Genomic DNA, 110608 nt, shown 5'->3' on the forward strand with positions numbered 1-110608 from the left:
GCTCGTCGTCACGGTCCATCCGCGACAAATCCTGACGCACCATCCAGACGAACAGAGCGAAAGCGATCGCCGAAGCCGTCCCGATCGTCACATCCAGAACCGTGAAGCGCCACAGCCGCGCCTCCACCACCTGCGGACCCAGCCAGCAGGCGAACAGGCTCCACGCCGCCACCAATATGCGGAACTCCGTCGCCCCCATGCCACCATAGGACAGGCGATGCACGCCCGCCGTCGCCACGCGGAGATAAGTGTAGGAGCTCATCAGCAGATAGAGCGACAGCACGAACAGCGCCGACGGCAGCGTGAAATAAGGCGAGATCCCGAGACCCACCACGATCAGGCTCTGCGCGATCAGATCGCTCGAATGATCCAGAAGAAAGCCGTAGCGCGGACGCTCGATCCCGCGATGGCGGGCCAGCGTCCCGTCCAGCGAATCGCCGAACCAGTTCAGGAACAGGCCCGCGACCACCGCCCACAGGAACCATTCCGACCAATGCGTCAGCGCAAAACCCGCCGCTGTCGTCACAGCGCCCGCCAGCCCCACGGCTGTCAGATGGTCCGGCGTCGTCCAGGCGGGAAGTCGGATCACCAGCGCCCGCAGCGCGCGCCGCTCGCCAGCCGCCAACAGGCTCGTATTCAATCGGTTCGCCAAGAAACCCCCTCGAAAACCAAGCCCGTCCTCGCAGCCGATCGGTCCAGCGTGGCCGCCTCGCCCGGGCTACGACGTCTTTTTTGCATCGCAATATTATCGACCGTCAGCTTGCCCGGGCCCAACTCCCGCGTCAACCGATATTGCCGCCCTTACGGTGGATTTCAGAGGGGGGCGCCCCTCACTTCACCGCCGCGCCCACCGCCGCGCCCTGTATCGCCGGCTGCGTCAGCGTGGAGACCAGCTGGAACGCCTTGCCGATCTCCGTCACAGGCGCATTCGACACATACAATATGTCCTTGTCCCGCATCGCGAACCGCCGCGCGGTGAACAGCGCCGCCGGATTGCGCATGTCGAGATGATAGGCCACCGGAATCAGCCGCTGCGCCGCCAGCAATGGCGACACCGTCGGATAATCCACGATCACCGCCGAAGGCTCGTAGCGCAGCACGAACAGCCCGCTCGGATCGGCCCGCTGATCGGTGAGGCCGCCGGCCTTGCCGATCGCCTCCTCCAGCGTGATGCCCCGCGCGTCGAAGGGGACCACAGCATTCGCCCCCGTCGCGCCCGCCACTGTGAAGGTCTGCGGCGTGCGCTCCACGGTCAGCAGGTCGCCGGGGCGCACGAAAATGTTCTCGCGCGGATTGGAGAGCAGCGCCTGGATCGGCGCGCGCGCGGTGCGGTCGCCGCGCGTCAGGCTGACGAAAGTCTCGTGAACCGGCGAGCGGAAGCCGCCCGCCGCCGCGATCACATCCATCACGCGGTCGCCGCGCAGCGTCAGCGGCACGCGCGCGCCCTGCGTCACCTCGCCGGTCACCGTCGCCGTATTGCTGATGTTGCGCGACACATTGACCAGCGCCTGCGGCTCGATCGCCTTGCCGCGCAAGCGCTCGACGATGACCGCCTCCACGTCCTGCTGGGTGCGGCCGGCCACCTGGATGCGCCCGGCGTAGGGCACGGTCACCGAGCCGTCGCGCCCGACCGCCTGATCCGGGATCGCCGCGGAGCGCGAGCCGGGGCTCGAGCGATCCGTCGCCGGCGAGGAGAACAGGCCGCCGGAGGCCGCCTCCCAAAGCGTGATCTGCAAAGTGTCGCCGACGCCGATCGGCTGCGCGGCGGGCGGACGATAGTCACCGAAGGAGCCGCGCAGGCCGGGCGCCTCCCGCTTGGCCAGCGCCGCGGTCACCTGGGCGTCGATCTCGACGAGGGCGAAGGCTGTCTCCGGCTGCGATTCGGTCGGCGTGCCGGCGCTGATCACCGCATCGCCGGAGGGGCCGCTGCCCGGAAGCAGGCTGCAGCCCGAAAGCAGGGCGGCCACTGCGCAAGCGCTGAACGCACGACGAGCGCCGAAAATACGACCAGCGCCGAGAATACGACCAGCGCCGAGAATACGAGATGTCTTCAAAACCACGCCGCCCCCGACCAACGCCCCAGGCCGCTCCCGAAGCTTCGCCGCACGCCCAAATGACCCCGTCTCTTTGGCGAAGACAAGGCCTGCCGCGCTGCGAAGAGCCTTTATGCCACCCCTGTGACCCGCGCGCTACAGCCTATGGTTAACGAATTTCTGCGTCGCCGGAGGTCAACCAATCGACGGTCTCGGCGAAACCCTGCGCCAGGGGCACGATCGGGCGCCAGCCGGTCACTTGCCGGATGTGGGAGATGTCGGCTTCCAGATGCATGATCTGATCCGGTCGATAGGCCGTGCGGCCGAAGCCCGGCTCGATTCCCGGCGCCACCAGATCGCGCAGCATCAAAACAGCGTCGCGCAAAGGGAGAGGCTCGCCCGATCCGATGTTGAAGGCTCCGCTCGCGTCGCTGTCGAGCAGAGCGAGGAGCGCCGCGGCGGCGTCGCCGACATGGGTGAACTCCCAAATCTGCTCGCAGGCGGTGAGATCGGGCGAGCGCCCCGCGGCGAAGGCGCGGATGAGCGAGGGCACGAGCCAAGGCCGCGCCTCACCTGGACCATAGAGAGAAAAGACGCGCCCCCATGCGGCGCGCAGCCCGCGTTCCGCCGCTATGGCGAGCAGCGCCCGGCCGGCCGCGAGCTTGGAAACGCCATAGAGCGTCGTCGGCTCGGTCGGCGAGCCTTCGGCGACGCGGCCGGACAAAAGGCCATATTCGGCCTGGGAGCCGACGCCGATCAGAATGCGCGCGCCGGCCTCGGCCGAGACTTCGGCGAGCCTCCCGGTCGCGACGATATTGTCGAGCTGGCCGACATCGTTGCGATCCGCGCCGGCGACCCCGCGCCAGCCGCAGTGGACGACCGCCTCCGGCGCGAAACGCTGCAGCGCCGCCCGATAGGTCTCGGGCGCGAAGAGATCGCCGGAAATCCTCTGAAGCCGCACGGCGAGAGGCGCGAGCCGCGTCGCCGCGATGTCGTCTCGCAGCAGCACGGCGCATTCGTTTCCCGTTTCGACGAGCCGTCGCGTCGTCTCCGCTCCGAGAAAGCCCGATCCGCCGGTGAGGAAAACGCGCAAGGACTCAGCCCAGCCCGACGCTGAGCGGCGCGCCCCGTCCCGCGACGAGCGCCCGCGCCCGCTCGGCGATCGAGGCCGGATCGAGCCCGGCGCGCCGGCGCAAAGTCTCGGTGTCGCCGACGAGGCTCGGAAAGGACTGCGGCGCCGTGAGATCGACGAAGGCCTCGCCGCGCCCGCGCGCGAGCAGAGTCTCCATGACGCCGATCGACAGCGGATTGCCGCGATAGCCCTCGAAAACGGCGACGACCGGCGCGCCGGTCAGACAGGCCGCGAAAGCCTGCGCCGGGAAAGGCTGCAGGATCGGCACGCTGACGACGGACGCCTCGATCCCTTCCGCCGCGAGAATCTCGGCGGCGGCGAGACAGTGCGTCACCGAGCCGCCGCTCGCGGCCAAGGTCACATCGGCCCCGCGGCGCGCCTCGAAGGCCGCCGTCTGCGGCGAGAAGATCGGCGCGCCATAGGCGGCGCCGCTCTCGCGCGCGATGCGGAAATAGACCGGCCGCGGATCGTCGAGCAGCGCCGCGTAGCAGCGGTCGAGCTCAGCCGCATTGCCCGGATTGGCGACGATGAGATCGGGCAGCGCGGCCATGATCGAGGCGTCCTCGAGCGCATGATGCGACGGCCCCAGCGCGCCGTATGAGAAGCCGGCCCCGACGCCGATCAACCGCACGGCGCGGCGCTGATAGCAGATGTCGTTGCGAATCTGCTCGAAGCAGCGGGCGCTCATGAAGGGCGCGATGGAATAGGCGAAAGGCCGAAAGCCGCTGGCCGCCAGCGAGGCGGCGACCGAGACCATATTGGCCTCGGCGACGCCCATATTGACGAAGCGCTCGCCCAGCGCCTGCTCGAGCGGCTCGACGAAGGAGAAGCCGAGATCGCCGGTGAGAAAGACGATTCTCGGATCGACGCTGGCGTCCGCCTCGATGAGCTCGATGATCCGCTTGCGCATCAGGCGAGCTCCAGATCCGCGGCGAGCGCCGGCTTGTAATGCGAGGCGACGGTGTTCTCGATGCGGGCGACGCCCTTGCCCTTCACCGTATGGGCGAGGATCGCGCGCGGACGCCCGCGCGAAGGCCGCTCCAGAGCCGCGACCAGCGCCGCCCAATCATGCCCGTCGAGCTCGATCGTCTCGAAACCGAAGCTGCGCCATTTGGCGCCGAAGGGCTCGAGGTCCATCACCTCGCGCGTCGGCGCCAGCGATTGAATGTGATTATAGTCGACGATGGCGGTGAGCGAGGCGAGCTTGCGCGCGCCGGCGAACAGCGCCGCCTCCCAGGTCGCGCCCTCGTCGCATTCGCCGTCCGAGAGAATGCAGAAGACGCGATGATCGCCGCCGCGCAGCCTATGGCCGAGCGAAAAGCCCGCCGCCAGCGACAGGCCGTGGCCGAGCGAGCCGCTGGTGGCGTCGATCGCGGGGACCGTCTCGGTGAGGCCGACATGTCCCCAGAGCGGCGTGCCATTCTGAAGATAGACGTCGAGCAGCGCCGGATCGACCAGCCCATATTGCTCGAGAGCCGCATAATAGGCCATCGCGGCATGGCCTTTGGAGAGAATGACGCGGTCCCGCTCGGCCGCGCGGGCCGTCGCCGGACGAAGATCGGAAACCGCCAATACCGCATCGAGAATCTCGACGACGCCGAGCGAGGAGCCGAGATGAGCGGAATTCGCGTTATAGGACATGGAGATGACGCGTCTCCGCGCCGCCGCGCAACGCACTGCCGCCGCCGCCGCTCCGTCACGCGATAGGGGCGGCGCCTTCGGCCCCGGAGCCGAGCCTCTTCTCGCCATCGGTCTTGTCCTCGCCATTTTCGCGAGCACTATGCCATTCGAATGGTTAACGCTTGGCTTAAGGCCCCGCCCGACGCCCGTTCTCGAGCGCACTTGCGCGTCGGCGTCGATGTGAGACAATAGGAATAAGACATCGTCCAAAGGGCTGACAGCCGATCGAGCGGAGACAACCGCGGAGTGCATCGCATATGAAGATCGCCGAGCTGAAGCCGGGGCATCATCAGAGCTTTCTGGCTCCCGCCGAACAAAAGCTCGTGCGCGCGATCATCGGCGAGCTGCCGGAATCGGTGACGCCGCTGCAGCTCACGCGAATCGGCATGTTCGGAGCGCTCGTCGCCGCAGTGGCGCTTGTCGGCAGCTGCTGGTCGGCGCTTTGGATGCCGCTGATTCCGCTCGGCGTCTTCCTGAACTGGTTCGGCGCGGCGCTGGACGGCCCACTGGCCGTGCATCGCCAGACCGCCAATCCGCGGCTCGGCCTGGTCGAGCACACCTATGATCTCTTCTCGCAGATATTGATGATCGTCGCCTTCGGATTCTCGCCGTTCCTGTCGATGGAGTCGGCCTGCATCGTGCTGATCTGCTATCTGCTTTTCTCGGCCTATACTTATATCCGGGCTATCGCCCGCCATGTGCAGCAAATGTCCTATATCGGCCTCGGCGCAACAGAGTTCCGCATTCTCATGGTGGTCTGGCCCTTCGCCGCCCACGCCATGGGCATAGACGAGACCGCCGACGTCGGCGTCTCGCGGCTCGACGCCGCGGTCATGATCCTGGCCGCTTTCGCGATCTTGGGCCTCGTGATCAAGGCTCTCTCCGACGCCCGCCGGGTCGCGGTGGACGAAAACGGCCAGAAAATCTGAGCCGATCCCCTGCCGGGCGCGCTCTTCTCCCGATATTCGCCACAATTCTTTGCGTCCCGCCACGAAGGTCGCTATGGACGGCCGTAGCGGACAGACGAAAATAGTTCCGGGCGAGCTGTGATTCGCGTCCGCCTCACCGGCGTCCGCCCGGCCCGCGAGGAGAATGCGAACCGATTTGTCCTCTGCGGCAGAGACGGGAAAGACGGACCAGGATGAAACTCGATTCGAAACGCACGGCTTTGGTCGCAGGCGCCGCGCTGGTCGCCGCGGCGGGCGCATTCGCTCTGAGCCGAGCCGAATTTTTCTCGGCGCCGGATATCTCCTCGCTCTGGTCCTGGTCCCTCGACAATTGGGAGACGACGAGCGTCGGCGCATCCGGCGACGCTGTCCGGGTGGCGCATGAGCCTCTCGCGCTGGCGCGCAATCTCGCGCTGATCTCCGCCGCCTTCATCGGCGTTCTGCTGGGGGCGCCGCGCGTCGTGGAGATCGTCACGCGCTCGGGCCGCGCCAGCGCGGCGACGGACGCGCCTGAGGATCTCGTCAAGACGCGCCGGCTGATCGACAGCGAGCTCGGCACGATCCTCTCGCTGGTGCGCTCGCATCTCGACAGCAACAAGACCTATTCCGCGGCGCTGGTGAAAGGCCATCGGGAGCTCGCTGCGACGACGAGCCCGGATCAGATCCGCGCCGCCATCGTGCTGCTGATCGCCGAAAATCAGAAAATGCTGCGCGAGACCGAGGAGCATCAGCGCCGGCTGGAGGAATCGCGGCGGCAGATCACCGAATTGCGCGCCGAGCTCGCCGAGACGCAGGAGCTCAATGTCCGCGACTCGCTGACGCAAGTGTTCACGCGCCGCCATTTCGACGAGACGCTGGCGCGTCAGGCGAACGCCGCGTCCGCGACCGAGTCCGCCTTGAGCCTCATCATGGCCGACATCGATCATTTCAAGAAGATCAACGACGGCCACGGCCATCTGATCGGCGACGAGGTGCTGAAGAATTTCGCCAAGACGATGACCAGGCATGTCGAGGAGAAAGACACGGTCGCGCGCTATGGCGGCGAGGAATTCGCGATCATCATGCCCGCCGTCTCCTTCGCCGAGGCGAAATTGGCGGCCGAGCGCATTCGCGCCGAATTCGAGACTAAGAAATGGGCGATCAAGGGCGGCGCGCCGATCGGCCGCATCACCGCCTCCTTCGGCGTCGCCCAGCTCGCGCCGCGCGAGAGCGCCGAGAGCCTGCTGCAGCGCGCCGACTCCAAGCTCTATGTCTCCAAATCGCGCGGACGCAATCTCGTCACAGTGGACACGGACACGACGCCCCGTTGAAGATTTCGACCAATCTGATCGATTTATCCGCACGCTCCAGGGCCCTGCCCGGCTGGATGCGCTATCTCGCGGCCTCCGGGCTGACGCTGGCCGCGCTCGCGGCGCAAGCGCTGCTGCACGACAAGCTGCCGCCCGGCCAGCTTCTCTTGTTCGTTCCGGCGGTGCTTCTCGCCGCTCTGCTGTTCGGCGGCGACGCAGGCGGCTGGGCGGCGGCCTTCAGCGCCGCGCTCGCCGCCTATTTTCTGTTCCAGGGCGAAGGCTTCGCCGTCTCCGATCCCGCCGAGGCCTTCGCGCTCGTGCTGTTCATCTGCGTGAGTCTCTCCATCGTCTATGTGTTGCAGGAGCTGTTCGGCGCGCTCGATCAGCGCGCGGCGGAAACCGCGGCCGCCCTCGCCTGCGCGACCAAGACCGAGCGCCTGAAAGGCCTCTATCTCCAGGAAATGGCGCATCGGACCAAGAATGATCTGCAATTCGTCGCCTCGCTGCTGCAAATGGAGGGACGGACGCTCGACGACGAGGAGCGCAAGGCGTCGCTGCTCTCGGCGGCGAGCCGCGTCGCCGTCGTCGCCCGCGTCTATGCGCTGCTCCAGAATGGCGGCGCGCTCGATGTCGAGATGAAGCCGCTCATCGACGATCTCTGCGCGGACCTGCGTCTGGCGCTCATCGGCCTGCGGCCGATCGCGCTGCGGACGGAGGTGGAGAGCTGCGCGCTCGGCGTGGACGAGGCGCGCGCGGTGGCGCTGATCGTCAATGAGCTCGTCGTCAATGCGCTCGAATACGCCTTTCCCGAGGATCGCGCGGGCACGGTGAAGGTGCGGCTCGCGCGCGCGGGCGACGATTTCGCCTTGACGGTCGCGGACGATGGCGTCGGGCTCCTGTCGATGGAATCGAAAGGCGCGGGCTTCGGGCAGAAGCTGGCGCGCTCGCTGGCCCAGCAGCTCGGCGGCGTCGTCACGATCGAGGCGGGCGCCGTCGGCATGCGCTGCGAGCTGCGCTTTCCGGCGCCGCCCGCGTGAGGCCTCAGCCGGCCTTCTGCTCGATCTCTTCCATATCCTCGTCGGAGAGGCCGAAGTGGTGGCCGATCTCATGCACGAGGACATGGGTGATGACCTCCTGCAGAGTGTCCTCTCCATCCGCCCAATAGTCGAGAATCGGACGGCGGTAGAGCCACACCATGTTCGGCGGCTCGCCCGTATGCGCCGACGCCTCGCGCTGCGCGAGGCCCTGGCCGCGGAACAGGCCCAGGAGATCGAATTCGCTCTCGCATTCCATCTCTTCGAGGATTTCCTCGTCCGGAAAATCCTCGACATGGATCACAAGGCCTTCGCAGAGCCGCGTGAAGCGCGACGGCAGCGAGGCGAAAGCCGCATCGGCCAGCACCTCGAGGTCCTCGAGCGAAGGGGCGCGGAGCTGGGCGAGAGCGCTGTCGTCGAGAGGCGAGGCCATGCGAGACTTACCTCCAGCTGCGAACATCCACGAAATGGCCGACGATCGCCGCCGCCGCCGCCATGGCGGGCGACACGAGATGGGTGCGGCCCTTGAAACCCTGACGTCCCTCGAAATTGCGGTTCGAGGTCGAGGCGCAGCGCTCGCCCGGCGCGAGACGATCCGGATTCATCGCGAGGCACATGGAGCAGCCCGGCTCGCGCCATTCGAAGCCGGCGGCGGTGAACACCTTGTCCAGCCCCTCCGCCTCCGCCTGCGCCTTCACCAGGCCGGAGCCCGGCACCACCATGGCGTTGACGCGCCCGCTGACCGTCTTGCCGGCGACCACGGCCGCTGCGGCGCGCAAATCCTCGATCCGGCCATTGGTGCAGGAGCCGATGAAGACGCGATCGATGGCGATGTCGCTGGCCTTCTCGCCGCCCTTGAGGCCCATATACTCAAGCGAGCGGGTGATCGCCTGACGCTTGGCCGGATTGGCGACGCTGTCCGGCGTCGGCACCAGGCCGGTGATCGGCATCACATCCTCGGGCGAGGTGCCCCAGGTGAGAGTCGGCGGCAAAGCCGCGGCGTCGAGCACGATCACGCGGTCGTAATGCGCGCCCTCGTCCGAGCGCAGCGTCTCCCAATAGCGGATGGCGGCGTCGAAGATCTCGCCCTGCGGGGCCTTGGGCCGGCCGCGGAGATAGTCGTAGGTCTTCTCGTCCGGCGCGACGAGGCCGGCGCGGGCGCCGCCCTCGATCGACATGTTGCAGACCGTCATGCGGCCCTCGATAGAGAGGTCGCGGATCGCCTCGCCGGCATATTCGATCACATGGCCGGTGCCGCCGGCGGTGCCGATCTCGCCGATGATGGCGAGAATGATGTCCTTGGCGGTCGCGCCCTCGGCCAGCTTGCCGTCGACGCGCACCAGCATGTTGGCGGCCTTTTTCTGGATCAGCGTCTGCGTCGCCAGCACATGCTCGACCTCGGACGTGCCGATGCCATGGGCGAGCGCGCCGAACGCGCCATGCGTGGACGTGTGGCTGTCGCCGCAGACGATCGTCGTGCCGGGAAGGGTGAAGCCCTGCTCCGGGCCGACGATATGCACGACGCCCTGCCGCGAATCGTGCTCATTGTAATATTCGACGCCGAATTCCGCGGCGTTGATGGCGAGCTGCTCGACCTGCGCCTTGCTCTCCGGGTCGGTGATCGGCAGAGAGCGGTCGGTGGTCGGCACATTATGGTCGACGACGGCGAGCGTTTTGCTCGGCGCGCGGACCGTGCGGCCTGAGGTGCGCAGCCCCTCGAAGGCCTGCGGGCTCGTCACCTCATGGATCAAATGGCGATCGATGTAGATGAGGCACGCGCCGTCCTCCTGCTCATGAACCACATGATCATCCCAGATCTTGTCGTAGAGCGTGCGCGGGCGTCCTGCCATTTGTCTCGTTCCTGCTCCGAACTGCCGTAAAATGAGCCGCAAATTCGGCCTCGACCGAACCCGGTAGGGTGTTCTACTCGCAAGAGGGGCGGCTTGGAAGTATGTAATCTCGGCGACGCCCGAGCGGGAGGCCTCTTCGACGTGATGCGAATTTCGACGGCGCCGCCTGCCGAGCTGGCGGCCGCGCTGGCCCGGCTGATGGACGAGCGCTCCCGCCGGGCGCTGGCCGAGCGAACGATGCGCATTTCCGCCATTTATCGCGCCGGCGGCCCGACCGCGCAGGCGATCCTCGACGAGGACGACGCTCTCGCCTACGCCCTCTATCGCCTCCCCGCCACTTATGCGGCGAGCATTCATGCGCTCGGCCGGCTGGCCGAACGGGCGCCGGAATTCGCGCCGCGGCGGATGCTGGATCTCGGCGCCGGGCTCGGGACCGCGAGCCTCGCCGCGCGCGAGGTCTGGCCGGAAATGAGCGAGAACCTGCTGCTCGATCGCAGCGCGCCGTTTCTGGCGCTCGCCCGGCGGCTCGCCGGCGAGACGCTGGCCAAAGCGGAAATCGTCGCCGGCGACCTCGCCGCGCCGCCCGCTCTCGGCGCCGCCTTCGATCTCGTCGTCGCGAGCTACGCCTTGACGGAAATAGCGGAGGACAGGCTCGACGCCGCCGTCGACGCCGCCTGGCGCCTCTGCGCCGGAGCGCTGGTCCTCGTCGAGCCCGGCACGCCGCGCGACCATGCCCGGCTGATGCGGATGCGGGCGCGGCTGGTCGCCGCCGGGGCGCGCGTCTCGCTGCCCTGTCCGCATTCGGCGCCCTGCCCGCTCCAGGCGCCCGATTGGTGCCATTTCTCGGTGCGGCTCGCCCGCTCGCGCGACCACAAGCTGCTCAAAGGCGCCGACGCGCCTTTCGAGGACGAGAAATTCGCCTATCTGGTCGTGACGCGAGACGACGCCGCCGTCGTCCCCGCGCCGGCGCGTCTATTGGCTCGTCCGGACGTTCTCAAGCATGGGTTAAGGATAAAGCTTTGCGCTGCGACGGGAATCGAAGAAGTTACCGTGGCGAAGCGCGATAAGCAGACCTTCGCGCCTATAAAAAAGAAAGACTGGGGCGACGAGGTCGCCGCGGGGGAAATGTCGGCGGGGAAATAAAATGCAACGGCCGAGAGTCTCGCCCTACCTTACCGTCTCGCCGGCCGCCGGCGCGATCGCCTTCTACACCGCCGCCTTCGGCGCGCAACAGCGGGCGCTGATGCCCTCGGTCGACGGGATGCGCATCGCCCATTGCGAGCTGACGATCAATGGCGGCTCGGTGATGCTCGCCGACGCCTTTCCCGAGCTCGGCCACGCCCGCCCGCCATTGCCCGGCGAGCAGGTCACCGCCTCGGTGAGCCTGGAATACGACAAGGCGCAGGAGGTGGACGACATCGTCGCCCGGGCCAGCCAGCTCGGCGCCAAGGTCGAGACGCAGCCGACCAACACCTTCTGGGGCACGCGCTACGCCGCGCTGCGCGATCCCTTCGGCCACAGATGGATATTGAACGCGCCGCTCGACTCGTCCGGCGGCTGAGCCGTAGCGGGAACTCGCTTTACGGCTCGACGAAGAAAGAGCGCCGCATCGAGGTCCAGGTATCGAGCGCCAGCTCGATCTCCGACGACGATTCACAGCAGAATTGCGCGAGCGGCGAGGCGTCGCCGACGAGGATGGACGGAACCACCGCCGCCCGAGCCGGCAGCACGGCGCCGGACACGCTGGCGGCGATGACGAAAGCCTGATCGAACGGCCGCGCGGCCTCGATCGCCCGCGCCAACGGCTCCGCGCCCGCGCCGGCGTCATAGAGTTTCGCGAAACGGCCGCCGAGACCGAGCCCTTCCGCCACAGCGGCCAAGTCCTGCGTCCCCGCAGAGAAGGCGATTTGGGTCCAGCCCTTGGCGGCGAGCGCCTCCAGCGCCTCCGCGACGCCGTCCGCCAGCCGCCGATCCGGCTCGCGGCGCGCCACGACGTCGAAATCCCAGAACAGGATTTTGCTCATCGGTTCTCTTCACGGCTCGATAGAGACGACGAAGCGATCCTGCGGCCTGTCGCCGCGCAGGATCGCTCCGCCACGCTCGCGATGATGGGGAAAGCTCCGGCCTTACTCGGCGGCGGGCGCGGCCTTGGCCTTGTCCTTGGCCTTCGTCTTATTGTCGATGCGCTCGGCGATGCGGGCCGACTTGCCGCGACGGTCGCGCAGATAATAGAGCTTGGCGCGACGCACCTTGCCGCGGCGGATCAGCTTGATCGAGTCGATGAGCGGCGCATGGAGGGGGAACACGCGCTCCACGCCCTCGCCATAGGAGATCTTGCGGACGGTGAAGCTCTCGTTGATGCCGCCGCCCTGGCGGGAGATCACCACGCCCTCATAGGCCTGGATGCGGGAGCGCTCGCCTTCCTTCACCTTCACATTGACGATGACGGTGTCGCCGGGGCGGAATTCCGGGATCGACTTGCCTTCGAGAAGGCGGGCCGATTGCTCGGCGTCGAGTTGCTCGATGATGGAGGGCATGAAAAACTCCTGCCGTTTCGCCAATAGCCGCCGCAGCGGCTCTGGCGAGCGTTTCGGGACGCTGTTTTGATTTGGTTGCGTCGCCATACACGAGGCTGCGCCGATTGTCGAGAGCAGCCCGACGGCCGAGTGACGGCCGGCCGGCCCAGCGGTTGGCCTCTTCTTCGCATGGGATCGGGCGGAACGGCGCCGACGGCGCCCCAGAGAAGCCGAGAACGGACAATGGCGCAAGATTTTCGCAGGATCGACGTCGCCGGCGCGCGCGACGTGATGAGCCGCGGCGAGACGCTCGTCCTCGACGTTCGCGACCCGGAATCCTTCCGGCGCGGACACATAGAGGGCGCGGAGAACACCTCGCAGGACGAACTGAACTATTATCTCTTCGAGACGCCGAAGGAGACCCCCGTCATCGTCTGCTGCTATCACGGCAATTCGAGCCAGTCCTTCGCCCGCATCTTCGCCGATATGGGCTTTGCCGAGGTCTACAGCCTCGACGGCGGCTATGAGGCCTGGGCGGCGGCGGAGAGGGCGGCGTCCGGCGCCTGAGGCGCGCGTCGGGATGAGACGCGAGCGAGACGCTCTCGCCCCGGATGCGCTCGACCGAGATACTTGCGCTCGGGGTCCCGCATTGTCATAAGAGCCGCCGATCTCGAACCAGTCGGCGCTCCTCCATGACCAGCTTCCCGCAGCGTGTGTTCTCCGGCGTTCAGTCCACCGGCAATCTGCATCTCGGCAATTATCTCGGCGCGATCGTCAAATTCGTCGAGCTGCAGCAGAGCTTCGATTGCCTCTATTGCGTCGTGGACCTGCACGCCATCACTGTGCCGCAGGACCCGATCGCGCTGCGCGACAACACGCGCGAGATCGCCGCAGCCTTCATCGCCTGCGGAATCGATCCGAAGAAGAACATCGTCTTCAATCAGAGCCAGGTGGCCGAGCACGCCGAGCTCGCCTGGGTCTTGAATTGCGTCGCCCGCATCGGCTGGCTCAATCGCATGACGCAGTTCAAGGACAAGGCCGGCAAGGATCGCGAGAACGCCTCCATGGGCCTGCTCGATTATCCGGTGCTGATGGCCGCCGATATTCTGCTCTATCGCGCCACCCATGTGCCGGTCGGCGAGGATCAGAAGCAGCATTTGGAGCTCGCCCGCGACATTGCGCAGAAGTTCAACAACGACTTCGCCGAATCGATCGCGCGCAACAATTTCGGCGAAGCCTTCTTTCCGCTGCCCGAGCCGCTGATCTCCGGCCCGGCGACGCGGGTGATGAGCCTGCGCGACGGCACGAAGAAAATGTCGAAATCGGACGCCTCCGATTATTCGCGCATAAATCTCTCCGACGACGCCGATCAGATCGCGCAAAAGGTGCGCAAGGCCAAGACCGACCCCGACGCTCTGCCGTCGGAGGAGAAGGGCCTCGAGGGACGGCCGGAGGCGGATAATCTCGTCGGCATTTTCGCGGCGCTGGCGCAGCGCGGCAAGGCGGATGTGCTCGCCGAATTCGGCGGCGCCAATTTCTCGACCTTCAAGCTCGCCCTCGTCGATCTCGCCGTCGCCAAGCTCTCGCCGATCACCGCCGAGATGCGCAAGCTGATGGCGGACGAATCCTATATCGACACCGTGCTGCGCGACGGCTCCGCGCGGGCGCGCGAATTGGCGCGGACCAATATGGATGCGGTGAAGGATATCGTCGGCTTTTTGCGCTGAGAGGTCAGCTCACGCCGATCGGCTTCGGCCCGCCGCTCGCCCAATCCAGCAATTGCACAGTGTGGACGATGGGAATCGCCGTCCCCTGCCCGATCTGAATCATGCAGCCGAGATTGCCGGCGGCGATCGCCTGCGGCGCGACCGACTCGATATTGGCGACCTTGCGATCGCGCAATGCGCTCGCCAGCTCGCCCTGCAACAGATTGTAAGTTCCCGCCGAGCCGCAGCAGATATGGCTCTCGGGCACGGGAACGACATCGAAGCCGGCGCGTCGCAACAGCTCCATCGGCAGATCGGCGATCTTCTGCCCATGCTGCAGCGAGCAGGCCGAATGATAGGCGACGCGCAGCCTGCCGACATCGACCGAAGGCGTGAAGTCGAGAGCGGCGACGATCTCCGTCACATCGCGCGCCATGGCGGCGATGCGCGCGGCGTTTTCCGCCAGCGCGGGATCGTCGCGGAACATATGGACGTAATCCTTGACGGTCACGCCGCAGCCGGAGGTGTCGATCACGATCTGATCGAGGCCGCCGCGCTCGATCTCGCGCGTCCAGGCCTCGATATTGCGGCGCGCGAACGCATGTGAGTCCGCGCTCTTGCCCAGATGATGCGGCAACGCGCCGCAACAGCCGGCGCCCTCCGCCACCACCACCTCGACGCCGAGACGCGTCAGCAGCCGCACCGTCGCCTCGTGGATGTTCGTGTCGAGCACGGTCTGCGCGCAACCGCTCAGCAGCGCGACACGCATTTTGCGCGCGCCTCGAGCCGCGAGAATTTGCGGATGATCGATCGGCGATGGCGCCGGCAGCCGCGCCGGCGCCATGGCGACAATGTCTCGCAAGCGACGCGGCAGCAGGCGGGCGAAAGGCCGCGCGAGCGATGCGGCGCGCAGCGATTGCCGGAACAGCGCCGGCCGCGTGAGCACGAAAGCGAGCGTCGCGCGCAACATGCGATCGAACACCGGACGCCGATAGGTCGTCTCGATATGCGCGCGCGCATGATCGACGAGATGCATGTAGTGCACGCTCGACGGACAGGTCGTCATGCAGGAGAGGCAGGAGAGGCAGCGGTCGACATGACGCACCGTGCGTTCGTCGGCGGCGCGGCCATTCTCCAGCATCTCCTTCATGAGATAGATGCGCCCGCGCGGCGAATCGAGCTCGTCGCCGGTCAGCAGATAGGTCGGGCATGTCGCCGTGCAGAAACCGCAATGCACGCAGGCGCGCAGAATCTTCTCCGATTGCGCCATGTCGGAATCGGCGAGGAGATCGGGGGTGAAATGCGTCAGCATCGCTTCTTTCGACTCGTCTCGAAGAGGCCCCCTCCCTCACCCTCCCCCGCTTTGCGGGAGAGGCGGCGGCCGGCGTGTCGCGCACTTTCGATGAAGCGCGCGATCTGCTCCCTCTCCCGCAAAGCGGGGGAGGACTGGGGAGGGGGCGTCCCCACAATCAGAACTCCGCGCGCAGCCGGCCGCGCTCCAGAATGAAGCGCGGATCGAAGGCCTCCTTCACCCGCCGCGTGAGCGCCGCCAGCGCCGAAGGCTGCGGCTGGAATACATCCACCAGCGTGCGAATCTCCGCGTCGGCGCGGATGAGCGTCGCATGGCCGCCGAGCGCATCGACGATCGCGCGGATCGCCGGCGCATGGGCGTCGGCCATCGTCGCGAGCCGCAGCCAGACGAGGCCGCCGGCCCAGTCATAGAAATACGCTAGCACAGGCGCGCCGGCGCGGCGCAATCGCTCGACGAAAGCAAAACCGTCGGTGGGCGCGAGCGAGACGCGCCAGATGACGCCCTCGCCTTCCGCCACTGGCTCGGCGTCGCGCAGACGCGTCCAGAAAGCGCGGCTCTCGGCGTCACGCAGAAAATCCGTCGCGGCGCCGAAGCAGCCGAGAAAAGCCGCGAGCTCGTCGCGACGCGTCACGACGGAAATCTCCGGCCCCTCGAGGCGCAGCGCCGCCATGTCCTCGCGCGGATCATAGGCGAAGCTCGAGACTTCATAGGGCGAGCCCGACGCCTTGCGCAGCGCCGCGAGGCCCTTCTCCTCGCCGAGACCGCGCAGCAGCAGCGTTTCTTCCGTCTCCGCCTTGGGCAGGACCTTCAACGTCGTCTCGGTGAGCGCGGCGAGCGTGCCATAGGAGCCGGTGACGAGCTTCGAAAGATCATAGCCGGTGACATTCTTCATCACGCGGCCGCCGGATTTGACGATCTCGCCGCGGCCGGTGACGCAGCGAAAGCCGAGCAGATGATCGCGCGCCGCGCCCGCCTTTATGCGGCGCGGACCGGAGGCGTTGACGGCGATCACGCCGCCGATGGTCGCATCGTCGCGCGCGCCGCCGAGCAGCGGCGCATGATCGAGCGGCTCGAAGGCCAATTGCTGGCCCTGCTCATCCAGCAGCGCGACGATGTCGCGCAAGGGCGTGCCAGCGCGCGCCGTCAGCACCAGCTCCTGCGGCTCATAGAGCGTGACGCCGGCGAGCGCGGCGAGCGAGAGGATGCGCTCGCGCTTCGTCGCGCGGCCGAACGCGGCTTTGGAGCCATGGCCTTCGATCGAAAGCGGCGCGTCTTGCGCGAGCGCGGCGCGGATCGCGTCGGCGACATCGTCTTCGTCTCTCGGCGTCAGGCGCATATGAGGCGCTCGCGTCCCTTCTCCCGCTCGCGGGAGAAGGGAGCGCGCACGCAGATTGCGGAAAACGATCCGGCATCCTCAAAACCTCGGCAGCTCGGGAAACGGCAGCTTGCCGCCCTGCACATGCATCATGCCGAGCTCGGCGCAGCGATGCAGCGTCGGAAACACTTTTCCCGGGTTCAGCCTGTGCTGCGGATCGAAGGCGCATTTCACGCGCTGCTGCTGAGCGAGATCGGTCTCGTCGAACATCTCGCCCATCAGATCGCGCTTTTCGACGCCGACGCCATGCTCGCCTGTCAGCACGCCGCCGACCTCGACACAGAGCCGCAGAATATCGGCGCCGAGCTTTTCGGCGCGTTCGATGTCGCCCTCTTTCGACGCGTCATAGAGTATCAGCGGATGCAGATTGCCGTCGCCCGCATGAAACACATTGGCGACGCGCAGCCCATGGCGTTTCGCCAGCCCGTCCATGCGCGTGAGGACATCCGGCAGGCGGCCGCGCGGAATCGTGCCGTCCATGCAGAGATAATCGGGGCCGATGCAGCTCACCGCCGGAAAAGCGTTCTTGCGCCCCGCCCAGAAGCGCAGCCGCTCCGCCTCGCTCTGCGAGACGCGCGTCTCCGTCGCGCCCTCGGCGCGCGCGATCTGCTCCACCTGCGCGACGAGATGGTCGACCTCGGCCGGCGCGCCGTCCAATTCGACGATGACGATCGCGCCGGCGTCCAGCGGATAGCCGCAGGGCTGGAAGCTCTCCACCGCGCCGATGGTGGCGGCGTCCATCATCTCGAGGCCGCCGGGAATGACGCCGCGCGCGATGATCGCGCCGACGCAGCGCGCGCCGGCTTCCACCGTCGGAAAGGCCAGCAGCAGGCCGCGCGCCAAAACAGGCTTCTGCAGCAGCCGCACAGTGACTTCTGTGACGACGCCGAGCAGCCCTTCCGAGCCGGTCATCAGGCCCATGAGATCATAGAGCTCGCTATCGAGATGCTTGCCGCCGAGGCGCAGAATCTCGCCGCCCATCAGCACGATCTCGAGGCCGAGGATGTTGTTGGTGGTCAGCCCGTATTTCAAGCAATGCACGCCGCCGGCGTTCTCGCCGACATTGCCGCCGATCGTGCAGGCGATCTGCGAGGACGGGTCCGGCGCATAATAGAAGCCCGCATGTTCGACGGCTTTCGAGATGGCGAGATTCTGCACGCCGGGCTGCACGCGCGCGCAGCGATTCTCGAAATCCACCTCCAATATGCGATTGAACTTGGACAGTCCGAGCAGAATGCCGTCCTCGAGCGGCAAAGCGCCGCCGGAGAGCGAGGTGCCGGCGCCGCGCGGCACCAGCTTCACGTTCATCTCCTGCGCCAGCGCCATGATCGCGCTCACCTGCGCCACCGTCTCCGGCAGCGCCACGACCAGCGGCAGCGCGCGATACATGACCAGCGCGTCGCATTCATAGGCGCGGCGCGCGGTCTCGTCGGCGATGACATTGGCGGCGGGCAGAATGGCGCGCAGGCGCGCCAGCAGCTCCTCGCGGCGCGCCAAAATCGCCTGCTCGGGGAGCGGCATGACCAGGGACATGTTGTCTCACTGAAAAGATGGCCGAACCTGGGCTCGGCGCTGCGGCCGGCTTGCGCCCCCCGGCCGTTTCGTGCTCGTTACCTCCCTATTCGAGCAGGCGCCGGCGCGCAAGTCCACAGCGCGCCCTGACCATGCAGCGCGCCCTGGTCACGAAGGACAGGATTTCGGCCGATGAAGACAAAATTCGCGCTCACTCTCGCCGACGCCAGACGCGTCGCCGCCGCGGCCGAGGCGGAAGCGATCGAGAATGGCTGGAGCGTCGTCGTCGCCATCGTCGACGACGGCGGCCATCTCGTGCTTTTGCAGCGCCTCGACGGCGCGCAGACCGCCTCCGCCGAGATTGCGACGCACAAGGCGCGCACCGCGGCTCTGTTCAAGCGTCCGACCAAGGCTCTGGAGGACATCGTCGCGGGCGGCCGCGCCGCCATGCTGAGCCTGCCCGGCGTCACCGCGGTCGAAGGCGGCCTTCCGCTGGTCTATCGCGGCGATATCGTCGGCGCGATCGGCGTTTCCGGCGTGCAGTCGTTTCAGGACGGCGTCGTCGCCAAAGCCGGGGCCGAGAGTCTGGACGATCAGCGATCCTGACGGCGGAAGCGGCCGCGCGTCCTTTTCACGATCGCGCAGCCGGGCCGCGCGGCGCCGCAATCGCGCCTCAATCCATGATCGGACCGGCGAGCGCCGCCCGCGCCGCGACGACGCTCTCCGGCGCGAGATTTTCCGCGGCGGCGAAAGCAATCAGCAGCGGCTCGTCGGCGCAAATATGCTCGAGCAGAGCGAGCTGAAAACCTTCCGCGCCGGCGAGCGCGCGAATATCGCCGGGATCTGCGCCGGTGAGCGCCAGAAAACGCCCCATGCGCTCGTCATCCTCGGCCAAAAAAACCAATGATCGCAACGCCATAGATCGCGCATCCGACTTCGATGGCGGCGCTGCCCGCTTTTCGCCACCGAGACGGTGTCTAGTCTTTTCGATTTTCATTTCATCAATCTTCATCTGCTAACCCGAAGGCGAGATCGTCTTCGAATGCACCGGCTTTCGATTTCGAGACGAGACGGAACCTTACCGCCGCCGCGTCAGGGAACGAGACGCCAATGGGCGCGACCGCGCCGAAACGAGAGCAGAATCGCGAAAGTCGGAGCCAATGCCCAAAACCGTCCTCATCGTAGAGGATAACGAGCTCAACATGAAGCTCTTCAACGATCTCCTCGAGGCCAATGGGCATTCGACGCTGCAGACGAAGAGCGGCGTCGAAGCGATCGCGCTGGCGCGCAGTCACTCGCCCGACCTCATTTTGATGGACATTCAGCTCCCGGAGATCTCAGGCCTCGAGGTGACGCGCTGGCTCAAGGACGACGAGCAGCTGCGCTCCATCCCGATCATCGCGATCACCGCCTTCGCAATGAAGGGCGACGAGGAGAAAATTCGTCAGGGCGGCTGCGAGGCCTATCTCTCGAAGCCGATCTCGGTCGCCCGTTTTCTTGAAACCGTGAACGCATTTCTAGCGGACAGATGAGGGGCCGCGCGTCATGACCGCACGCATTCTGATCGTCGACGATCTTCTACCCAATATCAAATTGCTCGAGGCGCGGCTGACGGCCGAATATTTCGACGTCCTGTCCGCGTCCAACGGGCCCGAGGCGCTGGCGCTGTGCCGCGAGGATCGCTGCGACATCGTCCTGCTCGACGTCATGATGCCCGGCATGGACGGTTTCGAGGTCTGTCGACGTCTGAAGACCGATCCCCTCACCGCGCATATTCCCGTGGTGATGGTCACCGCGCTCGACCAGCCGTCCGACCGGCTGCGCGGCCTCGAGGCCGGCGCCGATGATTTTCTCACCAAGCCCGTCGACGAGATCGCGCTCATCGCGCGCGTGCGCTCGCTCGCCCGCCTCAAGGTGATGCTCGACGAATTGCGCGCCCGCGCGGATACCTCCGCCAGCCTCGGCCTCGGCGACAAGGGCGCGCGCGCGATGGCCGACGCCGGCAAGAACGGCCGCATATTGGTGCTCGAGGACAGGGGCAATTCGGCCGAACGAATCACCCTGGCGCTGCGCGATCAGCATGAGGTGACGATCGTCGCCGATCCGCAGGACGCGCTGTTCCGCGCCGCGGAGGGCGATTTCGATCTGATCGCCGTGAGCCTCGACCTCAAGGGATTCGATGCGCTGCGCTTTTGCAGCCAGATCCGCTCGCTGGAGCGGACGCGGGCGCTGCCGATCCTCGTCCTCGCCGATATGGACGATCGCAGCCGCATCGTGCGCGGCCTCGATCTCGGCGTGAACGACTATATCGTGCGGCCGATCGACCGCAACGAGCTCGTCGCCCGCGTGCGCAGCCAGCTACGCCGCAAGCGCTACGCCGACAGCCTGCGCTCCGATCTGCAGGCGGCGATCGAGCTCGCCGCCGTCGATTCGCTGACCGGCCTCAACAATCGGCGCTATCTCGAGACCCATCTCGCCGCCCTGCTCGACCAGGCCGCGCATAAGGGCCGCGCGCTGACGCTGATGATGCTCGACATCGATCATTTCAAGTCGGTCAACGACACCCATGGCCATGACGCCGGCGACGAGGTGCTCAGGCATTTCGCCCAGCGCATGCGCCGCGTCGTGCGCAGCGCCGATCTCATCTGCCGTCTCGGCGGCGAGGAATTCGTCATCGTGATGCCGGACACGCCGCTGGCCGTCGCCGCCAAAGTGGCCGAGCGCGTGCGCGCGGCCATACAGTCCGAGCCCTTCTGCATCGACCGCAATGGCGGAGCCATCCCGGTCACCACCTCGATCGGCATCGCCGAGCGCGGAAAAGACGCCAACGCCGAGGGACTGCTGCGCCGCGCCGACAAGGCGCTCTACGCGTCGAAGAGCTCCGGCCGCAATCGCGTCACCGCCGCCGCCGCCTGAACCCCCACCCGCAAAAAAAATCCCTGCCCGAACCATGTCGGGCAGGGGGGAAAGTTGGGAGCCCCACTCGGAGGAGAGCTTCCGAGTGAAGAGGAGGGGCGCGCGGACCGTTGCGGGCCGCGTCGCCGATGGGATCGCCCGGGAAATTGCGAGCTGCGCGTCGTCGATGCGCGGCCACTCGGCAAAACACGGGCGGAAATGATCTCGGATTGGTGAGCGGAGGAGAGCCTATCGCTCTCGAGGTCCGCTTTCGGCGTCACGATCGCGGCGAAAACGCCGTTCGATCCGTCTGACGCAGCCCCTGTCCCGGCTCGAGGGGCTCGGGAGCGCCCCTCCATCTCGCGACTTCGCAGTCGCGCGCGGGATCAGGCGAGGAGCGAGGGTGGCGCGCGTGGAGAGAGAGGCCGCAATTCCGGCGGCGCGGCGGCGGCGGCGCGATCGTCGACCATCGGCGCGACCGCCGAAGGGAAGTCGAAGCTCAGGACGATGACGACCGTATCGGCTCCATCGACCTCGGCCGACGCGCTGCAATGGAGCATGCAGCAGGAGCCGACGTGCTTCTCGACAGGCGCGGAGCCGGAGGACGGGGCGCCCGATTGATCGGTGACGCAGACGACGCCGAAAGCGCCGCCGTCCGCCATAGCGCCTGTCGCGAAGCCGACCGCCACGATCTGCAACAGAAGGACCGCAGCCGCCAGCATGCCGACGACGGCTCTATCCATCTTGAAGATCCAACGGGCCTCGGCTTGCACGGGACGCCTTCTCTCAGCTGCGGGCTCGCACGCTAGGGGAGAGCCCGCAATGGGTCAAGGCGCCCACCGACCAGCCCATGCGGCAAGTTGTCGCGCGCCGAAACGCCCGGCGCGCGACGCCTCTCGCTCAATAACGGACCGAGAGCGAGGAGGTGATGGTGAGGCCTGGCTGTAGATAATACTGATAATAGCGCTGATTCAGCAGATTGTTCCCGGCGACCGAGAAGGTGACGTTCTCGTCGATCTTGTAGCTGATCTTGGCGTTGACCAGAGTATAGGGATCATAGGTCCCGAACACGCCATTGGTCACGCCCTGGTTGAGCGTGTCGCTATTGCCGAATATCTTGCCGGTATATTTGACTTGCGCCGAGGCGGACCATTCGCGCCATTTCCATTCGCCGCCGAGCGCGAAGCTGGTGCGCGGCACATCGCCTAGCACCTTGCCCACCATCGACGACTGCGCGTCGTTCTTCGTCACGCGCGTGTCCTGCCGCGTGACCACGCCGAAGAGGGCGAGCTCCTCGGTGACCTCCTGGCGCACCGTGGCCTCTATGCCATGCACATAGGCGCGACCGACATTGACGTTGCGGTTCACGTCATTCGCCGTGCCCTGAACGATGACCTGCTGATAGATGAGGTCGCGCAGATCGTTCTCGAAATAGGTCGCCTGGATTTTCGTGCGCGTCGGCAGCCGGAAATTGGCGCCGATCTCCCAGCCGAACAATTTTTCCGATTTCAGATTGGGGTCGGATTCCGTCGTGCGCACGCCGACCGGGCCGGTCTTGGTGGTGAAGGCCCGAGAATAGAGCTGATTGAGAGACGGCGGATGAAAGGCGGTGCCGACCGAGCCGTGCAGCGTCACCCATTCGAAGGGCTCGTAGACGGCCGAGAATTTCGGGCTGAAGCTGTTCTCCTGCCGCAGCGGATTGTCTTTGTTGAAGGCGAGCAGCGTCGGCTGATAGGCGGTGGGCGTCTGCGAATTGCTGCCATGCGCCTCCCACATGTCGTAGCGGCCGCCGAAATAGAGATCAAAGGTCCTGACATAGGGAAGACCGAAGCTTTTCAGCGGCGTGACCTTGTCCTGGAAATAGACGGAGGTCATCGTCGACTCGCCATTGGCCGTATAGCTGGTGGCGACGCGCGTGTCGGGATTGCGCCACGAGTAGGTGTCGTCATTGTGCCGGGCGAGCGTGCTCTGCTCGAAGGAGCCGCCGAGGATCACATCGTTGAAGTCGCCGATCTGGGCGTGCAGTTGCATGCTGGTGTTGAGGCGTGTGTTGGGTGATGTCGATATCTGGCCGACGCCGCCGTCGTAATACGACTTGCCGCTGATGTAATTGACGTACCAATTGGTGAGGGTCGCATAGCCGATGTCGCCCTCGAGCGTGACCCCGTCGGCGATCTTGGTCTCGAAGCGGCCGAAGCCGCGCAGCGAGGTTTCCTCGGAAGGCTGCAGAGTGGCGAAGTCCGTCCGCGCAACGGAGAATTGCAGCCCGGCGTCATTCGCCGTCCCGCTGAGGAAGCTCCCGCCCGCGCCCGCGATATAGTTGTTATTATTGGTGTAATAGGTGTGATAGCGATCGTAGGACATGCCCACGTTGAATTTGGTGTCGGCGGAATAGTCGTAATAGAGGCGCAGATTGCCGTTCTGCTGGTCCCAAGGCCGGCGGCCCTTGTCGCCGATGATGATCGACGGATTGCCGTTCTGGTCGGTCGTCGGGATGGCGCCGATGACCGGCGTTCCCGACGCCCCGGCGACCGCGGTCTTGGTGACGAAATCGCCGATGAAGCTATGATTGCCGATGTGCCCGAGGGCCACTGCGATTCCGAGCCCATTATCGAAACGGTCTCGATAACCGACATTGGCGAAATAGGACACGGGCGAGCCCGCGGTCACGCCCGCCTCGCCGGAAAACTCCCGCTTGGTCGGCCGCTTGGAGATGACATTGACGACGCCGCCCATGGCGTCGCCGCCCCACAGCGCCGAGAAGGCGCCCGGCACGACCTCGATGCGCTCGACGTCGTTCATCATGATCGACGACCAGTTGACGCTGTTCGAATAGCCGGAGTTGATCGTCTGTCCGTCGATCATGATGCGCGAGCGGCTGCCGGCGATACCGCGCATGGAGAAGCCGCCCTGGCCGCTGCCGGGCGTGGTGTTGCCGAAGGCGCTGCCACGAAAGAACAGGCTCGGCGACTCGGTGAGCGCGTCGGCGAGGCGGCGGGCGTTGTGCTGCTCGATGGTGAGCATCGTGCCCTTGCCCATTTTTTCGTCGCCGGAGACGGCGACGTCGACCGCGGCGGGCGCCTCCTGCAATTTCACCGGGGTGCGCGTGGCGCTGGAAATATCGATATCGGGCAGTTCCTCCTGCGCGCGCAGGGGCGGCGACAGGAAGAGAAGCGCGAGCGCTCCCGCGCTGCGTAGCAGATGATAGCGAGCCATGTCGGTTCTCTCGAATGAGCGCGCAGGACGGCGCTCGGACCCTGGAGTCCGGCGGCCTCGTCGACAGCGCTGGAATGGAATGGGAATGCGCGCCGGGACGCCCGCGAAGCGGCGATCGGAACGCGAGACCGAGCGATCAGGCGACCGAAGGGCCAGCCCGCGCGAAGACGTTGGGGTCGCAGTGGAATCGTCCGAGTGGCAAGGCCCGCGCCCGCCAGCGCAGCCGCTCCTGCAACGGGACGCGGGAGAGGAAATGCGCGGACAGGCTCGCCAGCGGCGGCGGCCCGGAGATGATCTCCGGGCATTGGAGACAGCGCTCGTGGCGATGATGGCCGCTCGACTGGTCGGAGTCCGCCGGATGGCCGCTATCGGCTTTCGTCTCGACGAAGGCGGCGCGCGTGCAGGCGGGCGCGCCGAGCTCGTCGCCGAGCATGCGCGCCGAAACATTGCCGGCGATCGCTTGCGCCAGCAAGATCACGCCGACCAGCAGTCTGGTCAGAACAGAATGCACGCCAACCTTTGCGGGCCGGAGCCCGTCATCGCCTTCGCGGGCCGGAGCCCGTCATCAAGTCGGCGAAATCATGGCGCCCGCATGTCGCAATGACAAGCGCGACACTCCGGCTCGCGCGGAATCTCTATGATTGTGGCCCGGCGGCCACAGTGGCGGGGCGACCGCGGATCAGCGATAGCCTTCCTCGGCCAGCACCTGCCGCACAGTGGGCCGCGTCTTCATCAGCTCGTAATGGGCGCGGCAATTGACGGGCAGCTCCATGCCGATCTTATCGGCCCAGAACTCCACATAGAACAGGCCGGCGTCGGCGATGGAGAAGGCGCCCGCCGCGTAGTTCTTGCCGTCGAGCTCGCCGCTCACCTTCATGAGCGCCTCGGCGACGATCTCGCGCCCCTGCGCCTTCACCGCCTCTATGTCGCCGGCGACGGCGTAGCGCTCCGGCGTGAAGACGCGGCGGAAGCCCTCGCCATGGATATAGCGCGTCGCGAAATTGAGCACCTCCATCGCCCGCTCCTTGCCGGCGAGGTCCTCGGGCAGCAGCTTGCGGCGCGGATAGGTCTCGGCGAGCCATGTCGCGATCGAGACAAAATCGCAGAGCGCCGTGCCGTCGTCGCGCAGCAGCGTCGGAATCGTGCCATGCGGATTCATGGCGAGATATTCCGGCTTCAGATGGTCGCCCCGCGGTAGATTGAGGATATAGGCCTCGAAGACGAGGCCGATCTCCTCGAGCAGAATGTGAATTCCGGTCGAGCAGGACCCCGGCGTCATATAGAATTTCATTGCGCGCCTCCGCTTTTGCGGGAAGCAAGTTGCGCGCCGGCCCTCATCCGTCGCGCCTTCGCGCGACACCTTCTCCCACGAGTGGGAGAAGGTGACCGCCTCTTCTTGAAAGATAATGCGATTTATCGACGCTACAGCCCTTCTCCCGCGGGGTGGGAGAAGGTGGCCCTCGCGTCAGCGAGGGTCGGATGAGGGGGCGCCGCCGCGCCCCCGTCTCACGCCGCCTTTTCGGTCCCGAGGCCGCGCCGCCCGATCGGCCGTCCATCCAGCGTCAGCCCCTGGCTGTCGGTCGAGACCCACACGGTGGAGCCGTCGACGATCTCGCCGCCGAGCAGCGCCTCGGCAAGCGGGTCCTGCAGCTCCTTCTGGATCACGCGCTTCAGCGGCCGCGCGCCATAGGCGGGATCGTAGCCCTTGGCGGCGAGCAGCGCCCGCGCCTTCTCGTCGAGCTTCAGCGTGATCTTGCGATCGTCCAGCAGCTTTTGCAGCCGCAGGATCTGAATATCGACGATCGCGCCCATATCCTCGCGCCGCAGGCGGTGGAACAGCACGATCTCATCGACGCGGTTCAGGAACTCCGGCCTGAAATGCGCGCGCACCACCTGCATCACCTCGGCGTGAACGGCGGAGGAATCCTCGCCCTCCTGCTGCATCACCAGGAATTCGGAGCCGAGGTTGGACGTCATGATGATGAGCGTGTTCTTGAAATCGACCGTGCGCCCCTGGCCGTCGGTCAGGCGCCCATCGTCCAGCACCTGCAGCAGGACGTTGAACACATCCGGATGCGCTTTCTCGATCTCGTCGAACAGCACGACCTGATAGGGCCGGCGCCGAACCGCCTCGGTGAGCGCCCCGCCCTCCTCATAGCCGACATAGCCGGGAGGCGCGCCGATGAGCCGCGCCACCGAATGCTTCTCCATATATTCGGACATGTCGAGCCGCACCAAAGCGGTCTCGTCGTCGAAGAGGAAATTGGCGAGCGCCTTGGTCAGCTCCGTCTTGCCGACGCCGGTCGGCCCCAGGAAGATGAAGGAGCCGATCGGGCGATTGGGATCCTGCAATCCGGCGCGGGCGCGGCGCACGGCCGTCGAGACGGCGGCGACCGCCTCCCTCTGCCCGACGACGCGGCGCGACAGCTCGTCTTCCATATGCAGCAGCTTCTCGCGCTCGCCCTCGAGCATCTTATCGACCGGAATGCCGGTCCAGCGCGAGACGACCTGCGCCACATGCTCGGGAGTGACCTCCTCCTCGAGCATTTTCTGCGCGCCCTCTTTCTCGCTCGACGCGAGCTTGCGCTCGAGATCGGGGATCAGGCCGTAGGCGAGCTCGCCGGCGCGCTGAAACTCGCCGCGGCGCTGCGCCTGGGCGAGCTCGTTGCGGGCGCTCTCGAGCTGCTCCTTCAGCTTCTGGGCGAGGCCGAGCTTGTCCTTCTCGGACTTCCAGCGCTGGGTGAGCGCCGATGATTTCTCGGTCAGCTCGGCGAGCTCCGTCTCCAATTTGGCGAGACGGTCCTTCGACGCCGGATCGGTCTCCTTGCGCAGCGCCTCCTGCTCTATGCGCAGCTGGATGATGCGGCGGTCGAGCTCGTCCAATTCCTCGGGCTTGGAGTCGATCTGCATGCGCAGCCGCGAGCCCGCCTCGTCGACGAGGTCGATCGCCTTGTCGGGCAGAAAACGGTCGGAGATATAGCGATTGGAGAGCGTCGCCGCCGCCACGATCGCGGCGTCGGTGATGCGCACGCCATGGTGCATCTCGTATTTTTCTTTCAGCCCGCGCAGAATGGAGATGGTGTCCTCGACATTCGGCTCGTCGACGAAGACGGGCTGGAAGCGCCGCGCCAGCGCCGCGTCCTTCTCCACATGCTTGCGATATTCGTCGAGCGTGGTCGCGCCGACGCAATGCAATTCGCCACGCGCCAGCGCCGGCTTCAACAGATTCGACGCATCCATCGCGCCATCCGCCTTGCCGGCGCCGACCAGCGTGTGCATCTCGTCGATGAACAATATGATCCCGCCCTGCGCGGCGGTGATCTCGTTGAGCACCGCCTTCAGCCGCTCCTCGAACTCGCCGCGATATTTCGCGCCGGCGATCAGCGCGCCCATGTCGAGCGCCAGCAGCTTCTTGTCCACGAGCGATTCGGGCACATCGCCATTGACGATGCGCAGCGCCAGTCCTTCGACGATCGCCGTCTTGCCGACGCCGGGCTCGCCGATCAGCACGGGATTGTTCTTGGTGCGGCGCGACAGCACCTGAATGGTGCGGCGAATTTCCTCGTCGCGGCCGATGACGGGATCGAGCTTGCCTTCGCGCGCAGCCTCGGTGAGATCGCGCGCATATTTCTTCAGCGAATCATAGGCGCTCTCGGCCGAGGACGAATCGGCGGTGCGGCCCTTGCGTAAATCTTCGATTGCGGAATTGAGCGTCTGCGGCGTGACGCCCGCCTCGCTCAATATGCGCGCGGCTTCCGTGCCCTTCTCGAGGGCGAGCGCGAGCAGCAGGCGCTCGACCGTGACATAAGAATCGCTGGCCTTTTGCGCGAGCTTCTCGGCATTGTCGAAGAGCCGCGCCGTCGCCTGATTGAGCGAAGGCTGTCCGGCGCCGCCGCCTGTGACTTTCGGCAGCTTGGCCAGCGCGGCCTCGGTCTTGGCGAGCGCCTCGCGCGAATGGCCTCCGGCGCGGTCGATGAGGCCGGCGGACAGGCCTTGCTCGTCGTCCAGCAGCACTTTCAAAACATGCTCGGGCGTGAGCTGCGGATTGCCCTCGCGCGTCGCCAGCGACAAGGCCGACTGCACGAAGCCCTGCGCGCGGGTCGTGTATTTGTCGAAATTCATGGAAACCCTCCGGCTTCGAGGCGCCGCGTCGAGCAGCCGCCTCGTCCCTATATGGCGTGAAATCGGCCCCTTGCGGCGACCGTTACGGCCGATATGGGAAAGACCCTCGCGCTCGAAAAGAGGGTGCGACGACTGGAGCGCGAGGGAATGCGTCGAAAGGCGTCGGAACGCGCTCAGTCGGCGAGCGGCAGCTCGTCGGAACGCGGCGGCTCGTCGGCGGCGACATTGCCGTTGGCGTCTTCGTTCGCCGGACGCGTCGTGCGGCGGCGGCGGCGCTGATTGAGATGAAAGCCCGCGGCCGCCTCTTCATGATCGCGGATCGCGGCGCGCTCCGTGCGAGCGAAGGTCTCCGTTTCCTCCGGGCCGGCGGCGCGAATCGGCGCGGTGATGAAAGACGGCAGCGCGGCGGCCGGCGCCTCTTCCTGCACGGCGGGCTGCACGCGCGGCGGAAACCGGCGCTCGCGATTGCGGTCGAAGTTCTGGCGCGGCGGTCGGTCGCCGCCGCCCTCGGCGTTCGCTTCGCCATTGCGGTCGCGACGATCCCGAAAGCCGCCGCGATCTTGAGCCCCACGATCTTGGCCCCCGCGATCTTGCCCCCCGCGATCTTGGCCTCCGCGATCCGAGCCCCCACGATCTTGGCGCGGCTGGCGCTCATAGCGCTGCTCGTTGACCGGACGCTCGCCGATCGGACGCTCCTCATAGGGTTGCGGCTGCGGCTGCGGCGAGAATTGCGGCTGCGCGACGGGCTGCGGATAGGGCGCGGCGGCATAAGGCTGCTGCGGCGGCTGATAGCCGGCGGTCTGCGGCAAGCGCTCGGAGAGAGGCGCGAAACGATCCGAGATTCCGGTGAAATCTTCATCGTCGTCGAGATCGGAGTCGGTCGTCTCATAAGCGCGGCCATAGCCGCCCTGCGCCTGCTGCTGCGCGGTCTGCGCCGCGGCGATCAGACGAAAATAATGTTCGGCGTGCTGAAGCAGGCTCTCGGCCATGATCGTGTCGCCGGAGGATTGCGCGTCTCGGGCGAGCTGAAGATATTTCTCGGCGACATGCTGAGCGGTGCCCCGGATCTTCACGTCGGGACCATTCGACTCGTAGGAGCGTGTGAGGGGATTGGGTCCTTTACGACCACCATTACGGCCGCGAATGCGTTTATTCTGTCCTGGTCTCATCGAATATCCCCGAGAAGGTCCTTACGCTTTGCTGGCTCGGCGTGTCGTGCTTCGGCCGAACGCGCCGAAAGGGACGAACGCTCGAAACTGCGTCAGAGGCGGAAGCCGGGCGCGGCCATTGCCGCAAACGCCCGATCCAACAGAGCGGCCCCGCTCGACCTCGAGCAGCGTTTCTGTCCGTTCTGTCGCTTGCGCGATCCGGACATGGATCGCGCGGCCGACGCGGCGTCCTCATGGAATCGCCTGCGCCGAATTCACATTCTCGATCCGAGCGCCGCCGACGCTCGAAGCGTTGCTGAGCAAAAGGGCGCGCTCGGCCCGTCGGCTCGGCCTTGGTGACAGTTGTCGAATTCGTTCGACTTTCGCAAGCGCTGCGCGTTCCGCCTCGAGCCCGCCGTTCCGCCTCGCGCCCGTCTGGCCTCTAGCTCTCGATCGCGCCCCGATCGCACAACCGCCGCTCACGCTCGAACGCCCGAACACGCTCCGTGTCGCGCGCTGAACACCCGATCATGCATAGACTTTTCGGGTTCGAACGGCGGCGCCGGACTCCGGCCCTAGCGGCGCGGGATGCGCGCCATCGGCAAAATTTCGGGGACCGGCCGTATTTCCCCACATCCGCGCTCGGCGTCGCTCACGACGTTCAGCGTCTTATCGCAGGCGACTATAGTCCACCCGGGCACACTCGCCAAGGGCGCGAACCGTCCGTCTCTCACATAAATAGCGCCTGTCTCTCACATAAATAGGAGGTGTAGCCAATATGTCACGGCTCGGCGACGCCTCAGCGGCTGCGACGCGCGGCGACCGCGCGCTCGCGCCCGCCGGCGTCCTTGCGAATTCCGGCCGGCTCGAGGCCTTTCTCGGCCAATAGCGCGGCGAGGCTGCGCGCCTGGCCGTCTCCCGCCTCGAGCGCCGCCGCGCCCATCGGCGCCAGCAGACGCGGCAGCGCCTCGACGATCTCGCGATAGCAATCGAACCCATCGGCGCCGCCGTCGAGCGCGAGACGCGGATCATGGAGCCGCACCTCCGGCTCCAGCCCATCCAGCTCTCCGCTGGCGATATAAGGCGGATTGGAGACGATGAGATCGAATCGCGCGGCGAGCGAATCGGCCCAGCGGCCGCGCAGCACGGACGCCCGCCGCGAGAATCCGCAGCGCGACAGATTGAGCGCGGCGGCGGCGCAGGCGTCGGCGGAGAGATCGACGCCGATGGCGCGCGCATTGGGCAATTCGGCGAGCAGCGCGCAGAGAATCGCGCCCGAGCCGACGCCGAGATCGAGGATCAGGAGCGCCTCGCCGCGACGCTCGCGCAGCAGCTCGAGCGAAAGCTCGATCAGCGTCTCCGTGTCCGGCCGCGGATCGAGCACTCCCGGCGCGACGACGAGATCATGCGTCCAGAAGCCGCGCGCGCCGAGAATGCGCGACACAGGCTCGCGCGCCGCGCGGCGCTGCGCATAATCGCGCAGCTTTGCCCGCGCGGCGCCGGCGAGCGCCGCCGTCGGCTCCAGCAGCAGATCCGCCGCCGTGAAGCCGCCGGCGGCAAAGAGCAGCGCGCGCGCGTCGCGGCGCGCATCCTCGACGCCGCAACGATCGAGAAAGGCCGCGACCTCGTCGAGCGCCGCGGCGCGCGTCCCCTCGTCGAGCGCGAGAGTGGACAGAAGCGTCACGCTTTGGCGAGCAGCGCGGCGACGCGCCTGGCGAAAGCGGCCGCGTCGAGCGGCGCCTCGCCATCGGCGATGCGGGCCGTGTCGAACAGCAGCCAGAAGCCGTCCTCGGCGCCCTGCTTGTCCGCCTTGGCCTTCTGCGCGAGCGCCAGCACGGCCTCGTGACTCGGATTGATCTCCAGCACGGGCTTGCCGAGAGCGGCCTTGTTGCCGCTCTCCTGAAGCATTCGCGCGAGCTGCAGATCGAAGCCGTGATCGGCGGCGACGAGACAGGCCGGGCTCTCGCGCAGACGCGTCGAGACGCGCACATCGTCGACCTCTCCGGCGAATGTCTCCTTCAGCATCGCGGTGAGCAGCGCGACATCCGCGCTCGTCTCGGCGGGCGGCGTGTCGGGAGAGCCTTCCGGCGTCGGCACGGCGTCCATGTCAGCTGCGCCCTGCGTCACCGATTTGAACGGCTTGCCGTCATAGCCGACCGCGCTCGTCACCCAGAAGGAGTCGACCGGATCGGCGAGCAGCAGCACGTCGATGCCCTTGGCGCGATAGCCTTCGAGCTGCGGGCTGGAGGCGAGCCGCTTCTTGTCGTCGCCGGTGATGTAATAAATAGCGGTCTGATTGGGCCGCAGATTTTCGACATAGTCCTTCAGGCTGCGGTCGCCGTCCGGATGCTGCGCCGTCGAAAAACGCGCTATGGCGAAAATCTCGTCGCGACGCACCGGATCGTCATGCAGCCCCTCCTTGAGGACCGCGCCGAAATTCTTCCATACGGCGGCGAATTTCTCAGAATCATTGGCCGCGAGATCGGCGAGCTCCTTGAGCACGCGCGTTCCGATCGCCTTGCGGATCGCGGCGAGGATCGGATTGGTCTGCACCATCTCGCGCGAGACATTGAGCGGCAGATCGGCGCTGTCGACGACGATGCGCATGAAGCGCAGCCAGGGCGGCAGCACATCGGCCTCGCGCGAGATCAGCACGCGGCGCACATAGAGCTTGGAGCGGCTCTTGCGCTGCGGATCGAAGAGATCATAGGGCCGCGAGCCGGGCACGAAGGCGAGCACCGTATATTCGGTGCGTCCCTCGGCGCGCCAATGAATGGTGAGCGCCGGCTCGTCGAACTGGCCGGAGATCTGCTGATAGAAATCCGTATAGTCCTGCTCGCTCACCTCGGATTTGGACCTGGTCCACAGCGCCGAGCCGTCGGTGAGGCGGCGCGGCTCCTTGCCCTGCTCCTCGACGAGGTCGATCGGTATGGCGATGGCGCCCGAATGCTCGCGCAAGATCTGCTCGATGCGATAGGGCTCGAGGAATTCGTCCGATTCGGAATTGAGATGCAGAGTGACGCGCGTGCCGACGGCGGGCGCGGCGTCCAGCGCCAGCGGCGCGATCTGGAACGAGCCCTTGCCTTCCGAGGTCCACAGAAAGGCTTCGGACGAACCCGCGCGGCGCGTCGCCACCTCGATATGATCGGCGACCATGAAGGCGGAATAGAAGCCGATGCCGAAACGTCCGATGAGCGAGCCGCCGAGGTCGGCGACGCTCTTATCGGCGCCTCCCTTGTCGGAGCTCGCCTGCTCGGCGCCGCGCTTCGCCGAAAGATCGTCGAGAAAGGCGCGCGTGCCGGAGCTCGCTATGGTGCCGAGCGCGGCGACGAGATCGTCGCGCGACATGCCGACGCCATTATCGGTGACGCTCAGCGTGCGGGCGTCCTTGTCGACCGCGATGGTGACGAGCGGCGCGCCGGCCTCGGCCGCCAGCGCTTCGTTCGCCACCGCCTCGAAGCGCAGCTTCTCTATGGCGTCCGCCGCATTGGACACCAGCTCGCGCAGGAAAATGTCGCGCTCCGAATAGACCGAATGCGTCATGAGCTCGAGAAGCCGCGCGACATCGGCCTGGAAGCCGTAATCGCTGCGCTCGGCAGCGTCGATCGTATTTGTTTCGGCGTGATCGTTCACGGGCGTCGTCTCCGCTTTTCTATCGGCTCCGCCGCGCGCGCCGCTTCCCGCAAATGGAAGCATGGCCGACGGCGCGCGGGCGCTTCCGGGATATAGCGATCGTCATTGATCGGCAATGGCGCCCGTCGAGCCGCCTCGAGCGGGGCGCGAGAGCTGATATCGGAGATTGTCGGCAAGGTTGCAAGACCGCCGCGACACGTCGCCATACGCGACAGGCAAAAAAAGCGCGACAGGCAAAAAGCGCGACGTGCAAAAAGCGCATTGCAAAAACAAGACGGGCCGCCCGAGCGTCGCCCGGCCGGCCCGTCCATCGCCACGAACTCACGCTGCTCGAAAAGCGCCCTTCCGGGGGGCTGGGGGGCTGACGAAATCCGGAAAAACCACTTCCCGAGCCTGTCGAGGCAATACGCTAGATATTGGTCGCCTCCTTTGTCGGACAAGGGGCTCGATATTGGCGAAAATGTGAAATTTGACCTTCCTCCGCCGCGCCGATCGTCGCCAGAATGTCATCTATGTCTTGCCCTCGCGCCATTGCCGCGCGATCATGCCTGACGAGATGGGGAAACGGCATGAGCGAGACGGAGACGACCGATCCCAGCCGGCGGCGCGGCCCGCTCGCCATCGTGGCAGGCCGCGCGACCAATGATCCGGACCGGGCCAGAACCGCGCCCGACACCAAGACCGCGCACGACAGCAGAACCGCCCCGCTCGTGTCCTTCGACCGGCGCGAATTGCGATTGCTGTTCGATCTCTACGGCTCGAAGGTCGCGGCCGGCGAATGGCGCGACTACGCCATCGACTTCTCCCCCGCGAAGGCGGTGTTCTCGGTCTATCGCCGCGCCAGCGAGGCGCCGCTCTATCGCATCGAGAAAAATCCCGAGCTCGCCCGCCGTCAGGGCGCCTTCTGCGTCGTCGCCTCCGGCGGCCTCGTGATGCGCCGCGGCCACGATCTCGCGCGCGTCGTCGCCGTGCTGCAGAAAAAGCTCGAATTGGTGCGCGATTAAAAAAAGGCCCCGCCGCAGCGGGGCCTTCGTTTCTTTCTCGTGTCGCCGAAGCGGCGTCGACGATCAGTCGTTGCGCTCGCCGAACAGATAGAGCAGCGACTGGAACATGTTGATGAAGTCGAGATAGAGCGACAGAGCGCCGAAGATGCTCTGCTTCGCCACCACCTCGTGGCCATAGCCGGCGCTCTGATAATAGCCGTCCTTGATCGACTGCGTGTCCCATGCGGTGAGGCCAGCGAAGATGAACACCGACAGGATCGACAAGGCGAACTGCATCGCGCTGCTCTGGAAGAACAGATTGACGAGGCTCGCGAGCACGAGGCCCCACAGGCCCATCACCAGGAAGGAGCCGAAGGCCGAGAGATCGCGCTTCGTCATATAGCCATAGAGGCTGAGGCCGCCGAAGGCCGCCGCGGTGATGAAGAACACCTTGGCGATGGAGGCGCCGGTGAACACGATCATGATCGACGACATCGACAGACCCATCACCGCCGAGAAGGCGAGGAACAGGTTGCGAGCCGTCGCCGCGGAGATACGATCGGCGCGGAAGCCGAGAAAGAACACGAACGCCAGCGGCGCGAGCATCACCGCCCATTTCAGCGGGCTCGTGTAGAGCATCTGGCCGAAGGGCGTGAGCGCGATCTGCCGGCCGCCTTCCTTGGCCACTGCGAGCATATGCGTGCCGAGCGCCACCGCGCCGGTGACGCCGAGACCGAGGACCATATAATTATAGACGCCCAGCATGTAGGCGCGCAGGCCCTGGTCGATCTCGGCCGTGCCGGCTCTAGAGACGCCGCCCCGATAGCCGAAGCTCGTGTTGCGGTCGAAATTGGACATAGCATCCTCTCGAAAAAGGCCGCGCGGCCCGGTCTATCCGGCCAATCGGCGCGGTCCCTGACGGCGAATATGGCGCGCCGAAAGCGGAAAAACAAGAGTCCGCGGGCCGAATCCGGCCGAGCCCGCGCCACGCCGAGCAACACTCGAGCAAAGGTCGCAGTATTGCATCGCGGCCACGCTCGAAAGCGACTCGGGGAGGCGAGAAAATCGAAGCCCGCTCCGGTTGAAAAATCGAAGCCCGCTCACGCTCTTGCCGCACCGACAGAATGCGCTAACATGCCGCATTGTCGCAGGCGGCGAGCGACCGGGTCGGCCGATCCGGCTCTCGCTTCGTCGTCGGAGCGAAGCGCCCACGGAACGAGGCCCGCAACACATGCTCCATGGGGGAATCATCATGTCCGACAGCGGTCTTGCCCCGTTCTGGCGGTCGATCGATGGGTTTCTGCGCTCTGCGATACGTTCCGCTCCGCCCGCTTTCCTCACCCTGCTGCTCATGCTTCTCGCCGCGGCGGCGCCCGCCACGGCCCACGGCCGGCTCGGCTCAGCCGAGGGGCGTTGCCGCCTCTTCGTCGGTCCCGACATCATGAATTTCACCGGCTATCTGCCGGACGCCTCGAAAAACGAGTTCTGCGAGGATATTCCAGCGACCGGCCACACGATCATCGCGCTCGACGCCGAGCAGGACGAGCTGCGCGACATGGCGGTCGAGATCAGGATCGTCAAGGATATCGGCGGCGAGGAGAGGGAGAACGCCGACCTCGATGCGGTGACCGTCGCCTATCGCGGCCCGCGCACCTATCCCACCGGCACCATCAATTTCGAGCACGACTTTCCGGATGCGGGCTATTTCGTCGGCATAGTGACGGTCACCGGCGACCATGGCGAGCGTTGGGTGTCGCGCTTCCCCTTCTCGGTGGGCAAGAGCTTCATGCGCACCCTGCCCTTATATCTGCTGATGGGCGCGGCCGTGGTCGCCATGTTCTTCATCTATCTGCGGCACCGGCCGATCCATCCGATGAAGGCGGGCGCCGAGCCCGCCGAATAGCGCGCGCCCGTCAGTCGCCCGCGCCTTTGATCTTGTCTGCGAGCAGGGCGATGGTCTTGGAATAGACCTTCGCCTTGTTCCATTCGAGCAGCGCCGGGAAATTCGGCTCGCCCTCGTCCCAGCCGGCGCCCGGCTTCCAGCCGTAGCCGTGCAGGAAATTGGCGGTGGAGGCGAGCACATCCGCCGTATTGTGGACGAGATCGCGCTTGCCGTCGCCGTCGAAATCGACGGCGAATTTCAGATAGGACGAGGGCATGAACTGCGTCTGGCCGATCTCGCCGGCCCAGGCGCCGCGCATTTGCGCGGGATCGAGATCGCCGCGCTCGACGATGCGCAGAGCGTCGAGCAGCTCGGCGCGGAATTTGTCCGCGCGGCGGCAATCATAGGCGAGCGTCGCCAAGGCGCGAATCGTCGGGAAATTGCCGAGATAGGAGCCGAAATCCGTCTCCAGCCCCCAGATCGCGACGAGCACCGGCCCCGGCACGCCATATTTCTGCTCGATGCGCTTGAACAGCGCCGCATGCTTCTGCAGCAGCGAGCGCCCCTTGCTCACGCGGAAGGAATTGGCCATGCGCGCCGAGAATTGCTCGAAGGTCTGGCGAAACACTTTCTGCCCGCGATCATGCGAGATCACCGAGCGGTCGTAGAACACGTCGCCGAGCGCCGAATCGATCGCCGGCTTCGAGACACCCGCCGCCGCGGCCTCGCGCCGGAAGCCGTCGAGCCAGCTCTCGAACCCCTCGCCATTGCGCCCGCATTCGGCCGCCCGCGCGCCCGCCGGGCAGAGCCCCAGCGACAAGGCCAGTGCCGCGACGCCGAGCGCCGTCCTCATTCGATTGGTCTGAGACATCTCGCGCTTCCCATCTCTCGGACGAAGCCCGCTTTCGCTCTCGGACCAAGCCCGCTTTCGCGCTCTTCTGTCACGAGAGCGCGGCGGGGCCATGGCGCCGCTTTCGCAAATCTCGAAAATATCGGGCCTGAAATCCCGGCGCAGACTAGCTCCCGCCGGTTAGCGGGCCGTTGCCGAAGCGCGGCGAAATTTCGTTCTCATATTGTTCTTGCCGAGGCGGGGCGCCGCATCTACTATGGCGACGTCCGCGTTGGAGCGCTTTCTTTCTGCTCGGGGTCGGAGCTTTCGCATGGTGGTCAGGGTCTCGACGGTCGCCTTCGAGGGGATCGAAGCCAAGCCGGTCGACGTTCAGGTCCAGATCGCCAGCGGCAATGTGGTGTTCACTCTGGTCGGCCTCGGCGACAAGGCGGTCGCCGAATCGCGGGAGCGGGTGCGGGCGGCGCTCATCGCCTCCGGCCTCGCGCTGCCGGCCAAGCGCATCACCGTCAATCTCGCGCCGGCCGACATGCCCAAGGAGGGCAGCCATTACGATCTTCCGATCGCGCTCGGCGTGATGGCGGCGATCGGCGCCATCCCTTCGGACGCGCTGGACGGCTATACGGTGCTCGGCGAATTGGGGCTCGACGGCGCGATCGCGTCGGTCGCGGGCGTGCTGCCCGCCGCGGTCGCCGCCAATATGCGCGGCCATGGGCTCGTCTGCCCGCGCCAATGCGGTCCGGAGGCGGCCTGGGCGTCGAGCGACATGGAGGTGATCGCGCCGCGCTCGCTGCTCCAGCTGGTCAATCATCTGAAGGGAACGCAAGTTCTCGCCCGGCCCACGCCCGCCGTGCGCGCGGCCGCCGCGGATCTGCCGGATCTCGCCGACATCAAGGGCCAAGAGAGCGCCAAGCGGGCGCTGGAGATCGCCGCCGCCGGCGGCCACAATCTCCTGATGAACGGCCCGCCCGGCTCCGGCAAATCCATGCTGGCGGCGCGCCTCCCCTCGATTTTGCCGCCGCTGTCGCCGCGCGAGCTGCTCGAGGTCTCGATGATCCATTCCGTCGCCGGCGAGCTCGCGGGCGGCGAGCTCACCGACCGGCGGCCCTTTCGCGCGCCGCATCATTCGGCCTCCATGCCGGCGCTGGTCGGCGGCGGCTCCCATGCGCGCCCGGGCGAGATCTCGCTGGCCCATAATGGCGTGCTGTTCCTCGACGAATTGCCGGAATTCCAGGCGCAGGCGCTCGACGGCCTGCGCCAGCCGCTGGAGACCGGCGAGGTCGCCGTCTCGCGCGCCAATCACCGCGCGGTCTACCCCGCCCGCTTCCAGCTCGTCGCGGCGATGAATCCCTGCCGCTGCGGCCATGCGCTCGATCCGGGCTTCGCCTGCCGCCGCCAGCCCAATGAGCGCTGCGTCGCGCAATATCAGGCGCGGCTCTCCGGCCCGCTGATCGACCGCTTCGATCTGCGGATCGAGGTTCCGGCCGTGTCGGCGGCCGATCTCGTGCTGCCGCCGCCGGCCGAGGGCTCGGCCGAGGTCGCGGCGCGCGTCGCCGCGGCGCGCGACCGCCAGCGTCGGCGCTACGAAGCGCTCGGGCTCGCCGGCTCCACCACCAACGCCAGCGCGCCGGCGAGCGCGATCGAGAAAGTCGCGGCGCTCGACGCCTCCGGGACGGCGCTGATCCGCGAGGCGGCCGAACGTCTGGGACTCTCGGCGCGCGGCTTTCACCGCGCGTTGAAGCTCGCCCGCACCATCGCCGATCTCGACAATTCGGACGCGATCGCGCGCCGCCATCTCGCCGAAGCTCTCGCCTATCGGGGCGGCTCCGCCGGGGCGCGCGCCGCCGCCTGAGCTCGCGCTTTGCCCGCCAATTCATACTTTTCTCTCTATTTCCGTGAAATAATCGCCGTCATCGAATGATTTTGGACGCTCCGCATGCCCACCATTCCCGATTGCGTCTTCGTCGCCTTCGCTTTCCTCGCCGCGCTCACCGCGGTCGGCTGGCTGGGGTTTCTGCGCGCGCGCCGGACGCTGCGGCGACGGGCGGTCGAGACCGAGCTCGAGGGATTGCGCGACGAGATCTGGGAGCTGCGCGCCGCCGCCGCCGCGCGTGACCGCGCCGAGGCGGCGAGCCAGGCCAAATCCCGTTTTCTCGCCACGGTGAGCCATGAGATCCGCACGCCGCTCAATGGCGTGCTCGGCCTCGCGCAATTGCTCGCGGCGACGCGGCTCGACGCCGAGCAGGCGAGCTATGTCGACGCGATCGCCGCCTCCGGCCGATCGCTCGCCCAGCTCATCGACGATATTCTCGACTTCTCCAAGATCGAGGCCGGCAAGATCGAGCTGGAGGTCGAGCCTTTCGCGCTGGCGCCGCTCGTCGAGGGCGTGGTGGAGCTATTGGCGCCGCGCGCCCAGGCCAAGCATCTCGAGATCGCGAGCTATATCGCGCCGGACGCGCCGGAGACCGTCGGCGGCGACGCCGCGCGCGTGCGCCAGGTGCTCGTCAATCTCGCCGGCAATGCGGTGAATTTCACCGCGAGCGGCGGCGTCGGCCTCAGGGTCGAGCGCGACGCCAAAGGCGCGCTGGTGTTTCGCGTCGCCGACACCGGGCCGGGGGTCGCGCCGGCGGCGCGCGAGATGATCTTCGAGGAATTCGAGCAGGGCGACGGCTCCTCGACGCGGCGGCACGGCGGCACCGGCCTCGGCCTCGCCATCTCCCGCCATCTCGCCGGGCTGATGGGCGGCCGGCTGGAGATCGAAGAGGGTTCGGGCTTCGGCGCGATCTTCGCCTTCACTCTGCCGCGCGGGCTGCATGCGCTCTTCGACGACCGTGCGCGCGAGCGCAAGCGGCCGCTCGCCGGCTCCCGCGTAATGATCGTCTCGCCGACGATCTTCGAGGGCCCCTTCATGGCCGAGATTCTGCGCGGCGCCGGCGCGCAGACCGAGATCGCGCCCGACGAGACGCGCGGCGCGAGCCGTCTCGACGACGAGCAGGAGGGTCGTTTCGACGCCGTCATCGTCGACTGCGCCTTCGGCGAGCAGGCGACCGAACGTCTCGCCGACGAGGCCCGGCGCGCCGGCGCCGGCCGCGTGTTCCTGATGTTCTCGCCGATGGAGCGGCGCGCCTTCGGCGAGGCGGCGCTGCGCCATTTCGACGGCTGGCTGGTGAAGCCGGTGCGCGCCGCCTCGCTCGTCGAGCGCCTGTCCGCCGCGCCGCCGCCGACGCGCAACGAGACCGGATTCGTCGCGCCGGAGCCGACGCTCTCGGGACGCCGCGTGCTGGTCGCCGAGGACAATGACGTCAATGCGCTGATCGTCTGCCGCCATCTCGAGAAGCTCGGCGCGCTGGTCACGCGCGTGGAGGACGGCGCGCGCGCCGTCGAGCTCGCGCGATCGGCGATCGGCGGACGCATGCGGCCGTTCGATGTGATTTTGATGGATGTCTTCATGCCCGAGCTGGACGGGCTGGAGGCGACGCGCCTGATCCGGGCGGAGGAGGCGCGCACCGGCGCGCGACGACGGCCGATCGTCGCGCTCACCGCCAGCGCGCTCGAGGAGGACGAGCGCGCCGCGCGCGGCGCCGGGGTCGATTTCCTGCTGACGAAGCCCGTGGAGTTCGACGCTCTGTCGGCGGCGATCCTCGAGGCGATCGACGGCGCCGGCCGCCGGACGGACGCCCGCGAGGCGATCTGACCTGCTTCGCCGCAGCCACAAAAAAGAAAAAATTTCGCCCCGCGGCCGCGGCAGAAAGGACGCGCGGGGAGATTGCGAACGGTCACGCCCGAGTCGTGGAGAACAGAATGTCGAGACGAAAGAATTTGCTGCTCGCCGGATTGATGACGCCGTCGCTGGCCCTCGGCCCGCAGGCCGGCGTGGGGCCGGCCGCGGCCCGCGAAGGCGTCGTGCTGGCGCAGGCCGCGCCACAGGGCGGCGAACCGAATCACGAGAGGCGGCAACCGCCGCCGCCGCGACCCGCGCCCGCGCCGGCGGCCCGGCCGGCTCCTCCCGCCCCGGCGCCCTTCCATCCCGCCCCAGCGCCCTCCCCCGCTCCTGCGCCTTCCATGCATCAGCCGTCGGCGCCACCGCCCGGTCCGCGCCCGGCTCCCTTTCCGGGAGCGGGCGCCCCGCCGCTGCCCCGCCCGCAATTGCGCTCGGCGCCCCCGCAAGAGCCCGTCCGCCCGCAAGAGTCCGTCCGCCCGCAAGAGCCCGTCCGCCCGCGCGAGGCCGCCCCTCCGCACGCGCCAGCGGCTCCGTCCGGCCCGGCGATCCTCCATCCGCCGCAACAGCCCATGCCGGCGCCTGCGCCGATTCGACAGGCTCCGATTCCGCATCCGGCTCCGGTCCCGGCTCCCGCGCCGGTCGCCGTTCCTGCGCCCCGCCCCGCCACACCCGCGAGCCCCGCGCCCGCGCTCGGCGGCGCTCCCGCGGAAGGCCACGCCCCCGGCGCCGGGCGACCACCCGTTCCAGCCCTGAATGGCCAAGGCGCAGGCGCGCCGCCGCATTCGGAGCCCCCGCCGGCCGGCGGCGCCACGGGACCCGCTCCCGCGCATCTCGGCGGACCGCATCCGACGCCGACCACGGGCGGCGCGCCCGAGCCCGCGGCGCCGCACGGCCAGCCGCCGGCGCCGCAAGGCGGCAATTTCCTTCCCTCCTCGCCCCCGCCAGGGGCCGGGCCGCGGCCCAATGGCCCGCCCCCCGGCGGCCCCGCCGGAGATCACGCCGGCCAGCCGCCCGGCGCCGGCGGACGCTTCCTGCCGGCAGGCCCTGGAGCCGCCCCCGGCGCCGCGGGAGCGCCCCCTCATGTCCCGCCGCAGGCCGGCGGAGCGTACGGCGCTCCGCCGCCTCAGGCGGGCGGCCCCTACGGTGGGCCGCCGCCGGCTCCGCCTCGCGGCGGCGCGCCGCGCGTGTCGCCGGCCGCGGCGGCGGCCATCGGCGCGGCGGCCGGCCTCGTCGGCGGCTTCGTGCTGAGCCAGCCCGGAGCCCATCGGCTGGACGACATCCACAATCGTCGCCAGCAATTCGATCACGACGGCGTCACCGTCGTACAGGAGCCCGGCCGCACCATCGTGCGCGAGGGCGGCGGCGCCTTCATCCGCCACGATGAGAACGAACGCTTCCGCGAGCTCGGCGGCAATCTGCGCAGCGAAAGGCGCGGCGACGAATTCGTGAGCGTCTACGCCCGCCGCGACGGCGGCGAGGTGCTGACCTTCACCGACGCCAATGGCGTGCTGCTGCGCCGCCTGCGCCGCTTCCCCGACGGTCGCGAGATCATTCTCATCGACAATGGTTTCCGCGGACCGCCGCGCGGCTTCGCGGAGGAGGTCGTCGTGCTGCCGCCGCCGCCGATCGAGATCGCTCCCGACGCCTATGTCGTCGATTACGGCGCCGCCGACGAGCGCGTGCTGTATGAAACGCTGACCGCGCCGACGCTCGCGCCCATGCCGCGCCGCTATACTCTGGACGAGATTCGCTACAGCCCGTCCTTGCGCGCCTATACGCGCAGCGTCGACATCGACACGATCAATTTCGACACCGGCTCCTGGGCGATCACGCCGGATCAAGGGCAAAGGCTCGTTCTCGTCGCGGAAGCGCTCAACGAGGCGATAAAGCGCAATCCGGCGGAAGTATTCCTGATCGAGGGACACACAGACGCAGTCGGCGCCGACATCGACAATCTGTCGCTCTCCGATCGCCGCGCGCAGGCGGTGGCGACGATCTTGTCGCGCGACTTCGGCGTGCCGCCGGAAAATCTGACGACGCAAGGCTATGGCGAGCAATATCTGAAAGTGCAGACGCAAGGCCCCTCGCGCGAGAATCGCCGCGTGACCGTGCGTCGAATCACGCCGTTGCTGAATGGACCACAGGCTCAGACGCAGCGACGCTGATCGAAGACCGAAGACCGTGCGAGCGATATGATCGGACGCACGGTCTCCCACAACGCGCGCTGACGCTGTCAACGCTGTTTCCGGGTGACTATTTGCGATGCGAGCCTGAAGGCTCGCGGTCCAGATCTCGCATCTGGCCGCGAGGCTTCGGGCTCGCTCTCGTCGGCGCGCGTCGTCACAAAAGTTTCGCCCTCTCGTGATTTAAAGCTCCGAGGCGCCCGCGAGAAAAACGCGAGCGCGACATGAGCGGAGACGATACGCGAAATGTGGGCGATCCACGCCGACGCCGGCCGCAAGATCATCGCTGGCGCCTTTCCTCTGCTGCAGCCGCAGAATTTCCTGAAGCCGAAAAAGAAGAAGCACGCGTCGATCGAAGGGCCGCTCGCGCGGCTCGGCTCGCTCGAGGTGCGGCTCGCCTGCGGCAAGAAGGAAATCCGCAAGGCGCAGCGGCTGCGCTTCAAAGTCTTCTTTCGCAAGGGCGGGGCGACGCCCGACGCCAAGGCCGCGATCACGCGCCGCGACGCCGATCGCTTCGACAAATTCTGCGATCATCTCATCGTTATCGATCACGAGGCCCGCAATCGCTTCGGCCAGATCAAGCCCAAGGTGGTCGGCGCCTATCGCCTGCTGCGCGACGATGTCGCGGAGAAGAAGGGCGGCTTCTACTCGGCCGGCGAATTTGACATAGCGCCGCTGCTGGCGCGTCACGGCGGCATGCGCTTTCTCGAGCTCGGCCGCTCCTGCGTGCTGGAGCAATATCGCGGCAAGCGCACGATCGAGCTTTTGTGGCGCGGCATACTCGCCTATGTGCGCTATCATCGCATCGATGCGATGATCGGCTGCGCGAGCCTCGAGGGTTCGAATCCGCTCGCCCATGCGGCGGCGCTGAGCTTTCTCGCGCATCACGCGCGCGCCGACGACGACTGGCGTGTGAGCGCAAGACGCGAGTTGCATGTGCCGATGGAGATGCTGGCGAAAGAGGCGGTCGACGCGCGCAAGGCGATGAGCGCGCTGCCGCCGCTGATCAAGGGCTATCTGCGCTGCGGCGCGAAATTCGGCGACGGCGCCGTCGTCGATCGCAAATTCAACACGACGGATGTTTTCGTCATCATGCGCATCGCCGAGATCGACGCGCGCTATCTCGACTATTTCGGCGGGCCGGACGAGACGCGACGCGCCGCGTGAGGCGCGTCGCGTCTCACCCGAAAGCGAAGCCGGAGATCGCCTTGCCGGCGATCGAATCATGGAAGATGCGCCGCCCGACATCCGCGCCGGCGGCGCCGGCGACCACCATCAGCGGCAGAAGATGCTCCTCGCGCGGATGGCAGGCGCGCGCGAACGGCGCCGCGCTCCAATGTTCGAGCAGAGCGTCGCGCGCTTTCGCATCCGGCGTCGTCGCGGCCTCGGTCAGCCAAGCGTCGAAGCCGGCGGCGGCGCTCGCCTCGCCGTCGAAGAATGTGCGCAGATTGTGATAGCTGCTGCCGCTGCCCAATATCAGCACGCCCTCTTCGCGCAGCGGCTCCAGCGCCGCGCCGACGGCGATGTGAAAGGCGGGATCGAGATCCTCGCGTAGCGACAGGGGGACGATCGGGATCGTCGCGCCCGGATCGGCGATCAGCATGGGCACGAAGACGCCATGGTCGAAGCCGCGCGTCGAATCGAGCGCCGCCTCCACGCCCGCCGCCGCGAGCAGCCCGCGCGCCCGCTCGGCGAGGTCCGGCGCGCCAGGCGCAGGATAGCTCAGTCGATAGGTGTGCTCGGGGAAGCCGTAATAGTCGAAGATCATGCCGGGCGCCGTCGCTGCGCCGAGCGTGATCCGCGGCTCCTCCCAATGCGCCGAGACGAGAAGGATGGCGCGCGGGCGCTCCGGCAGAGAGTCGAGCAGGCCGGCGAGATGGGTCTTCAGCCCATCGAAAGCGCGGGCCATGGGCCCCTCCAGCCAGAAGCAGGGGCCGCCGCCATGGGAGAGGAAAATCGCCGGCTGCCGCATCGAAGTCCCTCCGTGAGGTGATCGCTCGGCAGATAGGCCGAGGCGCGGACGACCGCAATGCGGCGTCGGCCATCCCGTCTTTTCCCCGCCGGCCCCGCCTTTATATGAACGGCCAGAGGCCTCTGGAGGACGAAACGATGCACTCTCAAATCACCGGACTGAAAGTGGCGGCGGTCATCTTCGGGCTCATGGCGCTCGGCCAGGCCGGCCGGCTCGCGACACAGCCGGAAATCCAGGTCGGCGGCGCAGCCATGCCGCTGTGGCCGAGCGCGATCGCGCTCATCGTGCTGCTCGGCCTCTGCCTGTGGCTTTGGCGGCTGGCGAAGCCGCGGTGACGGGCGCGAGCGCGAGCGGCCGAGAGCTGTCCCGGCGCTCGTGCTTCGCGACCCTCGACGCTAGTCGTCATCCGCCGCCTCCGGATAGAACGCGTTCAAAATATCCGCGTAATGCGTTCTGATATATTTCACGATCGTCGGCGGCAACGCTTGCCGCCACTGGTCGGCTTTTCCCGAACGATAATGGGAGGCCTCATCGACCTTGCCGATCCGCCGGCCGGACATCGCCTCGAAACTGTAATTATCGTCTACGGGCAGGACGCTCTCGGGAAATCGCGACAGCAGGATCGAGCCCAGCGCGGCCCCTGGATTTCGGACCATATCCTCCATCCTCATGGTCTGAAATCTCGCATCCGCGTAGTTCCAATGGCGCAATGCATGTAGAGGACCGACCGCCCCATCGTAGAAGTCGTCTCGCTCCAAGAAAGAGAGCGTCACGAACAGGCCGTCGGCTTCCGGCGCAGATCGCAAAACCTCTCTTTGACGCGATAGTTTCGGCCATCCATCGAGCGCATGCGTATTTCTATGGGAAAAATATGCGGATACGACGATATCCAGAGGGTTTCTTATGATATGGACTCCATCCTGGAGCGTTCCTTCGACGAAATCATAAGACGCATTCGTCAAGGCCACGACCTCGGCCGAGGCGGGGGGCGCGAAACGGCTGTAGTGGGACCCGAAAAACTCCTTGGCGTTCAGTTCGCAGAACTCGGCGAGATAACGCTGGAGCCAAGTGCTCGCGCATTTGTGATGCGTCACGATATTCAGAGGTCGCAGCATTCCATCTCCACGGGCGAGCCGCCGGCCGGCGATCCGGGGACCACTCTTATCGGAACGGCGACTCGGAGCGCAAAGACTTTGCTCGGACGCGCGGCGATCCCTTGCAGAGCCGGGCTTGCCATCCCCCTGTCTTTCCGCTTATAAGCCGCGCTTCCGAACCGTCCGGCCAGTGATGGGCTGCCGTGGCGGTTCTTTTCGCTCGCGCGAATATGCGCTGGTTTTCCGGCGCGCAAAAACGGGGCCTCGAGCCCAGGAGAGCAAAATGCCCAAGCTGAAGACCAAATCGGGCGCCAAAAAGCGCTTCAAGATCACAGGCACCGGCAAGGTGGTCTACGCCCATAAGGGCAAGCGCCACGGCATGATCAAGCGCACCAATAAGCAAATCCGAAATCTGCGCGGGACCTCCGTCCTGTTCAAGACGGACGGCGATAACATCAAGAAGTATTTCCTGCCCAACGGCTGAGCTTCTCCCCTTCCCTCGCTTCGGATTTTAAAAGGATCACGCCATGGCTCGCGTCAAACGCGGCGTCACATCGCACGCCAAGCACAAGAAAACCCTGGATGCCGCCAAAGGCTTCTACGGCCGCCGCAAGAACACGATCCGCGCCGCCAAGGCCGCGGTCGATCGCTCGATGCAATATGCGACGCGCGACCGCAAGGCCAAGAAGCGCGTCTTCCGCGCGCTGTGGATCCAGCGCATCAACGCCGCCGTGCGCGAGTTCGGCCTGACCTACAGCCGCTTCATCGACGGCCTCGCCAAGGCCGGCGTCACGGTGGACCGCAAGGTGCTCTCCGAGCTCGCCATCACCCAGCCGGAGACCTTCAAGGCCATCGTCGAAAAGGCCAAATCCGCCCTGCCGCAAACGGCCTGAGGTCGATAGCGCCGGCGCGACTGCGACGACCGCCCGCGCGGAAGAACGCGCGGACGCCCGCAGATGAAATGGTACGCCTGTCTCAACGCGCCGGCCCTCGACCGCTACGCCACGCATTTGCGCGTCGCCGTCCGCACGGCGATCGACATAGCGGGGCTGGAGCCGCATATCGTCTTCGATGGCGAGGAGGACCGGCTCCGCGCCGTCCTCGGCCATGACGCGGCCGTCCATATCCACCGCCGACGCTCCGGCCTCATCGACGCGATAGAGGCGACGCCGGAGACGCCGGGCTGGAACCGCGCCGTCGCCGCCGGGGCGATGCTGCGCCTCGACATTCCGCTGATAGAGAGCGAGGACGAATTCGTCCTCTATACGGATTGCGACGTGCTGTTCGCGCGGCGCGTCGCGCTCTCGCCGCTGCGCCCACGCCTGTTCGCCGCCGCGCCCATGCACGAGCCGCACGAATGGTCGCAATTGTGCTCGGGCGTGCTGCTGCTCAATGTCCCGGCCATGCGCGCCGAATATAACGCGCTGCTGCGCCATGCGCGCGACCGGCTCGGCCGCCCGCATCATTACGACCAGGAAACGCTCAACGAGCATTTCGAAGGGCGCTGGGACCATCTGCCGATCCATATGCATTGGAAACCCTATTGGGGCGTCGAATGGGATGCGGCGATCGTGCATTTCCACGGCCCCAAGGCGGAGGATGCGCGGCTGCTCGCGGCCGCCCCCCCGCGCGACGATCTGTATGGACTGCTCTATTCGCGCGACCCGCGGGGCTATGCGCATTTTCTGCGCTTCCACGACATGGCCGAGCGCGCCATTCGTCGCGGCGAGCGAATCGGCCCCGCGGCGCTCGCGCCGCTGCGGCTCGAGGCGGCGACGGCCTCCGGCGGCCGCGCGCTGCGCCGCGCCTGGGCCAGCCTGCGCGGACTGATCCCGCAGCGGCCGCGCGAGGCCGCGCCCCCGCCGCGGCTGCCGCCCGAGGCGAGCTTCGCCGAAGTCGTGACACAAGAGAATTTCGACGAGCGCGCCTATCTCTACGCCAATCCCGATGTATCCGAATCGGTGCGGCGCGGCCGGATCGTCTCCGGCCGGGCGCATTTTTCGCGCTATGGCCGCTATGAGGGGCGTGTGCAGATCATCCCGCGCGACATCCTCGCCACGCCGGAGAATTTCGACGCGGAAGCCTATATCGCGCGCAATCCGGACGTCGCCTTTCTAATCGCGCGCGGCCGCTACGCCTCGGCCCGCGCGCATTTCGAGCAGCGCGGATGCGCCGAGGGACGCCGGCAGCTCGTGCGGACGGCGAGGCGCCACATACCCGCCGACTGACGCCCGTCGCCTATGGCGCCCGGCCCTCGTATCCGCCACATAGGAGAACGGTCGAGTCGCGCGAGGGCCTTCATGTCCAATTCCTATGATCTCATCGTCATCGGCGGCGGCCCGGGCGGCTATGTCGCCGCGATCCGCGCCGCCCAGCTCGGGCTGAGAACCGCCGTCGTCGAGCGCGAGCATCTCGGCGGCATTTGCCTCAATTGGGGCTGCATCCCGACCAAGGCGCTGCTGCGCTCGGCCGATATCTTTCGCTATGCGCGACATGCGACAGATTTCGGGCTGCGGATCGAAGGCGACGTGTCCTTCGATGCGGAAGCGCTGGTGAAGCGCTCGCGCGCGGTCGCCGCCCGGCTCAACGCCGGCGTCGAGTTTCTGTGCAAGAAGAACAAGATCGATGTGATCTGGGGCGAGGCCTCGCTCACCGCGCCGGGCGAGGTCCGCGTCGCCGCGTCGAAAGGCTTCGGCGCGCGCCCGCAGTTTCCAAAGCCCAAGAGCATTCTCGGCGAAGGCGTCTATACGGCCGCGCATGTGATCGTCGCGACCGGAGCGCGGCCGCGCGCGCTGCCCGGCCTCGAGCCGGACGGACGACTCGTCTGGACCTATTTCGAGGCGCTGCTGCCGGCCTCCATTCCGAAGTCGCTGCTCGTCGTCGGCGGCGGCGCGATCGGCGTCGAATTCGCGTCCTTCTATTCGACCTTCGGCGCGCAGGTGACGCTGGTCGAGGCGCTGCCGCAGATTCTCGCCGCGGAAGACGCCGAGATCGCCGCTCTGGCGCGCAAATCCTTCGAGAAGCAAGGCATAAAGATCGTCACCAATGCGACGGTCGCGCGGCTCGACAAGCGAGAGAATAGCGTCGCCGCGACGATCGTCACGGAGGGCGGCGAAACGCTCGTCGAGGCCGAGCGCGTGATTTCCGCCGTCGGCGTCGTTCCCAATAGCGAGGGCCTAGGCCTCGAGGCGCTGGGCGTGAAAATGGAGCGCGGCGTCATCCTCACCGATGGCCTCGGCCGCACCAATGTCGCCGGCGTCCATGCGATCGGCGACGTCGCGGGTCCGCCCATGCTCGCCCATAAGGCCGAGCATGAGGGCGTCGTCTGCGTGGAGGCCATCGCCGGGCTCTCGCCGCACCCCATCGAGCGCACGCGCATTCCCGCCTGCACCTATTGCCATCCGCAGATCGCCTCCGTCGGCCTCACGGAAGCGGCGGCGAAAGAGGCGGGCTATGAGCTGAAGGTCGGGCGCTTCCCCTATCTCGCCAATGGCAAGGCCATTGCGATGGGCGAGGCGGAAGGACTGGTGAAGACGATCTTCGACGCCAAGAGCGGCCGCCTGCTCGGCGCGCATCTGATCGGCGAGGAAGTGACGGAGCTGATCCAGGGCTTCGTCATCGCGATGACGCTGGAGACGACCGAGGCGGAGCTGATCGAGACGATCTTCCCGCATCCGACGCTCTCCGAGACGATGCACGAGAGCGCGCTCGACGCCTATGGGCGGGCGATGCACATCTGATGAAGACGCGACGTCGAGAGACTTCTCTGCCTACCGCGCCGCCGCCGCGCCTTCCCAATAGGGCTCCGCGCCGTAATGGGCGTGGATGCGCGTCTCCCAAGCGCGATCGTCCCAGCTCGCCTCGTCATATTCGGGCGCGTCCTCGAGCATGTGCTCGGTCACCGTCGTCGCATAGCGGCGCTTGTCGAGATCATAGCGGAGCGCGTTCCACGGCACGGCGTGATGGCCCTTGCGCAGGCACATGAAGCCGCAGAAGTTCACGATCGCGTAGCGCGCCCGCCCGCTCGCCGGATCGATCATGAAATGATCGATCTCGCCGATCTCCTTGCCGCTCTGATCGAAAACCTTCGCGCCGACGATATGCTCGCTCGAGATCATATGGAGCTGCGGGATTGCGGTCGCCATTTCGACCTCCCCTCGTGGGCCCCCGGCCCTCCGATGCGATGAAAACGCCCGGCGCGGCGAAAAGTTGCCGCCTGGAGCGCGATCCGACATTCCTTCTTTGGAGCGGAACGCCTTCTTTGGAGCGGAACGCGCTCTAAGACAGCCGCCAGGCGCCGAAAGCGATGGTGATGAGCGTGAGCGGCGCGCCCACTTTGAAATAGGCCCAGAAGCTGATCGAGACGCCGGCCGCGCGGGCGCGCTCGGCGACGATGAGATTGGCGACCGAGCCGATCAGCGTCAGATTGCCGGCGAGCGTCGAGGCCATGGCGATGACGAGCCAGGCGCGCTGCGGATCGGCCGCGCCGGCGACGAAGGGCTTCAACGCCAGCACCGCAGGCACATTGCTGACCAGATTGGAGAGGATGGCGGACAGGAGCGCCAGCACGCCGGAATTGGAGAGATCGAAACGGCCGATCGAAGCGACGGCCTCCGGCGTCAGCACTGTCGTCTCGAGCCCTTCGACGACGATGAACAGGCCGACGAACATCAGCAGGAGCGGCCAGTCGATCTCGCGATAGACTTTTTCCGCCTTCACATGACGCGTGACCAGCAGCAGCGCGCCGCCGACGATGGCGACCTTCGCCACGTTTTGGCCGGCGAAGAAGAGGCCCATCATGGCGAGCGTCACCAGCACGGATTTGACCACGAGAAATCCGCGCGCCCGCGCCGGCGCCGGCGCGACCACGGGCAGCCGCTCGCGCGCGAGAAACTCGCGGGGATAGAAGAGCGCGAGAAGCGCGAAAGTCACGACAAGGCCGAAGGCCGCCACCGGCCACAGCGCCGCGGCGAAGGCGCCATAGGGAATATGCGACAGGCCGCCGATGATCATGTTCTGCGGATTGCCGGTGATCGTCGCGACGCTGCCGACATTGGAGGCCATAGCCACGGCCAGCAGATACGGCAGAGGATCGCGCTTCAGCCGCTTGGTCAGCTCGATGGTGAGCGGCGTCATCACGAGGCAGATGGCGTCATTGACGAGAAAGGCCGAGAAGGCGCCCGTCACCAGCACAATGGCCGCGAGCAGCGCGAGGGGGCTCTTCGCCTGCGTCACGACGACATTGCCGGCGAGGCGAAAAAAGCCGGAGAGCCGCAGATTGGCGACGACGATCATCATGCCCAGCAGCAGCGTGATCGTGTCGAAGTCGATGGCGCGATAGGCCGCGTCCAGCGGCAGCACGCCGAGCCCGACCATCAGGCTCGCGCCGAGCAGAGCCGCGCCGGCGCGATCGAGCCGCAGCCCCGGCGCCTCGCCGAGCGCGATGACGAAATAGGTCCCCGCAAAGATGATGACGGCGGCGGCGCGAGTCCAGCCGGAGGACGCGTCGCCGCCCGACAGCAGCGACGGAACAGCGGCGAGCAGCGTCACGCCGGCCGCGGCCGCCAGGGCCCCGGCGAAGACGAGCGCCACGGCGAGCAGCGCCGCGGCGAAAGGCGAGCGTGCGCGTTCTCGATCATTCATGAAGGATCACATGTTCAGGCCGCGGAGGACGCTGGCTTAGCGCTTTCCGGCATGCCGAGCCAGAGCAAGAGAAACGCGAGCGTCGCGACGGCGGCGAGGAACAGAAAGGCGGCGTCGAAGCCGGCTCTGTCGACCAGCGCGCCGGCGACGACATTGCTGAGCGCCGCGCCCACGCCCCAGGCCGCGCCGGACGCGCCGAGCGCGAGGCTGTAATGGCCGGTGCCCTCGGTGAGATCGTCGATGACGATGAAGAAGAGCGCGCCGAACAGGCCGGCGCCGATCCCATCGAGCAATTGAATGGAGACGAGATAGAGCGGATCGTCGAACAGCGTGTAGAGAACGCCGCGAACCGGCAGCACGGCGAAACCCACGAGCAGCAGCGGCTTGCGTCCCCACAGATCGGCCTTGGCGCCGACGATGGCGGCCATGGGGATCATCACCGCCTGCGCGGCGACGATGCAGGCCGCCATGAACAAGGAGCCGGTCTGATCGCGCCCTTGGCTCAGACGCTCGCCGACCAGCGGCAGCATGGCGGCGTTGGCGAAATGAAACAGCGTGATCGCCGCGGTGAAGATCAGCAGCGGACGCGATTCGAAAATCACGCGCAATCCGCTCGGCCGCTCGCCGTCGGCGGGGTCGTCGTCATCCGCGCCGAGGCCGCGCGCGGCGCGATGATCGATCTCGCTCGGATCGATCATCGCCAACGCCAGCGCGCTGACGCAGGCCAGCAGCACGACGAGCCAGAGCACGGCCACCGGCGCGATCAGCCAGCCGGCGAGTCCCGCCGCGATCGCCGTCACCACATTGCCGGCGTGATTGAACCCCTCGTTGCGGCCGATCCGCTCGGCGAAATACGCCCTTCCGACGACGCCGAGGCTGATCGCCGCGATCGCCGGCGGAAACACGGCGTCGCAAGCGCCGATGAGCGTCTGCGCCGCCGCGGCCGGCCAGAAAAAGGGGAAGAGGCCGAGCGCCGCGGAACCCGCCGCGACGAGAAGCGCGCCAACGGCGACGACGCCGCGCTTTCTGCGCGTCCAGTCGACGAAAGCGCCGGCGGGGGCGCGCGCCGCCACAGTGGCCGCGCCGCCGATGGTCATGATGACGCCGATGCTGGTGGCGTCCCAATGGCGGCTCGACCACAGATAGATCGCCAGAAAGGGCCCGACGCCGCCCTGCACATCGGCGAGCAGAAAGCTCACCCAGTCGAGACCCTTCTCGCTACGCATGGCTCGCGGCGCGCTTCACCGCGCCGGGCGTCGCGCGAAAGGCGATGGCGATGCGGTTATAGGCGTTCATCAGGCCGATCGCGATCGTCAGATCGGCCAGCTCCTTTTCCGCGAACTGCGTCGAGACGGCCGAAAATTCCGCATCGGGAATCCCGGTCTCGGCGACGCGCGTCGTGGTCTCCGCCCAGGCGAGCGCCGCCCGCTCGCGCTCCGAGAACAGCGCCTCCGCCTCGCGCCAGACGGACACGAGCGCGAGCTTCTCCACCGTGAAGCCTTCCGCGATCAGCGCGCGCGTGTGCAGATCGAGACAATAGGCGCAGCCGTTGATCTGCGACACGCGCAGATAGACGAGCTCGACGAGCGCCTTGCCGAGTCCGCTGGCGCCGACATAGGAATGCGCGACGCCGAGCGCTTTCATGCCTTCGGGCGCAGCGTGGGCGTAATCGAGGCGGCTGGTCATTCTCTCTCTCCTGCTGGACGTCGGGAAGGGTCAGAAATGTCTCGCTCGAATCGTCGACGAATATAGTGAGCAAACGCGCCCGCTCTGTGTCGTCGGCGCTCTCGCTAACCAGATGGAGCGCCTGGCGGCTCGAACCAACTCTGCCCGGCGCGGAAAAGTTCCTGCACCGATCGAGGTCACGGCGCAGTCGCGACACAAACGAAACTCGACGACGCGCGCGGCACGAAGTCGAGCTCACGCGGTTTTTCGGCGCGAATTCTCGCGACGATCGCCCTCACGAATTCAATTTCGGCGTCTCCGATCGCCGCGCCGGCCAACGCCTCCCTTACCCAGTCGCGGCCCATTTCCTCTTCCAGAAAATCGATGTCGTAGGTCTCGATCGGATCGAGACGCACGCGATCATTCGACCATATGCGAATATTCTCGAGCCCCGCCCGCGCGAGCAGGGTCGGCAGCCGCAAACCGATATCCTGGTCGCCTCTGCTGATTTTGACAAACTCGACGAACCTGACCCAGACGCCATAGAAGGCGGCGCGTTCAGAGGGCGTCAGAAAATTCGTCAATTCGAGCGTCTGCGCCCAATTCAAATGATTGACCGGCTCGACGCAGACGATCGTTCCGCCGCGCTTCGCCACGCGACGCATTTCCGCGACGATTTTTTCCGGCGCAAGGCTGTGCATCAACAAAGTCTGCGCGGTGACGATGTCGAACGAGCCCCCGGGCAGGCCGGTTTCGCTCACATCCGCCTCGACAGCGCGATAGGCGATATGCGGCGCGCGCTCAGCATATTTTTTTGCGGAGCGCTCGCACCAATTGCGCTCCCGATCGACGCCCGTCACGTCCCGCAGATCGACGAAGGCGTCGAGAAGGCCGAGGCTCCAATGCCCTTCGCCGACGCCGAAATCGGCGAGGCTCGTCACGATCTCGTCGCCTATGGCCCGCGACTTCAGCAGGAGGAGAAAATCACGGCTCCACCAATCGAAGCGCTCGTCGTGAATGTAATCCGCCGAATGCGGCGCCTCCGACATGATCGCTCCTCCGCAATGACATGAGGCCCACGCCAATCGAAGCGGCGCGGCTCTGCAATGAATTGGACGCCCCGTCGCGCCGCCCTCACAACTTCCGCAGCGCGACTTCCTCTATGCGATGATCCGCGCCCTTGGTCAGCACCAGGCTGGCGCGTGGGCGCGTCGGCGAAATGTTGCGGCGCAGATTCTCGAGATTGATGCGCGTCCAAATATCGGTGGCGACGCGCATCGTCTCCGCATCGTCGAGATCGGCGTATTTCTTGAAGTAGGACAGCGGATCGCGGAAGGCGGTCTCGCGCAGGCGGCGGAAACGGTCCACATACCATTGCTCGAGCACAGTCTCCTCGGCGTGCAGATAGACCGAGAAGTCGAAGAAATCCGAGACGAAGGGAATCTCGCGTCCGTCCTCGCGCGGACGGCTGGCGAGCAGCACATTGACGCCCTCGACGATCAGAATGTCGGGACGATCGACATAGAAGAACTCGTCCGGCACGACGTCATAGGTCAGATGCGAATAGACCGGCGCCGCGACATTGCGCTGGCCGGCCTTCACATCGGAGAGAAAGCGCAGCAGCGCGCGATTGTCGTAGCTCTCCGGAAAACCCTTCTTGTCCATGAGGTCGTCGCGCTCGAGCACGGCGTTGGGATGGAGAAAGCCGTCGGTGGTGACGAGCTCGACCTTCGGCGTGTTGGGCCAGCGCGACAACAGCGCCTTGAGGATGCGCGCCGTCGTCGATTTGCCCACGGCGACGGAGCCGGCGACGCCGATGATATAGGGCATCTTGCCGTCCTCGGCGCCCAGAAACCGCTGCGTCGCCTTGAACAGCCCCTGCGTCGCCGCGACATAGAGCGCGAGCAGGCGCGAGAGCGGCAGATAAATCTCGATGACCTCTTCCAGCGAGATCGGATCGTCGAGCGATTTGAGCCGCGTCAGATCGTCGAGCGTCAGCGTCAGCGGCGTGTCGGCGCGCAGGCTCGCCCATTCGGCGCGGGTGAAGCGCCGATAGGGCGACAGCACCACGCCCCCGAGATTGGCCTCGGCGTTCATTTCCGCTCTCCGCGCGACGCTTTTTCCGCATGGCCGGATTGGACCGTGCGAGTCTCCAGCTCGGCGAGCACCTCCTCGAGCGCGACGCCGCCGGCGGCGAGCAGCACGAGCAGATGATAGAGCGTGTCGGCGGCTTCGCTGGTCAGATTGCGCTTGTCGCCTTCCATTGCGGCGATGACGGTCTCCACGGCCTCCTCGCCGAATTTCTTGGCGATGCGGGGCGTGCCGGCCTCGAACAGGCTCTTGGTGTAGGATTGCGCGGCGTCTGCGCCCCGCTTCGATGCGATGATCTGCGCGAGATCGGCGAGGGTGAAATCGCTCATGAAGGCTCCAGGCCGTCGAGACGCATCGGTATGCCCGCTTTCGCCATATATCGCTTCGCCTGCGGGATCGAGAACTCGCCGAAGTGGAAAATAGACGCCGCGAGAACGGCGGAAGCATGGCCTTCGCGCACGCCCTCCACCAGATGATCCAGCGTTCCGACTCCGCCAGAGGCGATGACCGGCACGTCGACAGCGTCGGCCACGGCGCGGGTCAACGCTATGTCGAAGCCGATTTTGGCGCCGTCGCGGTCCATGGAGGTGAGCAGAATTTCGCCCGCGCCGAGGCTCGTGACCTCCTTGGCGTAGTCCACGGCGTCTATGCCCGTCGGGCGGCGGCCGCCGTGGGTGAAGATTTCCCAGTGATCGCCGACGCGCTTGGCGTCTATGGCGACGACGATGCATTGCGAGCCGAATTTCTCGGCCGCCTCGCGCACGAATTGGCGATCGGCGACGGCGGCCGAATTGATCGAGGCCTTGTCGGCGCCGGCGAGCAGGAGATTGCGAATGTCGTCCTCGACGCGCACGCCGCCGCCGACAGTGAGCGGCATGAAGCAGGCCTCCGCCGTGCGCCGCACGACGTCCAGCATGATGCCGCGATTCTCGTGGCTGGCGGTGATATCGAGGAAGCAGAGCTCGTCGGCGCCGGCGGCGTCATAGGCGATGGCGCATTCGACCGGATCGCCGGCGTCGCGCAGATCGACGAAATTGACGCCTTTGACGACGCGGCCCTCTTTGACGTCGAGGCAGGGGATGACGCGGGATTTGAGCATCAGGCGGCCGAGGTGAGCGTTTCGGTCGAGCGCAAAAAGCTCCAGAATTTAGGAGCCATATAGCCTGCGCGATCCGAGCCGCTGAGATCGGCCAAGAAAAACTGCTCATCGCCAATAGGACCCGAGCGCAATCTTTCCGTGAGCGCCGCAATGTCGAGAGCGGTCGAAACGAACGTCACATTTTCATCGAACGCATAGACCATGTCGCCTTCGTCCAGAACATTCGCGACAGGCCGAACATCCGCGTCGGCAGGAGCAGAACCTACGGAAAAGACGAGGATATATGGCTTGCGTGTCATTGCTCGTCCTTCCCTTGCTTCCGTTCGATTTCGAGGCGCGGCATTTCGTTCACTATGTCGACGATCTCGGCAGTCGCGTCTTTCCTGTAGAGAATCTGCAGGGCGTGGTGGCGGAGCTGATATTCCTCCGACTGCAGCCGATCTGGATCGCGGAATAGCAGGATAATGTACGTGATCAGCGTCACCAAAACAGGGGCGCCGCCGAGCGCCGCGAAAACCAGCTTCAGGATAGCGTCGTCTCGAAGGAGATACACCGCGACGACGCTAGTCGGGAAGACGAGCGCGATTGTCCAGAGGAGCGGATTGAGCACGTTACGAACCTTGACGACGCCCGCCCGGGACGTCCAGCTCCGAAACGCTTCCTCCGGCCGCTTCATGCCCCTCCCCTCGCCGCCCTTATCAGCGCCAGCGCTTCCGCCGGATCGAGCCGCCCGTCATAGAGCGCGCGGCCGGTGATCGCGCCCGCGAGCTTCTTGCAGTCGGGCTGCAGCAGCCGCTCTATGTCGGCGAGCGAGGCGAGGCCGCCGGAGGCGATGACCGGAATACTCAACGCATCGGCGAGCGCCAGCGTCGCCTCTATGTTGAGGCCCTTCAGCACGCCGTCGCGCGAAATATCCGTGTAGATGATGGCCGACACGCCCGCGTCCTCGAAGCTGCGGCCAAGATCCTGCGCCGAGACATGGGTGCGGCGCGCCCAGCCCTCGACCGCGACGAAACCGTCCTTGGCGTCGATGCCGACCGCGATGCGGCCCGGATAGAGCCGCGCCGCCTCGCGCACCAGCGCCGGATCGCGCACCGCGGCCGTGCCGATGATGACGCGCGAAATCCCCTTGTCGAGCCAGCGCGAGATGGTGCGCATCTCGCGAATGCCGCCGCCGAGCTGCACCGGAATTTTGATGTTGGCGAGAATGCCCTCCACCGCCAGCGCATTCATCGGCGCGCCGGCGAAGGCGCCGTCGAGATCGACGACATGCAGATAGTCGAAGCCTTGGGCGGCGAAGGCCTGCGCCTGCGCGGTCGGATCGTCGTTGAACACTGTCGCCGAGGACATTTCGCCTTCGACGAGGCGGACGCATTGACCCTCTTTGAGATCGATCGCGGGGAACAGGATCACGGACGCCACCTCAGAAAATTCGCGATGAGAGCGAGGCCGAGCCTCTGGCTCTTCTCGGGATGGAATTGCGTGCCGACGAGATTGTCTCGCGCCACGACGGCGGTCAGCGGCGCGCCGTAATCCGTCGTCGCGACGACGTGATCGGGCGAAGCCGGCAGGAATTGGTAGGAATGCACGAAATAGGCGTGCAGGCCTTTTTCCCCGGTGGGAATGTTCGCGAACAGCGCGTGCGGACGGGCGAGCGTCAGCGTGTTCCAGCCCATATGGGGGATTTTCAGGTTCTTGTCCGCGGGCTCGATGACGGCGACATCGCCCGCGATCCAGCCGAGCCCCGCCGCCTCGCCATGCTCGAGGCCGCGCGTCGCCATCAGCTGCATGCCGACGCAGATGCCGAGGAACGGCCGGCCGCGCTCGATGACCGCCTCGCGCAGCGCCTCGTCCAGCCCGGCGAGCGCCGCGAGGCCGCTGCGGCAGTCGCGGAAGGCGCCGACGCCCGGCAGGCAGATGCGCTCCGCGCGGCGCACCACGTCCGGATCATTGGTGACGGTGATCGTCGCCCCCTCGCCCTCCCGCGCCGCGCGCTCGAAGGCCTTGGCGGCGGAGTGCAGATTGCCCGATCCATAATCGATGATCGCCGTCGTCACGCGCGCGGCTCCTCGAACAGGCCGCCGATGACCGGACGCGCCGCCCGGCCGCCGCGCGGCGGGACCGCAGTGGTCGAAAGGACGCCGGAGGGGCGCCAATTGGCGAAGAACACATCCTCGGCCTCGTCGATGCTATCCGCGACCATGACCGCGCTCTCCGTATAGCCCTTGCGCTCGAGCGACCAGGCGACGAGCCGCGGCCCCTCGAGACCGAGCAGCAGGCCGAGCGCCAGCTGCAAGACCGAGGCCGCCTCGGCGTCGAGCGCGAAGGCCGCCCCTCCGCCGAGGATCAGCGCGAGCGCGGCTGTCCATAGGACGGCCGGCAGCCATGCCCGCCGCCACAGCAGCCACAGCGGGCCGAGCAGAAAGGCCGGCGTCGAGAAGCCGTCGCGCAGGAAGACGATTCGCTCCGGCGACGGAGCCTCGCCCGGCGCGGCCGGGGGAATATGGACGGTGTAGACGGCCATGGGCCCGCCTCCCTTTCAGCCGGTGAGCGTGCCTTTGGTCGAGGGAATGACGCCGCCGCGGCGTGGGTCGGGCGCGACCGCCTTGCCGAAGGCGCGGGCGAAACCCTTGAAGCAGCATTCCGCGATATGATGCGAATTGACGCCGCGCAGCGCCTCGACATGCAGCCCGATGCGCGCATTCATGGCGAAAGCCTGGAAGAACTCGCGCACCAGCTCGGTGTCGAACTCGCCGATCTTGGCCGCCGGAAAGGCGACGTCGAAGACGAGGAAGGGCCGGCCGGACACATCGACGACGATGCGGGCGAGCGCCTCGTCAAGAGGCACATGAGCGTCGCCATAGCGGGCGATGCCCTTGCGGTCGCCGAGCGCCTCGTCCACCGCCTTGCCCAGCGCTATGCCGACATCCTCCACCGTATGGTGGCCGTCTATGTGCAGATCGCCCTTGGCGGCGACGGTGAGATCGAGCGGGGCGTGGCGGGCGATCTGGTCGAGCATATGGTCGAAGAAGCCGATCCCGGTCGAAATATCGGACTTGCCCTCGCCGTCGAGGTCGACGGCGACGGCGATACGGGTCTCTTTCGTGTCGCGCTCGTATTTGGCGCTGCGCATGGCTCGACGGGCTCGCAGTGGGTCTCGAGGGCCGACGCGGCCTCGATGGACTGGAACGGAATATAGACCGCTCTCCGCGGCTTGTAGCAATTCGGCGGGCGCATGGCCAGAAGCGTGGGCGATCGGCGTGAACCGCCCTTTGCCACGCCCGGTCCAATTCTCTCGGCCCAGTCCAATTCTCCTGGCCTAATCCAATTCTCGCGGCCTGCCAAAGCCGCCGCGGCACGCGAGCCGGCCGAGCCGCGCCTCCAGGCGGAGCGGGTCCAGCGCCTCGCACTCCCACACGATGGCGACGTGAAAGCCCTGTGCTCTCAAAGCCTTGGCCTTGCGCGCGTCGCGGATGCGATTGGCCGCGAATTTTTCTTGCCAGAAGGCCCGGTTCTGCTTCGGGATCGTGCCGCGCGGGCAGGTCTTGTGGTGATGCCAGAAGCAGCCATTGACGAAGAGCGCCCATTGGCGGCTCCGATTGGCGAAATCCGGCGCGCCGGGCAAACCTTTGACATTGCGTCGATAATGCAGCCCGGCGCGCCTCAGCGCCAAAGCGACGGCCTCCTCCGCGCCGGTGCGGGTCTGGCGCACTCTTTTCATCAGCGCCGAACGCGCCGGATCGCTGGCCGGCGGCGTCTTCATCGGACGGCCAGCCTCGAGGCGGCGGCGAGCCTCGGGACGGCGCGCATCGACTCGAGATGAGCGGCGACCGCCTCCCGGAAGCCGGGCTCGAATCGCAGCTTCGCCCGCTCCGTGCGGGTGAGGAAGCCGGCGGCGGCGCGCTCGGAGAGCGGCTTGCCCGGATGGTCGAGGAAAAGATGCAGCGGCTCACGCTCCCGCCAGACCGGAAAGGCGGAAATCTCGACGCCGAAGCGCCGGTCTCCGTCACAGCGCGCGGCGCGGGGCCAGCGGGCCCCCTCCTCCAGCGCCGCGCCGTCGCGAGCCGGGTCATAGCGGCCGGGCGCCTCGAGCCGGCCGCCGATCCATTCGGCCACGGGCGCGCTCACGGCGTTGCCGATCAGCGACCAGCGCCAATTGGCCCGCCCCAGCGCCTCTGCCGGCGCGGTCCAATCCGGCGGAAAGCCCTGCAGCCGCTCGGCGTCGCGAATATCCGGCGTCACCACGCCTCCGCCCGGCAGCAGAATCGCCGGCGGCGAGGCGATGCCGAGCGTCGAGCCGTTTTTCAACGTCGGCACGCAATCGGGCGCCCAGCCGAGCCCGCGCACCCCCTCCGTCCAATAGAAGCCATGGGCGTGCGTCCCCAGCGCCGTCGCGCGCGGGCGCGGGGCCGCCTCGTCGACCAGCAGGCTGTCGGCGGGGTCGGCGGCGCGCGAGGCCAGAAACAGCACGCGCTCGCGCCGCTGCGGCAGGAACGCCAAAGTGTTGACGACCCGATAGGCCCAGCGATAGCCGCGCTCCTCGAAGGCCGAAACGAGCCGCGCCATGGCCCGCCCGCGATCGAGGCTCAGCATGAAGGACACATTCTCGAGCAGAGCATGGGGCGCGCGCGTCTCGTCGAGCAGCCGGAACACATGCTCGACGAGCGAGGATTTGCGCCCGCCTATGCCCTGCGTGCGGCCGGCCTGGCTCAAATCCTGACAAGGGAAGCCGGCGGCGACGAGCTCCGTCTCGCCCGGCAGCGCGCGCAGCGACGCGACGTCGCCGGCATTGGGCGTGTCGGGAAATCGCGCGGCGAGCACGCGCGCGGCGAGCGGCCAATTTTCGGAAAACAGGAGGCAGTCATGTCCCGCGCGGGCGAGCCCGAGCTCGAGCCCGCCGATCCCGGCGAACAGGCCGACGACTTTCATGAACGGCCGAAGGAGCATGGCCTCGCGGCCGAGTGACGTCGAGCGATTCGTCTGCGCATGAGGCGAGTTGACCGCCATGGACGAAGACGTGTCAAGCGCGCCGCGCGAATGCGCGACGGCCCGCGCTCGTGTGAACGACTTCCGCAGGACCGGCGTCGACGCTCGAAAATCATCGGCTCGTCGAACCGGGCTCCGGGCCCCGCGATGATTCGGAAAGCATCGCCGCATCGTCATGCTCGCCGCTGCGAAATCACTGCGGGCGAGACATGCTTTCATGTCGACCCGATGACGCGAGGCGCAAAATCCTCCGATGCGAAAGGCTCCCCGCGACTGGACTCGTCGCCCTGCTCTGCCTAGTCTGGCGACGTCTCACCGCGCGTGAAACGCACAGCCCCGAGAAACCCGGTCCGATGCGATCCTCATTTCCGCTCAAAGCCTCGATCCATTCGCCTCGCCCGCTTCGCCGCGCGGCGCGTTCCGCGCGCGCCGGCTATACGCTGGTCGAAATGCTGGTCGTGCTGGCGATCATCGGATCGATCGTCGGCCTCGTCGGTCCGCGCGTGCTGAATTATCTTTCCGAGTCGAAGGTCAAGACCACGCAGATTCAGATGGAGAATATTTCGAGCGCGCTCGATCTGTTCTATCTCGACGTCGGCCGCTATCCCTCGACCGAGGAAGGACTCTCGGCGCTCGCCCGCCGGCCCGCCGGCGCGACGGTCTGGAACGGCCCCTATCTGAAATCCGCCAATGTTCCGAAAGACCCTTGGGGACATGATTATCTCTATCGCGCGCCCGGCCAGAACGGCCCCTTCGACATAGGCTCGCTCGGCCCCGAGGGACGCGAGGGCGGCGCGGGATCGATCACGCGCAGCCGCGACACGGCGGCGCGCTGACGATTCGCTCTTTCCCATGTCCGATGTTCTGTCTCGCATGTCCGGCGGCCGACGAAAGATCGACGAAAGAAAAGGCTTCGCGCTCCTCATCGTGATCTGGGGCCTCGGCGTCATCATTTTGCTGATGACCTCCTTCATGGCGACGGCGCGCCTGCGCCTGCGCGGCGCCGCTGACAACTCCGCGGCGATAAAGACGCGGCTCATCGCGGACGGCGCCGTCAATCTGGCGATCCTCGGATTGCTCGCCGAGCAAAAGCCGGCCAATCCCTTGCAGATGGAGGCCGTCGTCCACGACGGAGCGCCGCGCTTCTGCACGCTCGCCGGCGCGGCGGTGGCCATCTCGATCGAGGACGAGAGCGGCAAGCTCGATCTCAATGCGGCGTCGGCCGCGCTGATCGAGTCTGCGCTTCGCGGCTTGGGCGCCGGCGACCCCGGCGGCCTCGCGCGCGCGATCATCGGCTTTCGTGAAACGCAGGCCTCCGAATTCGCGCGTCTTTCCGCACCGCCGCCGTCGTCGGACCGGCCCTTCGCGACCAAGCATGCGCCGTTCGAAACTGCATTCGAGCTCGATCAGGTCGACGGAATGAACCCGCAGCTGCTGCACGCGCTGCTGCCCGTCGTCACCGTCCATTCGCACAGCGTCGGCGTCGATGCGCGATCGGCGCCGCCGGCGCTCTTCGCCGCGCTCGCGCGCTATCCGACGGCCGACGTTCTCGCGCTCGTCACGAGCCCATTTCCGAACGGCCTCGATCGCCGCGATCCGCGGTTTCCCCCGGAATATCGTCAGAACGGCGCCGGCGGCGGGACGTTTGCGATTCATGTGGAGGCCGCTCTTTCCGCTGGAGCGATCTCCGTCGAGGAAACGATCGTCGCTCTGCGGCCGAACGAGCGCCTTCCGTTCACCATCCTCGAAACGCGACGAGCGCCGGCGCGCAACCGCGACAGCCTGCTCGACGCCGGCGCCGCATCGCCGCCCTGCTGACGAGCCTTCCAACGCGGAACCGGCGTTGGAAAGGCTCTATTCGTCGAGCAGCACGCGCCGCGCCGTTCCTTCGATATTATGGGGGCGCACCTTCGCGCGCGTCGAAATGTGCAGCAGCTTTCGCTTATATTCGTCGGTGATGTCGCGCGCTTCGCCGAGCGTGCGCACGACATGCGGCGTGATCATGATGAGCAGCTCGGTCTTGCCGGCGGAGTCGGTCTTGTCCTTGAAGGCGTTGCCGAAGAACGGCACGTCGCCGAGCACCGGCACCTGGCTGGAGCCGCGCGTGCGCGAATCCTGAATGAGGCCGCCGAGCATCAGCGACTCGGCGTCGTTGACGACGACCTGCGTCTTGACGCGCCGCTGCTGGATCGTCGGCGTCGTCGAGGTCGTGCTCGTTCCCGGCGCGACATTGGAGACCTCCTGTTCCAGCTCCAGCATCACGCGGCCGCTCTCGTTGATATGCGGCGTGATGGCGAGAATGACGCCGGTGTCGCGATAATTGACGGAGTTGAATGTGGTGACGCCGCCCTGCGCCGTCGCGCCCGAGAGCGTGGTGACCGGCACCTGATCGCCGACCTGGAGAACCGCCTGACGATTGTCGAGCACGGTGAGCGAAGGCGTCGAGATGATGTTGACCTTGGTGATCTGGTTGAGCGCGTTGAGCGTGACTTGCGCGCTGGCGGCGCGAAAAGCGTAGGCGAATCCCGGAAACGCCGCGCCGACCGCCGCACCGAGCAGATTATTGCCGAGCGCGTCATTGGCCGCCGGCGTGCCGGCGTCGCCGTTGGAGAAGCCGCTCATCGAGGAGTTCTTCTGCAGGAACCAGCGCACGCCGAAATGCAGATCGTCGTTGAGCGAGACCTCGGCGATCGTCGCCTCGATGAACACTTGATTCGGCAGAACGTCGAGCTTCTCGATGACGCGCAGCAGACGCTTGTAGTCCTCCGGCGTCGCCATCACCACAATGGCGTTCTTGGCCTCGTCGACCGCGATCTTGAAACGGCTGTCCTCGCCGAGCGACGAGCCCGCGGACGTCTGATCCTGCGCGCTATTCGCGCTCGATGCGCCATTCGCCGCGCCCGATCCGGAGCCCGCTCCGCCGCCGATCGACGATCCGCCGAAAGCGCCGCCGCCGCCGCCGGAGCCCAGCGGCGAGATCGCGCCGAGTTGTCCGGACGACGAGCCTGCGCTCGACGAGCCGAGCCCCGAAGAGCCGAAGGCGGACGAGCCGCTGGAGCTCGTCGACAGTCCGCCGGAAGTGGAGAGCGCCGACGATCCGAAACGCGGCGAGACGTCATTGCTCTTGGAGACGCCGGCGTCGCGCCCGAACATGGAGCCGACGACCTGCACCAGCTCCTTGGCCGGCCGATTCTGCACGCGATAGCTGAAGAACTGCTTCTGAACGCCCTGCGCCCGCGCATCGAGACGCTCGATCCAGGCGCGCGCCCGCGCGAGATAGCCGGGCTGCGGGGTGATCGCCAGAATCGCCGACAAATGCTTATTGCCGACGAACTGAATCATGCCGTTCATCGGCCCCTCGCGCTCGGAGCCGAAGACCTTGCGCAAATCCTCGGCGAGCGCATCTGGATCGGCGCTCGTCACCGGCACGACCGCGAAGGACATGCCGCGCATCGTGTCGACGTCGAAGAGAGCGATCGCATCCTCGAGCGCGACGATCTCCTGCGCGCTGCCTGTCAATGTCAGCGTGCGGCGCTGATCGTCGGCGCGCACGACGGCGCCTTGACGCGTGATCGGCTCGAGAACGCGCTTGAGCTCCGACGCCGAAACATAGCGCAAGCGCACCACGCGCGCGCCGCTGCCCAGACGCTCGGCGTCGAGCGGCTGCGGCGCGACGGAGAGGGCGGCGCCGGCCGCCGCCTGATCGAGCGGCACGATCTTATAGACGCCGTCATTCTCGACGACAGCGGCGCCGGAGACCCGCAAAGCGGATTGGAACAATTCGATCGCAACGGATTTTTTGACGGGCCGCGCCGTATGCACGGTCACCTTGCCGTCGATTCGCGGATCGACGACATAATCGACCCCGACGATATCGCCGAGCACGATTTTCGCCGCTTGAGCGATGGGCAGATTGGCGAGATTGAGTGTTACGCCGTCTTTCTCGTCCCGCGCATCGTCTTTCCGCCGCGCCACGGCGTCGCCGATGAAACGTCCGCTGCCGACGATCGACTCTGCGCCGCCCCGCCCACGCGCGGCGGAGACGCGATTCGCCGCGCCACGGCCCGGGGCGTCGGCGCCGTCGGCGAGCGCCTCACGACTCCATTCGGCGACCGGAGGATCGCTCGTGCTCTGGCAACCAGAGGCCGCGACCGCCACCAGGGCGAAGAGACTCGAATGTAAGAAGCGCAACCGCACATTCGCCTCTGGAATGCAGTCCAATAGATAAGCTCACGCCACCTAACATGATTGTCGGTCCTACGCCACTCGCCTCATTGCGAAACACAGCGCAGAAAACGACGCGCGCCACGAATTTCTATTGCTCCGGATAAAGTTGCAGGCGCGCCGATTGCGCGCCATTGACGAGCTTCAACTCCAATTCTCCGACCTCCGCGATCGTCCAGCCCTGCACGGCTTCACCGAGCGTGAGCCAGCGGCCTTCCGGATCCTCGCCCGAAATGACGAAAGCGCGCACCGATGCGCCGGATCTGACGATCGCCTCGAGCGACAGGCCGGCAGGCGCCGAAGGGATTCTCGCAAAACCATCGCCGCGATCGGCCTTGGCGGCGATCGGGCGCGGACGTCGCGATTTCCAGAAGATGGGGCGCGACAATGTCTGCGCGTCGTCGCGCGCGAGCGCCGTGCGGCCGGAGGCCGACGCCAGCACGCTCGGCGGACGCCAATCCGATTTCGTCGGCGACGGCGCGTCATCGGGCCCGATCACCGACAATAGCGCGAAAGCGAAGGCGGCGACGTCCAGCGCCGCCAGCAGCGCGAGCAGCATGACGGCGAGCGGCGACAGCCGCAGCTCGCGCGCCACAGCGCGAAAACGTTCGGCGAGCGCCCGCGTCGCCAGCGCCCGAATCGTCCGCGCTCTCGTCATGAGCGCTCCTTGGGCGACGCGCCGCCGAAGACGTCGAATTGCGCCGCGAGGATTCCATCGCTCGCGGCCTGCGCGCCCCAGACCGGCATTTGACGGCGCAACGACGCCGTCAGCACGAGCAGCAAAGGCGTCTCGCTCTCGAGCGAGCGGAGCAGCGCATGCAGCGCCTCGATCGAGCCGCTCACATCGAGCCTCGCGCCCACCAGAGACGCGCCATTCACCGTCTTGGCGGGCAGCATGCGAATCGAGTTCACCGTCGCGCCGGCTCGATCGGCGGCGGCCTTCAGCAGCGCTTGAAGATTGGCGTTGACGACGCCTTCCGACGCGCCGGAGAGCAATTCGCCCTGCGCATTGCTCTCGGCCACCTGCTGCGCATAGAGCCGCACCGCCTTCTCCTGCATGGCCACGGCTTCATAGCGCGCGAGCGTCGCGCGCCGGTCGACGATCGCCTCGGCGCGCTCGCCGAGAAACGCGCGCAGAGGCGCGACGACGACGAAGAACAGCAAGAGCGCCGCAGCGGCGTCGACGCCCAAGAGCAGCGCGCGCCGCGACCATTGCGAATGCGAGAGGGATGTCGGGATCAGCGGCGTGGGCCCTTCCGGCTCATGGGTTGCATCTCACTTTCGCCTGCAGCGAAAAGCTCTCGCGCTTCTCGATCGGATCGGGCGTTATCGGCGCCGTCAGCTTCGCCTCGGCGAACAGCGGCGAACGATCGATCAGCGCGGGGAGGCTCGCCGCGGAATCGGCGAGGCCGACGATCTCGATGGAGCGCTCGCCCTCGCGCGCTTCGACGAGGCGCATGTCCGAGACGAACACGCCATCGGGCAAGAGCCGCGAGACTTCCTCCCAAAGGTCGGCGAAGGCCGGATATTTCGCACGCTCTTCGCGAAGCGTGGCGAGCAGGCGGCTCTCGGAGGCGGCCTGCTCGGCGATTTTGCGCGCATCGGCGGCGCGGCGCGACACGTCGACGATTTCGGCGTCCAGCGCGGAAGCGTCACGTTCCTGTCGCCAAACCGTGACGGCGACGCCGATGACGAGCAATGCGATCGCGACGAGCGCGAGGATCAGCGCGGCCCTGCGCTCCCAATGCGGCGCCTCGACAGCGCGGCCGACGGCGAGAGAGGGAACGAGAGTCGCGCCCTCCGGCGCCGGCTGCACGATGTCGAGATCGTCGACGGACAGGCCGGAGCCGTCGAGCAGAGCCGGCAGCAGATCGCGGCGCAAAATCCATTGCTCGACGGCGAGCTTGCCCGGCGCTTGCGGATGCGGCTCGGCGATATGGCCATGCAATATGTCGGCGAGCAGGAAGGGCGTCTTGCGCTCGACCTCCGCCGCGAGAAGGCGCGGCAGATCGGGCTGCGCGGCGAGCGGCGCGTCGAAACGCCGAACGAAAAACGCCTCGCGTGGAACTTCCACGACGATCTTCGTCGCCGCGCGCGTCGCGCCTCGGCGCTCCAGCGCCTCATCGACCGACGTGGCCGAAATCTCTTCCGCCGAGACCGGCTCGGCCAGCTCCTGCCCATCCGCGGCGAGCAATTGTAGCGGCTCGCGGCTCGGCCCGACGCGCAGCAGCAGGCGGCGTTCGCCGCGGTCGAGCAGAAAAGCGAGCGTGGATGGCGGAAAGAGCGCGAAAAACTCCGCGCGATGCCAATTCCATGCGCGTCTCGCGGCGCTCGCCAGCGAGCCCTCGAAAATTTCCTTGCGCCAGATGGACGATGAGGACGACATCGAGACTCCGACGCGAATGACATATCCACACGAAACGGGGAGCGGCGTCGCGCTCCCCGTCGCAACGCGTCAGCCGGCGTTCATTGAACCGCGGGCAGAGTGGTGAGAACCGGCGTGCCATTGCCCACGCCGACGCAATTGGGATGACCCCAGCCGTGGGCGCTGACGCCGCCGACAATATCGAAAACGATATTGTCGGGCTTGGTCGCATCGTCGCTCACGCCGCCGACGCCCGTCAGATAATCCAGATTGAGGCTGTGGCGCGCTCTCCACGCGACCATATGGTCCGTGCAGGAGGTGTCGCCGCTCACGCCGATCGCGCCGACCTTGACGCCGTTCGGCCCATAGAGCGCGAGGCCGCCGCCGAACACGTTGACGCCGCCGATCGCATCGCCGACCATCGGATCGTTCTGCTGGCCGAAGGTCCCCGGATCGGCCGGGCGGCCGTTCTTCTGCTCGTAAGCGGCGTCCGGATCGACCGGATTGCTGAACTGCAGGCCAAACAGGCTGCCGCCCGGCTGCACCGCCGAATAGAGATTGGCGGTCGAGAGCGCGAGGCCGGCGGTTCCCACGGCGCTGTTGCTCGGCGTCACGCCTTTGCCGAGGCTCAGCCCATTGGCGGTGTTGGCCTTCTGCGCCGAGATGACGCGGCTCGCGAGCCATTGGCTCCGATAGTCGGCGCCGGTGAAGGCGACGGCGCAGACCGTTCCGTCATTGGCGATGATCGTCCCCCACATATGCAAGCCGAGGCCGTTGTTGCCGGCGACGCCGCGCGCGCCGGCCAGCGCCGAACGCAACTGCGACCAGGACGGTAGATTCGTGCAAGAATTATGACGGTCATGGGCCAGAGCGGTCGTCGACGACAGCGCGATCAAAGCGCCCGCGAGCGTCAGTTTCTCTGTGATTTTCATAGTTCCTCCCCAAACTTCTCGTTTTCAAGTGAAGTAAAGATATACAGAATCGTCTCTAACACAGACGCGCTCTAGCCGCCAATCCCGGGAGGCGTTCTCCTCCCCTAGCGGCGCTCTCCTCGCATGATGACAAAATCCGCATGATGACAAAATCATTGGACGAAGGGCGCCGCGCGCAGGCGTTGACGCCGCGCCGCTGTCGATTCGCGCGTCGCCGGCTCTCCCTCGTCGCGAAGCGTCGGCGCGTCGACGTCGACAATCTCGTCGTCCGTGACGCTCTCGGGGCTGTCCTCGGCGCTCTTCGCCTTCACATGAAAGCGCCCTACGGGCAGGATCGGCGCGAAGCCCGCGGCTAAGCGATGCGTGGGCTCGATCGATCGCGAGATCGGCTGCGCCGCGAAAGCGCGAGGCGGCGTCTCGACGGCGAGAATCGGCATGACCGACGGCTCGCGGCCGCCAGTCATGATCTCGACGCCGAGCAATGTCGGCCGATACGCCTCCTCGGCGCCGGCGTCTTTCTCGCAGAGACGATATTTCGCCTGACATTTCGAGCGCGTCGCGAAATTTTGAATGCGCTCGCGCAATTCGACGACAGAATTGGCGAAAGCCGTCTCGCAACTTCGTCGCGAGAAGCGCCCGGAAGCGGCGCAAGCGTCGACCGTAGCGAATAAATATGACGTTCCCGTCTCCGCGCGCGCAGCCTCGATGGCCGCCGGCATGATCGCCGCGCAAAGACATGCGATAAGAGATGCGCGCCGGGCCCTCCTGCGGAGGCGGCGTCCCGGCCGGACCGACTCCGACGACATTTACGCACACTCGTTCGATGCTCGGCGCGATTGCGCCTGAAACGCGGCGAGGCTACCATCCGATCCCGCATAGCGCCAGAGCCCTGTCCAGTCCCCTGGCGCCCGGCGAGAGAGCGGCCGGGACGTCCAAATTTTTCGAGCGAGTTGTCGCAATGATCGACGGCGTATATTCGCGGGGGGCGCCACACCGGCCGAACGCTCAGGGCGGCGCGCTGCTGGAGGAGTTCGGCGCCTATCTGCTGCGTGAGAAAGTCGTCGACGAATTGGCTCTGCAACGCTCGCAACGGGCCGCGCGCCAGAGCGGCGAGCGCTTCGACCATGTGTTGACGAAGCTCGGCCTCGTCTCGGAAAACGATCTCTGCATTCATCTCGGCGCATTCCTGCGCATTCCCGTGATGTCCGCGGAGGAGACGCCGGGCGAGCCGGTGCTCGAGGCGAAAATCCCGAAAAAATTCATCCGCGCCAACGGCATCCTCCCGCTCGCCGCGACTGGCGAGCGGCTCACCCTCGCGGTGACCGATCCGCTGGAGAATGGCCCGATGGAGGCGCTCGCCTATTCCACGGGCCTCACGCTCGAATTGCGCATCGCGACGCCGGCGCTGTTCGAGAAGGCCTGGGCCGGCCTCTATGGCGATCGCTCCGACGGCTCCACCCTCGTCGAGGCGGACATACGCGCGGAGGACGCCAGCGATTTCGATCTGCAGCGTCTGCGCGACATCGCCAATGAGGCGCCGGTCATTCGGCGCGTCAATCAGATCGTCGGCGGCGCGATCGAGGCGCGCGCCTCCGACATTCATATCGAGCCGGGACTCGACGCGGTGCAGGTGCGCTATCGCATCGACGGCGCGCTACGCACCGTCGACACGCTGCCGCCGGGGCTCAAAGCCGCCATCACCTCGCGCATAAAAATCATGGCGCGGCTCGACATCGCCGAGCGGCGGCTGCCTCAGGACGGGCGCATAAAGCTCGCCGTGCGCGGCGTCGATATCGACTTTCGCGTCTCGACCATTCCGACGGCGCATGGCGAGAGCATCGTGCTGCGCATTCTCGACCGCAGCCAGGTGGCGCTCGATTTCGACGCGCTCGGCTTCGAGCCGGACGTCATCGCCTCGCTGCGCAAGGTGATGCGCAGCCCCAATGGCATCGTGCTCGTCACCGGGCCGACCGGCAGCGGCAAGACGACGACGCTGTATACCGCGCTGAAGGAGCTCGCCAATCCGGACGTGAAAGTGTTCACCGTCGAGGACCCGATCGAATATCAGCTCGCCGGCGTCAATCAGGTGCAGGTGCAGCCGGCGATCGGCCTGGATTTTCCGTCGAGCCTGCGCGCCATGCTGCGCCAGGACCCGGACATCATCATGATCGGCGAAATTCGCGACGCCGAGACGGCGAAGATCGCCATACAAGCGTCATTGACCGGTCATCTCGTCTTCTCGACGCTGCACACCAACAGCGCTGTGGGCTCGATCACCCGCCTCATCGACATGGGCGTCGAGCCCTATCTCATCGCCTCGACGGTCAAGGCGATCATGGCGCAGCGTCTGGTGCGGCGCCTGTGCCCCGCTTGCAGCCGCCCGCTGCCCGAGCGCGCGCAATGGCGCAGCCGGCTGGCCGGCGAAGCCTTCTCGCATGCGCCGGAGCGTCTCGGCGCGCCGGTCGGCTGTCCGTCCTGCCGGCACACGGGCTATGCGGGACGCTCGACGATCGCCGAAATGCTGGTCATGGCCGAGCCCATGCGGAGGCTCGTCTGCGAGGCCGCGCCCGAGGCGACGATGACCGCGGCCGCGCGCGAGGCCGGCATGACGACGATGTATCAATGCGGCATGGGCAAGGCGTGGCGCGGCGAGACCAGCGTCGACGAAGTGCTGCGCGTGACGCAGGTCGATTGACATGTCCAATTTTCGCTATCGCGCCTATTCCTCGATCGGCGATCTGATCGAGGGCGACATAGAGGCGCGCTCGAGCGAGGACGCCGAGGACGCGCTGTGGCGGCGCGGCCTCACGCCGCTCTCGCTGCGCGAGACCGGAGCCGGCGCCAGGAGCTCGCTGCTGACGCTGCGCTTGGGCGCCCGCAAGCCCTCCCCCGCCGATATCGCCTCCTTCACGCGCGAGTTCGCGACGCTGGAGCAGGCGGACGTTCCGCTCGACCACAGCCTGCGGCTGCTGGCGACGCAGAGCGCCACGCCGGGCCTGCGCGCGCTGGCGGACGAAATCCTGCGGCGCATCGTCGACGGCGCCTCGCTGTCCGATGCGCTGGCGACGCGCGCCGATCTCTTCGGCCCCGATTACATCAGCATCGTGCGCGCCGGCGAGACCATGGGCAAGGCGGCGCAGGCGCTCACCGATATGGCCGATATATTGGAGCGCCGGCTCGAGATGCGCGCGCGCATTCAGAGCGGCCTCGTCTATCCGGCGCTGCTGATCGTGCTGGCGATCGTCTCGACGGCCGTCGTGCTCGGCACGCTGGTTCCCAATATCGCGCCGATTTTCACCGACAGCGGCCAGCCCATGCCCGGCGGCCTGCAATTCGTCATCGACGTCTCGGCCAATTGGCGATGGGGCGTCGGCGCCGTCGCGGTCCTCATCGCTCTCGCCGTGGCGCTGCGCAGATACGCCGCCGCGAGTCCCGAATTCGGCGTGCGCTTCGATCGCGCTCTGCTCGCTCTGCCCTATGCCGGCCCGCTGAGCGCCAAATTGCAGACGGCGCGCTTCGCCTACACGCTCGGCTCCTCGCTGAAGGCCGGCGTGCCGCTGCTACAGGGGCTGGAGAGCGCGCGGGCTGTTCTATCGGACCGCTATTTTTCCGCCGAGCTCACGAAAGTCATCGAGACGGTGCGCGGCGGCGGCGCGCTGAGCGCCGCGCTGGAGCGGATCGAGCGGCTTCCTCCGACGACGGCGACGATGGCGCGCATCGGCGAGGAGGCCGGGCGGCTCGACGACATGCTGCTACGTCTCGCCTCCATGTTCGAGCGGCAGACGCAGCGCAGCCTCGAACGCGCGGTCGGCCTCGTCACGCCGACCCTCACCATTTTCATCGCGGCCGTCGTCGGCGGCCTGGTGATGACGGTGATGGACGCCGTTCTCGGCATCAATGATCTCGCCCTGCGATGAGGGCCCCTTTCACCCGCGGCGCGATGCGCAGGCGCGGCTTCTCGCTGCTGGAGATGCTCGCCGTGCTGGCGATCGTGGCGCTGCTGGGGGGAATGGCGAGCCAGGTCGTGCGCCGGCCCTCGCCGCGGCTGCGCGTCGAAAGCGCGACGCGCTCGCTCTGCGCCGGATTGCGCGCGACGCGGATGCGGGCGATCGCCACGGCGAGCGAGCAGGCGCTGACCATCGATCTGCGGCGCAAAGCCTTCTTCTCACCCGCCATCGCCACGACGGCGCTGCCCGAGGACGCCGCGATCGAGCTCGCCGTCTCCGCGCGCGAGCGGACGGAGCCCTCGCGCGGCGCCATCTCCTTCTTTCCGGACGGCGGCTCCTCGGGGGGCGGGCTGACGATCGGACTGTCCGGCGCGCGCGCCGAAATTGCCGTCAACTGGCTCACCGGAGCGACGCGATGCGCCCTCCGTTAGCGCGTCCTCCGTCAGCGCTCCCTGCGGCGCGGCGCGGCTTCGCGCTGATCGAGGCGCTCGTGGCCTTTCTGATTCTGGCGCTGGCGCTGGGCGCCCTGCTCCAGGGCGTCGGACTCGGCGCCCGCAACGAGAGCCGCGGCGATTTTCTGCTGCGCGCCGCGCGGCAGGGGCGCTCGCAATTGGAGGGGCTCGGCGTCGCGACCCCGCTCGTCATCGGCGAAACCTCGGGTCGCTATGCGGACGGCCTGCTCTGGTCGCTGGCGATCGGCCCGTGCCGCTCGGCCGCTGACCCCGCAGGCCTCGCCGAGACCCTCGCCTGTCTCGCCGGACTCACCATACGCCGGCCGGGCGGCGTCGCGCCGGGCGATAGTCTGACCCTTCGCACCGTCAAGATCGACGCGAGCAGGCCGCGCCAATGAAGACGCCGCGCCGCTCCCGCGGCTTCACCCTGATCGAGGCGCTGCTCTCGATCGCGTTGATGTCGCTGATCGTCGGGACGATCGCCGGCGGCTTTCGCCTCGGCAAGCGCGTCTGGGAAACCGGCCGCGACTATGAGGGCGTCCAAGAGGTCGAGGAGGCCGCCGGCGCGCTCGAGGCCATTTTGTCCCGCGCCTTTCCCGTTCAGCTCAACAAAAGGGACGGCGCGCCGACCATCGCCTTCGACGGCCGCCCGGACCGGATCCGCCTGGTGACGACGAGCGATGGAGGCTCGGATTGGGGCGGACTGGCGTTGACGGAAATCTCCGTATCCGGCGACGATCTCGACCTGCGCTCCGGCGTGCTGCGGCCGGAGGCGTGGTTCGGCGGCGCCGGCGGTCCGGCGCGCTCGGCCATAGCGCTGCGCGACGTCGCGGTTTTCGAGCTCTCCTATTTCGGCTCGCCGGAGCCCAATGCTCCCCCGGTCTGGACGAAGAGCTGGGCGGAGCGCCTCACGGCGCCGAAGCTCGTCTCGGTGCGGCTGGCGGCCCGACGCAATGGCCGGCTGATCGACGCCTCCTTCGTCGTCCGGCTTCGCCAAAATCCCCTGTGACGCGCGGTCATCCCGGCTCGAGCGGCCCGAGGCTCCAACAGAGCCAGAAGCCGAGCGCGAGATGAGGGCCGAAGGGAATCGGCTGCGTCAAACGCCCGAGCGCCCCGTCGCGCGCCGCTATGAACGCCGAAACGAAAGCCGAGACGACCGCGACGAGGAGACAGCCGGGCAGTGCCGCCGGCCCCAGCCAAAGGCCGGCGAGGCCGAGCAGATGAGCGTCGGCGAGGCCGAGCCCGGCGCGTCCCCGCAGCAACCGATAAGCGGCGTCGATCGCCCGCAAGGCCCCATAGCCGCCGGCCGCCGCCGCCAGGCGCAACGCCGTCTCGTCGCCATCGCGCGGCAGCGTGGCGAGGCCGAGCAGCAGCAGAATGATCAGCGGACCATCGGGAATGACGAGATAGCGCGCGTCGAACACGGCGGCGAGCGCCAGCGCGCCGAACAGGATCAGCGTCGGCGCCGCCCACCAGCCGAGCTGCGCGAGATCGAGAAGCGCGACGGCCAGGCCGCCGAACGCGATCCAGGCGACATGCGCCAGCGCGCGCCCCTCGCCGCGCGCCGTCGCTATGGAGACCGCCATTTCGACGAGCGAGGCGCGGCGGCGCGCCGAGACGCTCAAATATCGACGAAGATCTCGCAGCCGAAGGCCGAGACGGGAAGATGCGCTTCGTCCAAAATCTTGTTCCAGCATCGCCCGACGCCGCTGATCGTCCGAAAGAGATAGACGCCGGTCTCATCCTCGACGCGCCGATCCGGGACGCGATGATGGCCGAGATAGTTGAAATAGGAGACCGCGACATCCCCGTGACAGCGGTAGAGAATCTGCCGCGACAGGACGAAGACGAAGCTGCGATCCTTCGCCTCGTTGACGCAATAGGAATAATGCGCGAGCGCCTCCGGCTCGACGCTGACACCGGACGACGCCGCGACGCCGGGCGCGCCGAGCAGCAGCACGAAAATCGACATCACACTCGGGGCTCTACGCATCGTCACGGCCCGCTTCGAAAGGATTTCGCCAGAAAGAAGCGTCGCTGGCGCAAACCGAGCCTATTTAAGAGAAAGCCGCCGACGGATCAAGAAACGAGTTTCGCGCCGCACGACGTGCGCCCAGCGCCGGCCCGAGGGAATATCTTGTCGCCGCGAATGGATTGAGATATCGACTCGATCGGCCAGAATGCGCCATTCGAGCGAATTCGCTCATCTTCGTGAAAGCGCGTCGCCGCCGGTGCGGCGCGCCGCCTCGCGTGAGCGCCGCGCCGCACGAGCGCCACATTCGAGACCTATTCGAGCGAGACCGATCCGACGCGGCATCCTTCGCCCCTGATGCGCGAAAGCGATTCGATCGTCGACTCGGACATCGCCGAAACCGAGTGGAGCCACGCCATGTACGCCGAGCTGAATGCGACATCGGAGTTCAAGGAGGCCTTTCGGCGCCAGCGCCACGTCTTGCTCGCTTTGATGTTGCGTAATATCCGCACGCGATTTTTCGGTCATGGCTTCGGCTATCTGATCGCGATCGCTTGGCCGCTCCTGCATTCCGTGCTCATCATCATTCTGTTCAGCCTCAACGGCCGCATGGCGCCCGTCGGAGAAAGCACGATGCTTTTCGTGGCGACGGGGGCCGTGCCGTTTCAAGCGCAGGCCTATCTGTCCACTTTCATGATGACCTCAGTGCTCATGAGTCGGCCGCTCTTCGCTTTTCCGGAAGTCAAAGTGCTCGACGCGCTGATCGCTTCCATCGTGCTGGAGTTTCTTTCTTCCTGCACGGTCGTTCTGCTCATCCTCCTCATCGGATGGGCGATCGGTGAGAATATGATGCCGCGGGACATCGAGCAAGCGGCCTGCGCCTATGGCTCCGCGATCCTTCTCGGCGTCGGCGTCGGCTTTTTCAACGGCACGCTGGCTCTGGCCATTCCAATATGGGCGATGCTTTTCGCGCTGTTCAGAATTTTGCTGTGGGCGGCTTCGGGAACGGTATTCCTGCCCGACAATCTGCCGGAACCCTATCGCACGATGCAGTCCTACAATCCGATCGCGCAATCGATCGAATGGATGCGCTTCGCCTATTATGATGGAGTGGGAGCCGGCTTTCTGGACCGCGCTTACGTCTTGGAGTTCGGAGTCACGACGATTTTCGTGAGTCTGCTTCTCGAACGAATGACGCGCGGGCATCTGCTGGCGTTGCGCTGACCGCGCGAAGACCACCCCGCCCGCGCTCCACGGAGCGCGAGCGAGCGGCATTCTCGCCGCTCGCTCCGGGACGGATTTACGCCGCTTCTTCGGAAATCGCGTCGCGCGCCGGAGCGTTCGCCGAGATCTCTATGTCGATCTCGAGCAGCGACACATTATCGCCTTCGCGCAGTTTCACCTCCACTTTGTCCGGATCGATCTCTATGTGCTTGGAGATGGCGGCGAGCACTTCTTTGTGCAGGAGCGCGACGAGATTGGAGTTGGACACCGACGCGCGCTCATGCGCGAGCAGAATTTGCAGACGCTCGCGGGCGACCGGCGCAGTAGCGCGGCGATTGAAGAAACTGAACAGCTTCATGCCGCCCTCCGACCAAAGAGTCTGACGAGAAGTCCTTTCTTGTCGGTTGGGATGTCCATCGGCACCTCCGCGCCGCACAAGCGCCTCGCGGCGTCGGCGTAAGCGCGCGACGGCGCGCTCGTCCCGCTGTGAAGGGTGACCGGCGTCCCGACGTTGGAGGCGCGCAGAACATCTTCGCTCTCGGGAATGATGCCGAGCAGCGGGATCGACAAGATCTCCAGCACGTCGTCGACATTCAGCATCTCGCCGCGCGCCGCGCGTCCCGCGTCATAGCGCGTCAGCAGCAGATGCTTTTCCATGCGCCCGCCCTTCTCGGCGATCTCGGTCTTGGCGTCGAGCAGTCCGATGATCCGGTCCGAATCGCGCACAGAGGAGACTTCCGGATTGGCGACCACCACGGCCACATCGGCAAAGCGCATGGCCAGCGTTGCGCCGCGCTCTATGCCGGCGGGGCTGTCGCAGACGATCCAATCGAAACGCTCGCGCATTTCGTCGATGACGCGGCGCACGCCTTCTTCGGTCAGAGCGTCCTTGTCCCTGGTCTGAGACGCGGGAAGAAGATAGAGATTATCGAGCCGCTTGTCGCGAATGAGCGCCTGATGCAGCTTGGCGTCGCCCTGCGCGACATTGATGAGGTCGTAGACGACCCGCCGCTCCGCGCCCATGACGAGATCGAGATTGCGCAGGCCGACGTCGAAGTCCACGACGGCGACCTTCTGGCCCGCCTGCGCCAGCGCTGCGCCGAGCGCTGCAGTCGACGTCGTCTTGCCGACCCCGCCTTTGCCGGAAGTGACGACCAATATCTTGGGCATTTTTTACCGTCCCTCTCAATCGAGTTTGGTGATTTTGATCGTTTCGTCCTCGAGCCTCGCGTGGACCGCGCGGCCGCGCACGTCGTCGCGAATTTCATCGGCCGTCATATAGAAGCCGCCGACCGCGAGAAGCTCCGCCTCGAGGCGCCGGCAGAAGATGCGCGCCCGCGACTCGCCATAGGCGCCGGCCATGATGCGACCGCGCACCGTTCCATAGACATGGACAGAGCCGCCCGCGATAATGTCGGCGCCGGAGGAGACGGAGCCGATCACGATCACGTCGCCATCCGGATGGAAAATCGACTGCCCCGAGCGCACCGGCGTTTCGACGACGAGCGGAGCCGCGCCCTTCTCCGGCGCCAAATCGATGATCGGCTCCGGCGAGCTGGACTCCCCGCCGCCGAGCGTCTGAGCGATCTCCTCGAATGCGGCCCGCTCGTTCGGCGTCAACGCGGCGATCTCTTCGGCGTCGGGCGCGAACGCCGCGCCGGAACCGAGGGAGCGGCCATTGGTGAGGATCGGCGGCAGGTCGTCGCAAGCCCAGGCGGGGTCGACGCCGGTCAATCCCATGATGCGGACGTGGCGCTCGGACAGCTGCTCCACGAGCTCCGCCACATTGTCGCGATCGAGGCCGAGCTTGGATACGTCGACCACGATCGCCTTGCGGGAAAAGAAGGCCGGAGAATGTTCGAGACAGGCGTCGAGCCGCTCGAACCATCCGGCGATCGGCGCGTCCGGCTCGAGGGCCAGGACCGGAAAGGATCGGCCACGAAAGCGAATGTGAGTCGAAGGTTGGGTCAACGGCGGACGCGCTCCAGCTGCGTCGTCATTTCACGCCGGCATGGTTAACAATGCGTTAACTTACCTAAAGGTAAATGCGTATCGATCCGCCGAGCGCCACGCGGTCTAACGACAAAGACGGAGGCGACAAGGACGCAGGCTGCGCGACCACCGATCCGGGCATTAACGTCGCGGTCCGCTCGCGTACGAGCTCGAGCCCGGACATGCTGACGAAGCGCAGAGGCGAATCTCGGATTGATTTTTCAGCGACCGGTCCTCGAAGATCGCCATCGTCAGAAACGCCACACGCGCGACATCGTCGAGCGGATCCATATGCGTCCGAATCAAAAGCGATCATTCCACCGTCGACAGCGCTCCCTCGCTCGGCCCGTCACGAACGGCTAGAACCGCCGGCCTGATAATCCGAGTCGACTGCTCCATCGGTTTCAACGAAACCGATGCTCAGAATACGGACGGCGGAACTCGCGAGTGTCGTAGACGCTTTTGTGGTCGTCGAATCGGAAAAATCGCACACCGGAGAACGCAAGCCAATTCTCTTCTCAGAAGCAATTCGAGATACGACAATCTATTGGGATGGATATTGTCATACAATTGCGATACATGTCGGACAATTTCCAGCAATATTTGTACTACTGTCGACTTTCTACGGTCATTATGAGCGCCTATGGCATAATTATGATATCCGATATCGACCAGATCCACCGCGCCTCTCGCGTTGCAGAACCGCAAAGCCTATTGATCGGCGGCACAAAAATCGTTATCTTCGAACAAATAATGAAATCATTATTACTGAATAACATATCGGCGGTCCAATTCCTGTTCTATTTCCGCGAGCCGATCGAATAGTCTGCGGCGTGACGCGCTCGGGGACGGACAATCGCCGAATAGCGCATCGACGCAAGGCGCCCACGGCTTCGGGGCCGAAACGCCTGAAGGGACCCGCGCGCGAATTGCCCGAAATAGGGAAACATCGACCGGCTCGGCGCACCTTAAAAGCGTCGCACAACTCATGAAAACGCAGCTCGCGTTCGCCATCTCCGCTCCAGGAGCTCGATCCGCCCCGACGGCGACGCCCGCTCGGCGCCGCTCGGATCGTTGGTCCGGCCCGCCATCCATATCATCTGCGCGCAAACGGAAGCTGCGCATTGACATCGCGATTGCTGTCATTGTACATCCAACGGTAAGAGCAACGAAAAATGGACTGCTCCCATGAATAAAGTGATATCGGTAACAGAGAAGCGGCGACTATCTGAATTCGCGCATGCGCTCGTCACGCGCGCGAGAACGCAACCTCAAAGTGAGACGTCGAGCGAGCTGCCGCCCCTTTCGTTCACGGGCAGCGTGTCGACGATGGATTCGCTGCTGTTCCATTTGACCGAGCAGAGAAATTACCTCCTCAAATTCTCCGCGCAGATTTCCGCGCAGATCACCACTCTCGCTTCGACTATCGATCGACTGTCGACGGAAATCGCGAAAGTCGGCGGAGAAGTGGACGGCCTGAGACGTGAGAGGGAGACGCTGCTGCAGGCTCTCGACGACGCGAAACAGGAGGTGGGCGATGTCGCCGACGCCGTGGTCGCCGGCGTCACACAGCAATTCGAGCAGCAGATGAAAGTTTTCGAGCCTCTGACGCGCTCGGGCTCGTCGACGGACAAGGGCCGTTCGGTCGGTTGATACAGCGTTTCTCCGAAGCGACGGAGAGCACTATGTTGTCGGCTCGATCGGGCGGGCCGGGATTTCGGAAGGGCCGCCGTCTCCGGCCTCGGTGTCTCGATGTCGAAATATCTGCCTGGTGAGGATGAATGTCACGTGTTGTTCAATATCATCCCTCAGTAATTAGCGCCGATGCGATCGGCGCCTCGATTTCCGCCCTGCATCAGACTCTTCGGGATCGCGGGGTCGCCTCCTATGTAGCCTGCGCCGATTCCACTATCGCGAATAGCGATTATGCGACGCTCTCGACGTCCATGTTGAAGCGCTTGGCTTGGCAGGACACAGATCTGCTCTTGCTGCATTATTCATTTTACAATGACGAGCTCGAACATTTGTTGGATCTGCCTGTCAGAAAGGTTCTCGTTTATCACAATGTCACGCCGGGCCATTTTTTTCGTGGTCAAGGCTCCATGAGCTGGCTGGGGGATATGTGCGACCACTCGCGCACGCAGTTGCGGCGTTTTGCGGGCGCATTCGAGAAAGGCGTCGGCGTTTCCGACTACAATTCGGCCGAGCTGAAAGAGTTCGGCTTTCGAAATCCAGCGACCATCCCGGTGTTTTTCAACAACGCATTCTTCGCGTCGCCTGAACTCGATAATCAATTATACTTCGATATAAAAGCCGCATCCGAAGTCAATATCGTGTTTGTCGGGCGTTTTGTGCCCAATAAGCGGCATGATCTGCTGATCGACACTCTCGCGGCCTATAAGAAGCTCTTCGGACGGTCAGCGTCGCTCCATCTCGCCGGCAAAATTTGGGGGGACGAATATTTCCATGCGCTGCTCGGGCGGGCAGTGCAAGGAGGCGTGTTGTCAGACATCAAGATTTATCAGAACGCGAGCGGACTGGCGATTAAAACCCTGTTCGCCGCGGCCGACGCGTTTATTTCCTTGAGCGAGCACGAAGGCTTCATGGTTCCCGTGCTCGAGGCCTTCACCGTCGGTTGTCCGGTATTGGCCTACGCAGGAACGGCGGTGGGCGAGACGATGGGATTTGCCGGAATCAAATTCGATACGCTCGACCCGGCAATCCCTGCCGGCTACGTCGAGCTCTTGCGCCGCGACAAGACTTTGCGCAACGATATCGTTCGCGAGCAGGTAAATCGAGCGACAGATTTCTACTCCGAAGCGACCGCGAGAAAGTGGCTCTCATTCTTGGAGGGGTTCGTCGACATCTCCACGGGGTTGAACGCATGATCATCGCATATGACGCCGGCGCCTTTCAGCAGTCGATCAATGGCGGAATATTCAATGTATCCGTCGGTTTTCTGAACGCCGCCGCCAGAGTCGCCCCCGATGTCGAGTTCATTTTTGTCGCCGATCCCTTTTTCGGAGAGGTGCGGGCAGATGCGATGGCCGCGCTATCCTTCACCCCGCGGGTGATCTATCGCAGCGTCCTGAAACCCTCTGGAGCCTATTCGCTTCTCACCGACAAGACGCGCGCGCGGTTCGAGGTCGACGGGAAAGTCGTGACGACGACCGAAACAGCGACTCCCGACGGAACATGGATTTCTTATGAGGGCGCCGTTCCTCGACATGCGATGTATCTGAGCAGCCGGTCGGTGCGCCCTGTCGACACGCTGAATTCGCCCGACTCCCGCACTCTCGGATTGGCCATAGACAAGATCGTCATCGAAACGGACGCGGGATCGCGCGAATATTCCTACGACGACGCCCGGCTGATCACAGGCTATCACGAGCCGGAGGTCTCTTGGCGCTGGACGAACGGATACGCCGAAATCCCGATGGCGTTCTTCCCACGGGTCGACACAGCCCGCGTCGCGGTGCACATCAGCCACAAGCTCGTCTATCGCCTCGCGGACGGGCGTTTCGACCGTCGCTTCAGCAGCGTCGCGCACGCCGCGATCGAGCAGCGGCGGGCGTTGAATTTGAAAGAACTGGGCCGCGAGCTCCGCGAATTCGGCGCAAGCGTCTATTTTGCGAATCATTTCATTCCGATCGCGATTCCCGGCCTCGCTCTGGCGAGCTGGGCGCATGACGTGATCCCAGTCTTGTTTCCGAATTTCTTCGGCAAGGACGCGATCGAAAATTTCGCGAACGTCCTCGACGTGTTCAAGCAAGCTGATCACATTTTCTGCAACTCCGACACGACCCGCAATGACATCATCACCAATGTAGGCGTCGCCCCGGAGCGTCTGACGACCACATGGATCGGGCCCGGCGCGATCGAGCGGCGTCCGCCTTCCGCGGTCGACGCCACGCTCGCGAAATATGCTCTGCCCAGAAACTATATTCTCAATGTGGGAACTCTCGAGCCGCGCAAGAATCAAGTTCGTCTGGTGATGGCCTATGATGAGTTCCGTCGCGGCGTCGACAAGCCGCCAGCGCTGATCATCGTCGGCTCCCACGGTTGGGGATATGATGAATTGATGAGGTTGATCAGAAGCAGCGGACTCTCGGAACATGTGAAAGTGCTGAGCGGCGTCGACAACAACGATTTATCGGCGCTCTATTCGGGAGCCATGTTCGTCGCCTATCCCAGCATCTATGAAGGATTCGGCATGCCAGTGCTGGAGGCGATGGCTTGCGGCGCGCCAGTATTGACCTCACAGGACACCAGCATGCAGGATATCGCGCGGAACGCCGCGGTTCTCGTGGATCCCCTGTCGGTGAGCTCGATCGCTCAAGGGCTTCGAGAGCTAGCCACCGATTCTGATCTGCGTTCCCGCCTCGCGTCAAAAGCGAATGCCGCCGCTTCTCGCTTCGACTGGGATCGCATCGCTAGAGCGGTCGTCGATGTTTTGAAGGAAATACGTCGATGAAGATCGTTGTCCTTTCCACATTCGACATCACCCCGGTCCGCGACGGCGGACAAACACGGTATTTATCCGTCTATAAGAATGTCGCCAAGGAGCACGACGTCACGCTCATCGCCTATGATTATCGGCAGAGCGCTCACATCAGGCGCTACAAGCTCGCCGAGCGCTTCGACGTGATTGTGTTTCCGGCCGCGGAGGGGGATCTGCACCACTTCTGGCACATTCTGGAGAAAACGAGACGTCTCGCTCACGACATTCTCTGCATCCGAGAGTATCATTTGACGGACGAGTTTGTGCGTGAGGCGCGGCAGATCATAGGCGCGGCGGACGTCGTTATCTCGTCCCATCCCTATTTCGCGCTGCTGGGCTTCGGATTCGCGAAACGAAACGCGATCAAGATATACGAGTCGTTCAATGTCGAGTATGATATAAAGGAACAACATTTTCGTGGCGGATTGGGCGAGTCGCAAATCGTCTCCTTCCAGGACACAGTGTACTATGCGGAGAGAATGGCCTGCCGTGAGGCCCATTTCGTCACCGCTGTGAGCGAAAGCGACGCCGACCGCATGGCCGCGCTGTATGACGTGCCGCGAAGCATCGTCTCCGTCGCGCCAAACGGCGTCGATTGCTCGCGATATCCTGTCTGGGACGAGGCCAGTCGGGCCGAGCTTCGAAGCAAGTTGCAGATCGGCGATAAAGCTTTGGCGGTTTTCCTGGGCAGCGGCTATGGGCCCAATGTCGAATCCTACATCAAATCGCGCGAATTGCTGGCGCAGGCTGGTTTCGACGGCGCCGTCGCTTTGATCGGCTCCATCGCGCAGGCGGATCGCACCGGTTGGGTCGAGGTTCCCTTCGATGAATTGTGGTTCGATTTCGTCGAGGAAGACCTCAAGATCGCATTGTTGAGCTCGGCCGATTTCGCTCTGCAGCTATTGTTCTCGGGCGGCGGGACCAATTTGAAGCTGTTCGACTATATGGCCGCCGGATGCCTCATCGTGGCGAATGAATTCGGCGCGCGCGGCGTCGCCGCCGAGGGATGGTATGTCGCGGCGCAGAACGAAAGCGACTTGCGCGCCCTATTGCAATCTCGCATTTGGGAGACGGACCGAGGCGCCGAGATCCGCGCGAAGGCGCGCACTATAGCCCACGAACAATTCGACTGGGCGATCATAGCCAAGCGCATCACTTCGCTCTTCGGCTCGCGTCTCGATATCGAGCCCTCGAGCAGCGATGTGACGCGCCTGCCCGCGAACTCCAGCGCGGCGCCCGCCGAACGCGCTGCGAAAGCGGAATTCGATGCTTTCGACCTCGTCGATCGAGCCTCGTAAGCCGTGACGCCGACATGCGGCGAACAAGCGCGATCCCCGGCCTCCTGGGGACGCCGGACTGCGGACGATGGAGGTTATTTTCATTCTCGACGCGTGCCGGGCGCCATAGGGCGACGGCGGGGCGCGACGACGACAAGCTCACATCGGCCGCCATTCTCCGAGCCATGATTTACGAAGACTGGCAGGTTCGAAGACTGGCATGTTCGAAGCTCGGCTCACCACGTCAAAATTTCTCACTCACCCATTTCGTCGAATGAAGCTGTTCCCGAGCGCCAGCACATCCATCTTCGTTCTCGAGAAGCAGTCGAGCGCCTCCTCCGGCGTGCACACGACGGGCTCGTTTTCGTTGAAGGAGGTGTTGAGCACCATCGGCACCCCGGTTTTCGCGCGGAAAGCTTCGATCAGCCGCCAGTAGCGCGGATTGGTTTCGCGATGAACCGTCTGCAGTCGTCCCGAACCATCGACATGGGTTATGGCGGGGATTAGCGGACGTTTCGCCACCCTGATCTGAAATACTTGCATCATGAACGGAACATCGCCGTCCTCCTCGAACCAATCGAAAACACATTCCCTTTGAATCGACGGCGCGAACGGGCGGAAGCTCTCGCGCCGCTTGATCTTGTGATTCAGTATGTCTTTCATGTCCGCGCGACGCGGATCGCAGACGATCGAACGGTTGCCCAGCGCGCGCGGGCCCCATTCCATCCGTCCTTGGAACCAGCCGACGACTTCGCCATTCGCAATGGCGTCGGCCGTGCGCCGACAAAGAGCGGCCTCGTCGGCGATGCGCTCCACCACACACCCCTTCCCCGCCAGCTCGTCGCTGCGCGTGGCGAGCAGCGACGCTATCGCCGCATCATCGCAATCGGGGCCGAGATAAGCGTGATCCATGATTTTTCGTCCAGCGACCCTGTCTCCCGCCAAAGCGCTCGCAGTCGGCGCGTCGCCCGTCGTGTCGCCCAGCGCGCTCCATAGCTGCATCGCCGCGCCAATGGCGCCGCCGGCGTCGCCGGCCGCAGATTGAATGTAGACACGGTCGAACGACGACATCCGCTTGATCTTGCCATTGGCGACGGAATTCATGGCGCAGCCTCCGGCGAGCGCGAGATCGGCATGTCGATATCGATCGTGGAGATTGCGCAGCAAGTGGAAGAACGCCTCTTCATACATCGCCTGCGCCGAACAGGCGATATTGCGGTGACGGTCGTCGAGCGGCTCGTCCTTGCGGCGCGCCGGTCCGAGCAAATCCTCGAGCGCCGGGGCGAACAACGCGCCGACGTGCGGCATGCCGCCCGACCATTCGTAAGCGATTTTCTCCCTGTGATGGCGGAAGTAGGAGAGATCGAGCGCGAACGCTCCATCGTCGATGAGCCGCACGATGCGACGCATGGCCTCCAGACGCTCCGGCCGACCATAGGGCGCGAGGCCCATCACCTTGTATTCGTCGCCATAGTGGGGAAAGCCCAGATATTGCGTGATCGCCTGATAGAAAACGCCGAGCGAATGCGGAAAGTAGACGCGTCCATCGATCGAGATTCGATTTCCCTCCCCCATGCCCCAAGCGGCGCTGCAAAAATCGCCGAACCCGTCCACCGATAAAACGACCGCGCGCTCGAATGGCGAGACGAGGAAGGCCGACGCGACATGAGCGACATGATGCTCGATGCGGTGCGTCTCGCCCTTGAAGGCCGCCCCCGGAAACGCGCGCGCGAAGTCTGCTTCTATCGATCGTCGCTTCGTCTGATTGCGGATGCGATCGACAATGAGGGAAAGATCGGGTCGGGTCTTCAACGCATAGCCGATCTTCCGGAAGAAGCTGGCCTTCGGGTCCGAATTGACCGCGACATGATCCACCTCCGCGAGCGTCAGGCCGCCTTCCTCGAGGCAATAGCCGATCGCTCGGGAGGGAAACCCCGCCCAATGCTTGATGCGCCGGAAACGCTCTTCCTCGGCCGCAGCGACAATAACGCCGTCGCGCACGAGGCAGGCGGAGGCGTCGCCATGGTAGGCGTTGAGTCCAAGGATGGTGGTCACGCTTCTCCCCTTTTGGCCCACCGACGAGTTTCGCTATCGGAAGCCGATGCGCAAGTCTGCCGACAGGGCCCAGACCGTCAACCATGAAGCGGCCCGACGACGTCCTGAGCGTCGCGAAGCGAGAGGCGGAACCAGATAGGGACCGCCCGGGACGCTCGTTGGCTCCGCGGTGAAGCTTGGCGCTTTTGGGATCCCGCAGACAGGACGATGCAGCTCGATTTTCTTCTTGCCGACGTGGCCGCCCACGACATAATGTCGATATGTCGATGGTTATGGACATATCGATAGGAGGACATCGTGACCGAGGACAAAGTCTATAATGTGCTCTTTCTCTGCACCGGCAATTCGGCGCGCTCGATCATCGCCGAGGCGATCCTCGAGCGGGTGGGCGCCGGTCGATTCAAGGCCTTTAGCGCCGGCTCCCGGCCGAAGGGCGAGGTCAATCCCTATGCGGTTGCGATATTGGAGAGGTCGGGCTTCAAGGCGGACGGCTATCGCTCGAAGAGCTGGAGCGAATTCGCCGAGCCCGGCGCTCCGCCGCTCGATTTCGTCTTCACCGTCTGCGACGACGCTGCGAAGGAAGAGTGTCCCTATTGGCCAGGCCAGCCGATGACGGCGCATTGGGGCTTGCCCGACCCCGGCGCTGTCGAAGGGACAGAGGTCGAAAAGCATCTGGCCTTCGCCGACACATTCCGCATGCTCAATAATCGCATCTCGATCTTCGCTTCCTTGCCGATGAAGGGCCTGGACAAGCTCTCCTTGCAGAGGCGGCTCGAGGAGATCGGCAAGGCGAGGCCCGTAGACGGCGCCGCTCGAGAGCCCACCATTGGCGCATCTCGTCGAGACGTAGCGAAATATCGATGAATGGGCTATCTTCCGCGAAGGGCGGAGGAAGAAAATGGCGGAAGATCGGCTCACCACGGCGGAGATCGTCGGCATTTTCGAGGCGTTGGCGCAGACGACGCGGCTCGAGGCCTATCGTCTGCTGCTGCGCTATCTTCCCTATGGGCTGCCGGCGGGCGACATCGCCCGCCTGCTGGCCGTGCCGCACAATACGCTCTCGACCCATATCGCCCATCTCGAACGCGCCGGCCTGGTCCTCGGACGGCGCGAGGGGCGCTCGGTGATCTACGCCGCCAATTCCAGCAAATTGGGCCATGTGCTCTCGACGATGCTGGCCGATCTCGGCGCGTCGCTCGACGATGTCGCTCTCGCTGCGCCCGCCTTTCCGCAGAAGCGTCCGAAGTCGGCAGGCAAGCGGGTGCGCAATGTGCTGTTTCTCTGCTCCGGCAACGCCGCGCGTTCCATTCTGGCGGAGGCGATCCTGAACCGCGAGGGCGGCGACCGCTTCCACGCATATTCGGCCGGTAGCCAGCCCGCCGAGCGTCCTGATCCGATCGGCGTCGAACTGCTGTCGTCGCTCGGCTATGACACAAAGGCGTTTCGTTCCAAGAGCTGGAAGGAATTCACCAAGCCAGATGCGCCGCGCATGGATTTCGTCATCACCCTCTGCGACGACATATGCGAGCAACCCTGTGGCCCCTGGCCGCGCAATGCGCTGCTCGCGCATTGGGGCGTCGCCGACCCGGCGCTGAAACGCGATGACGCGCAGAAGCGCGCCGCCTTCATGGAAGCCTATCGGCGTATCGGCGCGCGGCTGACTGCCTTCGTCAACCTGCCCTTCGAGTCGCTGGACCGGGCGACGCTGAAGAGCCGTCTCGCCGATATTGCGACGATGGAGGGGGCGACGGAGCTGGCGGTGGATCACGCCGCGTAACGAGCGGTGTGCGGTAGCGGGTCTCCCGAGCAACGAGAAAAAATCGTCGCATCCATTCCGCGGCCACCCGGCCTTGACGTCCTCCATAATTCAAATATAATTGAACTATGGAAAAGATATCCGCCATAACGGCCCTCGTCGCCCTGGCCCACGAGTCGCGCCTCGATATCTTCCGGCTGCTGATGCAGGCCGGCCCGGAGGGGTTGCCTGCGGGAAAAATCAGCGAGCGGCTGGGGCTTCCTTCGACCACGCTGTCCTTCCACCTCAATCAGCTCAAGCACGCCGATCTCGTGACCTTCCGCCGAGACGGCCGCTCTCTGATCTATTCGGCCGCCTATCCGGTCATGAATGCGCTGCTCGCCTATCTGACGGAGAATTGCTGCAAGGGCGACGCCGCCGCTTGCTGCGTCACGGAAGCCGATACGACCTGCCAGACCGAGAGGGTTCCATGAAGCGCCTGCATCTGCATGTGTCCGTCGATGACCTGCCGCGATCCATTCAATTCTACAGCGCGCTGTTCGGCGCCGCGCCGACGGTCGCGAAGCCCGATTACGCCAAATGGATGCTCGACGATCCGCGCGTGAATTTCGCCATCTCTGCGCGGGGCGGGTCGAGCCTCGGATTGGAGCATCTCGGCATTCAGGTCGAAACCGCGGACGAGCTGCAAGACGTCTATGGACGCCTGAAGCAGGCCGGCGGGCGCATCTATGAAGAGGGCGCGACCACCTGCTGCTATGCGCAATCGGAAAAATCCTGGATCGCCGATCCGCAAGGGCTGATGTGGGAGACCTTCCTCACGACGGGCGAAAGCCCGGTCTATGGCGGCGATCCGGCGCTGGATACGCTGAAGGGCGAGGCGAACGCCTGCTGCGCGCCGACGACGCCGCAGGGCGAATGCTGTCCGCCGAAGCCGGAGCTTCCCGCAAAGGCGCCGTGTTGCGGCTCGAAGGAGCAAGCATGAGCGCGCCCGATGTGATCGTCTATCACAATCCCGATTGCGGAACCTCGCGCAACACGCTCGGCCTCATCCGCAACGCCGGCATCGAGCCGCATGTGATTGAATATTTGAAGTCGCCGCCGACGCGCGCGCTGCTGGCGCAGCTCATCGCGCGAATGGGGATACCGACACGGGCGCTGCTGCGCGAAAAGGGAACGCCTTTTCACGAGCTCGGCCTCGGCGATCCGACGCTGAGCGACGAGGCGCTGCTCGACGCGATGATGGCGCATCCGATCCTCATCAATCGGCCGATCGTCGTCACATCGATGGGCGTGAGGCTGTGCCGCCCGTCGGAGGCGGTTCTGGCCATTCTGCCGCTGCCGCAACGCGGGGAGTTCCGCAAGGAGGACGGCGAGCTGCTCGGCGTTCCTCGCCTTCTGGAATTGGCGGGGCGCTCCGCCGAAGCTCCCTGATATTTTACCGAAAGGACGCCCGATGGAACTGCGCGCAACTCCGGCCGCGACGGAACATGCCGAAAGCAAAGCCGTCGCAGCGCCCGCCATGGGCGTCTTCGAGCGCTATCTGACTCTCTGGGTCGCGCTCTGCATCATCGTCGGCATCGCGCTCGGCCAGGCGGCGCCGTCCGTCTTCCACGCCATCGGCGCGGCGACGATCGCGCAGGTGAATCTCCCGGTCGCGGCGCTGGTGTGGCTGATGATCATCCCCATGCTGCTCAAGATCGACCTCGCCGCGCTCGGGCAGGTGCGCGAGCATTGGCGCGGCATCGCCGTCACCGTCGGGATCAATTGGCTCGTCAAGCCCTTCTCGATGGCGCTGCTCGGCTGGCTGTTCATCGCGCATCTGTTCCGCCCCTATCTGCCGGCCGATCAGATCGACGCCTATATCGCCGGCCTCATTCTGCTGGCGGCGGCGCCCTGCACGGCGATGGTGTTCGTCTGGTCGAACCTCGTCGACGGCGAGCCGCATTTCACACTGTCGCAAGTCGCGCTCAACGACACGATCATGATCGTCGCCTTCGCGCCGCTCGTCGCGCTGCTGCTCGGCCTGTCGTCGATCACCGTGCCCTGGGGCACGCTGCTTCTATCGGTCGCGCTCTACATCGTCGCGCCGGTGATCGCATCGCAGCTGTGGCGGCGCGCGCTGCTGGCGAAGGGCGGCGCGACGGCGCTCGGCGCAACGCTGCGCGTGCTCGGCCCGCTCTCGCTGGTCGCGCTGCTGCTCACGCTCGTCATTCTATTCGGCCTGCAGGGCGAGGAGATCATGCGTCAGCCGCTGGTCATCGCGCTCTTGGCGACGCCGATCCTGATCCAGGTCTATTTCAACGCCGGCCTCGCCTATCTGCTCAATCGCCGCCTCGGCGTCGAATGGTGCGTCGCCGGGCCTTCGGCGCTGATCGGCGCCAGCAATTTCTTCGAGCTGGCCGTCGCGACGGCGATCGCTCTCTTCGGCTTCCAGTCGGGCGCGGCGCTCGCGACGGTGGTCGGCGTGCTCGTGGAAGTGCCGGTCATGCTCTCCGTCGTCCATATCGTCCGCCGCTCTCGGGCATGGTATGAAGGCGCCGGCGCCGCGCGCGCTCGAACGACGACATAGCCAGATCGGGGATCGGATGAACGAGCTGGAAGCCGCAAAGGCGAAAGCGGCGGCCGCCTATAACGCCGCCGCCGACTATTTCGACAATCCTGTCAGCTCGTTCTGGCATTGCTTCGGACGAGAGACCGTCGATCGCCTCGATCTTCGTCCCGGCGAATGCGTGCTCGACGTCTGCTGCGGCAGCGGCGGATCGGCATTGCCGGCCGCCGAGCGCGTCGGACCGAAAGGCGGAGTGATCGCCGTCGATCTCGCCGAACGCTTGATCGCATTGGCCGCCGCGAAAGCGCAGAGCAAAGGCCTCGACAATATAGAATTCCAGGTCGCCGACATGCTCGCCCTCGCCTATCCGGACGACGCGTTCGATGCGGTCATTTGCGTCTTCGGCGTCTTTTTCGCGCCCGATATGACCGCAGCGGTTCGGGAGCTGTGGCGCATGGTTCGTCCAGGCGGCCGGCTCGCCGTCGCCACCTGGGGCCCCGACCTGTTCGAGCCCGCCAGCAGCGCCTTCTGGAGCGCGATACGGCAGGAGCGCCCCGATCTTTATCGGGGCTTCAATCCGTGGGACCGTATTTCCCAGCCGGCGGGTCTACGCGAAATGCTTGCCGAGGCAGGCGTGAGCGGCGCCGACATAGTCGCGGAAGCAGGACGTCACCCGCTCCGATCGCCGGACGATTGGTGGGCGATCGCGATGGGCAGCGGCTATCGCGGGACGCTCGCGCAGCTCGATCCAGAGACCTTTTCGCGCGTCAGAGAGACAAATCTGTCTCTCCTGCGCGCGAGCGGCGCGACTTCGATCGAGACGAATGTCATTTACGCCGTCGCCGTCAAAACGGCGTCTCCCGCGTGACGCTCGACATGCGCTCGGCGCCGACGCCCCTCTCGCTCCGCCGCCTCGCGCCGGCGGAGACGCGTCTCGTTGACGATTTCCCCTCGAGTCGAGCTCGAGCGCGCCAGGAGCCGGATTTGAGCCTCGTGAACGTCGCCATCTCGTGTGCGCTCTGTGTGCGCTGAGAGGTCGAAAAGGAGCGAAAATTGTCGTATCGAGGCGCACGCCCCGACCTGGGGCCTCGAGACTAAAATGAAGTCGCTGACAAACCAAGATATTCGATTCTCCACGGCCCCGATGATGGACTGGACTAAAATATTTGTAATTTCAAATAGATAACATGCGCCGTGTGCACACCGTGTGCAGGGATTGTTCTCTTTTTCTTCCTGCTCGCCAGGCCGCGCTGGAACACGCAGCTCCTCTCCTTGGCGCGAATTTCGGGCGCCCATCGGCATGCGATTTCGCCAGCCGACTGCCGCTCACTCCCGTGGCCACTCATTCGAATAGCCGCTTTATGTCCGCCATCGTCCGAAACAGCTTCATGGGCTGTTCGGGGAACGGCAGAAAACTCTCTCGTTCGTAGAAGCGGCGGGCGCTATCGTCCTTCGCATCCACGATCAGCGCGAACGAGGCGATCTCGCTCCGGGCAGATCGGTAGAGAGCGTCGGCGAGTAGAAACCGGCCGTATCCCTTCCCTTGTAGCCGCCGATCGACCGCGAGCCGGCCCATGAGCGTCGCCGGCACGCGCGGATATTTCGGCAGCTTCCGCAGGGTCTGCTCCGGCAGCTCGGCGAGTTGCACGGAGGTCGATGAAAGCGTGTAGTAGCCCGCGATCGTCCCGTCGGGCAGCGCCAGAACGAAGGGCGCGGCCATGTTCTTTCGCGCGTCCTGACCGGCCTGTGTCCGAAAATATCGGTCGAGCACCTCCACGCCGCTCTCGAATCCCGATCTGTCATGGCCAGAAGCCAGCGGCTCCACGTAGAGCTTCTCGTCTTTTCCGGCAGGCACGCGTCAAAAGCCGGTTCGCTCGCGATAGCGGCGTACCGTATCGCGAAGACGATCATTGACCGGCTTCGGGTTGAGCAGCGCATCGACGAATGCTTCGCTGTCACGAACCGAGAGCGACAGCTGATTATGTTCCTCGATAGCTCTCCGGGCGGCGTCCTGGACGCTGGTCAGCACGAAATCGGTGACGCTCCGCCCTTGCAGGGCCGCCGCCCGCTCGATCAGGTTCTTTTGCTCGGCGGTGACACGGGCCTCCAATCGCTCTGCTCGGGTGCGTCTCCCACCAGGTCTGGATGCGGCGTCCGTCATGACCTTTTTCTCCTCGCCACAATGTACGGCCAATAGCCGGCCAATTCAAGACCGGCGACATTGGATTGTTCCGCTGGCTACGCCAAACGCCGCACGCAACCTGGTCAAGATTGGGGTCGAGGGGGCAAATCCTTCGCCCGCTCAAAAAATCATCGTGTCAGATTGCGAAGGCGGCTTCGCGCTCGGGGCTACCTGCCGTTCAGCGGCTCCAGCGAAGCTGCTGCTCCATCTGGTGAGCAAGCTCTACGAGCGGACCGGCGTCATCATCACGACGAATCTGAGCTTCGGCGAATGGGCCGCCGTCTTCGGCGACGCCAAGTTGACGACGGCTCTGCTCGATCGCCTCACTCACCGCTGCCACATCCTCGAAACCGGGAACGACAGCTTCCGGTTTAAGAACAGCTCGGCGAAGGCGGACAAACCAGCAAAGTAGAAGACCAAAACATGACGACCGACTGACGCGCAAGCCATCTTCAACCCGGGCCAGTTCTCAATGGAAATCCTGGGTCAAATTTCGACGGAAATCGACAGCAATTGTAATGATAGACGTAGAAAGCCCGACGATGAGATCGTTAATAACTCGTTAATCGGACACCCTCTATATGGTTTCAAAGGAGGGTCGCGAGGTCCCTTCATTACGGTGGAAAAGGCCGATCCATGAAATGGACACAAGTGATTGTCGTCGGGTTGATCGTAACGATGGCCCCTACTCTGGCACGCGCCCAAGAGGAAGAGGAGGACCGCCGAAGAGACTATATGCATCGCCTTCACGAGGATTGCGAGCATGGCGACGAAGAAGCTTGCGCCCGTCTCGACGAGATGCGCGAGGAATGGCGCGAGCGACACCGCCGGCGCGAGTATGAAGAGTGGCGCCGAAGCCAAGAAGGGCCGCGTGATTATGATGAAGACCAAAATAGGCGCCGCTTCGTCCCGCAGGCTGACCCCAAAGTCGCATTGTGCCTGGCGATCGAAACGAATTACAACAATTGCATGAGGCAGCACGGCGGACGCCAGAACGAGTGCGCCGCCTGGGTCTACGAGCTGAAGGCGAACAAATGCTTCTGAGCGCCGTCATGCGGGCAGTGTGATGATCGCCTGAAATCCATGAGGGCTGCGAGTTCCAAAGCGAATTTGCCCCCCATAGGCGTCGACGATGTCCGACGAGATGGATAGCCCGAGCCCAGTGCCCTCGGTCTTTTCGTCGAGGCGAACGCCACGCTGCCCGAGCTCGACGAGCTTCTCGGGGGGAACTCCTGGGCCGTCGTCCTCGACGAGGATCGACAACACGCGTTCGCGTTCCGCCGAAACATGGACTTCCGCGGCCGCCCATTTGACCGCATTTTCCAGGAGCGCGCCAAACAGTTCCGTGGCTTCTTCGACGCCCATGCCGATCGTCACATCCGCGGGAATGTCCAATCGCCAGGACAGAGCGCCCCCGCGCGGCGTTCGCATGAACGCTCTCGTCAAGCTTTCCACCACGTTTCGAAGTGGCGTCGCTTGGACAGGCGAGCCGGCGAGCGACTGCAATCGCGCCCGCGATAGCTCTCGATTTATGTGACGCCGCATGCCGAACGCAAGCTCCTGGAGCTCGTCGGCGATTTCATCTCGACCATCCTTTCGGAGCCGTTCCGCATCCGTCGCGAGAATGGCGAGAGGCGTCTTCAGGGCGTGCGCCAGATTGGCGGCGCGCGCCTTGGCGCTCTCGACCGCTTTCGCTTTCGCTTCCAGCAGGGAGTTCACTTCGGCCACCAAAGGCATGATCTCCTCGGGGCCATCGACTGTAATCGACTTCTTCTCTCCTGCTCGAACCGCGTTGACGTTCCGCCGAAGCGCCTCTAACGGCCTCAGGCCGACCGCGATCTGCCCCCATGACGACGCCAACAGAATGAGCGCCAGCACCGCGAGCGAAACAGCCATATCGCCAGCAAACTCCGTTCTCGCCTCTAGAATTTCATTGCGGTCGACGGCGGCGGTGATCCGCAAGCGCCGTCCGCCTCCCTCCGTCGCGTAATTCACGCGGCGCTCCCCCAAAAATAGAGTCTCGCCCTTCGGCCCGGCGAGGTCGTGATGGTGGGCGATTCCAGGCTCGATCTCGTCATTCGGCAGATCGATGACGTGGTCCCATAGGGAGCGCGACCGCAGTTTGACGCCGGCTCCATCCTCGACGATTTGCCAATAGAGACCACTGAGCGGCTGGTCGAAGCGTGGATCCGCGAGCGGTCTGCCGAGTTGCAGAGCTCCGTCGGGACCCAATGACACATTCGCCGCCAATTGCCGAATGTAAGTGTCGAGCTCGACGCCGACGCGACGTATCACATATCGTTCGAACAACGCCACCAGCGCGACGCCCGCCAGAACCAGAGCAACGCAAAGAGAGAGGGATGCGGCGATCGACAACCTCAGCCGAAGCGATTTCGCCCTCATTTGCCGCCGCCGACAATGTAGCCGAATCCACGTCGCGTCTCGATGCGCTCCGAACCGACCTTTTTGCGCACGCGTCCGACCAAGACCTCGACCGCGTTCTCGGTCTTGTCGCAGTCATGGGAAAAAAGCTGATCCAACAACTCTGCATTCGGCACCACTCGGCCGGAGTGGTGCATCAAATAGCTGAGCAGCCTGTATTCCTGCGGCGTGAGAGATACGGGCTCTCCGTTCAGACTGACCCGCATCTGACGCGTGTCCAGATTCAGATCTCCTACGGTAACGATGGGCGCAAACAAGCCGGTGGATCGACGCACGATGGCTCGCAGTCGCGCAAGCAATTCTTCCATTCGGAAAGGCTTCGGCAAATAATCGTCGGCTCCCGAATTGATCCCGTCCACGCGCTCGAGCCAGCTGTCGCGAGACGTGAGTATGAGAATCGGCATGGAGCGTCCACCGCCTCGCCATTTCTTGAGAATCGAGAGACCGTCCATGCTCGGTAGGCCCAGATCGAGGATGGCCGCGGCGTAATCCTCGGTGTCGCCCTTGAACCAGGCTTCCTGGCCATCGGCTTCCCAATCGACCACATATCCCGCTTCGTTCAGCGATGCGCTCACGTTTCGCGCGATACGCTCGTCGTCCTCCGCGAGCAGGACGCGCATCAGTCGCCTCTCCTGACAATTTTACCCGTTTGAGCATCGACGCGCGCTTCGATCATAGCACTGCCGGGGCCGATGATTTTGATCTCGTATATCCAGGCGCCACAGTCTCGCTCCAGCTCGACTCCGACGACGTCACCGCGAACGCTCTCCCGCACCCTGGCGAGTATCTTCTCGAGCGGCAGAATTTCGCCCCTTTCGAGCGCTGCTCGAGCCACGTCGTGATCTTCGCGACGAAGGCGCTCCTCCACAGCGAAGGCGTCGCCAGCGCCCATGGCGACGGCCATTCCCAGGAGCAGCGCGGCCGCACAGCTATGTCCGATTCCTCGTCCCATGAACCCTGTATCGCGCGAGATAGCTGACAAATCCCTGACACGTCTCGACAGCGGATCGACAGGTCTCGTCCTGTAAGAACAGGCCCCGTCGACGCAGATCTGGCCCTCCTCGACCCCGTGAGAAAATACGACAATGCGTCACACCTTCACAGCGCCAAGTCGAGACCGCGTAACGCACTCTGCGCCGACGGTGGAATTCCTCCCAGCGCCGCCACGGCTTTTGGGCGTCGAACCCGAAGGTCGACGCGAGACGCGAACACGGCAGCCCAAGAGCTGTTGAAACTGGCTTTGGCCTGCGATTGGCGTCCTCGAACGGAGTCCGAAATGACCCTTCCCGAAAAAATCCGTCTTTATCATGCCGCCCTGGCAGGGCTAGCGCTATCGGCTTATGTCAGCGGGGAATTCGGCCCCATTCACGAATGGCTCGGCTATGGCGTGACGTTCATCCTGATCGTCCGCATTATCTGGGGCGTCGTCGAGGCTCGCCAGCTCGGAATCTCTCGGTTTTTTCCGGGGTTCACGGAACTCGGCCACGTCCGCTGGTTCGATCACCCCGCGGTGAGCAAGCTCCTCCTCTCAGGAGTGGCTCTTGCGCTGGTCTCGACAGTCGTGACCGGAGTGTTGGCGGATCGCCCGCCTTCGTCTCCCCCCTCGCGCCGAGCAGAAACCACTTTTTCCTCAGCTTCGGAATGGCGCACGCCAAGCAATCACGACGTCGGGCCGTCGTCGATCGCGAGCCGTGACCGCCGTGAAAGCGACAAAAGCGAATCTTGGATCACCGAGGTCCACGAGGCGTCGGCGAACTTCCTGCTCGGCTTTGTCATCGCACACGCGAGCTACATGTTGCTGTTCAAACGTCGCCTCGCTGCGTTCATGCTGTTCTGCGCGGGTCGGCGGGCCAGAGCATGAACACGCCGCGCCCACTGGAAACTTTTATTCACCGGCGACGATCGGCCGAGCCCCGTGTGGGAAAGCGCGCCCTCATTTCGGTGGGCGTCGCGAGCGCACTGGTCGGCTCCTGGTTTCCGCAGATCTCGGAACCACTTCGTTACCTTCTTGCGCCGAAGTCGCCTGTGATTCACGCCCAAAAGGCGTCGGACCCAGTCGACGGACTCATCAAATTGACGGCGGAGCAGTTTGCGGCGGCCGAGTTCGCCGTTCAGCCGGTGCGCGGCGGCGTCCTGACGAGACGCATCAACGTCCCTGCGCTTGTTTCCGCCGATACCGACCGAGTCGGGCATGTCGCCGCTAAGGTGGTCGGAACGGTCGCCGAATTGCGCAAGAACATCGGAGACTGGGTGGAAAGCGGCGAAACGATCGCCTATCTCGAAAGTCGCGAGGTCGCCGACGCAAAGAGCGATTTCCTCGCGAGCCTTGTGAGCTACAATCTGCAGCAACAGCTCTTCCAGCGCGAGAAGGGCCTGTTCGACAAGAAGATTACCGCGGAACAGGCGTTTCTCCGCGCTCAGACGACTCTATCCGAAGCCCAACTGCGCCTCGATCTGGCGCGCCAGAAGCTCGCGGCCCTCGATTTGAGCGAGGCCGAGATCTCTGCTCTTCCGAAACAACCGACTTCACAGCTGCGCCGCAAAGAAATCCGCGCGCCGATTTCCGGACGTGTGACCGAACGTCGAGCGAGCCTCGGACAGCCGGTGGGCGGCGAGGGCGAGCTCTACGTCATCGCAGATCTGTCAGTGGTTTGGGCCGATCTGTCGGTAGCCCTGACAGACCTTCCGAGCGTGCGCCAAGAGCAGGCCGCCCAACTCGTCGCCAGCGACGGGCGACGGCTGGATGGATCCGTCATCTTCGTGAGCCCACTACTGAGCCAGGGCACTCAGTCGGCGCGCGTCGTGGCAAGATTTCAGAATCCGGATCTCGCTCTACGACCGGGCGGCCTATTGACCGCTCGAATCGATCTGGAGCGTCTGCAAGTCGGCGCGATGATTCCGCGCACCGCGGTGCAACTGGTGAACCGCGAGCCTTCCGTATTTGTGCGCGTGAGCGAAGGCTTTGTCCGGCGCAAGATCGAAACTGGAGCCTCCGACGAGGAGTCGGTCGAAGTCGTCGCCGATCTGGCTCCCGGCGAATTGATCGCGACCGCCAACACCTTCGCGCTGAAGGCCGAACTCGGCCGCCTGATGCCGGACCTCGCCGAATAATTCGCTTCGTTTGACGATGAAAGTGACGAGTCGGATATGATCAAGTCGATCATTTCATTTTCTGTTCATCGACCATGGGTCGTCGTCTTGGTCGCGGCGCTCTCCTGTCTCGCGGGAGCCTGGTCACTCACCCGCCTTCCGATCGACGCCGTTCCGGACATCACGAACAACCAAGTTCAGATCAACGCATCGGCTCCGTCACTGTCCCCGAATGAGATGGAAAAGCAGGTTACGTTTCCAATCGAAAATGCGCTCGCGGGAATTCCGGGACTGGAATATACGCGCTCGCTGTCGCGCAATGGCTTCGCGCAAGTGACCGCGGTATTCGGCGACAAGGTGGATATCTATTTCGCGCGTCAGCAAGTTTCGGAACGCTTACTCCTGGCGCAAGGCGACTTTCCGAGCGGTGTGGACGTCCGAATGGGACCCGTCGCGACAGGTCTCAGTGAAATCTACATGTGGAGCGTGACATTCTCGGACCGCGGCACGGCTCCGAGCGCGAATTCTGCACGGGCCGGTTGGCAGACGGACGGATCATTCGTCACGCCCGAAGGGGAAACGCTGCGCAGCGATCTCGAGCAGATGGCCTATCTCCGCACTGTCCAGGATTGGATCATCCGACCGCAATTGAAACTCGTGCCGGGCGTCGCCGGCGTCGACTCGCTCGGCGGATATGTGAAGACCTACGGCGTTCACCCCGATCCCGCGAAGCTCTACGCCCTCGGCCTCTCCTTCGCCGATCTCGCGGCAATCATCGACCGCAATAATGTGAGCAGAGGAGCGGGTTACGTCGAAGACAATGGCGAGGGCTATGTCATTCGTAGCCGTGGTCGGCTCGAGAATTTCGCGGATATTCTCGCCGTTCCGGTGACGACCCGAGGCGGCGTGCCGGTGCGAGTGAAAGATATCGGGCAAGTCGGAGTCGGGCGCGAGCTGCGCACGGGCAGCGCGAGCATGAACGGAAAGGAAGTCGTCATCGGAACGGCGCTGATGCTGATCGGCGGAAACAGCCGGACCGTATCGGCGACCATCGACGCCAAGATGCAGGAGATCAACAAGTCTCTGCCTCCGGGAATCGAGGCGCGGCCGATCCTGAATCGGACCGTCCTGGTCGACGCCACCATCCAGACAGTCGCCAAAAATCTCGCGGAAGGCGCCCTTCTGGTCATTATCGTTCTGTTCGCCTTGCTCGGCAATTTTCGAGCGGCGCTGATCACCGCACTGGTGATTCCGATCACCATGATGCTGCTGATAACGGCAATGGTGGAGGGGCATATCAGCGCCAATCTGATGAGCCTCGGAGCGCTCGACTTCGGGCTGATCGCCGATGGCGCCGTCATTATCGCCGAAAATAGTCTGCGCCATCTCGCGGAGCGTCGGCACATGACCGGACGCGACCTGCTGCTCGGCGAGCGCTCGAGCACGATCATCGAGTCGGCGGAGGAAATGATCAAGCCGACGGTCTATGGGCAAGGCATCATCATTCTCGTCTATCTACCTTTGCTGACATTCTCCGGAGTGGAAGGCAAGATGTTCCAGCCCATGGCGTTGACCGTGATAATCGCACTGGCGTCAGCGTTCGTTCTCTCCCTGACCTTCGTGCCGGCGATGATTTCGATCCTGATTTCCGGGCGGATCGAAGAAACTGAGAACGTGCTCGTCGGAAGCCTGAAGAAGCTCTATCGCCCGTTGCTCGACCGCGCGATGGCGAGACCGGCTCCGACCATAGGCGTCGCGGTCGCGATCTTCGTCGGCTCGCTCATTCTCTTCGCCGGTCTGGGTCAGGAGTTCATCCCGACACTGGACGAGAAAAATCTCGCTATGCAGGCCTATCGCATTCCGAGCACGTCGCTTTCGCAGTCACAGGCCATGCAGCTGCGCGTCGAGAAAGCTCTGCTCGACGTCCCGGAGGTCGCCTATGTCTTCTCCAAGACGGGCACGGCCGAAGCCGCGACAGATCCGATGCCGCCCAATCTGACGGACACCTATATCATGTTGAAGCCTCAGGCGGATTGGCCGGATCCCCATTTGCCCAAACCAGAGCTGATCGGCCGAATCCAATCGAGGCTGGACGTCCTCGTCGGCAATTCCTTCGAATTTTCGCAGCCGATCCAGAATCGCTTCAACGAATTGCTGGCCGGCGTGCGCGGCGATATCGCCGTCAAGACATTTGGGGAGGACTTCGACGTCATGCTGAAAGCCGCCAATCAGATCGCCGCGATCCTGAGAGAGATCGACGGCGCCAAAGACGTCAAGGTCGAGCAGGTCGGAGGCCTTCCGTTTCGTGAGATCAATGTCGACAAGCGGGAAATCGCTCGTCTGGGGCTGAGTCTCGCAGAAGTGCAGGATGTCATCGGCGTCGCCGTCGGCGGACAGCGCGCTGGGGTGGTCTTCGAAGGAGATCGGCGCTTTCCGATTTTGGTGCGGCTCGACGACAGGCTGCGCGAGAACATGCGTGCGATCGAAAATATACCTATCTCGCTGCCATCCGATCGCGGCGATCGGCGAGAGACGATTCAACTCAAGCAGGTCGCATCGATTTCCTTCATCGAAGGACAAAATCAGATTTCGCGCGAAAATGGCAAGCGGAGAGTGGTCGTCACCGCGAATGTCCGCGGCCGCGACATCGCATCCGTCGTGAATGAAGCGCAGCAGAAGATCGGCGAGAAAGTGCATGTTCCTCCGGGCTATTGGATCACTTGGGGAGGGCAATTCCAGAATCTCGTCGAAGCGCGTCAACGACTGATGGTCGTCGTTCCGATCTGCTTTTTCATGATCCTCCTGCTGCTGTTCTCGGCGCTCGGCGCGTTCTGGGACGCGGTGCTGGTGTTCAGCGCCGTGCCTCTGGCGCTTTCCGGAGGCATCGCCGCCTTGTGGATCCGAGACATGCCAATGTCCGTCTCTGCGGCAGTCGGATTCATCGCGCTGTCGGGCGTCGCCGTTTTGAATGGACTCGTGATGCGAACCTATATTCGTCAGCTGATCGATCTCGGGCGGCCGGTTCGCGCGGCCATCAAGGAAGGGGCCATGACGAGGCTTAGACCCGTGGCCATGACCGCCTTCGTCGCCTCGCTCGGCTTCGTTCCGATGGCGCTCGCCACTGGAACGGGAGCCGAAGTGCAAAAGCCGATCGCGACGGTCGTGATCGGCGGGTTGATCAGCGCTACACTTTTGACATTGCTAGTTCTTCCCGCGCTCTATACGCTATTCGAAGGCGTTGCGACGAGGAAGCGCGAGATCCGAGAGGCGGCTTTCAGATGACCCGCCTCTGCGTCACACTTTGCGTGTTGCTGGAAGCGACGACCGTCCACGCTGAAACTCTGAACGGCGCATTGACGGCGGCCTACCGATCGAATCCAATTCTCCATTCGGGCCGGGCCGCTGTACGAGCGGAGGACGAAAATGTTCCTCGGGCGCGCGCCCAAATGCGGCCGCGTGTCGGCGTCGAATCCTATCTCGGAGTCCAGCAACGGAGATCCGTTTCGAGCGCAATCGACGTGAACAACGGCAATGTCTGGGATCCGAGTTACGTCCAGAGCATTCAGGCCGGGCGTTCTTTGCCCCGTTCTGCGACGCTGAGCGTCGAGCAGCCGCTTTTCGACGGGTTCAGGACGACCAATTCGACCCATGCGGCAGAAGCGGGCGTGTTCGCCGCCCGCCAGCGTCTGCGGTTCACGGAGCAACGCGTTCTGCTCGACGGCGTCGTCGCCTATACGAATGTGTTGCGAGATACCGCTGTTCTCGGTCTCCATCGCAACAATGTGGCGGTGCTCGACGAGCAATTGCGCCAAACGAGAGAGCGCGCGGCGGCCGGCCAAGTCACTATGACCGATATCGCACAAGCCGACGCGCGGTTGGCCGCTGGTCGATCACAGGCAGCGATCTCTCGCGCGACGCTCGACACCAGTATCGCCACCTATAGGCAAGTGATCGGGAGTGAGCCGAAAGAGCTCGCTCCAGCGAGATCCGCCGATCGCTTATTGCCGAAGTCGCTCGCGGAAGCGGAGCGTGCGGCGCAGAACGAGCATCCACTCGTTCTCGCCGCCGCGCATGATGCCGATGTGGCCGATCTCGCTATCAGGATCGCTGAAGCGGAATTCCTGCCCAGCGTTTCGATGGTCGCGAATGTCTTCACGCAGTCCGATGTCGATGGGCGGAGCAACCGAGCCATCGGCGCGCAAGTGCTCGGTCGGCTGTCGGTTCCAATTTACGCTGGCGGTGCGACCTCCGCTCGGATCCGTCAAGCGAAGGAGAGCGCCGGACAGAAGCGATTCGACGTGGATGCCGCGCGCGCGGAGCTGACGGCGTCGATGCGTTCGAATTGGAGCGCTCTACAATCTGCGTCAGCTCAGATCGTCGCGGCTCGCACGCAGATCGCGGCAGCGGAACGCGCTTTATTCGGCGTCCGGGAGGAGGCGAAGGCAGGCCTGCGGACCACGCTCGATATTCTCAACGCCCAGCGGGAGTTGCTGAGCGCACGTATCGGACTCATTGTCGCCCAGAGGGATCGCGTCGTCGCGTCATATACGGTTCTCGCGGTTGCGGGACGACTGTCCGCGGGCTCCCTCGCTTTAAATGTCGAAGAATACGACCCCGGGACCCATTTCGGAGAAGTCGACGACAAGTGGTCCGATCGCTTCCTATTCAACGGTCGGTAAATGCAGTTCGGCGGACTGACAAGAGTGCGCGGCGCTAGAACGCGCCCTCGTCTCTCGACGCGACATCCTCCGCGGTCGCCGTTGATCTGATGTCACAATCGCCCCTTACTCGAAGCTGGCGCTGTCTCGGGAACTCGAACGATGCCTATAACGCCCCATGTTGAAAAGCACTTCACCGCCACGGAAATGGTCCGCGATGTCGTGATCGGCATGTCGGACGGCTTGACGGTGCCCTTCGCTCTTGCCGCGGGCCTTTCGGCTGCGGTCGCAAACACCGACGTGATCGTGACAGCCGGTCTCGCCGAAATTGCCGCGGGCGCCATCGCAATGGGTCTCGGAGGCTTTCTGGCCGCACGGACCGACGCACAGCACTATGTCTCGGAGGCGGCGCGGGAAGGTCGAGAGATCGATCTCATGCGCGACCATGAAATTCACGAGATCGAGCAGCTTCTCCAAGGATACGGCCTGACCGACGATCCACTGAAATCGCTTGTCGCCGCCATATCGGCTGACAAAGAACGGTGGATCGATTTCATGATGCGCTTCGAGCTCGGACTGGAGAAGCCTGATCCGCGACGTGCTCTGGCGAGCGCGCTGACCATCGGACTCGCCTATGTTGTCGGCGGGCTCACGCCACTCATTCCCTACATGACGACAGACAGCGTGGAAACCGCGCTTTTGAGGTCCGTTCTCGCCACGGGTGTGGCGTTGCTCGCGTTCGGCGCGGCGAAAGGGCATTTCACTGGCGTCGATCGAATGCGCGCTGCAATTCAGACACTGGCCGTGGGGGGACTTGCCGCCTCGGCGGCCTTCGGTCTGGCTCGCGCATTCGGGTAACGAGAGCCGGCGCTTCTGGTTCGGTCGCCACATCATCCCATACAATATCGCATTGATTTAAACTGGGTATGAGCTTCTCGGCCTCTGACGGCCTGCTATTGCGGCAAGGCCCGAGAAGGAAAGGCGCGTTGGAAACCGGACGGTCCGACGCGGGCGTTTTGATCGCAGTTCCGAAAAGCGAGGCGACGAACGGCTCGGGGGATATTCACGGATGACGCGACGGTCGGAGCCACCTGCATGGCCGCAGCGATAGTTTGCCGCTCCAATCGTGAGCGGCGGTTAGTAAACGCCGGGGATCAGCCTCGCGGTGCGGCTCGCATATTCCTTGTATGATGGGAACGTTTCTTCGAGCACCCGTTCCTCGAAATTCATGCGCGGCAATTGAATGGCGATCGATAGCAGAGTCAAACACAACGCCCACGGCTGCTGATATCGAAACATGATGCCGATCAGAGCCAATAATTCTCCAGCATAGAGCGGATGACGCACGAGCCTATACGGTCCTTCCGTCACCAGAGCGCGAGCTTGCGGAAGAATGCTGAAACTGCGGCCGAGCCAAATCGTCGCCGCGATGGAGACGAGCGTTCCGAGGAGAACCAGGCCGACGGAAACAACCTTCGTCGAAGGTGACAAATCGACCGGCGGGACGGCGACTATGAAGCTCGGCAAGAGAAAGCCCGCCGCGCCGGCCAATTTCGGCAGAACGCCTTTCGCGGTCCGCAGAGACGGAGGCCGCAGAAAGATCGCGAATATTATGAGGCAGAGAAGCGCGATATTGGCCGCGAGAGAGACATTCACGAGAAGTCCTTCGGACGAGCCCATCATCTGAGACGAGCCGTAAATGCCGAGCGAGAACCATGCGAGCACAGGGCTCGTGAAAACGAGATCGAGCAGCTTCGCTTTTACGTATGATCGTGTCATTCGGCCCCGCCAATCCGCTCGAAATATTTTCGCCGTCCGGAAATGCTCGGCCGTATCGGCTTAGCCGATCGATTTCCGCTTGTCGACGTGACCTGATCTGCCGAGCGAACCGGAGCGTCTCGAGAGAGCGGCTTCGGAGCGCGCTCCTTCGGCTTCTCGCTTCATCGATTGGTAATCGCTGTCGCGCTACCCTGCGATTTGCGCTTGACATCCACAGCTTCGGGACCGATATCGCCCTCGGATGGCTGGGCTTCGCCCCCGCCGTCGACTCCGACAACCCAAGAAAGAAACATGGGCAGTAGCCGCTTCGGCGCCGCGCCCGCAGCCTCGTCTGCGCTCACGACGCCACTCGACATCGAAACCATCCGCGGTCTCGGGGACCGCGTGAGAGGCGTCGCGAGGGCCTGAAGGCTCCTGCCTGCCGCTCATGCTCCGGGCCGTGGATCACAACGGCCAAAAAGGAGATGAGCGATGAACAAGCTCACCGCAATCGTATGCGCGCGCCCGTTCGCTCGAAACGCGGACTCTTTCCGCGCCGAGGCGCAGATCGTCGCGCTTCGCCGTCGCACGCGACGGACTCCGCTTTGCGTCTGGAGGCTCGACGCCGCCTCGGGACGTCTTCTGTGCGTGTGGACCGACGAGGCGGAGGCCGACCCTCGCCTCGCGCAGGATAATGGCGAGCCGCCCCCTTCGCGCCGCGCCGCCTGACTGGAGAGATCGTATGAACCCCGGCCCAACCACGCCCGCCGGCGAGCGCGAGTTCGACCCGGCGGGCGCGTCGAAATCCATCCCGATCCGAATTTACCCCGGCGCGAGAGCGCGAGCGGTCTAGAGGGCGCGAGCTCTCGCGAAGGCTCGCCTGCGGCCGGAGAAAAGGCGAGCCATGACGCTGCATCTCAATCCATCCGAGACCACCGAGAGCGCCGTTCTCGACGAGGCCCATATCGGCCATATTCGCGGCGCGCTGGGCACGATCCATCACGCCGATCACGGCCCGCGCATCGGCTTCAAGCGCCGCCTTCAGACGCTTCTCGCCATTCTCGGTCCTGGACTCATCGTCATGGTCGGCGACAATGACGCGGGCGCCTTCGGGACCTACACTCAGGCGGGCCAGAACTACGGCACGAGCCTGCTGTGGACGCTGCTGCTGCTCGTTCCCGTGCTCTACGTCAATCAGGAGATGGTGTTGCGGCTCGGCGCCGTCACCGGCGTCGGACACGCAAGGCTCATCGTCGAGCGCTTCGGCAAATTCTGGGGCGCCTTCAGCGTCATCGATCTCTTCCTGCTAAACGCGCTGACCATCGTCACCGAATTCATCGGCATATCTCTCGCGCTCTCCTATCTCGGCGTCTCGCGGGAGCTCGGCGTGGCGTTGTCGGCCGTCGTCATCATGGCGGCGGTCGGCACGGGCGACTTCCGTCGCTTCGAACGCTTCGCTCTGGCACTCTGCGCGGGCAGTCTCGTTCTCATTCCGATCTTCGTGATGATTCATCCGCCAATGGCGGATGTCGCGCGCGACATGTTCCTCGTGCAATTGCCGAAAGACGGCAAGCTCAGCGATGTGATGCTGCTCATCATAGCGATCGTCGGCACCACCATCGCGCCCTGGCAGCTCTTTTTCCAGCAGAGCTATGTGATCGACAAGCGCATCACGCCGCGTTTCATTCGCTATGAGCGCATCGACCTCTGGCTCGGCATAGCGCTCGTCGTCATCGGCGCGGCGGCGATGATGGCCTTCACGGCGGCGGCCTTCGCCGGACGCCCGGAAGCTGGAAACTTCACCGACGCCGGCGCCGTGGCGGAGGGCCTAGGCCGATACGCCGGCCGCCTGCCGGGCATATTATTCGCTCTTGCGCTGATCGATGCGAGCGTCATCGGCGCGGCGGCGGTGTCGCTGTCCACGGCCTATGCGCTCGGCGACGTGCTGTCGCTGAAGCATTCGCTGCATCGCAAGCCGTCCGACGCCAAGGGCTTCTACGGCGTTTATTTCGCGCTCATCGTCGTTTCGGCGGGGCTCGTGCTGACGCCGGGCGCGCCGCTCGGCCTGCTGACCAACGCCGTGCAGACGCTCGCGGGCGTCCTGCTGCCGAGCGCGACCGTGTTTCTGCTGCTTCTCTGCAATGACGAGGCGGTTCTCGGCCCCTGGGTCAATGGCTGGGGCATGAATCTATTCACAGGCGTGATCGTCGCGGTCCTAGTGATGTTATCGATCATTTTGACCGCTTCCGTCTTGTTTCCGGAGCAGACGAACGAGACGGTCATTCTGTCGATCCTCGGCGGCGGCGCGATTGTAACTGTGGCCATCGCCGTCGCGACGGGCGCTCTCCGCACGAGGCGGCGCACGGCGGGGGGCCCGATCGGCCGTCACGCTCGCGACAGCTGGCGCATGCCACCGCTACACGCGCTGCCGCCGGCGAAGCTCTCGATGTCGAGTCGCATATGGATGAGCGTGCTACGCTGCTATCTACTGCTCGCGGGAGGCCTCGTTCTCGCGCGGATCGTCGCGCTCGCGGTAACTCACTGAACGCATGCGTCAAACATGAAAGCGAAATCCATCTCCTATGCGCTGCTCTCGGCGGCTCTGTTCGGGGTCTCGACGCCGGCCGCCAAGCTGCTCCTCGCGGATATAGATCAGCGCATCCTCGCCGGCCTGCTCTATTGCGGCGCCGGCGTCGGAGTCGCCCTGCTTCGTCGTCTCCCCTATCGGCTCGGCTTCGTCATCCGCGCGGAAGAGGCGACGCTTACTAAATCGGATTGGCCGTGGATGGGAGCAGCGACACTGGCCGGCGGCGTCGCCGGCCCTTTGCTGCTGATGTTCGGCCTCGCCCATGCGGAAGCCGCGACGGCCTCATTGCTGCTCACGCTCGAGGGCGTCTTCACCGCGGCCATCGCATGGTTCGTGTTTCGCGAGCCATTCGATCGTCGCATCGCCCTCGGCATGGCTTTTATCGTCGCAGGATCCCTCTGCCTCGCCTGGTCGGGAGCGCCGGGCCTTTCTGGCGCGCTCGGGCCTCTCGCGATTGCGGCGGCCTGTTTCGCCTGGGCCATCGACAATAACCTCACACGCAGAGTCTCGCTCTCCGATCCTCTGCAAATCGTCGAGATCAAGGGAATCGTCGCCGGCTCGGTCAATCTCTGGATTGGACTGTTCGCCGGCGCTCTCATGCCAGCCATCCCGCTGATCGGCGCCGCGAGCGTCGTCGGCTTCCTCGGCTATGGCGTCAGCCTGGCGCTGTTCGTGCTGGCTCTCCGCCATCTCGGCACGGCGCGCACGGGCGCCTATTTCTCCACTGCGCCCTTCCTCGGCGCGACCGTCTCCGTCGTGGTCCTGCGCGAGCCTTTGACCCTACAGCTCGTCGCCGGAACGACGCTGATGGCCGTGGGCGTCTGGCTGCATCTGACCGAAAGCCACGAGCACGAGCATTTGCACGAATCTGTCGAACATTCGCATTCGCATGTTCATGACGAACATCATCGGCACGGAGACCACTCCGATCATGAGAACGGCCAGCCGCACACACATTGGCACGCGCACGAGCCGCTGCTGCACGCGCATCCTCATATGCCCGACACGCATCACCGACACGATCATTGATAGAAGACCGGACGTCTCCGCCTCCACGCCCGCGCCGAGGGCGTCGAGAGCGGAACGAGGATGAGTCCGACGGCGAAAGGACGGATCTGGCGCCGGGCGCTGATCCTGCTCGCCTCCTGCGCTCTGGCGGCGGGGCTTTGTGCCGCCTTTTTCGGTCGCCAGGATCTGGCCAGATGGATGTGGGCGGCGGGGACGGTTCCGGTCGCCGTGAGCCTCGCCGTCGCGATCGCGCGCGATCTGCTCGCCGGGCGCGCCGGCGTCGACGTGATCGCGCTTCTCTCCATGTCGGCGGCGCTGGCGCTCGGAGAAGCTTTGGCGGCGGTGATCGTCGCGGTGATGTACGCCGGCGGCAGCGTCATCGAAGATATCGCGGTCGGTCGCGCCGAACGCGACCTGAAAGCGCTGATCGATCGCGCGCCGCGCATCGCTCGTCGACGGATCGACGACAGGATCGAGGATATTCCGATCGACGATGTCGCGGTCGGCGATCTTCTGCTGGTTCGGGCCGGCGAGGTCGTGCCGACGGATGGCCGGATCGTCGGGGCAAATGCGCTGCTCGACGAGTCGGCGGTGACAGGCGAGCCGCTTCCTGTCGCAAGACGCATCGGAGAGGCCGCCTCGAGCGGAACGGTCAACGCCGGCGAGACCTTCGAGATGGAGGCGACCGCCGCATCGGGCGACAGCACCTACGCCGGAATCGTCGAGCTCGCGACCGCCGCGCAGACGGCGAAAGCGCCATTCATCAGAATGGCGGATCGCTATGCGCTGCTGTTCTTGCCCGTGGCCCTGCTGGCCGCAGGAGCCGCCTGGGCGCTTTCGCAGGATCCTATTCGCGGATTGGCGGTGCTGGTGGCCGCCACGCCCTGCCCATTGATTCTCGCGGCGCCGGCCGCATTCGTCGCAGGCGCGTCGCGGGCGGCGCGACGCGGCATCCTGATCAAAGGCGGCGGACCGCTCGAGGCGCTTGCTCGGGCGCATACGGTGATGTTCGACAAGACCGGCACTCTTACGGTCGGCGGCGCGCGGCTCGTCGCGATAGAAACGGGTTCGGATCGGGACGCGAACGAAGCCTTGCGGCTCGCCGCATCGCTCGAGCAGGCGTCCCATCATGTCGTCGCCGCCGCCATCGTCGCCGCGGCGTCGGAAAGAGGCCTCTCTCTCCATATTCCCACCGAAGTCCGCGAGACGTTCGGAACCGGGATCGAGGGAAAGGTCGACGGGCGCGACATTCGCGTCGGCGCGCTGCAATTCGTGCAGGGCGATGAAGCCCTCGAGGATTGGGCCGCCCGCGCCGCCCGCCGCGCCTCCTGGCGTTCCGCGCTCACCGTCTTCGTCTCCTCGAACGGGCGCCTCATCGCCGTCCTCCTTCTCGCCGACGCGCTTCGGCGCGAGACGCCGCGCGCGATCCAAGCGCTGCGCGATGCGGGCGTCGGTCGAATCGTCATGGTCACGGGCGATCGCGCCGACGCCGCCGAAACGATCGGCGCGGCGCTCGATCTCGACGCGGTCCTCGCCGACCGAATCCCTTCCGACAAGGTCGACGCCGTCGCAATCGAGCGACGCCTGCATCCGACGCTGATGGTCGGCGACGGAATCAATGACGCCCCTGCCCTCGCCGCAGCGGATGTCGGCGTCGCCATGGGCGCGCGCGGCGCGAGCGCGTCATCCGAGGCGGCGGATGTCGTCATTCTCGTCGATCGGCTGGACCGCGTCTCGGAGGCGGTGGCCATCGCGCGCCGAACCCGCCTCATCGCACTGCAGAGCATCATCGCCGGAATGACTCTGTCCTTCGCGACGATGGGAGCGGCGGCCTTCGGCTGGATCGGCCCTGTGGGCGGCGCGCTGATACAAGAGGCGATCGACATCGCCGTCATCCTCAACGCTCTGCGCGCGCTCGGCGGCGGCTCGACCTTGCTTCGACGTCCTCTGCCGGAGACAGCGACGCGGGCGTTGCGCGAAGATCACGAGAAAATCGAGCAGAGCCTCGATCGCCTGCGGCAGATCGCCGATGCGTTGGACGCGGCCTCTCCGCGACGCGCATCCGAATATAT

108 protein-coding genes and 2 pseudogenes (1 of these 110 cut by a window edge) are annotated in these 110608 nt (G+C 65.3%); 51 read left to right on the forward strand and 59 right to left on the reverse strand.

The features are described 5' to 3' along the window. From VIF40_RS11120 to VIF40_RS11140, 5 genes are all read right to left on the reverse strand, one after another. A partial coding sequence (locus tag VIF40_RS11120) for a CDP-alcohol phosphatidyltransferase family protein (RefSeq protein ID WP_331937581.1) occupies nt 1-652 on the reverse strand: 652 nt, incomplete at its 3' end. A 178-nt stretch (nt 653-830) separates the two neighbouring features. After that, nucleotides 831-1967, reverse strand: coding sequence for a polysaccharide biosynthesis/export family protein (locus tag VIF40_RS11125; protein WP_331937582.1), 1137 nt, complete (start codon nt 1965-1967; stop codon nt 831-833). Nucleotides 1968-2202: 235 nt separating this feature from the next. Then, the gene (locus tag VIF40_RS11130; RefSeq protein WP_331937583.1) at nt 2203-3126 is read right to left on the reverse strand and encodes an NAD(P)-dependent oxidoreductase; all 924 of its coding nucleotides are present in this window, start codon (nt 3124-3126) and stop codon (nt 2203-2205) included. Nucleotides 3127-3130: 4 nt separating this feature from the next. Then, nucleotides 3131-4075: a transketolase family protein gene (locus tag VIF40_RS11135; protein WP_331937584.1), complete on the reverse strand. Its 945-nt coding sequence runs from the start codon at nt 4073-4075 to the stop codon at nt 3131-3133. Then, nucleotides 4075-5097 carry a transketolase gene (locus tag VIF40_RS11140; RefSeq protein ID WP_331937585.1) on the reverse strand — a complete coding sequence of 341 codons (1023 nt, stop codon included), beginning with the start codon at nt 5095-5097 and terminating at the stop codon, nt 4075-4077. Before VIF40_RS11140 ends, VIF40_RS11135 begins: the two co-directional genes overlap by 1 nt. 5 nt (nt 5098-5102) lie before the next feature. On the opposite strand from VIF40_RS11140, the gene VIF40_RS11145 reads away from it, so the two are divergent. From VIF40_RS11145 to VIF40_RS11155, 3 genes are all read left to right on the forward strand, one after another. Beyond that, a complete protein-coding gene (locus VIF40_RS11145) occupies nt 5103-5774 on the forward strand; it encodes a CDP-alcohol phosphatidyltransferase (RefSeq protein ID WP_331937586.1) in 672 nt (223 codons plus the stop codon). 212 nt (nt 5775-5986) lie between these two features. Next, a complete protein-coding gene (locus VIF40_RS11150) occupies nt 5987-7102 on the forward strand; it encodes a diguanylate cyclase (RefSeq protein ID WP_331937587.1) in 1116 nt (371 codons plus the stop codon). Continuing rightward, complete coding sequence (locus tag VIF40_RS11155; RefSeq protein ID WP_331937588.1) at nt 7099-8118, forward strand: sensor histidine kinase; 1020 nt, start codon at nt 7099-7101, stop codon at nt 8116-8118. Before VIF40_RS11150 ends, VIF40_RS11155 begins: the two co-directional genes overlap by 4 nt. Nucleotides 8119-8122: 4 nt before the next feature. Here the strand turns inward: VIF40_RS11155 and VIF40_RS11160 are convergent, their stop codons facing one another. Beyond that, nucleotides 8123-8548 carry a metallopeptidase family protein gene (locus VIF40_RS11160; RefSeq protein WP_331937589.1) on the reverse strand — a complete coding sequence of 142 codons (426 nt, stop codon included), beginning with the start codon at nt 8546-8548 and terminating at the stop codon, nt 8123-8125. A gap of 7 nt (nt 8549-8555) precedes the next feature. Further along, entirely contained in the window at nt 8556-9965 is a 1410-nt protein-coding gene (leuC, locus tag VIF40_RS11165; RefSeq protein WP_331937590.1) for a 3-isopropylmalate dehydratase large subunit, read from the reverse strand. A 144-nt stretch (nt 9966-10109) separates the two neighbouring features. Here leuC and VIF40_RS11170 point away from each other — a divergent pair, with 144 nt between their 5' ends. Together VIF40_RS11170 and VIF40_RS11175 are read left to right on the forward strand one after the other, a co-directional pair. Continuing rightward, complete coding sequence (locus VIF40_RS11170; protein WP_331937697.1) at nt 10110-11108, forward strand: small ribosomal subunit Rsm22 family protein; 999 nt, start codon at nt 10110-10112, stop codon at nt 11106-11108. Nucleotide 11109: 1 nt separating this feature from the next. Beyond that, a complete protein-coding gene (locus VIF40_RS11175; RefSeq protein ID WP_331937591.1) occupies nt 11110-11526 on the forward strand; it encodes a VOC family protein in 417 nt (138 codons plus the stop codon). Between the two features lie 19 nt (nt 11527-11545). Here the strand turns inward: VIF40_RS11175 and VIF40_RS11180 are convergent, their stop codons facing one another. Both VIF40_RS11180 and rplS read right to left on the reverse strand, forming a co-directional pair. Next, nucleotides 11546-11989, reverse strand: a complete 444-nt coding sequence (locus VIF40_RS11180) for a hypothetical protein (protein WP_331937592.1) — start codon at nt 11987-11989, stop codon at nt 11546-11548. 102 nt (nt 11990-12091) lie between these two features. Beyond that, entirely contained in the window at nt 12092-12502 is a 411-nt protein-coding gene (rplS, locus tag VIF40_RS11185; protein ID WP_331937593.1) for a 50S ribosomal protein L19, read from the reverse strand. A gap of 222 nt (nt 12503-12724) precedes the next feature. On the opposite strand from rplS, the gene glpE reads away from it, so the two are divergent. Both glpE and trpS read left to right on the forward strand, forming a co-directional pair. After that, entirely contained in the window at nt 12725-13048 is a 324-nt protein-coding gene (gene glpE, locus VIF40_RS11190) for a thiosulfate sulfurtransferase GlpE (protein ID WP_331937594.1), read from the forward strand. A 125-nt stretch (nt 13049-13173) separates the two neighbouring features. Beyond that, nucleotides 13174-14208, forward strand: a complete 1035-nt coding sequence (gene trpS / locus VIF40_RS11195; RefSeq protein ID WP_331937595.1) for a tryptophan--tRNA ligase — start codon at nt 13174-13176, stop codon at nt 14206-14208. A 4-nt stretch (nt 14209-14212) separates the two neighbouring features. Here trpS and glcF read toward each other — a convergent pair whose 3' ends face one another. The 3 genes from glcF to VIF40_RS11210 all read right to left on the reverse strand — a co-directional run bounded on the left by glcF (nt 14213) and on the right by VIF40_RS11210 (nt 18407). Beyond that, entirely contained in the window at nt 14213-15499 is a 1287-nt protein-coding gene (glcF, locus tag VIF40_RS11200) for a glycolate oxidase subunit GlcF (RefSeq protein ID WP_331937596.1), read from the reverse strand. Nucleotides 15500-15656: 157 nt separating this feature from the next. Next, complete coding sequence (glcE, locus tag VIF40_RS11205) at nt 15657-16835, reverse strand: glycolate oxidase subunit GlcE (protein WP_331937597.1); 1179 nt, start codon at nt 16833-16835, stop codon at nt 15657-15659. A gap of 78 nt (nt 16836-16913) precedes the next feature. Then, the gene (locus VIF40_RS11210; protein WP_331937598.1) at nt 16914-18407 is read right to left on the reverse strand and encodes an FAD-linked oxidase C-terminal domain-containing protein; all 1494 of its coding nucleotides are present in this window, start codon (nt 18405-18407) and stop codon (nt 16914-16916) included. 171 nt (nt 18408-18578) lie between these two features. Here VIF40_RS11210 and VIF40_RS11215 point away from each other — a divergent pair, with 171 nt between their 5' ends. Continuing rightward, nucleotides 18579-18992, forward strand: coding sequence for a heme-binding protein (locus tag VIF40_RS11215; RefSeq protein WP_331937599.1), 414 nt, complete (start codon nt 18579-18581; stop codon nt 18990-18992). A gap of 67 nt (nt 18993-19059) precedes the next feature. On the opposite strand, the gene VIF40_RS11220 is transcribed toward VIF40_RS11215, so the two are convergent. Then, entirely contained in the window at nt 19060-19377 is a 318-nt protein-coding gene (locus tag VIF40_RS11220) for a DUF3572 domain-containing protein (RefSeq protein ID WP_414684793.1), read from the reverse strand. A 169-nt stretch (nt 19378-19546) separates the two neighbouring features. On the opposite strand from VIF40_RS11220, the gene VIF40_RS11225 reads away from it, so the two are divergent. Beyond that, a complete protein-coding gene (locus VIF40_RS11225; protein WP_024880681.1) occupies nt 19547-19918 on the forward strand; it encodes a response regulator in 372 nt (123 codons plus the stop codon). 13 nt (nt 19919-19931) lie between these two features. Then, nucleotides 19932-21302, forward strand: coding sequence for a PleD family two-component system response regulator (locus tag VIF40_RS11230; protein ID WP_331937601.1), 1371 nt, complete (start codon nt 19932-19934; stop codon nt 21300-21302). A gap of 365 nt (nt 21303-21667) precedes the next feature. On the opposite strand, the gene VIF40_RS11235 is transcribed toward VIF40_RS11230, so the two are convergent. From VIF40_RS11235 to htpG, 8 genes are all read right to left on the reverse strand, one after another. Beyond that, nucleotides 21668-22024, reverse strand: coding sequence for a DUF2946 family protein (locus VIF40_RS11235; protein ID WP_331937602.1), 357 nt, complete (start codon nt 22022-22024; stop codon nt 21668-21670). A 157-nt stretch (nt 22025-22181) separates the two neighbouring features. Continuing rightward, nucleotides 22182-24497, reverse strand: a complete 2316-nt coding sequence (locus VIF40_RS11240) for a TonB-dependent receptor (protein ID WP_331937603.1) — start codon at nt 24495-24497, stop codon at nt 22182-22184. Between the two features lie 136 nt (nt 24498-24633). Next, nucleotides 24634-25008: a DUF2946 family protein gene (locus tag VIF40_RS11245; protein ID WP_331937604.1), complete on the reverse strand. Its 375-nt coding sequence runs from the start codon at nt 25006-25008 to the stop codon at nt 24634-24636. A gap of 168 nt (nt 25009-25176) precedes the next feature. Next, nucleotides 25177-25788 (reverse strand): glutathione S-transferase family protein, encoded by a 612-nt coding sequence (locus tag VIF40_RS11250; RefSeq protein ID WP_331937605.1) that lies wholly within the window; start codon nt 25786-25788, stop codon nt 25177-25179. A 215-nt stretch (nt 25789-26003) separates the two neighbouring features. Further along, complete coding sequence (gene clpB / locus VIF40_RS11255) at nt 26004-28619, reverse strand: ATP-dependent chaperone ClpB (RefSeq protein ID WP_331937606.1); 2616 nt, start codon at nt 28617-28619, stop codon at nt 26004-26006. A 173-nt stretch (nt 28620-28792) separates the two neighbouring features. Beyond that, complete coding sequence (locus tag VIF40_RS11260; protein ID WP_331937607.1) at nt 28793-29788, reverse strand: DUF4167 domain-containing protein; 996 nt, start codon at nt 29786-29788, stop codon at nt 28793-28795. A 778-nt stretch (nt 29789-30566) separates the two neighbouring features. Further along, nucleotides 30567-31451, reverse strand: coding sequence for a peptide chain release factor N(5)-glutamine methyltransferase (gene prmC, locus VIF40_RS11265; protein ID WP_331937608.1), 885 nt, complete (start codon nt 31449-31451; stop codon nt 30567-30569). After that, complete coding sequence (htpG, locus tag VIF40_RS11270; protein ID WP_331937609.1) at nt 31448-33463, reverse strand: molecular chaperone HtpG; 2016 nt, start codon at nt 33461-33463, stop codon at nt 31448-31450. Before htpG ends, prmC begins: the two co-directional genes overlap by 4 nt. 506 nt (nt 33464-33969) lie before the next feature. On the opposite strand from htpG, the gene VIF40_RS11275 reads away from it, so the two are divergent. After that, nucleotides 33970-34404 carry a DUF2794 domain-containing protein gene (locus VIF40_RS11275; protein ID WP_331937610.1) on the forward strand — a complete coding sequence of 145 codons (435 nt, stop codon included), beginning with the start codon at nt 33970-33972 and terminating at the stop codon, nt 34402-34404. A 63-nt stretch (nt 34405-34467) separates the two neighbouring features. On the opposite strand, the gene VIF40_RS11280 is transcribed toward VIF40_RS11275, so the two are convergent. Beyond that, a complete protein-coding gene (locus VIF40_RS11280; protein WP_331937611.1) occupies nt 34468-35241 on the reverse strand; it encodes a Bax inhibitor-1/YccA family protein in 774 nt (257 codons plus the stop codon). A gap of 394 nt (nt 35242-35635) precedes the next feature. Here VIF40_RS11280 and VIF40_RS11285 point away from each other — a divergent pair, with 394 nt between their 5' ends. Next, on the forward strand, nt 35636-36286 hold the full coding sequence (locus VIF40_RS11285) for a hypothetical protein (protein WP_331937612.1): 651 nt from the start codon (nt 35636-35638) through the stop codon (nt 36284-36286). Nucleotides 36287-36296: 10 nt separating this feature from the next. On the opposite strand, the gene VIF40_RS11290 is transcribed toward VIF40_RS11285, so the two are convergent. Beyond that, nucleotides 36297-37136, reverse strand: a complete 840-nt coding sequence (locus VIF40_RS11290) for a lytic murein transglycosylase (protein ID WP_331937613.1) — start codon at nt 37134-37136, stop codon at nt 36297-36299. Nucleotides 37137-37425: 289 nt separating this feature from the next. Here VIF40_RS11290 and VIF40_RS11295 point away from each other — a divergent pair, with 289 nt between their 5' ends. The 4 genes from VIF40_RS11295 to VIF40_RS11310 all read left to right on the forward strand — a co-directional run bounded on the left by VIF40_RS11295 (nt 37426) and on the right by VIF40_RS11310 (nt 44183). Continuing rightward, nucleotides 37426-38964 (forward strand): YifB family Mg chelatase-like AAA ATPase, encoded by a 1539-nt coding sequence (locus VIF40_RS11295; protein WP_331937614.1) that lies wholly within the window; start codon nt 37426-37428, stop codon nt 38962-38964. 84 nt (nt 38965-39048) lie between these two features. Beyond that, on the forward strand, nt 39049-40806 hold the full coding sequence (locus VIF40_RS11300) for an ATP-binding protein (protein ID WP_331937615.1): 1758 nt from the start codon (nt 39049-39051) through the stop codon (nt 40804-40806). A gap of 107 nt (nt 40807-40913) precedes the next feature. Further along, on the forward strand, nt 40914-42998 hold the full coding sequence (locus VIF40_RS11305) for an OmpA family protein (protein ID WP_331937616.1): 2085 nt from the start codon (nt 40914-40916) through the stop codon (nt 42996-42998). 264 nt (nt 42999-43262) lie between these two features. Next, nucleotides 43263-44183 (forward strand): GNAT family N-acetyltransferase, encoded by a 921-nt coding sequence (locus tag VIF40_RS11310; RefSeq protein ID WP_331937617.1) that lies wholly within the window; start codon nt 43263-43265, stop codon nt 44181-44183. Nucleotides 44184-44196: 13 nt separating this feature from the next. Here the strand turns inward: VIF40_RS11310 and VIF40_RS11315 are convergent, their stop codons facing one another. Continuing rightward, complete coding sequence (locus VIF40_RS11315) at nt 44197-44988, reverse strand: class III extradiol ring-cleavage dioxygenase (RefSeq protein WP_331937618.1); 792 nt, start codon at nt 44986-44988, stop codon at nt 44197-44199. A 137-nt stretch (nt 44989-45125) separates the two neighbouring features. On the opposite strand from VIF40_RS11315, the gene VIF40_RS11320 reads away from it, so the two are divergent. Next, on the forward strand, nt 45126-45323 hold the full coding sequence (locus VIF40_RS11320) for a hypothetical protein (RefSeq protein WP_331937619.1): 198 nt from the start codon (nt 45126-45128) through the stop codon (nt 45321-45323). A gap of 60 nt (nt 45324-45383) precedes the next feature. On the opposite strand, the gene VIF40_RS11325 is transcribed toward VIF40_RS11320, so the two are convergent. Beyond that, a complete protein-coding gene (locus VIF40_RS11325) occupies nt 45384-45956 on the reverse strand; it encodes a sulfotransferase domain-containing protein (RefSeq protein WP_331937620.1) in 573 nt (190 codons plus the stop codon). 409 nt (nt 45957-46365) lie between these two features. Here VIF40_RS11325 and rpmI point away from each other — a divergent pair, with 409 nt between their 5' ends. The 4 genes from rpmI (at nt 46366) to lpdA (ending at nt 49822) form a co-directional block, all read left to right on the forward strand. Continuing rightward, complete coding sequence (gene rpmI, locus VIF40_RS11330) at nt 46366-46566, forward strand: 50S ribosomal protein L35 (protein WP_331937621.1); 201 nt, start codon at nt 46366-46368, stop codon at nt 46564-46566. Nucleotides 46567-46609: 43 nt separating this feature from the next. After that, nucleotides 46610-46975: a 50S ribosomal protein L20 gene (gene rplT, locus VIF40_RS11335; protein WP_331937622.1), complete on the forward strand. Its 366-nt coding sequence runs from the start codon at nt 46610-46612 to the stop codon at nt 46973-46975. 63 nt (nt 46976-47038) lie between these two features. Continuing rightward, nucleotides 47039-48310: a hypothetical protein gene (locus VIF40_RS11340; protein ID WP_331937623.1), complete on the forward strand. Its 1272-nt coding sequence runs from the start codon at nt 47039-47041 to the stop codon at nt 48308-48310. A gap of 72 nt (nt 48311-48382) precedes the next feature. Further along, entirely contained in the window at nt 48383-49822 is a 1440-nt protein-coding gene (gene lpdA / locus VIF40_RS11345) for a dihydrolipoyl dehydrogenase (protein ID WP_331937624.1), read from the forward strand. A 30-nt stretch (nt 49823-49852) separates the two neighbouring features. Here lpdA and VIF40_RS11350 read toward each other — a convergent pair whose 3' ends face one another. The 16 genes from VIF40_RS11350 to VIF40_RS11425 form a co-directional block, all read right to left on the reverse strand. Further along, nucleotides 49853-50227 (reverse strand): PRC-barrel domain-containing protein, encoded by a 375-nt coding sequence (locus tag VIF40_RS11350; RefSeq protein ID WP_331937625.1) that lies wholly within the window; start codon nt 50225-50227, stop codon nt 49853-49855. Nucleotides 50228-50360: 133 nt separating this feature from the next. Continuing rightward, entirely contained in the window at nt 50361-51725 is a 1365-nt protein-coding gene (locus VIF40_RS11355) for an anion transporter (RefSeq protein ID WP_331937626.1), read from the reverse strand. Between the two features lie 14 nt (nt 51726-51739). Beyond that, the gene (locus VIF40_RS11360) at nt 51740-52951 is read right to left on the reverse strand and encodes an MFS transporter (protein ID WP_331937627.1); all 1212 of its coding nucleotides are present in this window, start codon (nt 52949-52951) and stop codon (nt 51740-51742) included. Next, nucleotides 52944-53411: a carboxymuconolactone decarboxylase family protein gene (locus tag VIF40_RS11365; protein WP_331937628.1), complete on the reverse strand. Its 468-nt coding sequence runs from the start codon at nt 53409-53411 to the stop codon at nt 52944-52946. The genes VIF40_RS11360 and VIF40_RS11365 overlap by 8 nt, the downstream gene beginning before the upstream one ends. A 176-nt stretch (nt 53412-53587) precedes the next feature. After that, nucleotides 53588-54439, reverse strand: coding sequence for a class I SAM-dependent methyltransferase (locus VIF40_RS11370; protein ID WP_331937629.1), 852 nt, complete (start codon nt 54437-54439; stop codon nt 53588-53590). Nucleotides 54440-54524: 85 nt separating this feature from the next. Continuing rightward, a complete protein-coding gene (gene coaA / locus VIF40_RS11375) occupies nt 54525-55487 on the reverse strand; it encodes a type I pantothenate kinase (RefSeq protein ID WP_331937630.1) in 963 nt (320 codons plus the stop codon). Further along, nucleotides 55484-55810, reverse strand: coding sequence for a phosphoribosyl-ATP diphosphatase (locus tag VIF40_RS11380; RefSeq protein ID WP_331937631.1), 327 nt, complete (start codon nt 55808-55810; stop codon nt 55484-55486). The genes coaA and VIF40_RS11380 overlap by 4 nt, the downstream gene beginning before the upstream one ends. Further along, nucleotides 55807-56580 (reverse strand): imidazole glycerol phosphate synthase subunit HisF, encoded by a 774-nt coding sequence (gene hisF / locus VIF40_RS11385; protein ID WP_331937632.1) that lies wholly within the window; start codon nt 56578-56580, stop codon nt 55807-55809. Before hisF ends, VIF40_RS11380 begins: the two co-directional genes overlap by 4 nt. Beyond that, a complete protein-coding gene (locus VIF40_RS11390) occupies nt 56580-56879 on the reverse strand; it encodes a hypothetical protein (protein WP_331937633.1) in 300 nt (99 codons plus the stop codon). Before VIF40_RS11390 ends, hisF begins: the two co-directional genes overlap by 1 nt. Then, on the reverse strand, nt 56876-57256 hold the full coding sequence (locus VIF40_RS11395) for a hypothetical protein (RefSeq protein ID WP_331937634.1): 381 nt from the start codon (nt 57254-57256) through the stop codon (nt 56876-56878). The genes VIF40_RS11390 and VIF40_RS11395 overlap by 4 nt, the downstream gene beginning before the upstream one ends. After that, a complete protein-coding gene (gene hisA, locus VIF40_RS11400) occupies nt 57253-58002 on the reverse strand; it encodes a 1-(5-phosphoribosyl)-5-[(5-phosphoribosylamino)methylideneamino]imidazole-4-carboxamide isomerase (protein ID WP_331937635.1) in 750 nt (249 codons plus the stop codon). The genes VIF40_RS11395 and hisA overlap by 4 nt, the downstream gene beginning before the upstream one ends. Then, nucleotides 57990-58637, reverse strand: a complete 648-nt coding sequence (gene hisH, locus VIF40_RS11405; protein WP_331937636.1) for an imidazole glycerol phosphate synthase subunit HisH — start codon at nt 58635-58637, stop codon at nt 57990-57992. The genes hisA and hisH overlap by 13 nt, the downstream gene beginning before the upstream one ends. Beyond that, nucleotides 58634-59104 (reverse strand): DUF2628 domain-containing protein, encoded by a 471-nt coding sequence (locus VIF40_RS11410; RefSeq protein ID WP_331937637.1) that lies wholly within the window; start codon nt 59102-59104, stop codon nt 58634-58636. The genes hisH and VIF40_RS11410 overlap by 4 nt, the downstream gene beginning before the upstream one ends. Before the next feature lie 15 nt (nt 59105-59119). Continuing rightward, nucleotides 59120-59713, reverse strand: a complete 594-nt coding sequence (gene hisB, locus VIF40_RS11415; RefSeq protein WP_331937638.1) for an imidazoleglycerol-phosphate dehydratase HisB — start codon at nt 59711-59713, stop codon at nt 59120-59122. Between the two features lie 186 nt (nt 59714-59899). Further along, complete coding sequence (locus VIF40_RS11420; RefSeq protein ID WP_331937639.1) at nt 59900-60343, reverse strand: very short patch repair endonuclease; 444 nt, start codon at nt 60341-60343, stop codon at nt 59900-59902. Next, complete coding sequence (locus VIF40_RS11425) at nt 60340-61527, reverse strand: DNA (cytosine-5-)-methyltransferase (protein ID WP_331937640.1); 1188 nt, start codon at nt 61525-61527, stop codon at nt 60340-60342. Before VIF40_RS11425 ends, VIF40_RS11420 begins: the two co-directional genes overlap by 4 nt. Before the next feature lie 392 nt (nt 61528-61919). Between VIF40_RS11425 and gspG the strand changes: the two genes are divergently transcribed. Then, nucleotides 61920-62402 (forward strand): type II secretion system major pseudopilin GspG, encoded by a 483-nt coding sequence (gspG, locus tag VIF40_RS11430; RefSeq protein WP_331937641.1) that lies wholly within the window; start codon nt 61920-61922, stop codon nt 62400-62402. A gap of 16 nt (nt 62403-62418) precedes the next feature. Further along, on the forward strand, nt 62419-63384 hold the full coding sequence (locus VIF40_RS11435) for a type II secretion system protein GspK (protein ID WP_331937642.1): 966 nt from the start codon (nt 62419-62421) through the stop codon (nt 63382-63384). 36 nt (nt 63385-63420) lie between these two features. On the opposite strand, the gene gspD is transcribed toward VIF40_RS11435, so the two are convergent. The 6 genes from gspD to VIF40_RS11465 all read right to left on the reverse strand — a co-directional run bounded on the left by gspD (nt 63421) and on the right by VIF40_RS11465 (nt 69806). Next, nucleotides 63421-65763: a type II secretion system secretin GspD gene (gene gspD, locus VIF40_RS11440; protein ID WP_331937698.1), complete on the reverse strand. Its 2343-nt coding sequence runs from the start codon at nt 65761-65763 to the stop codon at nt 63421-63423. A 118-nt stretch (nt 65764-65881) separates the two neighbouring features. Beyond that, the gene (locus VIF40_RS11445; protein ID WP_331937643.1) at nt 65882-66448 is read right to left on the reverse strand and encodes a hypothetical protein; all 567 of its coding nucleotides are present in this window, start codon (nt 66446-66448) and stop codon (nt 65882-65884) included. Continuing rightward, a complete protein-coding gene (gene gspM / locus VIF40_RS11450) occupies nt 66445-66981 on the reverse strand; it encodes a type II secretion system protein GspM (protein ID WP_331937644.1) in 537 nt (178 codons plus the stop codon). Before gspM ends, VIF40_RS11445 begins: the two co-directional genes overlap by 4 nt. A gap of 70 nt (nt 66982-67051) precedes the next feature. Next, on the reverse strand, nt 67052-68176 hold the full coding sequence (locus VIF40_RS11455; RefSeq protein WP_331937645.1) for a PilN domain-containing protein: 1125 nt from the start codon (nt 68174-68176) through the stop codon (nt 67052-67054). A gap of 80 nt (nt 68177-68256) precedes the next feature. Next, complete coding sequence (locus tag VIF40_RS11460; RefSeq protein WP_331937646.1) at nt 68257-69087, reverse strand: hypothetical protein; 831 nt, start codon at nt 69085-69087, stop codon at nt 68257-68259. Between the two features lie 152 nt (nt 69088-69239). Continuing rightward, on the reverse strand, nt 69240-69806 hold the full coding sequence (locus VIF40_RS11465; protein WP_331937647.1) for a DUF1190 domain-containing protein: 567 nt from the start codon (nt 69804-69806) through the stop codon (nt 69240-69242). A gap of 239 nt (nt 69807-70045) precedes the next feature. Here VIF40_RS11465 and VIF40_RS11470 point away from each other — a divergent pair, with 239 nt between their 5' ends. Genes VIF40_RS11470 through VIF40_RS11490 form a run of 5 tightly spaced genes read left to right on the forward strand, consistent with a single transcriptional unit; the run spans nt 70046 to nt 74495 of the window. Further along, nucleotides 70046-71782: a GspE/PulE family protein gene (locus VIF40_RS11470; RefSeq protein WP_331937648.1), complete on the forward strand. Its 1737-nt coding sequence runs from the start codon at nt 70046-70048 to the stop codon at nt 71780-71782. A gap of 1 nt (nt 71783) precedes the next feature. Continuing rightward, entirely contained in the window at nt 71784-73004 is a 1221-nt protein-coding gene (locus VIF40_RS11475) for a type II secretion system F family protein (RefSeq protein WP_331937649.1), read from the forward strand. Further along, the gene (locus tag VIF40_RS11480) at nt 73001-73465 is read left to right on the forward strand and encodes a prepilin-type N-terminal cleavage/methylation domain-containing protein (protein ID WP_331937650.1); all 465 of its coding nucleotides are present in this window, start codon (nt 73001-73003) and stop codon (nt 73463-73465) included. The genes VIF40_RS11475 and VIF40_RS11480 overlap by 4 nt, the downstream gene beginning before the upstream one ends. Next, entirely contained in the window at nt 73450-73884 is a 435-nt protein-coding gene (locus tag VIF40_RS11485) for a prepilin-type N-terminal cleavage/methylation domain-containing protein (protein WP_331937651.1), read from the forward strand. The genes VIF40_RS11480 and VIF40_RS11485 overlap by 16 nt, the downstream gene beginning before the upstream one ends. Further along, nucleotides 73881-74495, forward strand: coding sequence for a type II secretion system protein (locus tag VIF40_RS11490; RefSeq protein ID WP_331937652.1), 615 nt, complete (start codon nt 73881-73883; stop codon nt 74493-74495). Before VIF40_RS11485 ends, VIF40_RS11490 begins: the two co-directional genes overlap by 4 nt. 7 nt (nt 74496-74502) lie before the next feature. On the opposite strand, the gene VIF40_RS11495 is transcribed toward VIF40_RS11490, so the two are convergent. Next, nucleotides 74503-75111 carry a prepilin peptidase gene (locus tag VIF40_RS11495; RefSeq protein ID WP_331937653.1) on the reverse strand — a complete coding sequence of 203 codons (609 nt, stop codon included), beginning with the start codon at nt 75109-75111 and terminating at the stop codon, nt 74503-74505. Then, nucleotides 75108-75458 carry a hypothetical protein gene (locus tag VIF40_RS11500; protein ID WP_331937699.1) on the reverse strand — a complete coding sequence of 117 codons (351 nt, stop codon included), beginning with the start codon at nt 75456-75458 and terminating at the stop codon, nt 75108-75110. The genes VIF40_RS11495 and VIF40_RS11500 overlap by 4 nt, the downstream gene beginning before the upstream one ends. Nucleotides 75459-75875: 417 nt before the next feature. On the opposite strand from VIF40_RS11500, the gene VIF40_RS11505 reads away from it, so the two are divergent. Beyond that, entirely contained in the window at nt 75876-76682 is an 807-nt protein-coding gene (locus VIF40_RS11505; protein ID WP_331937654.1) for an ABC transporter, read from the forward strand. 76 nt (nt 76683-76758) lie between these two features. Here VIF40_RS11505 and minE read toward each other — a convergent pair whose 3' ends face one another. The 3 genes from minE to minC are packed head-to-tail and all read right to left on the reverse strand — an operon-like array spanning nt 76759 to nt 78653. Further along, complete coding sequence (gene minE, locus VIF40_RS11510; protein ID WP_331937655.1) at nt 76759-77040, reverse strand: cell division topological specificity factor MinE; 282 nt, start codon at nt 77038-77040, stop codon at nt 76759-76761. Further along, on the reverse strand, nt 77037-77852 hold the full coding sequence (minD, locus tag VIF40_RS11515; protein ID WP_331937656.1) for a septum site-determining protein MinD: 816 nt from the start codon (nt 77850-77852) through the stop codon (nt 77037-77039). Before minD ends, minE begins: the two co-directional genes overlap by 4 nt. A gap of 15 nt (nt 77853-77867) precedes the next feature. Next, a complete protein-coding gene (gene minC / locus VIF40_RS11520) occupies nt 77868-78653 on the reverse strand; it encodes a septum site-determining protein MinC (RefSeq protein ID WP_331937657.1) in 786 nt (261 codons plus the stop codon). Between the two features lie 437 nt (nt 78654-79090). Here minC and VIF40_RS21480 point away from each other — a divergent pair, with 437 nt between their 5' ends. From VIF40_RS21480 to VIF40_RS11540, 5 genes are all read left to right on the forward strand, one after another. Beyond that, nucleotides 79091-79450 carry a hypothetical protein gene (locus tag VIF40_RS21480; protein WP_414684790.1) on the forward strand — a complete coding sequence of 120 codons (360 nt, stop codon included), beginning with the start codon at nt 79091-79093 and terminating at the stop codon, nt 79448-79450. Nucleotides 79451-80003: 553 nt separating this feature from the next. Beyond that, on the forward strand, nt 80004-80327 hold the full coding sequence (locus VIF40_RS11525) for a hypothetical protein (RefSeq protein ID WP_331937658.1): 324 nt from the start codon (nt 80004-80006) through the stop codon (nt 80325-80327). A gap of 128 nt (nt 80328-80455) precedes the next feature. Continuing rightward, the gene (locus VIF40_RS11530) at nt 80456-81562 is read left to right on the forward strand and encodes a glycosyltransferase (RefSeq protein ID WP_331937659.1); all 1107 of its coding nucleotides are present in this window, start codon (nt 80456-80458) and stop codon (nt 81560-81562) included. Continuing rightward, complete coding sequence (locus tag VIF40_RS11535) at nt 81559-83148, forward strand: glycosyltransferase family 1 protein (protein WP_331937660.1); 1590 nt, start codon at nt 81559-81561, stop codon at nt 83146-83148. Before VIF40_RS11530 ends, VIF40_RS11535 begins: the two co-directional genes overlap by 4 nt. Beyond that, the gene (locus tag VIF40_RS11540; protein ID WP_331937661.1) at nt 83145-84473 is read left to right on the forward strand and encodes a glycosyltransferase; all 1329 of its coding nucleotides are present in this window, start codon (nt 83145-83147) and stop codon (nt 84471-84473) included. The genes VIF40_RS11535 and VIF40_RS11540 overlap by 4 nt, the downstream gene beginning before the upstream one ends. 237 nt (nt 84474-84710) lie before the next feature. Here VIF40_RS11540 and VIF40_RS11545 read toward each other — a convergent pair whose 3' ends face one another. Beyond that, on the reverse strand, nt 84711-86507 hold the full coding sequence (locus tag VIF40_RS11545) for a carbamoyltransferase family protein (protein ID WP_331937662.1): 1797 nt from the start codon (nt 86505-86507) through the stop codon (nt 84711-84713). 297 nt (nt 86508-86804) lie between these two features. Between VIF40_RS11545 and VIF40_RS11550 the strand changes: the two genes are divergently transcribed. The 7 genes from VIF40_RS11550 (at nt 86805) to VIF40_RS11580 (ending at nt 91679) form a co-directional block, all read left to right on the forward strand. Beyond that, a complete protein-coding gene (locus VIF40_RS11550) occupies nt 86805-87371 on the forward strand; it encodes an arsenate reductase ArsC (RefSeq protein WP_331937663.1) in 567 nt (188 codons plus the stop codon). 34 nt (nt 87372-87405) lie between these two features. After that, entirely contained in the window at nt 87406-88284 is an 879-nt protein-coding gene (locus VIF40_RS11555) for a helix-turn-helix domain-containing protein (RefSeq protein WP_331937664.1), read from the forward strand. A gap of 107 nt (nt 88285-88391) precedes the next feature. Further along, the gene (locus VIF40_RS11560; protein WP_331937665.1) at nt 88392-88736 is read left to right on the forward strand and encodes a metalloregulator ArsR/SmtB family transcription factor; all 345 of its coding nucleotides are present in this window, start codon (nt 88392-88394) and stop codon (nt 88734-88736) included. Beyond that, complete coding sequence (locus tag VIF40_RS11565; protein ID WP_331937666.1) at nt 88733-89245, forward strand: ArsI/CadI family heavy metal resistance metalloenzyme; 513 nt, start codon at nt 88733-88735, stop codon at nt 89243-89245. The genes VIF40_RS11560 and VIF40_RS11565 overlap by 4 nt, the downstream gene beginning before the upstream one ends. After that, nucleotides 89242-89694, forward strand: coding sequence for an arsenate reductase (glutaredoxin) (gene arsC, locus VIF40_RS11570; RefSeq protein WP_331937667.1), 453 nt, complete (start codon nt 89242-89244; stop codon nt 89692-89694). The genes VIF40_RS11565 and arsC overlap by 4 nt, the downstream gene beginning before the upstream one ends. Before the next feature lie 88 nt (nt 89695-89782). Continuing rightward, complete coding sequence (arsB, locus tag VIF40_RS11575) at nt 89783-90832, forward strand: ACR3 family arsenite efflux transporter (protein ID WP_331937700.1); 1050 nt, start codon at nt 89783-89785, stop codon at nt 90830-90832. Between the two features lie 16 nt (nt 90833-90848). Then, nucleotides 90849-91679, forward strand: coding sequence for a class I SAM-dependent methyltransferase (locus VIF40_RS11580; RefSeq protein ID WP_331937668.1), 831 nt, complete (start codon nt 90849-90851; stop codon nt 91677-91679). A 474-nt stretch (nt 91680-92153) separates the two neighbouring features. On the opposite strand, the gene VIF40_RS11585 is transcribed toward VIF40_RS11580, so the two are convergent. Further along, nucleotides 92154-92666 carry a GNAT family N-acetyltransferase gene (locus VIF40_RS11585; RefSeq protein ID WP_331937669.1) on the reverse strand — a complete coding sequence of 171 codons (513 nt, stop codon included), beginning with the start codon at nt 92664-92666 and terminating at the stop codon, nt 92154-92156. A 3-nt stretch (nt 92667-92669) separates the two neighbouring features. Further along, entirely contained in the window at nt 92670-92972 is a 303-nt protein-coding gene (locus VIF40_RS11590) for a DUF1778 domain-containing protein (protein WP_331937670.1), read from the reverse strand. 186 nt (nt 92973-93158) lie between these two features. On the opposite strand from VIF40_RS11590, the pseudogene VIF40_RS11595 reads away from it, so the two are divergent. Then, nucleotides 93159-93405, forward strand: a pseudogene (locus VIF40_RS11595) (ATP-binding protein); the annotation flags it as partial. A 224-nt stretch (nt 93406-93629) separates the two neighbouring features. Beyond that, nucleotides 93630-94037, forward strand: a complete 408-nt coding sequence (locus VIF40_RS11600) for a hypothetical protein (protein ID WP_331937671.1) — start codon at nt 93630-93632, stop codon at nt 94035-94037. Nucleotides 94038-94043: 6 nt separating this feature from the next. Here VIF40_RS11600 and VIF40_RS11605 read toward each other — a convergent pair whose 3' ends face one another. Genes VIF40_RS11605 through VIF40_RS11615 form a run of 3 tightly spaced genes read right to left on the reverse strand, consistent with a single transcriptional unit; the run spans nt 94044 to nt 96387 of the window. Then, the gene (locus VIF40_RS11605; RefSeq protein ID WP_331937672.1) at nt 94044-95396 is read right to left on the reverse strand and encodes a HAMP domain-containing sensor histidine kinase; all 1353 of its coding nucleotides are present in this window, start codon (nt 95394-95396) and stop codon (nt 94044-94046) included. After that, nucleotides 95393-96055 (reverse strand): response regulator transcription factor, encoded by a 663-nt coding sequence (locus VIF40_RS11610; protein WP_024879251.1) that lies wholly within the window; start codon nt 96053-96055, stop codon nt 95393-95395. The genes VIF40_RS11605 and VIF40_RS11610 overlap by 4 nt, the downstream gene beginning before the upstream one ends. Beyond that, nucleotides 96055-96387, reverse strand: coding sequence for a PepSY domain-containing protein (locus tag VIF40_RS11615; RefSeq protein WP_331937673.1), 333 nt, complete (start codon nt 96385-96387; stop codon nt 96055-96057). Before VIF40_RS11615 ends, VIF40_RS11610 begins: the two co-directional genes overlap by 1 nt. Before the next feature lie 324 nt (nt 96388-96711). Between VIF40_RS11615 and VIF40_RS11620 the strand changes: the two genes are divergently transcribed. The 5 genes from VIF40_RS11620 (at nt 96712) to VIF40_RS11640 (ending at nt 104041) form a co-directional block, all read left to right on the forward strand. Then, entirely contained in the window at nt 96712-97296 is a 585-nt protein-coding gene (locus tag VIF40_RS11620) for a cytochrome b/b6 domain-containing protein (RefSeq protein WP_331937674.1), read from the forward strand. Beyond that, complete coding sequence (locus tag VIF40_RS11625) at nt 97293-98546, forward strand: efflux RND transporter periplasmic adaptor subunit (protein WP_331937675.1); 1254 nt, start codon at nt 97293-97295, stop codon at nt 98544-98546. Before VIF40_RS11620 ends, VIF40_RS11625 begins: the two co-directional genes overlap by 4 nt. 36 nt (nt 98547-98582) lie before the next feature. Next, nucleotides 98583-101807, forward strand: a complete 3225-nt coding sequence (locus VIF40_RS11630; protein ID WP_331937676.1) for a CusA/CzcA family heavy metal efflux RND transporter — start codon at nt 98583-98585, stop codon at nt 101805-101807. Then, nucleotides 101804-103204, forward strand: coding sequence for a TolC family outer membrane protein (locus VIF40_RS11635; protein ID WP_331937677.1), 1401 nt, complete (start codon nt 101804-101806; stop codon nt 103202-103204). The genes VIF40_RS11630 and VIF40_RS11635 overlap by 4 nt, the downstream gene beginning before the upstream one ends. 141 nt (nt 103205-103345) lie before the next feature. Continuing rightward, on the forward strand, nt 103346-104041 hold the full coding sequence (locus VIF40_RS11640) for a VIT1/CCC1 transporter family protein (RefSeq protein WP_024879245.1): 696 nt from the start codon (nt 103346-103348) through the stop codon (nt 104039-104041). 279 nt (nt 104042-104320) lie between these two features. Here VIF40_RS11640 and VIF40_RS11645 read toward each other — a convergent pair whose 3' ends face one another. After that, the gene (locus VIF40_RS11645; protein WP_024879244.1) at nt 104321-104962 is read right to left on the reverse strand and encodes a methyltransferase family protein; all 642 of its coding nucleotides are present in this window, start codon (nt 104960-104962) and stop codon (nt 104321-104323) included. Between the two features lie 883 nt (nt 104963-105845). Here VIF40_RS11645 and VIF40_RS11650 point away from each other — a divergent pair. The 3 genes and pseudogenes from VIF40_RS11650 to VIF40_RS11660 all read left to right on the forward strand — a co-directional run. Continuing rightward, on the forward strand, nt 105846-107486 hold the full coding sequence (locus tag VIF40_RS11650; protein WP_331937678.1) for an NRAMP family divalent metal transporter: 1641 nt from the start codon (nt 105846-105848) through the stop codon (nt 107484-107486). 15 nt (nt 107487-107501) lie between these two features. After that, nucleotides 107502-108557, forward strand: coding sequence for a DMT family transporter (locus VIF40_RS11655; protein ID WP_331937679.1), 1056 nt, complete (start codon nt 107502-107504; stop codon nt 108555-108557). Between the two features lie 60 nt (nt 108558-108617). Further along, a pseudogene (locus VIF40_RS11660) lies at nt 108618-110608 on the forward strand (heavy metal translocating P-type ATPase); its annotated part runs 301 nt beyond the window's last position; the annotation flags it as partial.

The sequence above is a fragment of the Methylosinus sp. genome, from assembly GCF_036560965.1.
Taxonomy (GTDB): domain Bacteria; phylum Pseudomonadota; class Alphaproteobacteria; order Rhizobiales; family Beijerinckiaceae; genus Methylosinus.

What these genes read in the sequence shown, in the direction of transcription:
- VIF40_RS11435 (WP_331937642.1), top strand. Translation starts at nt 62,419, where the DNA reads ATGTCCGATGTTCTGTCTCGCATGTCCGGCGGCCGACGAAAGATCGAC.
- VIF40_RS11230 (WP_331937601.1), top strand. Translation starts at nt 19,932, where the DNA reads ATGACCGCACGCATTCTGATCGTCGACGATCTTCTACCCAATATCAAA.
- VIF40_RS11605 (WP_331937672.1), bottom strand. Translation starts at nt 95,396, where the DNA reads ATGAGGGCGAAATCGCTTCGGCTGAGGTTGTCGATCGCCGCATCCCTC.
- VIF40_RS11500 (WP_331937699.1), bottom strand. Translation starts at nt 75,458, where the DNA reads ATGTCGATTTTCGTGCTGCTGCTCGGCGCGCCCGGCGTCGCGGCGTCG.
- VIF40_RS11145 (WP_331937586.1), top strand. Translation starts at nt 5,103, where the DNA reads ATGAAGATCGCCGAGCTGAAGCCGGGGCATCATCAGAGCTTTCTGGCT.
- VIF40_RS11535 (WP_331937660.1), top strand. Translation starts at nt 81,559, where the DNA reads ATGATCATCGCATATGACGCCGGCGCCTTTCAGCAGTCGATCAATGGC.
- VIF40_RS11485 (WP_331937651.1), top strand. Translation starts at nt 73,450, where the DNA reads ATGCGCCCTCCGTTAGCGCGTCCTCCGTCAGCGCTCCCTGCGGCGCGG.
- rplT (WP_331937622.1), top strand. Translation starts at nt 46,610, where the DNA reads ATGGCTCGCGTCAAACGCGGCGTCACATCGCACGCCAAGCACAAGAAA.
- VIF40_RS11390 (WP_331937633.1), bottom strand. Translation starts at nt 56,879, where the DNA reads ATGACACGCAAGCCATATATCCTCGTCTTTTCCGTAGGTTCTGCTCCT.
- VIF40_RS11365 (WP_331937628.1), bottom strand. Translation starts at nt 53,411, where the DNA reads ATGACCAGCCGCCTCGATTACGCCCACGCTGCGCCCGAAGGCATGAAA.
- VIF40_RS11320 (WP_331937619.1), top strand. Translation starts at nt 45,126, where the DNA reads ATGCACTCTCAAATCACCGGACTGAAAGTGGCGGCGGTCATCTTCGGG.
- VIF40_RS11275 (WP_331937610.1), top strand. Translation starts at nt 33,970, where the DNA reads ATGAGCGAGACGGAGACGACCGATCCCAGCCGGCGGCGCGGCCCGCTC.
- lpdA (WP_331937624.1), top strand. Translation starts at nt 48,383, where the DNA reads ATGTCCAATTCCTATGATCTCATCGTCATCGGCGGCGGCCCGGGCGGC.
- VIF40_RS11560 (WP_331937665.1), top strand. Translation starts at nt 88,392, where the DNA reads ATGGAAAAGATATCCGCCATAACGGCCCTCGTCGCCCTGGCCCACGAG.
- VIF40_RS11285 (WP_331937612.1), top strand. Translation starts at nt 35,636, where the DNA reads ATGTCCGACAGCGGTCTTGCCCCGTTCTGGCGGTCGATCGATGGGTTT.
- VIF40_RS11410 (WP_331937637.1), bottom strand. Translation starts at nt 59,104, where the DNA reads ATGGCCGTCTACACCGTCCATATTCCCCCGGCCGCGCCGGGCGAGGCT.
- leuC (WP_331937590.1), bottom strand. Translation starts at nt 9,965, where the DNA reads ATGGCAGGACGCCCGCGCACGCTCTACGACAAGATCTGGGATGATCAT.
- VIF40_RS11600 (WP_331937671.1), top strand. Translation starts at nt 93,630, where the DNA reads ATGAAATGGACACAAGTGATTGTCGTCGGGTTGATCGTAACGATGGCC.
- VIF40_RS11635 (WP_331937677.1), top strand. Translation starts at nt 101,804, where the DNA reads ATGACCCGCCTCTGCGTCACACTTTGCGTGTTGCTGGAAGCGACGACC.
- VIF40_RS11455 (WP_331937645.1), bottom strand. Translation starts at nt 68,176, where the DNA reads ATGTCGTCCTCATCGTCCATCTGGCGCAAGGAAATTTTCGAGGGCTCG.
- trpS (WP_331937595.1), top strand. Translation starts at nt 13,174, where the DNA reads ATGACCAGCTTCCCGCAGCGTGTGTTCTCCGGCGTTCAGTCCACCGGC.
- minE (WP_331937655.1), bottom strand. Translation starts at nt 77,040, where the DNA reads ATGAAGCTGTTCAGTTTCTTCAATCGCCGCGCTACTGCGCCGGTCGCC.
- glpE (WP_331937594.1), top strand. Translation starts at nt 12,725, where the DNA reads ATGGCGCAAGATTTTCGCAGGATCGACGTCGCCGGCGCGCGCGACGTG.
- VIF40_RS11150 (WP_331937587.1), top strand. Translation starts at nt 5,987, where the DNA reads ATGAAACTCGATTCGAAACGCACGGCTTTGGTCGCAGGCGCCGCGCTG.
- VIF40_RS11315 (WP_331937618.1), bottom strand. Translation starts at nt 44,988, where the DNA reads ATGCGGCAGCCGGCGATTTTCCTCTCCCATGGCGGCGGCCCCTGCTTC.
- VIF40_RS11240 (WP_331937603.1), bottom strand. Translation starts at nt 24,497, where the DNA reads ATGGCTCGCTATCATCTGCTACGCAGCGCGGGAGCGCTCGCGCTTCTC.
- VIF40_RS11260 (WP_331937607.1), bottom strand. Translation starts at nt 29,788, where the DNA reads ATGAGACCAGGACAGAATAAACGCATTCGCGGCCGTAATGGTGGTCGT.
- coaA (WP_331937630.1), bottom strand. Translation starts at nt 55,487, where the DNA reads ATGAACGCCGAGGCCAATCTCGGGGGCGTGGTGCTGTCGCCCTATCGG.
- hisB (WP_331937638.1), bottom strand. Translation starts at nt 59,713, where the DNA reads ATGCGCAGCGCCAAATACGAGCGCGACACGAAAGAGACCCGTATCGCC.
- clpB (WP_331937606.1), bottom strand. Translation starts at nt 28,619, where the DNA reads ATGAATTTCGACAAATACACGACCCGCGCGCAGGGCTTCGTGCAGTCG.
- rplS (WP_331937593.1), bottom strand. Translation starts at nt 12,502, where the DNA reads ATGCCCTCCATCATCGAGCAACTCGACGCCGAGCAATCGGCCCGCCTT.
- VIF40_RS11370 (WP_331937629.1), bottom strand. Translation starts at nt 54,439, where the DNA reads ATGTCGGAGGCGCCGCATTCGGCGGATTACATTCACGACGAGCGCTTC.
- VIF40_RS11175 (WP_331937591.1), top strand. Translation starts at nt 11,110, where the DNA reads ATGCAACGGCCGAGAGTCTCGCCCTACCTTACCGTCTCGCCGGCCGCC.
- VIF40_RS11465 (WP_331937647.1), bottom strand. Translation starts at nt 69,806, where the DNA reads ATGCCGGCGGCCATCGAGGCTGCGCGCGCGGAGACGGGAACGTCATAT.
- VIF40_RS11565 (WP_331937666.1), top strand. Translation starts at nt 88,733, where the DNA reads ATGAAGCGCCTGCATCTGCATGTGTCCGTCGATGACCTGCCGCGATCC.
- VIF40_RS11395 (WP_331937634.1), bottom strand. Translation starts at nt 57,256, where the DNA reads ATGAAGCGGCCGGAGGAAGCGTTTCGGAGCTGGACGTCCCGGGCGGGC.
- VIF40_RS11490 (WP_331937652.1), top strand. Translation starts at nt 73,881, where the DNA reads ATGAAGACGCCGCGCCGCTCCCGCGGCTTCACCCTGATCGAGGCGCTG.
- VIF40_RS11470 (WP_331937648.1), top strand. Translation starts at nt 70,046, where the DNA reads ATGATCGACGGCGTATATTCGCGGGGGGCGCCACACCGGCCGAACGCT.
- VIF40_RS11525 (WP_331937658.1), top strand. Translation starts at nt 80,004, where the DNA reads ATGGATTCGCTGCTGTTCCATTTGACCGAGCAGAGAAATTACCTCCTC.
- VIF40_RS11505 (WP_331937654.1), top strand. Translation starts at nt 75,876, where the DNA reads ATGTACGCCGAGCTGAATGCGACATCGGAGTTCAAGGAGGCCTTTCGG.
- VIF40_RS11425 (WP_331937640.1), bottom strand. Translation starts at nt 61,527, where the DNA reads ATGCTCCTTCGGCCGTTCATGAAAGTCGTCGGCCTGTTCGCCGGGATC.
- VIF40_RS11360 (WP_331937627.1), bottom strand. Translation starts at nt 52,951, where the DNA reads ATGCGTAGCGAGAAGGGTCTCGACTGGGTGAGCTTTCTGCTCGCCGAT.
- VIF40_RS11350 (WP_331937625.1), bottom strand. Translation starts at nt 50,227, where the DNA reads ATGGCGACCGCAATCCCGCAGCTCCATATGATCTCGAGCGAGCATATC.
- VIF40_RS11540 (WP_331937661.1), top strand. Translation starts at nt 83,145, where the DNA reads ATGAAGATCGTTGTCCTTTCCACATTCGACATCACCCCGGTCCGCGAC.
- VIF40_RS11480 (WP_331937650.1), top strand. Translation starts at nt 73,001, where the DNA reads ATGAGGGCCCCTTTCACCCGCGGCGCGATGCGCAGGCGCGGCTTCTCG.
- VIF40_RS11640 (WP_024879245.1), top strand. Translation starts at nt 103,346, where the DNA reads ATGCCTATAACGCCCCATGTTGAAAAGCACTTCACCGCCACGGAAATG.
- VIF40_RS11625 (WP_331937675.1), top strand. Translation starts at nt 97,293, where the DNA reads ATGAACACGCCGCGCCCACTGGAAACTTTTATTCACCGGCGACGATCG.
- VIF40_RS11590 (WP_331937670.1), bottom strand. Translation starts at nt 92,972, where the DNA reads ATGACGGACGCCGCATCCAGACCTGGTGGGAGACGCACCCGAGCAGAG.
- VIF40_RS11655 (WP_331937679.1), top strand. Translation starts at nt 107,502, where the DNA reads ATGAAAGCGAAATCCATCTCCTATGCGCTGCTCTCGGCGGCTCTGTTC.
- gspG (WP_331937641.1), top strand. Translation starts at nt 61,920, where the DNA reads ATGCGATCCTCATTTCCGCTCAAAGCCTCGATCCATTCGCCTCGCCCG.
- arsC (WP_331937667.1), top strand. Translation starts at nt 89,242, where the DNA reads ATGAGCGCGCCCGATGTGATCGTCTATCACAATCCCGATTGCGGAACC.
- VIF40_RS11650 (WP_331937678.1), top strand. Translation starts at nt 105,846, where the DNA reads ATGACGCTGCATCTCAATCCATCCGAGACCACCGAGAGCGCCGTTCTC.
- VIF40_RS11170 (WP_331937697.1), top strand. Translation starts at nt 10,110, where the DNA reads ATGCGAATTTCGACGGCGCCGCCTGCCGAGCTGGCGGCCGCGCTGGCC.
- VIF40_RS11290 (WP_331937613.1), bottom strand. Translation starts at nt 37,136, where the DNA reads ATGTCTCAGACCAATCGAATGAGGACGGCGCTCGGCGTCGCGGCACTG.
- VIF40_RS11555 (WP_331937664.1), top strand. Translation starts at nt 87,406, where the DNA reads ATGGCGGAAGATCGGCTCACCACGGCGGAGATCGTCGGCATTTTCGAG.
- VIF40_RS11250 (WP_331937605.1), bottom strand. Translation starts at nt 25,788, where the DNA reads ATGAAATTCTATATGACGCCGGGGTCCTGCTCGACCGGAATTCACATT.
- VIF40_RS11355 (WP_331937626.1), bottom strand. Translation starts at nt 51,725, where the DNA reads ATGAATGATCGAGAACGCGCACGCTCGCCTTTCGCCGCGGCGCTGCTC.
- VIF40_RS11630 (WP_331937676.1), top strand. Translation starts at nt 98,583, where the DNA reads ATGATCAAGTCGATCATTTCATTTTCTGTTCATCGACCATGGGTCGTC.
- VIF40_RS11135 (WP_331937584.1), bottom strand. Translation starts at nt 4,075, where the DNA reads ATGCGCAAGCGGATCATCGAGCTCATCGAGGCGGACGCCAGCGTCGAT.
- VIF40_RS11180 (WP_331937592.1), bottom strand. Translation starts at nt 11,989, where the DNA reads ATGAGCAAAATCCTGTTCTGGGATTTCGACGTCGTGGCGCGCCGCGAG.
- VIF40_RS11530 (WP_331937659.1), top strand. Translation starts at nt 80,456, where the DNA reads ATGTCACGTGTTGTTCAATATCATCCCTCAGTAATTAGCGCCGATGCG.
- VIF40_RS11475 (WP_331937649.1), top strand. Translation starts at nt 71,784, where the DNA reads ATGTCCAATTTTCGCTATCGCGCCTATTCCTCGATCGGCGATCTGATC.
- VIF40_RS11580 (WP_331937668.1), top strand. Translation starts at nt 90,849, where the DNA reads ATGAACGAGCTGGAAGCCGCAAAGGCGAAAGCGGCGGCCGCCTATAAC.
- VIF40_RS11280 (WP_331937611.1), bottom strand. Translation starts at nt 35,241, where the DNA reads ATGTCCAATTTCGACCGCAACACGAGCTTCGGCTATCGGGGCGGCGTC.
- htpG (WP_331937609.1), bottom strand. Translation starts at nt 33,463, where the DNA reads ATGCTTCCATTTGCGGGAAGCGGCGCGCGCGGCGGAGCCGATAGAAAA.
- VIF40_RS11310 (WP_331937617.1), top strand. Translation starts at nt 43,263, where the DNA reads ATGTGGGCGATCCACGCCGACGCCGGCCGCAAGATCATCGCTGGCGCC.
- VIF40_RS11225 (WP_024880681.1), top strand. Translation starts at nt 19,547, where the DNA reads ATGCCCAAAACCGTCCTCATCGTAGAGGATAACGAGCTCAACATGAAG.
- rpmI (WP_331937621.1), top strand. Translation starts at nt 46,366, where the DNA reads ATGCCCAAGCTGAAGACCAAATCGGGCGCCAAAAAGCGCTTCAAGATC.
- VIF40_RS11460 (WP_331937646.1), bottom strand. Translation starts at nt 69,087, where the DNA reads ATGAAAATCACAGAGAAACTGACGCTCGCGGGCGCTTTGATCGCGCTG.
- arsB (WP_331937700.1), top strand. Translation starts at nt 89,783, where the DNA reads ATGGGCGTCTTCGAGCGCTATCTGACTCTCTGGGTCGCGCTCTGCATC.
- VIF40_RS11420 (WP_331937639.1), bottom strand. Translation starts at nt 60,343, where the DNA reads ATGAAGACGCCGCCGGCCAGCGATCCGGCGCGTTCGGCGCTGATGAAA.
- VIF40_RS11380 (WP_331937631.1), bottom strand. Translation starts at nt 55,810, where the DNA reads ATGAGCGATTTCACCCTCGCCGATCTCGCGCAGATCATCGCATCGAAG.
- VIF40_RS11340 (WP_331937623.1), top strand. Translation starts at nt 47,039, where the DNA reads ATGAAATGGTACGCCTGTCTCAACGCGCCGGCCCTCGACCGCTACGCC.
- VIF40_RS11295 (WP_331937614.1), top strand. Translation starts at nt 37,426, where the DNA reads ATGGTGGTCAGGGTCTCGACGGTCGCCTTCGAGGGGATCGAAGCCAAG.
- VIF40_RS11645 (WP_024879244.1), bottom strand. Translation starts at nt 104,962, where the DNA reads ATGACACGATCATACGTAAAAGCGAAGCTGCTCGATCTCGTTTTCACG.
- VIF40_RS11300 (WP_331937615.1), top strand. Translation starts at nt 39,049, where the DNA reads ATGCCCACCATTCCCGATTGCGTCTTCGTCGCCTTCGCTTTCCTCGCC.
- VIF40_RS11305 (WP_331937616.1), top strand. Translation starts at nt 40,914, where the DNA reads ATGTCGAGACGAAAGAATTTGCTGCTCGCCGGATTGATGACGCCGTCG.
- VIF40_RS21480 (WP_414684790.1), top strand. Translation starts at nt 79,091, where the DNA reads ATGCTCAGAATACGGACGGCGGAACTCGCGAGTGTCGTAGACGCTTTT.
- VIF40_RS11210 (WP_331937598.1), bottom strand. Translation starts at nt 18,407, where the DNA reads ATGTCCCTGGTCATGCCGCTCCCCGAGCAGGCGATTTTGGCGCGCCGC.
- VIF40_RS11160 (WP_331937589.1), bottom strand. Translation starts at nt 8,548, where the DNA reads ATGGCCTCGCCTCTCGACGACAGCGCTCTCGCCCAGCTCCGCGCCCCT.
- hisF (WP_331937632.1), bottom strand. Translation starts at nt 56,580, where the DNA reads ATGCTCAAATCCCGCGTCATCCCCTGCCTCGACGTCAAAGAGGGCCGC.
- VIF40_RS11215 (WP_331937599.1), top strand. Translation starts at nt 18,579, where the DNA reads ATGAAGACAAAATTCGCGCTCACTCTCGCCGACGCCAGACGCGTCGCC.
- VIF40_RS11620 (WP_331937674.1), top strand. Translation starts at nt 96,712, where the DNA reads ATGACCCTTCCCGAAAAAATCCGTCTTTATCATGCCGCCCTGGCAGGG.
- glcE (WP_331937597.1), bottom strand. Translation starts at nt 16,835, where the DNA reads ATGCGCCTGACGCCGAGAGACGAAGACGATGTCGCCGACGCGATCCGC.
- VIF40_RS11445 (WP_331937643.1), bottom strand. Translation starts at nt 66,448, where the DNA reads ATGACGAGAGCGCGGACGATTCGGGCGCTGGCGACGCGGGCGCTCGCC.
- VIF40_RS11615 (WP_331937673.1), bottom strand. Translation starts at nt 96,387, where the DNA reads ATGGGACGAGGAATCGGACATAGCTGTGCGGCCGCGCTGCTCCTGGGA.
- minD (WP_331937656.1), bottom strand. Translation starts at nt 77,852, where the DNA reads ATGCCCAAGATATTGGTCGTCACTTCCGGCAAAGGCGGGGTCGGCAAG.
- VIF40_RS11235 (WP_331937602.1), bottom strand. Translation starts at nt 22,024, where the DNA reads ATGGATAGAGCCGTCGTCGGCATGCTGGCGGCTGCGGTCCTTCTGTTG.
- VIF40_RS11140 (WP_331937585.1), bottom strand. Translation starts at nt 5,097, where the DNA reads ATGCACTCCGCGGTTGTCTCCGCTCGATCGGCTGTCAGCCCTTTGGAC.
- glcF (WP_331937596.1), bottom strand. Translation starts at nt 15,499, where the DNA reads ATGCTGACGCATTTCACCCCCGATCTCCTCGCCGATTCCGACATGGCG.
- VIF40_RS11610 (WP_024879251.1), bottom strand. Translation starts at nt 96,055, where the DNA reads ATGCGCGTCCTGCTCGCGGAGGACGACGAGCGTATCGCGCGAAACGTG.